We start from the raw sequence: 115,343 nt of genomic DNA on the forward strand, positions 1-115,343 counted from the left end.
CATACAGTGTTTGAATTGTCGTATATGTTGCACCGACAGTTTGAACAGCTTCAGCAAATGCCGAAACAGGAACAGTCACTGCATTATCTTTAATCTTGAGGGTATCAACAGTGAGATTATCAATCTTGGCTCCAGTCACCGCTAAGTTGTCAATTTGAGCGGTTTTCACAGCCAAATTATCAATCTTCGCAGTCTTAACTGCTAAATCTTCAATATGCGAAGTTCTAACAGACTGATAATCCATCATTGCTGATTTTAGATAGGCAGAGACTGGAAACACTGTGCCTGTCACTGGATCAGTAAACGGAGTATTGCGGAAGATAAACGGGTAATAACCTGTGCTATTCCCTGAACCAATCGCAAATGAATCAAAGTTCAAAATGAAATTAGATTCTTTGCCATCATTAGCCCCGCCCCATCCTGCAACCTTGCCGTTCACATCCAGTTTAATGTACTTTTGCGCATACAAACCGTTTACTGATTGGCTGACTTCCTGTATTGATGCTGTGTTGCCATTTACTGTTGTTTGAAGTGTGGTGGTTGCTTGCACGTTTGCAGAAACAGCATCGGCATTCGCTTTGATTTGTTGCTTGTATAAAGCATCATTTCCGCTAATCGTTGCAAGAACTTGATCAGTTCTTTGCGCCTGAGCCATATCACCTTCAATTAGCGCAGACTGTAACGACCAAACACCTGTAAGACCTTCTGTGCTACCAATAAAGTCATCAGTCGAGCCGATGAGCTTCGGATTGACTTGCGCATACACGCCGTCAATTTTGGTTGCATTTGCGCTAATTTTCCCATCTTGCTCCGACACTTTTGCGTCAATTTGAGATAGTGCGCCAGCGCTAGCCTTTGTTCCAAGTTCGGCCGTAATTTCCTCAATTTTGTTCGCATTCGCGTCTGACTTTGATGCTGAAGCGGTTGCTTTTTCTAGTGCACTTGCTGCTGTGGCCGCCGCAGCATCGGCATCAAGTGTATTTTGATCTGCTACCGCCTTGACTTCGGTCACTAAAGTTGAAAGTGCTTGTGTGTCATCAATTGCGGTTTGAGCCTTGATCGTTGCTGACGCTGCATTCACTAACGCCTCATCTGCTGTGCCTCGTGCCTCGTCTGCTGTGGCTTGAGCCGCATCTGATAAAACTTTAGCTGCTGCAAGTGCTGCATCTGCCTTGCTTTTTGCATCCAAAGCTGCCGCTGCTTTTGCTGCTGACTCCGCTGCATTGGCTTTTGATGTAGCGTCATTTGATGCTGCTGCCTTGGCTGCATCCGCTTCGGCTTTCGCTTTAGCATCTGCATAGGTTTTGGCCGCTGCCTCTGCAGCGCTAGCTTTTGATGCAGCGTCAGAAATTGCACGATCTGCTGTTTCTTGTGCAGTTAGTGTGCGACTGTCCAGCGCGATAAGTAGTTGACTATTGGAGTCTGTATCATTAACCACACTCTCTATGTCAAAACGAATATTCGCTAAAGCGGAATCGTTGATTGCCCGATAATCCACAAGTGCTTTTGCGTTGGCGCTATCTGCGTCAGCACGCGCTTGCGATTCACTAAAGATATTGGCTTCGTTGTCGCCCACACGAGAGCTCATATTAAGAAGAGATTCAGCGAGTGCTTGGTCAGCGTCAGCAAGTGATGTGAGCTTTTCATTAATCGATGCAGTATTTCCACCAAACTCAACATTCAGGGAGTCAATGCGTTCTGAAAGTGCGCTATCCGCACTCACGCGGGCAGTCTGTTCTGTGAAAATATCGGCGCTGTTTTTTTGGACCGATACGGTCAGAAAGTCAGTACGTTGCGCTTGATATAAATCCCCCTCCTGAACAGCACTGATAATAGTCCATGTGCCGGAATAGCCATTTTCGTTTCCGATCAAGTCATCGGTTGAACCGATCATTGTTGCATCGGTTACGATTTCAACACCAAGCACGCGTTCTGCTAGCGCGCCATCTGCATCAATACGAGCATTTCGTTCATCAGAAACTAGTGCTTGAACATTCAAATTATCTTGCTTTGATTCTGCACGTACTGTTTCAATCAATAGTGCTTGCGCTGAATCGGAATCAGCTCGAGCAGTTGCCTCCTGATTAATTGCAGCAGCGTTTTCATCAACTTCAGCCAACACTGAATCAATACGCTGACTTAGTGCGCTATCCTCACTTGTAAGTGTGATCAATTCTTGCTGAATAGCAGCAACGTTGCCATCAAAGCTTGAACTTACCGTGTCAATACGCTGACTTAACGCACTATTTTCAGATAATCGCTCGGTTCTTTCGGATAATATTGCGGTTGATGTTTTTGCTGCCTCGGCTAGAATTGCAGCATTTCTGGCGGCGGTCTCAGCGCTAATGGCGGTGTTGCGTGATGTAATTTCTTGTGCAATTGCAGACTGACGATCCTGTATTTCTTGAGCCAAGCCATCGTCTAAGTTTTGAATTGCTGTAACTCGTTGCTGACGTTCTAAAGCAAGCTCATCGCTGATTTGATCTGCCTGAACTTGAACAGCAGTAATATTGTCAATCAAATTACCAACATCACCATCTAAGCCTGCAATTGTGTCGATCTTATCGATCTTGGTTTGCAAGTTTTGGTGTAATTCTGACTCAGTAATTTTGCCCGACAAAATATCAAGCACAGCAGATGCATCGGCTGAAGTTGTAGCACTGACCCAATTCGACCACGGGCCGATATTCCCGATTCGATCAATCAAACGTCCGCGGAAATAACGCTTTAAATTTGGCTGCATTCCCTGAATATCATGCGTTGTTGTCGGATATGCAAACAAGCCAAGTTGCGCAGCATTGGCACCATTTGCAGTGCTTGCAATCTCAATTTCTGTATAAGCAGTATCGAGCGCACCTATCGCAGGGAAGTTCCAGTTTAAACGGTAGCCAAACAAGATGCCTGTCGCTGCAATATTAGCTAGGGCAGGTGGTAGACCTTGCTTACCTGACAACGTAGTCAGCATTGAGTAAGTTGGCAGAGATGCAACATCAAATGCTGAAATCGCAGTAACACGTGCTTCGTAATTACCCGCATAAATGCCCTGTACTTCTACCGAGTTACTACCCGTAATCGGTAACTTAATCCACGAGCCATCATCTTTACGCCACTCAACTTGATACTTTGTAGCACCTTGCGCTTGATCCCAAGTAATCACCATGGTTTCAATAGATAGACCTTGCTGCACCATGTTCTCGGACGAAATCAAAACATTGGTGACAGGTGCCTGAACAGTCGGATTAATGATGGAAATCGGACGCTCATCAATGAAAGCACCGAAGTCAATTGCATTATATTTTGCTGACTCGTATTGCAAACCAGTGATAGAAAATTGATGCTTCTCATCTTGAGTAATACTCATGACGCGAAACTTCATGGTTTTTAAATCTTGAGCATCAACAACCCAAACATTTTCTGCTGCAACGGATTCAAACGCCACTGTGACCGTGACATTTCGCCCAACTTTTGATGACACAATTCGCGTTTGCGCCTTGCCATTTTCACCATTTACAACAAGTCGATCACCTGCACGACACACCACATTGTCACGATCTAAAGTAATGGTACGCAAGTTTGCAGAGACTTTAGAGATACGCCCACCGTTGGCACGACCTGCAAAAAGCTCGTCTGCGATTTCAATCACGCGGCCCGGCTGTGGAATATAGCCATCAAGACCGACCTTAAAAGATACGGTTCGGGTTTCTAGTTGCTCAGACTTCAAGGCCCAAAGACCTGCACGCTGTGCCTGACCCTCAGAAGTACAACCCCATGCATCAATTTCAGCAATACGCACACCGAGCTTTGCGATAGCTGCTTCATCACGAACATAGACATACTCAGTTTTATAGTGATTTGCAGGGTTATCCCATGCAACCTTAGCAACTGTGTGACGGTCACGCGCACGTGTGCCTGTGTATTCAAACATGCCATCGATGACGTTGGCGCGAGTGTAAGTAAAGTAAGTGTCTTGCGGAATATCGGCATCACAGACGATTGAATTGCCGTCCCAATAGGAGATTGCACGGAATACGCCTGCCAATTTACTCAAAATGGTATAAGCATCTTCGGTTGATTGCAGATACACATTACAAGTAAAACGCGGCTCCTGACCGCCTTTACCGTCATCAATCATTTGGTCGCAATACTGTGCCAAGCGATACAAAGACCACTTGTCCAGCATTGCAGATGTTAATCGATCACCCAAGGCATAGCGCTTTGCGGTGCAAATATCGTAATAAATCCAAGCCGGGTTATTGGTATAAGCGCGTTTAAAAGTGCCATCCCACATGCCTGCATAGGTACGTGCAACCGGGTCATAGTTAGATGGAACCTGAACCTTAATCCCTTTTAAATCGACTGCGACTTTTGCCACATTAGAGAAGGTTTCCGCGTCATATTGCAGGCCAAGTAAAGCCGTATTTGGATAGCTGAGTTTTAGATCAATGACCTCAGTCAGCGCATCTACATACATCTTGTCGCTGATGTATTCAGATGTTGAATTTGGTGTTAATCGACGCACACGAACTGTCCAACCGGTATCAGACTTTGGCAAATCAATACGATGTGAGCGCTCATAGTTTGCGGAAGTTTTATCAGCGATCTGAGTATTTAAAACCTCAGTCCATGTGCCGCCATTCGTTTGCAAATCAATCGCATATTGAATCGTGATGCCTTTTACATCGCCATTTTCAGCATTCTGCTCACGTAGCGGCCCCCACTTAAAGCGCAAACGGATTGCATCCAGATCGGTATTGGCAAGTGAGCGAACCCAAGGCGATTCAGACTTTAATTCAACATTGATTGCAGTTTCAGAGGAGATATCTGGAAAGCCTTCGATATGAGTCTGGTCATTAGTACCATGACGAAAATCAGCTTGAACATCTTCAAAGTTCCAGCCACCTGCCGGATTCTGTAGTGGTGTTTCTTCCAGGTAAACCGATTGCAGACCATTGGCCAAGCCTTCAACTTCACCTTCAGATAAGCCATATAGAATTTTAATATAGGTCTTAGATTGGGCTGAATCTGGCGCAATCACTGCTTTTCTTGCTTTGCCTTGCCCTGCTTTTGCGCCTTTAATTACTGCGTTCATACTTTTCCTTAGACAATAAAAAAGGCGCTGTATGCGCCTGTGTTTTTTAAATATTTACATTAAATCTTCTGGATATTGTCCAGCACTTGCGATAAAGCCGCCCACTTCGCGCTGACCGTAAAGCACCGGCACTGGATTGCCTTGCGCTACTGTGGTGACTGCACCGCCAAAGCCTTTATTGGCCTTGTTCCCGTCTTGGTTTTGGTCTTGATTCTCAATTTTTGGCATTAGCATCATGGCAATACCGCCGACCATCATACCGACACCTGCGCCGATTAATGCCACCCCCAGTGGAGCACCAACACCAGTGAATACCATAACAGCACCAACCACTACCAAAACAGCACCAATAATGGTCTGCACCACACCACCCGCACCTTTTACCTTTGGTACAATCTTGATGACCTTGGCACTGGTGCTCATATCCAATTCAGTTTCAGAGATATTTTGCTTATCCTGAAAAACGGCAAACTCCAAGCCTTGCTCATGCGCATGCAGCATGAAGTGCTCAAAGCCTGGCACCTGCACACATAAAGCACGCATGGCCTCGCGGGTATTATCAACAGCTAAATGAAACTCTTTGCCGAACTTCTTAGCTAAAATACCGTATAACTTAATTGTTTTGAGCATATCGAACCACCTTTTCGACTCTTTCCTGCCATTGCTGACCAAACACCTCTCGTACTGATTTACGGCCATACGGATGATGTAAGACTAAAGCCGATCCAATGCATGGCTCGGTCTGTTCAGATTTAAGTATGCCATTATCGCCTAGCCAGATCAGCGCATGATTCACATGCTCGGTGCGTCCGACTCGACATAACAGCACATCACCGTACTGCGGCTGATCCACCTCAGTAAAGCCTTCCTTTTGGAAATTATCCAGATAGAGAGATGGGCTGTCTTTGGACTCCCACCATAAATCTTGACGCTCATAATCAGGAATGCTGATGCCAAGCTCGCGCTGATAAAAATCACGAACAATAGCAAAGCAATCCTGAATGCCGTGAATATAGTTGCGACCAACCAAAGGCGCTTTATAACCACATGGCCCATAGACCTGAAATTCAAGATCAGGATAAGCACAAATCACCCACGGCTTTTGATGCAGTTCAATCTGAATTAAATCAACATCAGACGCACGTGCAGACGCATTTGGATGTGAATGAACAAAGGCTTGAATCTCGCCTAAATCCTCTGCTGCTGCTAAATCCTCGTGATGAATTTCAAACTGATCTTTATTGTCTGAGATATTGCGGCATGGGATGTATTCTTTATTCACAATCACGCCACAGCACTCGGAAGGATAAGCCTTAGCAGCATGCGCCTGAATTGCTTTTTTAAGTTTTGCGGTTAGTTTCATCACATTAAACTCGATGCTGGAAAGCCACCAAAGCGGATTTCATTATTGCGAATACGGCATGAAGACAGCCGGCCTGAACAGCGATCTAACGCAGGGTTGTCCGTTGGCTCATCTTTATCTGTAAACATGGCTGCACCTGTGTACTGACACTCTTCCCCCCTATATGCAGCAACAGCGCACCAATGGCAATAATTGGAAATCTGCCGAACTGGTATTTTCAGACCTTCAAAATCAATTGGATTCGATAGCTCAAATGTTACTGCGTTGGCATTTTCGGAAGTCTTTTGTTCGATGTACCAAAGCTGCTCTTTGGCTTCATTTGATGCAGTCGGATTGCCTTGTGAGAAATTTTCAGCGTCAAGATACTTAGCCAGTGTGGTAATGACTTTGAGCTTTGCGCCTGCGAAGTCGCCAAACTGTAAACAGTAAGCCGAAATTGCACCCTGAATGCCGTCAATATTGTTCGCCATGCTGAATGTTGGTGCAGATGCTTTACCATCTGAACGCATTTCAAGACCCGACACTTCAAGCGCCATTGGCTCAAAGGTTTGACCTTGCCAGATGATATTTCGATGCCATGCTTTTTTATCACCAGAATCAAAAGCTTTACCAATCGAGCCTATGTCAGCGCCAATTAATTCACTTGAGCCGATGGAGGTATAAATACGCTCCCAGTCTTCATAAGAGATATGGCCATGAAAACGTAAAATGCCCGCACCTAAAGCGCGAGCATCCAGTTCAAACAGGGTAATTAGGCCATCAACATAGAGTTTCTGGAAATCACTGTTTAGTGTCATTAATTACCCCATTACATTGTGAGAGCTTGATTCCAGAGCATACTGACCTGCTCTGCACCAAGCCCCATCAAATCGGCCATGGATAACAGACTAGGATTTAAACGTTCAAACGTGGTTGCATCCTGCCATTCAATCATCGTGATCTGACGTTGCATTGGATCTTCAATTGAATTGATCAAGGTTTCAATATCCGCCAGATTGTAACCATTCAGCACAAGTGCCAATCTGAATTGACGGCGTGTTAAAGCTGGCATAGCCGATAAACGCTCATTTTCTAGGATTGCTGCATTTTCACCGCTGATTGTCCACGTTCCGTCTACCAGTTCATGCAATCGGCTTGGTGCTGGATTGCCTTGGTAGTCGGTAATGGTTGCGTCCGGTTGTGGTTCTTCACTTTCCGGTTGTGGCAATTCCTGCAAGCGGATAGAAATAAAGCGATTCTCTTTTACGTCTACTGGCTTGTCCAGATCTGGAACAATCTTAACGCCATCTATCCTTTGTTCGTATGTCTTAACGGAAATATCACCATTTTCTAAGGTGCTATAGATGACGGCGTGATAGACATTGCCGTTTGCATCTTTCGGCTGTTCTACATACCAGCCGGATTGAGCAAAACCACTAGAACCTTTGATTAGGTAATCGCCTGTACCTAGCTTCTCAAATGTAATTGCTTGCAGTTTTGCTTCGTCATTTAGCTCGATATGATCTGCATAGAGTTCTACAATCGGTGAAGCGGATTTTATAAAACCGTTACTGTCTACAGTAGTATTTTTTGAACTCTGTAATCTATACCAGGTAGTATAGTTGGCATTAAATCTCGCACCTCGTATAAACATTTCACCACTATTTTGACAACTTAATTGAACGGCGTTCTGGTGCTGCTGATTCATAGATAGGTTAATAATCGCCTGTTCTGTAAACGAGCCTGGATAATCCCCAGCCGCTAACGCATCGTTGGAGTTATGTTGCCAGCCAACGAGTGTCCCGACTCCCCGTAAATCTGAAAGCGGTGTTGCGCCTAATGAGATAAAGGATCCAATACCAAAGTCACCTACTTTTAAAAGACTATTCTTTGTCGTATCGGTTGGCGATGTAGTCCAATTTATACCCAAGTTTGCACGCGCTGCTGCTGCTGTGGTTGCACCGGTACCACCCTTATTTATTGGAAGTGCGGCAGGCAATACCCCTTGAGCAGTCGCACCAAGTTGACTATAAAGCTCATTATCATTTGCCTGAAGTTTTGCTGAGCCTGAACGGAACGTGTCACCACCTGCGCCTGTTGGTGCTGTGCCTTGATTGATTGTTTGCTTAGCCATAATTTACGCCCACAAAAAAGCCCTCGATTGAGGGCATAAAGTTGATTGAAGTTAAGGTTTAAAATCTTGTGTGAAAGTGGTGGAGATGGACCATATACCACCGCCTAAACTGATCGGCATATAATCCCCTGCCACCACACGGACTTCGCCATCCAGTGGTGAATCCCAAAGGAAGGAATCAGCACCTTTATGCGCATCAAAAAAGGCCTTGATCTCTTGTATCAAAGCCTTCTTGCCAGTCCTTTTGTATGCCCATGTGGATGACCGATTGTTAATCCCAACACTTGTTCGCTGTGTATATCCATCACCAAAACTGGACTGAAGGACTTTAAAGCTTGATGTTTGGGAGTTTCCATCTAGGTCATTACACCAGGTGAATTTTTGGTTGCTCATGAATTTTTTCCAATAAAAAACCTCCCGAAGGAGGTTATTAAATAAGATTGGTTATTCAGGCTTTTGAAAATCATTGATATGAAGATCAAACGTAGTCTTAATCATATCGATTTTAGCTTCATCATCTAATTCAGCACCATTACTTAAAAAATCTCTCGTTTCCTTTACATACTCAAGATATTCATCGCGATTGATAATATTCTTGCTGGCTAAAAAATTAACAAGATTACCAACCAGTAGGCGTGTTGCAGAATCACCATCGAGTGACACTTTGATCAACTCAGACCCAATAACCTCAATTTCTTTATCTAATGACATTTTATCCTCTGCTAATTGCTTTCTTAATCGCGCCACCCTGTCTTAACTCTCTGTTAATAACAGAAACAACGGCTGTTTCAATCATGCTTCCGAATTGCTTCATATCACCTTGATTATCAGTTTTGGTGGAGCCATCAGACTGTATCACAATTGTTTGCGTGAAATTTATACCACCACTATTCTGATTAGCCAAATAGTTCTTCAAATCAGCATTCGTGCGACTATCAACAACACGCTCGCCCTTATCCAAAAGCCATGTGCCTTCTTTCGGGATATTGTCGATACCGTCGTGAGCCATACCTGCAATGGTTTGACCAGCGATTAGGCCGACGTTGGCGTAACCCATTGCCAGCATTGCTTTAGAAGCTGCAATTTTGGCACCAAAGAAAGGAATTGTTGCATCAGCGGCCACCTGTGTGGCTGCTAAATGTGTACTAATTAGAGCGGAGCCCATTGCAAACATTTGCTGTGCCAAGAACATAGCTTTAAACGCACCAGACTGCTCACCCTCACTATCTTTGACTGCCTGCGTCATCTGTGACCAAGTATTTTGCGCTTGACCTAAAAGGTTACCCCATAAGCTCAATTGGCCTTCATACTGGGCTTGAGCTAAGTCTTGCTCCTGCTTGCTATACGATTCGGAAAGTGCCTTTTTACTATCTAGATAGGTCTTGTATGCTTCATTCAGCTTGGCATATTTTTCAGTATCAGTAGTGTACTCATCGTTCTGAATACCTTCCCGCGCAGAATAAAGGTTGTCTGCAAGCTGTGAATAGCCATCTTGCTGTTCATTACCCATCTGCCATCTTTGATACTCCTCTGGTTTCATGGATGCCCTAGCGCTGGCCTCCACTCCCATCTGAACCATGGCGCCCAAAGGCCCATTCATCATGGCAAAAGCATTTTGACGCGCTAGAATAATTTTCTGATTAGCCTCATTCTCGGCCTTAACCCGCTCATCCTGAGCTTTGATCCAGTTGGCCACATCATCTTCATAGGCCTTCTGTTGAAGTCCTAAAAGACGGTCGCGCTCTGTTGGATCGGCAGCGAAAGCCTCATTAATCTTCTTAATTTTCTCCTGATTTTCGAATTCAAGATTTTGCCATTCATTGTAGTAGCTGACCTGAATAGCCTTCTTGGTTTCGACCACCTCTTTCTCAAGTTTTTCCTGCTCAGCAATATTGCGCTCCAATTCTTTCATCCAGTCATCAAAAGAATAATCTTCTGTGAATGAAACACCACTAGAGCCACCTAAATAGCCTTTAATGTTTTTTACATACTGGCGGTTTACAGGGCCAATATTGGTGCCACGCTGAACATTACCTTCGCCTGCATGATAGGCGCTCACAGCCTTGTCAAGATCACCCTTGAATAAATCAAGAAGATAGGCCATGTACTTACCAGCACCCTCGGCTGATTGCGCAAGGTTGTAGCGATCTTTTACACCGTACTGTTTTGCTGTGCCTTCCAGAAACTGGAATCCACCAGTAGCACCAGAACTCTTGTTGTAAGCATTTGGATTTCCCTTTGATTCCTGCATGTGGATAGCTGAAAGCAGTCCAGTCGGTAATCCATTTTTAGATTCAATACCCGCAAAATTATACTTGGCCGCATTTGCTGCAACTTTGGCATTCACCTTCATTGCATTGCCAGTAGCTTCAAGTAGTTTTTTGCTCTTTTCCTCCGCCTTGTTGCGCTCATCGACAGCATTTTTGGAGCGCATGATGGCTTGATATTCCTCGCGAAGTTTAGTCTTCAGTTCGTCTTTTAAGACCTTTTGACCTTTCGCATTGGTAACAATCGCACCCTCAACATTCAGGTACTTCTTAGCCAGCTCAACCATGGTGTCGTTATAGCCACGATTTGCTAGAGCGGAAGTAATTGCTGAGTCTTTAATGGTTTGGTTTGCTTCACTAAGAAGTTTTCTAATCTCTGCGCTGAGATTTGCAGTTTCAATAGCAGTCTGTTTAGCTTGATCACCTACCCCCTTAACTGCTGGAGCCATCTGATCCACAAAAGATTTTTGGTTTTTAAATTCATTACCAGCATCTTTTACAGACCCACCTAAAGTATTAAATCGATCCTTAGAAGTCTGGCTAATAAAGTTTAAGGCGTTAATTTTTCCTGAAAATTGATCAATATCACCAGTTTTCTTGTATTCAGCAATCAAGGCATTAACCTGTTTTGATTGCTCAGAAGTCATGTCGTTATGACGACTAAATGAGTAGGTGGCGGTGATTAATTTAGAATTAACTTCATTGTATTCCTTTGCTAGATTCTGAAGTGCATTTTTTTCAGAAACAAGCTGCGCGCGACGCTTAACCTCATCAAGCTCCTTATATTTCTTGATTGCATCATCAACAGACTCATTATTTTCTCTTAATGATTTAGTGGACTCATCAGCACCATCTCTCATCATTAAATAGCCTGCCGCTACAGAAGCCACAGTAATTCCCAGTCCTACCCATCCGCCTGTCAATCCGAGCAAAAGCGCCTTTGCTGCCGCAAGTCGGCTTGTGGCTACAGTTGCCGCACCTGTAGCTGCTGTATAGGCAGTTGTTGCAATAGAAGCTTGTTTCTCAGAAATAGCCAAAGCAATGTTTGCTGCTGTCAATCGCTGAGTTGCAGCCGCGCGAGCTGCTGCCGTGGTGGCATTGTTAAAGTCTGCGCGAGATAGATTCACTTCGGTTAAAGCTAAGGCCACATTTTGGCGTGCTCTTTGTGCTTGAATGCCAATTAGTTTTACGCTTTCAGCCTGCTCAGCTACCAGTGCCTGTTTTTGCTCTATGCTTGCCGCAACTGTCTTTTGGATACTACCAACCATACTAGAGGCATATTTTCCAGCAAATATAGCGCCTACCACCAAAGCAATATCACCAACCGTATCTAGGTTATCCCCTAGAGTTTCCAATGACTCACTAGTTCCATCAACACCAGCTTTAATTGCATCACCAATTCCTGATTGCGATACTTTTAGGAATAATCCATCAATCGTGTCCTCAAGGTTTGCAATAGACCCATCTAGGGTTTTCATGCGGTTTTCCATTGCGCCAGAAAAATCTACATTACCCAGATTAAGAAGATATTTTTCAATCTCTTTGGCATTATTTCTAATGGTGGTGGTTTGTCCCTTAAATGTGAGTGACACTTTGCCATTTTCTTGACTAGCCTTGATTCCAAACTCTTTTAATCGCTCAAACTCGCCAGTGGTGGCATCCGCTACAGCCTCAATCATTTGATCAAGATCTTTGCCCATTGCAGCGGCAGTATTGCCATAAGATGTTAGTGCGGCTTCAGATGGCTTTAACCCCAAGTTTGTAAGCTTAATAAAGGCACCTACAGACTGCTCCAAGCCATAAGGAGTTTCTTTTGCAAACTTCTGCAAAGAATCAAATGCTGCTGCCGCACCCTCGGCCGATCCAGTTGCTGTTATTAAGCCGGCATTTAACTTATCAAAGGTGCGCTGCGTGTTGATCAGTCGATCAAGAGAGACATAGGATGCCGCAACCCCAGCCAATGAAAGCCCAATATTTTTTGCAGACATTGAGATGCCTTTATCAGCCTCCTCGAAATCGCGCGCCATATTGCTTGCTGAAGTCTTGGTCTGTCTTTCGGCATTCTTCATTGGCTCAACAAATTGGCCAATACGAGCAACTAGATTTAATGTTAAAACACCCAACTTACCAGCCATAACTTTTCCTCTAGGCGTAAAAAAACCGCCTAGTGGCGGTTATTGATTTTGAGACTTTACGAACAATTTGCTTGCCCTAAATCTATCCATTTGTTTGTAGAGACAAGTTTCTGGATATCTATAATTTTGACTCTAACCTTGTAAATATTCAGTTCACTTAACTCTTGGCAAACATATTGCGCCAATCCATCCCTGCTTGATCCATTGTCCAAAACTCCAACCTTAAACATGGAGTCGGAGGTCCAAACAGCATCTTTTATTGTCTTATCAGCTTTGAAATGGGCTACGGCTTGCTGTTTTTTTTCCTCAGATATTTTTGGCTGACTAGAACACCCAACCAACCCAACAACCAAAGCCAATAAAGTAATTTTTTTCATACAAGGACCTTAAACTTCTTTTATGTATTTAGCAGAATTTGCAACTCTAGATGGTATATCCAATCTTACCCCGAAGCTATAGTCTTTGCTTCCACCACCAACAATCACAGCCTTAACATAAACTTCTGAGTTATCAGGCATATTTAAGCGCCCCAAAAGCTTTACCCAACTCTCGGCATTATTGCGAGGGAAGTAACCAACTGTTAATCCTTTGATATCCACCCTACATGCGTTTTTATCGTGGCTATTGTTAAACTCCCTGATGATTTTCGCCTCTACTTCAGTAAAGCAGCCCTTCCCCTCTCTTTTTATAGCAAAGCGTTCAATATTTGATTGATAGTGTGATTCGCCAACAATTTCGAATGGATAGTTATCAAAATCATGCGAACCATCATAATCAAGTCGGAAAATTCTCTTAGGCGCAATCTTGTTCGCATCCTTTCTCCTGGTACTTCCCATCGGGAATGGTGGCGGTAAGCTTCTGCCATTCACCTCCTCTTTGCTTTTAGCTTGTTGAGTCTTGAGAAATTCTTGAGTCTTGTTTTCCGCCGGTATACTGGCTTTCCTTGCCAAGAAAATTGCACCGATGACCACTACAATAATTATTAATATAAGCCACATGATCAAACCTGAACACTTGTTATTCAGGATAAGATACTAATTATCAGATGAAAAAGAAACCAATCCGTATTGATTTCTTATTTCCCAAAATTCTCCACCAGATAATCTTCAAGATTCTTCTCTACTGGCTTTTCTTCATGGGTCATCAAGTCATGCAACTTCACATTCTTAACGCCTTTCAGCATTAAAATAGACTGGTGAATCCTTGCTAATTCTTGCTCGAATCTTCTTCCAAGGTTGAGGCTTCCGTATTTTCGAATGTAGGCGGTGTACTTTTTAATTTCTCGGTATGGGAGATCGGCGATTTCACTGTACGTTTTACCGAGCGCGATGCTGATTTCGATGAGGATTTCGTCGTCTTGGTTGAGTTCAATTGCTTTCCCAATACGTTAATATCCACAATTTTTGACCACAGTGCGTCTACTAAAGCTTGGTTGAAATGGGTACGGATCTCATCTTCAGTGAATGCAAGTTGTCCTTTTTTATCACAGATAACACTTGCCAAAACACCAGCTAAAGCCTCTTTGTTTTCACCATAGGCCTTCATTTGAGCTACTGCTGTGCTGTAGCTGAATGGCAGAATATGAGTATCAAATTCCGCGTCTTCACCAGCAACTTTAATTTGGACTGTCACATGCTCCGGCTTACCCATTAGTGCGCCAGATTTAATATCTTTTAAAGTTAATTTTTTCATGATTCACCAGAAAGAATAAAGCCCCAGCAAAGGGGCTTTGGATTAAACGGTTGCTGGAGTCAGAGTTACACCAGTTGAGCGCTGCAATGTGAATTGATAACCAACAATAGAATCCGCTTCAAATGTTGGTACTGCTGGAGTTAAAGCGCCCTTAAATGACCAGAATGAGCGGCCAGTTGGTAGATCTACAGCATTGGTAGTTACTGTTGGCACTGCAACTGAATCGCTTGCACCAATATAAAACTCAAGTTCGGTACGATTTTCAGCCCATTGAATAAGCTTTAAGTGAGAGTCATTTTCTGGATCAAGTCGAATCGAGAGTGAGCCATCACCCGGATCAGATAGCCCTGGCATGTAGGATTTGGATTTCGTTTCTTCAAGACAGGTTGTTTCAATTTTTGAAGTACTATCACTTCCCAGATCAATACCGGTTACACAGACAAGTTGCGTAATGTCGGTACCATCAAAAGCAAAGACGTTTGTCCCTTGCGTGCGTAATTCTGCCATTTGCGAGTGCTCCTCAATTTTAGGCATAAAAAAAGCACCCGATTGGGTGCTATGTGGAAAATTTAAAACTTATCTACCTAAAAACCAATTCGCATCAAAGCCGCGACCAAAAATATTAGTGTCAGCAATGCGCTCAAAGTGGTTTGGGTGGATATTGGTGACATGGCAATGAGGCTCTAAGGCCTTGCGGATTGCTGCACGAATATTTGAAGCTCTGCGTTGATCTGTGTCATAAACCACAATCTGGAATGACACATGATCAAGATTTGCCGGGCAATCTAAATTGTTTTCAGGATTTGCTGTGACCACTGACCAGACCGCATAGGGATATCGTGTTTTGTGTGGTGCAATATCCTCAAACACCTTGGTTGGGCTATTCCCAAGCAATGCTGTAACCGCTGGATCAGATTTTAAAGTCGGAACTACGGGTAAAATGTTCATAATTTTGCGAGTTCCTTGTCGATTTCTTTATTGAAGTTTTCAGCAAAGCTATTGGTTACGGCTTGAATGTTGTTTTGCAGTGCTGGGCGCATAAATGGAGTTGGTGGATTGTGCACAGAGCCAAATTCTAGCCAACGCCAATGGCGGGTGTCCCCACCACTTGTATTGGGTGGATTGGGATTGGAGAATGACGCACCACCACGCACACCGACACGCATTATCACTTCATTTGGGTTTCTGGTTTTACCTGCTGAAATCGCAATATTTTTCCAGATCTTCTCGGCTGTTTCTGGATCATCCAGATTTTTAGCATTGGCCCGAGCCGCATCCCGGACAATCGCCATCGCTCTACGCATTGAACGCCTTGCAGCATTCTTCATCAAGCGTGGATTCGCCAGTCTTTTAAGCTTTTCCTGAACTTCATCCAAGCCTTCAATATTAAATTCTACTGACATGGCCTACTCCACTAATGACAACTCCAGCGTCATATAAATCCGACCATTTTCATTGTCTGGTTTAGGTGGCGACACGATCTGGAAAGTCTGACCATCAAATAAAACGCGCATACCAGTATCAATATCTTTACGCTTGCGCAGTTTTAGCCGGGCTGTAGTTTCTGATCCGGCAGCCTTGGCGTTCAGAGAATCTTTGACAGAAAGGAAATCCAGCTTACCCCAAAGCCTTTTAAATTCAGTCCAAGCTTCGGTTTCATAGTTGTATTCATCATAGACCGTAGTTTTATGCTGAATCGTTACACGGTGGCATAGTTCGCCGGCACGTTGGGCCATATATCACCTCAAATCGCTGTAGGCTTACGATATGGATAAAGCAGGCTTTGTACCGGCATCGGTAGGAAGTTGCCATTTACCGGCGTTTCCTGCTCAGCATTGCGGTACTGGTCCCAATATCCGCACAGCAACAAAATTGCCTGATGAATTGCTTTAGGGTAATCAGGTTCAAGTTCATCAGTGATGTAATTCAACACCACTGAATCCGCTGCATCTAAATAACCCTGAAGCATCAAATCATTTGAATCATCGTCATAGCGCAAATGCTCTTTCAGGGTTTCAAGACTTACAATACTCATTCTTCACCCCATTTTTTCTGCGCTAATTTAAAGTTTTCATGGCTAAATTCGCCTGAATGATCTTTTTCACAGTGCCATAATGAGCCTTTGTGAGTCACAAACTGGCCTGATTTATACTGGTTTTCAGTCTTAAAAATGCCTTGCCACAATGCTTTTTCATCAGGCTTATCGTCTTTTTTAAGCTCTGCGACCATATCCTCCTTAGCATCAATCACAGGCTTAAGCATTGCTTCAATTTGCTCTGCACTTACCAGTGGAAATGCAATTGAAATTAGGTTTCTGGCGCTTTCAGGTGGCAACCCTTGGAATGCAACCGCATTCATGATGCCCTGCAAGGCTGTCACTTGAGCGCCATTCAATGCTTCTTGCTGAAGGTTGCCTGATGATGACTTAAGCCCATCTGTAACCACCTGAGAAGATCGTGCTGTGAATGGGTCTTCCAGCTGGTCACGTTTAGACAATGCTTCAAGCGAATAGTTTTGCTGCTGCATGTAAACCGTGTCACCACCCTCTAATGGGCCTAAGCCAAGCTTTTGACGCGCCTCATTCGGTGTCATGATTGCTGCACCCACACCCTCTTTAAGTCGCTGCATCTGGGACACTGAATCCATGCGGATCAGCGTATCCAAATCAAGAAAGGCTTCTAAATTCGCATCCTTCAGACCAAGGCTTTCATCAAGCAGGTTTTCACGCGCTTCAATCAGGCTTTGCAAGCAGTCCGAATAGTAAATTTCATTCAGGTCTGAAACTTTCTGACCTGCTGGAATAGTGCCAATACCCAATTTAAACTGCGGTACGTGAAAAACAGCGCAAATCACTTCATTTGTCATTCGCATCTGTTCGATCAACTGAGAATCTGCGGCTGAAACTGAAATGGCTTCGAACTTCATACCATCACCAACTACAGCCGTGCAGCCGGCGTTGGCACCACCATAGCTTTCATTCCACTGTTTTTTAATTGCTGCTGCTTTTTCTAGATCAATAGGCCCGGGCGCAATCAGGATTCCACCTGGTCGACTATTGTTTTTAAAGTGTTGGCGCTGGCTTTTCTGGATCTCTAGGCCATGTCCCGCCGCTACCGCACACGCTGTAATTGGCGATAAGCCTACAAGTGGATGATAAAAGCAGTTAATACGGTCATGAATGATTTCAGATGCTGGCACCACCTCATGAGAGGTCTGATTGAGTCGATCATCGTTGAGTTGATAAAAGACATCACCAGCATCACTGATCAATGGTTTTGTCAGGTCAGGGTTTAATACCTTTAGCCCAACAACTTTACCTGAGAAGATATCCCGAACCTTCATCACATAGGCATTGCCACGAAGCAGTAATGATGTGGTCCACTGTTCGCTGAATTGCTGCCATGTCTGGTAGTGGTTTGGCTTGTTTAGAACACTGAAACGCTCTGGAATATCTTGATCAATCCAGACACCCTGCTGCTTCTTTTTTAGCAGAATCGGCATCTTACCAATGTCTTGAGAAATCAATGAAACGCAGCTAAATACTGCATGATGTGCTGCCAGATCTTCCCGGGTCAGCTCATCATTCTTTTGCCAAGCACCAGAATAAGGCTCATGTACAAATAAAGAAGTCCACCCTTGGTTTGAATGGACTCCTTGGAGGGATTTCTTTTTACCAAATAAATTTCCGAAAAAGCCCATTCTTTACATCCTATTCTTTGGTTTTATCTTCTTTTTTCGCTTTTGGTGCTGCTTTTTTCGGTTCTGTATAGACCTCTGCAACACCAATTTTGAGCAATACATTTGCCTGAAAATCAGGAATCTCTTTAATATCCCCGACATTGGAATCGTGGGTCATCTTTAAATATTTAATCTTCATAGACTGTTCCTATAGCTAAACAATTGTGATGCTTAGATATAAAAACAGCCCCGATTAAGGAGCTGTTTTTTTGGTGACTTTAATTAGCCGCCAGTTGGTGTGTAGTCCAGGAATGCTGCAGCAATCGGACGACGTTTCGCCCAAGTGATGAACTTCTCAACACGTACCGCAAATTTGTTTTCTTGCCATAAGTGATGAGTCGTACCACCATCAACCAGAGTTGCTTGATCAGAGTAAGACACATCCACACCACCATCCTGAGCAAGCAGGATTTCAGAAGTTTTCACAAGAATGATCTTGTCGCCGACTGTTTGTGATGTGATTACCGGAATACCCATCAATGTACGAGTACCGCGAAGCGCCATGCCTTGGAAGTAGGTATTTCCTAGCGCATCACGAAGCAAGCTGATTTGTGCAGCGCGTGTTTCCGACATTACGAAGTATGAGCCATCCAGTGAAAGGTTGGCCGTCACAAAGCTATTCACTAGAGCCAATAGGTCAGCTTCATAATTTGCTGCTGTAGTGCCTGTATTTGGAGTGGCTGTTACCCCATTTAAAACACCCGCAGGACGAACCGCAGTAGCAGCACCAGCGTCAAGGAAGGTGTTATCAATTAAAGTTTTTGATGCTTCAATTAAGTCATCACGAACCAAAATATCTACAGCTGGATCAGAGCGACGCATTAATTCCTGTGTGTAGACAGTAATCGCAGCAAGCTTATGCTCTTTGATTTCAACCTCACCATAGGTTGGGTTTGTAAGAGGTTTCGGAGCACCTTCACCTACCCATGAGGCGGTACCGCCGGTCAATTGACTTGGGATTTTTGAGTTGAACGGCACATTACGGAAACCTGTAAGTTGGTCAAATACAGTTGCAGCACGAAGCATGTCAACAAATTCACCAACTAAGCGGTTTTCAGTGACTAATGATGCTGCAAAACCTGCATCAGTAGTGGTACCCAAAGTTGCTTTTGTTACAAGGTCTTGAACTTCATCGCCAAAGCCACGTTCTTTTGCAACATCGAGAGCAGACTTGTAGTTGCCCTCTTTTGCTGCTAATTGTGACAGGATTTTTGCACGGGCATATTGAGCAAAACCAACACCTTTAGCGAGTGGCACGATTTCAATTTTTGGCTTTTTGCCTTCAGGATCTGGATCGCCTTTTGCCGATTTTGTAGCTTCTTCAGCAGTTTGACCAGCAACAGGAGTTGCGGTTTTTGCAGCAGCTTCGGTAGCAGCAATTTGTTTTTTAGTGCGTTCAATATTCACTTCAATCGCAGCGATATCTTTTTCAATCGCCTGAATTTCCGCTTCAGTCGCTTCATCGGGTGTGCTGCCTGCTTCCGCTGATTTTGATAGTGCTGTTTGCATTGCTTGGTTTTTTTCAGACAATGCTTTAAGCAGCTTAGCTAAATAATCTTTCATAGTTTCACTCCACCCTTTGTTGGGCTATTAAGTTTTACGACAACGTGTTTTTGTTCAGATGAAGCGCCACCTGGAACGTCTTGAGGTTTTTCGCCCAACGCGGCTTTGTGTTCCTCAAATGCTTTTGAAAATTCTGTTTCTGATTCACGGTTACACGGGATAGTTACCAATGAAAGCTCATACCATTCCCATGAGTTGAACTGGATGCCACCACCCTTAATCATTTCCGCCTCATCCCAATTCGGGATAAAACCAACTGACAAGCCTTTGACCAGACCGTATTTCAGTGACTGATATGCCTTATCGACTTCGCGTTTTAGGTCGCCATCTTCCTCAATTTCAGGAATATGAATCTCGACCTCAATGCCATTTGCAGTAACTTTTGCACTTGTCACATGGCCAATGGCTGAACGCGGGTCATGATGGAAAAGTAAAGGCATAGGCAGATCGAAATCCGCACCTTTTGGCACCATTACATCCTTGGCGCGATCTTGATTTGGTGTACTTGCGATTCCTTTGAAGGTTCGCTTTTGCTCATCAAGGCTCTTAATTTCGACAGAGCCAAAGGTTTTATGTAGAGCAGACATAAGGCTCTCCCAATAAAAAAGCCCGCGTAATGCGAGCTTTGGAAAGTGAATAAATTAAATAAAGAAGACGTTGTATTCTTTTTCGGCCTGTTCTGGATTCATAGACATCAAGGCCACCGCGTTAAACGTGGCAATCAATGGGTCGATCTTCCCGACACCTGATTCCTGTTTGCTGATCATCATGCCGTTACCCTTGATGACTGCACGTGCATTACCAACACACCAGGTCATTAAGCCCTGTCCGGCGTGGTAAAGATTACCTTCTGCTAGTTTTCGCTCAGTGGTGAGGATATAACCCATCAACTTAAAGCCCTGAGCCACTGCAATCATCTTGTCTTCAGGAATACCGGCATCGAGTAGGCCATCTAAAAGACCACCCAATCCCAATGGATCCAGTCCTATTTTGTCGAGCTTGCCTGAGTCAAAGCATTTCTTTGCAATAGCGGCCAGCTGGTCAATGTCATCCCCGATACGCTCAACAATGGTCAGGCTTTTCTCTTTTTCATAATCAGCGTACTTTGGCGCGTTCTCTTTACGTCGCTCGACTGCGGTTTTATTGCACCAGGCATGATTCCAGAGCCACCATTTACGGCTTTTGTTATGGCGACCAAGTACAGCGAACCCAAGCAAATCATCCAGACCGCCACCATCGATACCACAGGTAATGACATCTGATTGCTCAATCAGTTTGTCCAAGGTGAATTTTTTAGATTGTTGCAGCCAATATTCAGCACCTGCCCAACGGTTGGCTCGGAGGTTTAGGCCAATTGGTACATTTAAGTGTTTCGCCAGAAAGTCTCGAAGTGATGCCTCATCTGCATCTTTTACCTTTTCAAACTCATTAATCAGGTAATCCAGATCAACAGATGCACCCAAGTTTGGATTGGTGACATAAAAGTTTTCAGGCTTTAAGTGCTCACCTGCCTCAAGCATCCATTCGGGAAACTCGTAAATCAACGGTAAGAACTGAGGATTAACCTTGATTCCATCCCGAATATCCCGGGCATAGTCCAGCAGCTGCTTAAATACCCCGCATGGCGTTTCATCCGACATGGTAGACAGATAAATCACACAACCCTCAGGCCTTGATGCAAGACCACCTTTTGCTTCACGAAACATCGATTCAGCACGCGGTCTTTTGCCAAACACCCAGATCTCATCGATCAGGATGATTGAGGCTTTTTTACCAGCAGCAGCATCACTTTCAGCAGCAATCACCTTCAGGGTTGCATTGGTGCCTAAGTGAGTGACTGTTTTGGTGTGCTCAGAAATATTGAACATCTCCTGAAGCTCAGGATCTGCTTTAATAAAGTCCCGGATCGGGTTGAATGAGTTGTCCGCCACTTCTTTTGTGGGGGCAAGCAAAATCAACTCTGCTGACATACGATCATTCAGGATCAAAGCCACCATCATGATTCCAGCTGCAATCGTCGACTTGGTGTTTTTCTTGGAAATCAGTAAGAAGAATTCACGGATTAATCGGCGTTTAGATTGGGGATCATAGGCACCAAAGATTGCCCGAACAAATTCAATTACCCAATCGAGTGTGACCTCACCCATTTTCGGGCTACCCATCACATCGACAAGGATTAATTCTTTAAAAATCCGCTCTGCTACATCGGCCACTTCTGGAAAAAGTGGTTCGCATGGCATGAGTGACTTTTTAGCGACAATACGTTCCTCCCAGTCTGGGCAGGAGGTTGTCCATTCTGGGAGCATTGCTGACATAAACTTAACTCATTAAAAAACCTCCCGAAGCGGGCGGCTTAAATTGGCTTTACTTTGATATTTTGGCTATAAGCTTCTTTCCATACGCCATTTACGTGAACGTACCACTTCCTACTTTTACTCTTAGCATACGCCCAACCAAACATTGTTTTTGCAAGATGCGTTGCACCTTTTGGTTTTGTAATCATAACCACCTCAACTAAGCAATTGGTTATTCAAAGTGCCAAACTTGCCTGACTTTGTTGCAGCCTTGGCCGCATCTTCTTTAGTTTCTTTCTTGCCTTTTTCAGCAACTTTGCCATGTACATAAGGTAAAGCAGCTCTGGCAGCATTCACTCGAAGCATCATCTCATTGCCGCCACTCTTCATGACGTTAATCAGGAAGTCGAGAGGATCGTCAGTGCTGTATTGATCCTCAAGTGGATCATCATCTTCATAACTCGAAGTTTCTATCGCTTTAACTTTAGGTTTTTCAGAAGTTAAACTTCGACCTTCTTTATCAGCCTTTAACTTTTCGATATAGACAGAAATTTCAGGATCTTTTCTTAATTTTGAGCCTGCCTGTGATGCTGTCTTTTCTGCATAACCTGCTGAAATCGCAGCTTCTTTATTGCTTAAGCCGTCAACAACGGCCTGAGCAAACTTTTTCATTTTTTCGCTTAGTGCCATTGGTTAACCTTTAACTTTTCGCTTTAACTTTTGCTGAAATGGGAAATTTTTTTATAAGTGAGATGGTGGGTGGTGTCCGCTGGCTCAGGGTTTCAAACTTTTTGACTCCCCCCTCACCCTGCAAGAATATCCCGGTAAAGCTTGTAAAACTTTTCCTCTGGAAGAATCTCAAGAAACCCATCTTGATTTTTAAATATCACATCACCCAAGCCAGCATCCTCTAGATAGCTTTCCGTCTCTACTCGAATCTGACTTCCACCTATTAAAATCCTGTTCTCTTGATGCATTTTCTTAAACCAATTCGGCAGTGCTGCCCAGTTATCCTTTGCAAGACTTAGCAACCATTTCACCTCATAAGCATCAACGGTATGTTCAATCGTTCTGCATTTCATACTCGACTCTCCTGACTAGTCTTCTTCTTATGACAAGGCACACACAGGCTTTGGAGATTCTCCTCATCATCCGTACCACCTTGAGCCACATTAACGATGTGATCCAACTCAAGCTCCATAGTCACACGACCACATGAACAGCAGGTCCACTCATCACGTGTATGAATCTTCTGTTTAAGTCTGCGCCACGGTCTACCACCACGACCTTGACCCCAATTGACCTTAGTTGGTCTCGGTGCCTTTGGTGTTATCGCCTGTAGTTTGCTTTGCAGTCTGGGTAGTTTCATGAATGAACTCGACTCCCACATTGCCACGCAGTAAACGTGTGTATATCTGACCCTTGCGTATATCCCTTTTAGTCATTCGACGTTTCGGCATAAAGCAAACCAAACCTTGTTCTTCATTGGCCCACAATACACAGTCAATGCGATTACCATTCACATATACATGTCGAAAGCCTTTACCATCTTTTGCACTATGGAACATATCTACCCATCCAAATACTGTGACCTCTTAGGCTGCTCATCCTCATCACCTTCCAACTGAATCAATAGCTCATTGATCTGAGCATTCTGTTCATTGTTGATCTGGATGAGTTGGCTGTTTTGCTGAATCAGCTGGTTGTTCTGTTCGATTAGCTTTAGGAGTAAGTCGCTCGATACACAACCGCATTCTTTCTTTTGATCGCTCATATTGTTCTTTCATCCATTGACGGCGCTGTTCACATGAGTTGCATGTCATCTGAATCACCCAAGGTCACATTGATTTCGTTAAGTATGTATTGATTGACTTGATCTACAGTGGAAACATCCACAAATACCAATTCAACATCTTTGATTGCTAAACCAGTCTCAGCCTCAAACAATCGCTTACGATTGGCTATGTCTTGGTATAGATCCCGCTTAAAGGCATCGAGTCGTTCTTGATCGCTTATATCCACGGCGCTATCTCCGACTTAAATTGATTTGAATATTCTTCATGCGAGTACGGATGTTTGCCATTACTTCATCAATAGCCATCATCTGTTTGCTATTCATGAATGCTCGACTTAGGCTCTGATACTTCACCAACTCATCGTGCAATTCATTTAGATTCTTTTGGGCTTCTTTGATATCCATACATCACCACCAATAAGAAAAGAAAAACCCCTCAACATCTAGAATGCGAGGGGCTTTGTTTGCCGTAATACGTCCGGCGAATTTTAAGAATAAAAAAGCCTGTTTAACTCTCTCTCCAATTAAACAGGCTTGACTTGCGCTACAACTTCTTTCTTATTTGCAGATCAAACATATAGCTTAAATATTTCATTCTAATGACATAGATATTTGCTTGAGTGATTGTTATTCAACTTCTTTCAAACAATCCCGACAAACCTTGATTTCTTCATCATGAACCGTGTAATCGATCTCAGTCACACCATGTAAACCAAATAAACAGAATATAAATTGGAGCATACTTTTCTCCAGACAAAAAAATACCTCCTTTATAGGGAAAGGAGGCAGAAACTTAATAGAAACTACAGCCATAGAATCTGGCCCGCATTATATACACAATAATATTATATACAAGACTTTATTAAAATCTTGGTAAGACAGCCCTCTTCGCGGGGCCAGACGCTACTCACAATCACACACACCTAACATGCACGGTCTGCTTTACTTGCTTTCAATCCTCTTTAGGTCGGGACGCTACTCCCTAGTCTAGATTCCCGAAGGAAGTTTACTCGATGGCATGTTCCACTGGTCAGCACTCCAGTAGGCTTGGGTCGCCTTTTTACAGGCAATAAAAAGCCCACTTACTCGTCAAATAAGTGGGCCAGTGCTGTAGTCACTTTCTTCGTATTGCATCTTCTTCTTATCGCAAAAACAATATAGCACTAACGCTTTAACCAGAAAGTATAGAAAATACTAAGAAAATGTTTTCAAATGTTGAGCTTGAGTTAACTTTCTTTTCAAATAATAAATTCTAATCATCAAAAAAATCCTATATTGAAATGAGCTTTCAGTTTAGCCTCAAGAAATCTATTTGGAGGCCTCTATCTTTTCAACTATCTTCTCAAGATTTTCAATCTGTCTTTTTTTATCAGACCTATACTGATAGAAGCAGAAAAATAATAAAAATATGGACGTGAACAATATTCCGCCTACAAATATAAGATTTTTACGTTCCAAGACTATACTCACTTGCTCTGAATATAGTTCCAAGTATGACATCTTGTTGATTAAAGAAATATTAATTGGTGGGCTTTAGTTTCAATAAAAACCTATTTTTGACATTTCACGTTAAACTGGTATTCGTCTTGAGTGACCTTAATTTTAATATTTTTATATTTTCGTTTGTTTGGATCCATTGCCGAGCCAGCCACTTCCTCAAAAAAGCTACGATCATTCATTAGCTCGCCATACGCTTTATAGCCTAATAAAATCTTTTCAGGCTTTTCGCCTTCAGCCACTAATTTACCGAGAGTATCTTCTAGTTTTTTAACAGTTAAAATCGCCATTTCAATTAAAGCTCAAAAACAAAAAAGGCATTATCACTTAATTTTATGAATAAATAATGTCAAAAAGCCCACCATTTGGCGAGCTTATTTTCAAATAGCCCAGGCATTAAAAAACCCGCATCTAAGCAGGTTTTTTGGTGCAATCAAAAACAGTAGCTTTCTTGCACAAAAATTGGAGATCAATCCAATATGATCAACGCTGTATAACTTCGCCAACCATAACATGAATATGCCATGTTGCTGTATACAAGTCAAATAGCTTTGCGAGCCACTTCAAGATGTTTAAGCATTAATTTTTGCCTTTCTTGCACTTTTGAAATTAAATCACTTCGCAACAACTCAATAATTGCTAAGTTTTCTGGTAATAAAATCTTTTCTATTCCTTCATCTATAAGCTTGTGTACTTCTGAACCATCTATAAACAATTCTGAATCTATTGGTACCTTAAGTATCCTTAACGAATCTAATTTCAGATCATATTCCAAGAGCTTGCCTCTCAAATACGCTTTAGAAGCGACTTCATCTTTCACAGCGTGAATATTTTGATCATCTTGACCTTCTCTAAGATGTATCAGTGCGTTAGTTATAGTAATAATTAAATGTTGTTCGTAATTAAATAACTCACTTACCGCTAACTCTAATTCAAATATTTTATCTCGAACAAAACTATAGTTCTCTTGAGTTTGCCATCTTAATGCAACATGAAAGGCTAACATCACACCAGCAATGGTCATAATACTTGCGAAAGTGTCTATGACTTGTATTGCATCCCTACAGCTTTCAACCCCAAATAAGCACATTTTATTCCTGTATATTTGTCAAATTTTCCAATTTACAATCTAACCAAGATTCAGCCGCCAACAAATACCCGTCAATTTTATATCGAGCCACCTTGGTCTTACTCGCCAAAACGGCGATCGGACACCCTTTCAAATAATGGAACTCAATCCACTGGTACAGATCTGGCCGTGAAAAGCGCAACTGCGTCACCAGGTGATCAACAGCAACCAAAGCATCATCATCCAGCATCACCTGAATACCTGACGACTTCTGCCCCTCTTTCAAACACATCAAACCATAAGTAGGTGAGGTATAAGTCAATTCACTTGGATTGTATGAAGCATGACGCGCCCATTTACCCCACTGCGCCAATTCATTCTGCATCATTCGAACCGTTGGTTTTACTTCTACAATTGCGCTCATTTATATTCTTCCCTCAAATCTTCCAAAATCTTTTAAAAACCAACATTGCTGCATCACGTGCATGCTCATTCGTGCGGCCAGTCCAACCGGTAATCTTCTTAAATAGATCCGCTTTGGTTTTAGTAGCATTTGCTTTTGGGTGAACCATGATGTAATTGAACTCTTGTTCTATACACCAGTCCTCCCAGATCTGCGCATCACGCTTTACCGACCCCACGCCTTGAGCTTTTTCTTTACCGCCAGTAAACCAAGTACGTTTACGTGCATCTTCGATATACAGCTTTAAATTATCTTTCCCATGAATTGCTTTTATTTCCTGAACCGCCTGCATTGCCTTGGTGATACTTAAGCACTCCACTTGGTGCAACTCCCCACCGGTGCCATGGTCCATTGCCACGGCGTAACCGGTTTTAACTCCTGTATCGATGCCGATGAGGACTTTCAAACCACAAACTCCTTATCCTCTTTGCACCAGCACACATATGCGATCTGCACCGTTAAATTGCGGTACCCAATCCCCTGATCAAAATCAAATAAGCGGCCCCCATAGATATATTTTAGTTGCAGGTAGAAGGACTGAGCCATGAAGAAAACTTCGAATTGCTCTTTCATCGCTCGATCACCTTTGTATTCGGAGAAATGTGGTTACGGATGTCCGTGCACGTATCAATGCGGTCGTGATCGGCGATTGCCGCTCTCAGATCATCCAGGTAAACCGTTTTGTCTCTAATGCCAGAATCCCCCAAACGCCACGAGTAGCACTCCGCACCTTCTGGAGCCTTTTCCACAATCTCACGGCACCTTTCTATGCCACCATAGCGCCGCACCAAGCCTTGAGCATCTACGCCATATTTTTCGATTAAGTTCATGCTGCTTTCCTTTTTTGATATCTTCTTTTTTGTGTTGTTTTTTCTTTAAGCGCCTTTTCTTTAAGCACTTCATCGTCGCGCAATTTCTGCAATTCTTCGGCCTTCGATATCACCGCACAGATTTTCTTGTACTCACCCCGAGTTAAGCGGTTGCTATGACCCATCACCGTGGTATGTCTAATTCGTTGAAGCGAAATACCAGTTAATTCAGACAAAATATTGCGCCTCGGGTTCGAATGTCCGCCCGAATTACACCAGTTCGCCAGGCGCGTTTTCTGGTACTGGGAAATATATCCATTTTCACTGCTTTCCACTGTTGACCGCTGTGGACGTGGTTTAAATTCCGTACCTGGTAACTGCTCAACCTGGCCACCACTCTTAAGAAACTTCTTAACGTCCCGGTTTAACTGTTTACGCAGCTTTTCTCTCTCAGTCGGAACCGCTGTTGATTTACGTGCCACGCTTTCAGCTTTTACGAGTTCTAAAAATTCTGCTTTATTGATGTTCATCCCTGTGCTCCAAATAATTGCTTGGCTTTAGGTGTAAGGAAGTAGCGATATTCGTCATTACCACCCCCAACAAATCCAATAAGACCGACTTGCACCAAGGTTTTTAAGTAGCGCTGTACCGATCTAATCGTCATGTATGGCAGCGCTTGATCTTTGATTTCCTTGGTTGTGGCGATTGGTGTGTTTTTAATAACAAGTAAAACGTCAATACCACGATTTAATGAGGCTGCCTTGTTGTGCTGATATGTTCTTTCGTTCACGCTGCACCCCCTACACACTTAAAAGCACCTTTCACCTTTGCAGCCAATTCAGGCGGACACGGCACACCTTTACGATTGCGCTCGTCATAAGTTAAAGACTTAGTCTTTTCCGACTTGTCTTCTTTCTTCCACATTTGCTGCACACGGCCTTTTTCCTTAGCCCGGGCAAGGTAGTCCTGATAAATCGCATTAAAGGCGTAATGCGCTGCTTTCTGCCCCTCTACGTTGAGGATATGGCGCACCTCATCAAGACTGCGCTTCGCAAGTGTCGTGATTTCCGAATTTTTATCATTTTCAAACTGCAGTGCTTTGGCCCAAGCCATGTCCGCAGTCCACCAGTCACCGCCCTGCTCACACCAGCTACGGAATTTTGGAAGGTTTGGACACCACTCTTCAGAATTCATACGCAAGATGCCGCGAGTGATATCAGCTGGAGTCAGGCCACTCAAAACAGTGCATGCCAACCGAACAAGCTCTTCATCTGAATAACCTGCGTATTTCTTGGTGAACTCAGCGCCGTAGACATCACCAATGCGGTTTAAAACCAGTTCCGCTACTTCAACTGGAAAGTTCACAGCAAAAGCGTTCTCGAATAATTGAATATTGCTCATTAGTTTGACTCTCCCACTGTGCGCATCTGATTTGGATCTACCTGGTTGCCAAAGCGACGGCGTTGCAATGGCTGTTGGTTTTGAGCTGGAGCTTGTTGTTTGGGTAGGAAAACAGTCTGGTAACTTCCAATGATTGATACTTCCAGTGACTGATTTGCCAATTCACCAAAACCAATCAATTTTTTAATCAAAAGGTTTACGGCGTTTTCAGTAAGTGGTTTTCTGATGCTGTTGCGCATATCAACAAATTGAATCCATAGATCACGATTTACGTTCACTGGTAACTCAATTGCTTTTGCATCGAACAACGGTTGTTTTTTAGAAGTGGATTTCTCAGTTTTTTCAGAACCAGATTTCTTCTGATCACCCTTATCTTTATTTGTTTTTGTAATAGTTGTTTTTGAGTTGTTATTGTGTGTCGGATTTTCCGACAAGTTGATGTCGGTTTTTCCGACTACCCCTGTCGGATTTTCCGACAAGTTTGCAGTAGTCGGTTTTTCCGACAAGTTGGAAATTTCACGCTCAGCAAGATCACTTAATGAGTAGAGTGTTGCCTGGTGATCACGACCAATTTTTTCTACCAAACCAAGTGAAACTAATTTTTCAGCACCAGAAATCACAGCATCTTTTCCATAGCCTGTAAATTTCATAAATTGCGAAATACTGATTGCATCGGTTTCTTTCTGCCAGCCACGAGTTTTCCGGACAACAAGGATGTAGATTGCCAATGCTGCGCCTTTCATATCAGCCATTACACCATCATCAATTAGCGCATTCGGTAGCTGGAAGCTGTTAGGGATAAAACTGCTCATGCCACATCCTCCGTAAACAGTAGCGGTTGGATCTGGCGTTCAAGCTCAGCAACTTTTTCCGCTGCCAGTGGCTTAATCTTGCGACCATACAAAGAGAGGTTGCGACCTGCTTGGCTTGCAATATCGGAAGCTCGCTCGAATTCAAGAAATGCTTTATTGAATTGAGAAATCAAAGTAAGGTTTTGAGAGTTAATGAGGCTTGACATTTCATCAAAAGCATTGATGTAGCTTTCTTTAAATTGGGCCGCCTGCTTACCTGTGAATCCCATAGCAATAAATGAAAAGCCGTTTTTGGTCATTTCATACATTGGCTGACTTTTGCCTTGCTCGTTGAGATAAGAGGACTGCGCAAAATTGCGCTGTCTAAATTCATCCGAGCATCCGCAGTTTTTGATAGCGCGAAGTACATCACGATGGTTTTTCTTAAAATGCTTAGCAACCAGAATTGAATTGGTAATACCTTCTGATACTTGCTCACCATTAAATTGACGAGTAGTAACCTCGACTAATTGTTCGGTGTTGTTTGGTTGTGCTAACATATTCATTGTTCATGATCCTTAAGTTATTGAACATCAGGCTCAGTGGTTGCACCCACTGGGCTTTCTTTATTTGTGGACGATGTATTCACCGTATTCGTAGTATTACCAAACGCCCTGCTGAGATACTCATGTTGTTTCTTGAACTTCAGGAGCTTCTCAATGGCTGCATCCCGAATCCATTCCGAGCGTTTTATGTCGTCCATTGCTGCCAGCGCATCAATCGCCTGCAATGCTTCATGTGTCATGCGGACTGATGTTGAATCGGTCTTTTTCCCATGCACATCAAGAAAACCTAAATCCAATGCTTCTTGCATATCATTAACCCTCATTTACTCACCTATGCTGCTGGACTGTGTGAACAGTGTTTTTTCCACAAGCACTCCAAGCTTTTACCTAAGTCGTACCCGATCCTTTTGCCACATAAGCCGTTTTCAAGATTGCTCACATAGTTTTGAGAGCAGTTAATTTCAGTAGCGATTTGGGTTTGGGTTAATCCCCGCTCCTTCAAATCAATGATCATTTTTTGCCACTGGCTCATAGAACACCTCCTATATTTTTTATAAATATATAGGTTTTCCGATATTTATACAATAGCCAAACCGATTGAAATTTGTATCACAATTCCGATAGTGGTTTTAAGGAAAAGCTCATGACAACTTTGGGTGAAAATTTAAGAAAGATACGCAAAGCTAAAAAGATGACTCAGGCTGTCTTGTCGCAAAAATCAGGCGTAAAGCAGTCCGTAATTTCTGACCTTGAAACAGGCAATGCTAGAAATACAGGCTTCGTGGTTGAGCTTGCTACTGCGCTCGGTGTCACTGCGGAGGAATTAAAGAAAGGCGTAGATACATCCGATCTTATTGCAAGTAATGTTGCTGTAATTAAGCCAAACATGGCTCCTGTTTTGTCATGGGTTCAAGCAGGCACGATGACCAATGTCGAAGCTGTTGATATGTCCCAAGTGGAAGAATGGCTGCCAATTCCAGATGGTGATTGTGAGAAGTGCTTTTACCTGAAAGTTCAAGGATTAAGTAATTACCCAGAGTTCCATGAGGGCGATTACATTCTTGTAGATCCGACCCTGTCATTTAGTGACATGAGCTCAGGCGATATTATTGTTGTTAGAAAGTTTGATGATGCAACTTTTAAGCGCCTGGTGATTGAACCTGATGGCACTAAATACCTACAGGCGATTAACCCTGAATTTAAACCAAATATTATTCCACTTGATGAAAATTGCGAGTTCGTTGGGGAGGTGGTGGATTGTATTCGCTACGTTTATCGAGCTAAGAAAAAAACACGCAAGAATTGAAAAATAAAAGTTGCAACAGCCCATCCCTGTGATGGGTTTTCTTTTGCCTATTAAATCATAGTAAAAAATAAAAATATCGGTTTTTCTATATTTTTATCGGATTTCCTATTGACTATTAATATCGGTAATGCGATATTTACCCCGTAAACACAAAAAAGCCCAGCTACTTTCGACAGACACTGGGCTTCAACACAACGAGGTCATTATGACAACTAAATCCAATATTCTCAAGTCTGCATTCATTGCAGCATCAATCAGCACAGGGATAGCAGTAGCTTACGCTTTCCAGCCTGCCAAAGTGGCTGATGATAATCCTCAAGTGGTTATCACCGCTCAAAAATATGAAGTGCTTAAACGCGCTTGCCATGAAACCTGTGTCGCTACTGTCAAAGCTAATGATTACAGCATCTATGTTGAGTATGCCTTAGACGATGCCTCAGTCGAGTTTCTGGAAATTCTGAACGTGGTGCATTTTGACAAGACTGTGAATGCCCATATTGATCGTTATGAAATTGAAAAGATTAATGCTGCGATTGTAGGGGGTGTGAAGTGAGTATTAAAAAATATCAAGTGCGTATTCGCAAGGATATGACTCTGGATCCAAGCATTCAGGAATCGCTTGCACTACTTGGCGGTGGGACTGCTACACAGATTCAAACGCTGTACGGTAATTTTGAGAGCATCCATGAGGCATTTGAAAAAATGGCCAACATGCCTGAAATGGAAGAATACGAAATTATTTCTGTCATTTTGTACGATTCAGATAACTCTGATCAGCTTGGCGAAGACTTTGAATGGGACGAGGTGTCAGCATGAATTACCCACCCATTGAACCCAAAGGCACCAAGAAAATTCATTTTAGCCTGGCTACCCCTTTTGAAAACTGGCTATTGAACGATGGGTATCAACCAAAACTGGTCAAGCATGCCGCTTTGGTTCGATACAGCAAATCAAATAAACCTACGCTTGAAATTGACAGCACTGGAAAGATGAGTGAAGCCACCCAAAAGCGCTATGCCATTTTTCTTAAGCAGTATTTGAAAGTTGGTAAGCCCTTACTGGTTTCTTTACGGGCTCAGGCACCAAAAGTATTAAGGATGGCAGCGTGATGATCAGCAATCAAATAAAGCCGGACTATTCCGATGCTGTTGCTCAGTTCGTTAAGCGTGGTGGTCAGATCAATCCGGCCGTAAATACCAATAAGGCCGAGTTTAATTACTGCAATGCAGACACAGCGCTTAAAAGTGCTGAGCGACCTAATAGTCATCAAAACCATGTGTTGCGTACCCGTGCCGAGAAGCAAGGTTTAAAAAGCTACAGCCCTGTTGCCCCATGTCGATCATGTGGCACTTCCGAGCGATCCGTGAAGTCAAATATATGTCTTGAGTGTGACCGTCGCAGAGCAAGAGCTAAAACAGGATTGAGTGCTAAAAATCTGGAAGCGATTGGGCATTACTTGCTAGATAAAGGTGAATCAATCGAGTTCACCAGCGGCGGCCAAAAGTACGTTTTAAAAGTTGAGGTGGCATGATGGATAAAGATCTTTTCTTTTATGAATTGGAAGGTCGTGGATACACTTTCCAAAATAAAAAATTGGATGAAACCAAACATGGTTTTGAAGATGACATGCTTAACATGGCTTGGGAAATGTGGTCGTCTGCGAAACATAGTATTAAAGCTCAAGCGGTGCCGAAATGGATTTCAGTTGAAGATGAATTACCACCGACAGACACAATGGTTTTGATTTGTTGGTCTGATTCTCCAGATATTGAGCCTGAAAAGGATTTTATGGACATTTGTGCTGACACGGGCTGTCCATTTTGGGCTAATTATCTCAATGATATGCCAACACACTGGATGCATTTACCAGTTGTGGCACAGGAGCCAGCGAATGACTAAAATCGATTTAAGACGTGGTGATTTTGAAGCTATGCACCCAACCGCAAAACTCTTTAATTTTGATGCTGAAAAGATGATTTATTTTGGCGATAGATCAGAAAGCATTAATAGTCAATGGACTACTTGGTGCGCATGTATTGGCATGTTGCACTTGGAGATGGAGCCAGCCAATGACTGAAATTCAAAAAGCCATGCACTGGCTACTTAATGCAAATACTGGCATGTCGAGCGAATGCCTAATGGCGACTATGTTAAATAGTGGGCCGGTAAATGGTAAAGATTGGAAAAGTCGGTTCTCTCCGGCTGACCCGAGTGATTTTAAGCGTTGCGTTGATCTGCTTAATGCGGTTCCTGAGTTTCGCGAACGACTGGGTGTGATGAAGCAAGTATCAAAGAGTTGGGCTGTTCTTGTTGATCACTGGGATGAACTTGAAGCTTTATTGGCAGAAGAAATTCCACAGCGCTCAGCACCTAAAACTTACGCGCGAATGAAAGAATTGTTCAAATCGGTTGAGGTGTCAAATGACTGAAATTCAATTAACAAAGCTTCAATTGGCGAACTATGTTTGCGATGAGCTGCACAAAGAAATGCCATTTGATTTGATTTTTAATCAAGGTGAATTCGAGCCATTTATGGAAATCATTGATGCTTCAGATCTTGATGTTGGATTTTCAGTTAAGAACATCGGTGACAAGATTCATGTCGGTGTAACTAAGGGAAATTCAAACGGTATATATCAGGCATTGAGCAGCTACATCGAAAAGCATCAGAAGCCGGAAAACTGCATTGATCAATTTATTGCAAGCGGTGAATTTGATAAGGCTTTTAAGGATGTGTTTGGGTTGCCGGAAACAGTGAAGCAAAGTTTAAAGGAGGTGTCTTAAGTGAGAATGTTTCAAATCACTGTACAAGGTGAAGCACCTAAATTATTTGTAGGCTCTGAAGTTGGCGGTGCAAAGATCGTATCGATCAAGGATGTAAGCCCAAAACTGGTATCGTCTACTGAATTGGCTCAGTACTATGGCATTAGTCCCGACGCTGTTCGTGACCGCTGTGCAGCAATCAACAAAGGTACTCGAGGGAAATGTCTTTACGATCCAGAACAAGCACACGCTATTTTGACAGCTAAACCTATCGCGAGACGCGGGCGACCAAGGAATAATCAATGAAAAAGGCCATACAAACTATATTTAAAGAAAAAGCCCCAATTTAAGGGGCTTTAATTTTATGCATCCATCATATCCGCAATATCTTCAACATCCGGGTTGTAATAAGTATTCACCAGGACTTTAATATTTTTATGACCTGTCACCTTTGCCAGCACTTCAACCGGTAATTTTTGGTTATTCACAAAACGAGTAATAGCCTCATGGCGTGTGTCATGAAAGTGAATATCTGCCAGTCCTACTTTTGCCTTGCGACGCTCCCACATTAACCTGAAAGCATTTTCATTTTGTGGAATCAGCTTAGGCCCATCATGATCAATCAGATCCAACAAAGCCAAGGCCTTTTTAGTTAATGGCACATTACGAGCATCACCGTTTTTGGTTTTAGGTAAATGCACATGCCGATCATAAATTTCTGACATGGTAATACCGAGAATTTCACCACGGCGCATTGCAGTCTCTAGAGCAAATAGAAATGCCCATGCAACATAGTGCTCTGGTAATGTTGGTGTCTGCCCTTCACGATAATTCAATCCCTCTAAAATGAGCTGAATTTCCTCATCACGAATACGGCGATTACGTGCTTTAGGCTTAGCTGGTTTTTTAATGCCCATCCATGGATTATTTTCCAATAAGAAAAGCTCTTTAACCGCATAGCTAAAAACTGAAGAGTACAGCGCAATTTCTCGTAGCACCGTATTTGCTCCAACTTGTTTTAAGCGCTTATTTCGCCAGATAGTTAAATGCTGTGGTGTGATGTCATGAATAGACATATTTGCCAGCGCACCAAACTTTTCATCAAACGGCGCTAATTGTTCTTTGACGTATTTGGATCCGCGAAGCTTTCGCCCATGCTCATCATAATATTTATGAAAAAGTGTTTTAAATGGGTAGTGCTGCTTTACACCTAGATCTTCAGAAAGTTTATTTGCTTTTGCCTCAAGCATCTTTTGCGCAGCCCATTGCTCGCATTCTTTTACTGTGTCTTTGGTTACTGAATATGTTTTTCCAGCAATCATTATTTTAATTCTGTAGCTTTCACCGCGCTTGACCGCTTTAGGCATTTTCATGATCTATAACTCTATATTCTTGGTCTAATCTTGGTCTAAATTTAACGGCCATAACCGCCAAAAGGGCGGATATGGCGGATATGGCGGTTAAGGGTAGACTTTATTCAAGACAACAAAAAAGGGTTTTAAGCTATTGTTTTCGCTTAAAACCCTTATAACATAACGTTTTGAATCTTGGTAGGTATAAGCAGACTCGAACTGCTGACCTCTACGATGTCAACGTAGCGCTCTAACCAACTGAGCTATACACCTAGAATGCATGGCATATTATAAATTTTTCTGACTGAAGACAAGTCTTTTCATTTGATTTTTAAACTATCAGCACAAGTTTTAAGCAAATACTTGAATTTTTTCAATTCTTGATCAGTAAGTTCTGCTCCTGAATAAAGATATTTTTCAAAAATCCGGATTGCCTCTATAAATGCAGACTGATTTTCGACCTTAACCTGTTGGGATAAACGCTGCATCCAGTGATGAAAAGTTTCAGCAGGCTGTTTTTTGAGATCGTCAGCTAAAGATTGATTCAACTGTTGGATAGCACGATCAAATGGAGATTGAGCCTGTCGGGCTTTTAGATAAATTCTGAGTCCATAGGCTAGAATCAGTAGTGCAATACTGCCGAGCAAAACTACAATACTCGAATAAGCCGAACTGAGACCTAATTTTGATAGCCAGTTCTGTTGCGATTCTGCATTATAACCCACTACCTTGCTTTGCCACTGGTAGCTGGCATAATCGCTCCAGACCCGCATCTTGGTCATCCACTGATTATTCTGCGATGTCCAGGTCGAATTATTTGACCAAACTCTTTCATCTTGAGACATCAGGTTTTGCATTCCGCTATCTATACGTTGTGGCGCAATCATGGCAGTCGGATCAAAGCGCTGCCATTTCTGATCTAACCAGACTTCTGTCCAGGCATGAGCATCCAGTTGCCGGACCTCCCAACTCTTACGATCCGGTGCCAGTTCTCCACCCTGATAACCAGTCACCACACGTGCAGGAATCCCGACATAACGCATCAGCATGACGAAACTCGATGCATAATGCTCACAAAACCCTTGCCGCGAATTAAATAGAAATTCATCAATCCGGTTTTGTCCCAACTGGCCCGGTTTCAGGGTATAAACAAAGTTATTCTGCTGATACCAGTTCAGAATGTTCTGCACATAACGGCGTGGATCTTCAGCACTTTGCGTATATAGGCGTTGTGCCAGCTGCTGCGCTTGAGGATCCAATCTGCGCTGTACCTGGGTATTGATTCGCGCGAGATATTGACCTACAGCCTGAGGATCATATTGTGTCCCCATCCACTGCAGCGGAATCGGTTCAACGCGTTGCGTGAGTCGTCGCGGCACAATACTCCAGTCCTGACGGTTATAATAACGGCGCTCCACAGGTATTGATTTTTCCAACCCCATGATCCAGAACACCGAAGGATCCGCAGCCAGATATTGATAGTTCCATCCAACCGGCACTGGCGAGCTATCCATGGGCTGTCGCATTAAAGGTTGCTGATTGACGAAACTGCTGGTCCAGCGTTGACCATCATATTCATCCAGTACCAAGGCGCGCCAATACAACTCTGAACGCGGTGGGAGTTTACTGACATCACCGATAATCCGGAAAGCCAATGCACTAGACTGCGATAATTCAGCAATATCACCGGGCGACATGCTGTCGCTAATACCGGTCACACCTTTATTTTCTGGGATGGGAATATGCCAAAGTGGTGGCAAACGCGGGAAGAAAATAAACAGCAGCAGGAAAAATGGAATGGCGTACAGGATAAACTTCGCTACATGCTTGGCATCCTGTTGTAATGCTGCACGCTGGGTGGTCTGCTCCTGCTCAAACTCGCTGGTCTGAATCCGGTACAGGCCAATCAGACAGCTGATTAAACACAGCACAATCACGATCGCCATGCCAAATGACTGACTGTATAAAAATGAACTGGCAGCGACAAACAGGGCAAAATTAAACAAAATAATTAAGTCACGCCTGTTTTTACTTTCCAGTGATTTGGCAAATAAAAATGTCGATAAAACTGCCACTCCAGCTTCAACACCAATAAAGCTCTGATAACTTAAATAAATACTGCCCAGTGCCAAAACTGTGAGCAAAAAGGTGCCAATTTTAGGAAATGGCTGCTGACGTTTCAGATAAATCCAGATACACAGAATACTGATGGCGAAAATAATGCTGAGTAAGACCGGAATAAATGCCATTTGGGCGATGAGAATCAGGCTCAAGGTCAGTACAATCGAAGTACGGATTTTTGCATTGATCATTGCTTTATCTGCCTTAGGCCTGTGCCAATAACTGTTTGGCTTTACGCAGTTGCGCTTCACCTGCACCCTGTGGCAATTCGGCTTGGGGCAAATGCAGTGCATAAGCACATTGTTGTTGCTCGCATTGCTCGATCAGTCCCATCATAAATTCAAGTTTTTCTTCATGTGATTGCGTCGGCATATGTTCATAATGAATCTCGATACTGTGTTCATCCTGATACTGCTCAAAAACCTTGACATATAAGCCCTGTCCTCGGGCAAACTGCTTCCAGGATACCGACTGCAAGGAATCGCCAGTCTGGTAATTTCGCAGCTCGCGAAATTCATCCATATCTGGTTCAAAGCGGTTCAGATGGTATCTATTTTCTGCGCTAAAAACTTCTGCTTTGGGCGCAACCCAGGCAGTATGCTGATGATAAAGATAAGTCCAGGCCCGAACCAATCCAAAAGGATAAACCGAATATATTTGAATGACGGGATAATCAAATTTACCGCGTTGCTCTGCATAAAATGGCAGGATAAACTGCTGCTTCTGTGCATTCAGATAAACTTTGTGTAGCTGATTTCCAGCTTTAATATACAAATAATGTGGTCGAACTTGCTGCTGCTGAAAATACATTTGCAGATTCAGACTGTGTCCGACCTGCCCCACTTCATCCGCGATTAATTCAATCTTCAAGCCATGCAGCTGCTTAAACGTCAGATAAAAACTGATACACAGCACAGCACTGATTAAAAAGCAGAAACCTAAAATCAGATTGTTGGCATAATTCACCCCTGCCACAAAGGTGATCAAGATCAACACCAGATACAGATAGCCCTGCTGATAAATAAATACCAAGACGTCTTTCTGCGAGAGCTGTTTCTGCTGTGAAAATTGAAAGCGTTTGGCCAGCCATTCTTGCCAGGTTTTATCCAAGAGAGGACTCCTTTAGCTGACCGCAACCTGTTGCATGACATTCAAAGTTTCAGCTTCACTCAAACCCAGACGATGTGAAGTCACCGCCACAAATACGGCCTGTACGTCATCCGCTGTGACAAAGGCACGTTGCTGAATCAGCGCATGCGCTTGTGCTGCACGCTTGAGTGCCAATAAACCACGGGTGGACAGGCCATGACGGTTCTTGCGGGTTTCTTCCGCCAGATCCAGCAGATATTCCTGAATCGCTTCACTCATAAAGACCTGATGCGCCAGACTTTGCAGATCCAGAATTTCATCTTCAGTAAAAATATGCGCCAGACTGGCAATCAGGGCAAAACGGGATTCCTGCTGTAATAACAGCTTCTCGGCATGACGCGATGGATAACCCAAAGACAAACGCATCAGAAAACGATCCAGCTGCGATTCCGGCAAGGCATAAGTGCCGCTTTGAAACAGCGGGTTCTGTGTGGCAATCACCCAGAATGGTTTTGGCAAGGCATAGCGTACGCCATCAATGGTGGCATAACCCTCTTCCATGGCTTCAAGTAAGGCACTCTGGGTTTTGGGGCTACAACGGTTAATTTCATCTGCCAGTAAAATCTGGGTGAAAATCGGGCCTTGTTTAAACTCGAACTGATGTTCTTTCTGGTTAAACATATTAATACCGATGACATCGCTGGCCAGCATATCGTTGGTAAATTGAATCCGCTGGAACTTCAACCCTGCCAGATGTGCCAGACTACTCGCCAATGTGGTTTTCCCCAGACCCGGTAAATCCTCAAATAGAACATGACCACCTGCAATCAGACAGCACAGCGCCAACTTGGTCTGGGCCTGCTTGTCCAGTACGATGGCATTGACCTCTTCAAAAAAATGCTGGATCTTGGGCGCATAACTTGCAATCTTTTGTTCAAGCACAGTATTGAGATGTGCAGTATCGTTATTTTCCTTTTGTTTCATGCCCCAGATCACACTAATTTTCCTAATAAAACACGGTCTAGGATTAACATACACTGAAATTTTAATTTCCCCAAAAGATCAATTCTCTATCTGTGTAACTGAATGAGAATACCCGCGACAAAATGGCGAAAATTCAAATAAAAATAGGTGGGTTTTATCAAGTACGGAGAAAATGGCAACATAGAAAACAGGCAAAAAAACCGGTTCAAGAAGAAATCATTTTTTCTTCGAGTGCGAGTATTAATACCTCGTATACATTTTATTTATGATAGTTAAAACACCATACTTAAAAGGTATGCAGATTTATTTTTATCCTGGATTTGAATCAAGAATATTCTGAAACAACTGAGTGAATGAAATGAGAGGTCATTCGCTCGGCCATTTTTAAGACCGATATTTAGGCATAAAAAAGCGCCCCGAAAGGCGCTTGTTTTACTCAAAAATTAACACGGACATTTCTTCATCCCACTGCCTGCCGATGGATAACGCGAATCCACACAGTGACGATAAAATGTTTTCGGGTCCATCGCTTCCAGGTCTGGATGATGCTTGCGCATATGCTCCACATAGGTCTGGTAATCTGGCACCCCAACCATCAGGCGGAAACTTTGCTGCAAGCGTTGCCACAAGGTCGCAATACGTGACCAGTTTTTCGGATTCAGAATCAAATCCTTTTGTGACATCACGGTCATTTTGATGATTTTATAAATCATGGTTTTTCCGCTTTTGGCAAATTTCAGATTCATAAGACTCTCCTTAATGACCTTTCGCTGGCTGAATGTCTTCAGGATCGCGATAGATGGCTTCCGCTTCATGCACAGAAGGATTCGGATCTGCTAAAGCACGACGAATCACGCGAATCGCGGCGAACAGCATCACAAAAGCAACGATCATAAAAAAGGCACAAAGTGCGGCATTAATCTGATTCGACATGGCCACAGTCTGCATTTCTGCAATACTTTTAGCCGGCGCCAGGATTTCATTATTGGCGATGGCCGTATTGAAACGATCAGCTTGTGCCAGGAAACCAATCTTCGGATTTTCGTGGAAAATCTTCTGCCAGCCGGCAGTCATGGAAGTAATGAACAGGAAAACGGTCGGGATAATGGTGACCCAGACATATTTCTGTTTTTTCATTTTGAACAGAATGACTGTACCGAGAATGAGCGCCATCGCAGCCAGAATCTGGTTACCAATACCAAATAGCGGCCATAAGCTGTTAATGCCGCCGAGTGGATCGACCACGCCCTGATAGACGAAGAAGCCCCAACCTGCGACTGCAACCGCAGTACCCAGCAAGTTACCAAAGAAATTATGCGAGTTTTTCACCGCAGGAATCACGATGCCGACTGTATCCTGCACCATAAAGCGACAGGCACGCGTACCGGCATCTACCGCTGTCAGAATGAATAGAGCTTCAAACAGAATCGCAAAGTGATACCAGAACGCCATCATTTCACGGCTATTAAAAATTTCCGTGATGATATGCGCCATACCAATCGCAAAAGTCGGTGCACCACCTGTACGTGACAGAATCGAGTTTTCACCGACTTCTTGAGCCAATAAAGTCAAGGCTTCAGGGGTTACCACAAAACCAAGGGTACGCACTGCTTCTGCCGCACTTTCTGCGGTAGTCCCGAGTAAGGCGGCTGGCGAGTTAATCGCAAAATAAATTCCCGGATCCAGAACTGCGGCACAGATCAAAGCCATGATCGCCACAAAAGATTCCATCAACATACCGCCATAACCGATCACACGGATATCGCGTTCGTTATTGACCAGTTTCGGTGTCGTTCCCGAAGAGACCAAGGCGTGGAAACCGGAAATCGCACCACAGGCAATGGTAATAAACAGGAATGGGAACATGGAGCCTGCAAATACTGGGCCAGTACCATCAATAAACTTGGTCACCGCTGGCAGTTTCATTTCAGGCATGGCAAACAGAATACCAATCGCCAGACCGGCAATTACACCAATTTTCAAGAAAGTGGATAGATAGTCACGTGGTGCAAGCAACAGCCACACCGGCAATACTGATGCAATAAATCCATAGATAATCAATGCCCAGGTCAGCTCAGTTCCCGATAGTGTGAAGAACGGCCCCCAGTACGGATGTTGCGCGATGTTTTCACCGTAGATGATCCCGAGCATCATCAATACAAAACCAATAATCGACACTTCTGCAATTTTACCCGGACGGATAAAACGCATATACACGCCCATAAAGATCGCAATCGGAATCGTGGCAGCAATACTGAACACGCCCCACGGACTATTGGTCAAGGCTTTGACGACCACCAGTGCCAACACCGCCAGGATGATGATCATCACGCCTAAAGCACCCAGCATGACGATAATACCGGCAAAGGTGCCGAGTTCCTGCTTGGCCATTTCACCGAGTGAACGACCGTCACGCCGGGTCGAAATAAACAGCACCAGAAAATCCTGTACGGCACCGGCCAGTACCACACCGACTAACAGCCAGATCGTTCCGGGTAAATAGCCCATTTGTGCGGCCAGGATCGGACCGACCAGCGGGCCTGCACCGGCAATCGCTGCAAAGTGATGGCCAAACAAGACACTTTTATTGGTCGGTACATAATCCAGACCATCGGCCAGACGATGCGCAGGCGTCAAACGGCGCTCATTCAGCTCGAATACTTTGGTGGCAATAAACAAACTATAGAAACGGTAAGCAATGCTATAGACACAGGCAGCTGCAAGTACCAGCCAGACTGCATTGACATGCTCACCCCGACTCAGGGCCAGCACTCCAAAGGAGACTGCACCCACTATGGCTACTAAAAGCCAAATTATTTTCGAAGTCAGCGTGGACTTCTTTTGTAAAGTTTCCATTCAATCCCTCATATTGTGATGCATATAAATCAGCGCGGTTGTTGTTGTTCGAAGTACTGCTGTTTTCCCTTGCGACTTTACGCCTGTTCTTTTCGCTTTCCTCTAAGACTTTGGCATAAAAAAAGGGATGATCTAGATCATCCCTCTCGATAATAGTCTATTTTAAAACCATTATGCACGTTCTAAATAATCACCAGTACGGGTATCTACACGAACGCTTTCTTCTTGCTGTACGAATAATGGAACACGTACGACTGCACCTGTTTCAAGTTTCGCCGGCTTACCGCCACCGCCTGAAGTATCACCACGAACACCTGGGTCAGTTTCAACGATTTTAAGTACTACGAAGTTCGGTGGAGTTACGTTTAACGGCACGCCATTGAACAGCATAATAGTACACTTTTCATTTGAATCGTCTTTTAACCATTTTGCAGCATCGCTCATCGCTGTTTTATCAGCTGCGATCTGTTCAAAAGTTACAGGATCCATGAAGTTCCACATTTCACCGTCGTTGTACAAGTATTCCATTTCTACTTCAACGATATCAGCCGCTTCTAGGTTCTCGCCTGATTTAAATGTTTTTTCCAGTACTTTACCTGATTTTAGGTTACGTAATTTTACGCGGTTGAAGGCTTGGCCTTTACCCGGTTTTACGTATTCGTTTTCCATGATTGAACATGGGTTACCATCAAGCATAACCTTAAGGCCTGACTTGAAATCATTCGTAGAATAATAGGCCATGACTGGCGCACTCCAAACTTACTAACTTTAATCTATAGATGCTAAGGGCTGTTGCAATGTCATTTAGCAAGTCTGACACGAACATTGGGTGCCACATGCACATTCATTTGATGTTGCGTATTCTAAATGAGCAATACACTTTGCCGCAATGAAAAATTCCGGTTTCAGCCGTTGACACTGCCTAAGTTACACTCAGACATGAAATTCTCTTGTTTATTCATGTCTTGCTCAACGCTAAAATGCCATCAGGCTATCATCATTTTTAGCATATCTGATGATGCGATCAATTTTATCGCGCAGCGGATTATTCTGGTTTGCTACAAGCTGTTAAACTGCAGCCATCAGGCTTTGCCCTCCCATTTCTACTGTTAATTTTCCAGCATGACGAACTATTTATATCAAGAACAAAACTGGCAATCCCAGCTTAGCGACCTGATCACCGACCCACGCGAACTGCTTGACGTGTTGCAGCTTTCACCAGAGCAGCTGCTTTCGGGCGCGATTTTGGCCAGTGAACAGTTCAAATTACGTGTGCCGCGGGCTTTTGTGGAAAAAATGCAAGTGGGAAATCCTTTGGACCCGCTGCTATTACAGGTTCTGCCGCATCATCTGGAACTGCAGGAGCATCCCGAGTTTGTTACCGACCCCTTAGGCGAAGAACAGGCCAATCAACAGCCTGGAGTATTGCACAAATATAAATCACGTTTCTTGCTGACGCTGACCGGTGCCTGTGCCGTGCATTGTCGTTACTGTTTCCGCCGGCATTTTCCTTATCAGGACAACCTGCCTAAAAATGAAGACTGGATCAATATCAAGCAATATCTGGAAAGCCAGCCTGATATTAATGAAGTGATTCTGAGCGGTGGTGATCCACTGACCTTATCCAACCGGAAATTGCAACTCTGGATCGAGCGGCTAGAATCTCTACCACAGCTCAAATTTTTAAGAATACATTCACGAGTTCCCATTGTGATCCCTAACCGGGTGGACGAAGAGCTACTTAGCATGTTAAAAAACAGTAGGCTACGTATTATTCTGGTGGTACACTCCAACCATGCATCGGAGCTGGATGACTTCACCTGCAAGCGTTTGAACCAGTTGGTTCAAGAACAGATTACTGTGCTGAATCAGACAGTTTTATTAAAAGGTGTGAATGATTCTGCTCAGGTTTTGACAGATTTAAGCTATCGCTTGTTTGATGCCGGGGTGATGCCGTATTATTTACATGTACTTGATAAAGTAAAAGGTGCACATCATTTTGATTTACCACCTGATGACATTTATGAGATTTATACTGAAGTTTTAGCGAACCTTCCGGGGTATTTGGTTCCTAAACTGGTTCGAGAAATAGCGGGCGAGAACAATAAGACACCGCTTTTTGGGGTTTCAACATTTTTGAGTTAAATAATAAAGATGAGCAAGCATACGTCCGACATTTTTCAGACACCGACGGAACTCACACGGGATCAGCTGAGCTTTTGCCCGACGACTGCCAAAGCTTTGCAAGAGTGGGTTTCCGGTATTTCAATTTTGCAACTGGGAAATTCATCCAAATCCCTGTTTAATGCCTTATTAGAAATTTCTGAGCTGAAATGCACAGAAACCCTGCGCTTTGACCTGATTCAGGTCTTGCATCCGACCCTTGAAAATGTTCTGACCAGTCTGGAAAAGCATTTTGTCAATCAGGGGCTGATTACTTCGGATCGTAACGATCAAATCATTGAACTGGCCATGCTGCTGCGTAGCCATTTTGCCAAAATTTATATTGATATCGTCAAACGCTGTAATCATCAACTGACCCATCAAAAATTTTCCCTGTTTTCTCTGGGTAAAAAGAAAAGCATTCAAACCGCGCGTATGGTGTCGATTTATTATGCTTTGCAACAGCTCAGCCTGCTGTTATATCAACAGCATATGTTATACAGCACACCGGATATGGGGCAATGGTTGGCTGCACATCAACTGCTTGAATGTGCAATCGAAAATAATTTCTACCAAAGCAATATCAATCAGGTTTTAGGCACCCAGCACGAGATCCAGAATATTGCACATGCTTATGCTCAACTGATTTTACTGGATATTTTTAATACCCATCAGATTCGCCCTGCAGAAATTCAGGGGCTGTACCTATGCAGTTTTGACTGGGCCAAACTGGTGCAGATTCTACCGAAAGAAACCACACTGTCCCGCTATGTGGTGGATGCCAGCAAAGATCACCCCCCGATCTTTAATTCGCATCAGGGTGAAAATTTTCAGCCAAGCTTCTATATTTCCACCCAGAATCTGATGGAACATTTGACCCATACTCAAAGCAAAAATGCCCAGTATCTGTCGCGTAATGAAAAACTGTTCCTGACCCCTGCACTACATTTTCATATCTATAATCTGCTCTCGAATAATATCGAACGCCGTCACGAACGTTATGAATATTCAGCCCAGATCAATATCTGCTTTGGCTTGACGGTGGCACATTTTTATCTATCCAAAGGTAAAAACTTTAACGAGACCCTGGAACTTGAGGCCAATTATAATTTCCAGAGTGAAAGCAGTTTTGTCAGCTCAATGGAAAATGCCATTCCACGTGGTTTTAGCAGCATCAAGGCCCTCGATCGCGAAACCAAACAGATTCATAGTGCTGAAGTTCTGGATATTAGTGTCAATGGTTACCGGATTAAATGGACTGGTATTACCCCTGCCAATCTGAAAACCGGTGAATTTATTCTGGTTCAGGAAAAATCACAGCGTCAGTGGCGTGGTGGTGTGATTCGCTGGATCAAGCAATCGACCGACAAGAGTCTGGAAATTGGTCTGGAAGTTCTGGCTCAGGAATTATTCCCTTGCGCGGCTTATAGCCGTACCGAACGCCATCATGTCAATTATCAGCCTGCACTGCTGGTAAAAATGACGCAACTGGATCAGGTCACGACCAGTGTGATTGTCTCTGGTTCACAGATGTTTAGGGAAAAACAAACCATTCATTTACGCCTCGGTCAGAAAGAATTAAAAATCTATCTGACCAAAGCACAACTGATTACGCAGAGTTTTATCCGTTTTGATTATGAATTATTGAATGATCAAGAAGAAGAAATGATAGAAAACTTTATCGGTCAGCACATGAATGAAAGCAGAAATCATGATTTATGGGAAGCATTGAAGTGAGAAATCCATTATTGTCTAAAAAGTTAAAACGTACCGAAACACGTTTACTGATTATTGATGATAATCAAATTAGATATAACCAAATCCGTGATCTTCTGACCAGCAATGACTATCAGGTTGATGCTGTCCTGCTTGATGATTTGCAATCTTTTGAAAAACAGTTAAATTTTAACTGGGATCTGATTATCTTTGGCCGTGCTTATGATCTGAAATATGAACAGGCCTTAAGTCTGGTGCGTCTTTCCCAGCAGCCTCATCTGCCGATGATTTTGCTTAAACCGGATGACTATCAGGCTGAACACTATGCCCAGTATATTCATAAAGGAATTTATGACATTCTCAATTTTGACTACCTGGAACGCTTTTATGTGGGACTGGTTCGGGCATTGTCATTTAGCCGTGTATCGCAGACCCACCAACATTTGCTCAATGAACTGGAAGCAGCACAAAGTCAGACACAATCCTTAGTCGAAGATAGTAATCGTGCCATCGCAACCATTCAAGAAGGGATTCATATTCAGGCCAATGCAGACTATCTGAAACTGTTTGGCTTACAAAGTGAAGACGAGATTATTGGCCTGCCGCTGCTAGATCTATTACAACCTTCTGATCTAAACGACTTTAAAACACGTTTCAAAAAGATTTCTCAAGGCCAGGTGGATTTAGGCCGGGTTGAAATCCACTCTCTTAATCCGCGTGTCGCCGCATCTAAGCCATTAAAACTGGAATTCTTGCCATCCAGCGCTGAAGAAGATGCACTACAAATTACTATTGATACTCAGGCTCAAGCAGGCAATACCGAGAAGCCAGCCGGAAAACCGAGTACTTTCCAGCTCCTTAAACGTGAAATAACCAAACAGTCCGCACCTGTAAATGCCATGGTAACTTTCTCTTTAAGTTCCTATGAACCAGAAGTTCTACAGTCTGAGTGGACGACGTTTAGTGGATATTTCAAAGCTGTTAAAGAATTCCTCAAAGAACAAACCCATGTTCCATTATTCAAGCTGGAATATGACGTCCTTGTCGGTCTGTTCCAGGCAGATTCCAAAGCAATTCTTGAATCCAAACTGATCGGATTAAATGCACTCAGCAAGCCACAATTAGTGACAGTGGGACAAAATTCGTTCCCGCTCAATTTACGCATGGGTTATGTGGTTCTGGAACAGGGTTTAAATGATGAAGCGCACTGCAATGAACTGATTGCACGAGCCTTCTCTACGTCTTTACCTCAAGCAGAAGTAGCACCTGAATTTGTACTAGATATTCCTGCTTCACTGAGCAACCAGCCATCTCTAGAAATGCCGCAGATCGATTTTAGTGTGGCTGAAACACCAATCGAAAGCCCAACAGTTGCGGCGATCAGTCCAGCAGTCAGCTCTATTCCTGCGGCGACACCTCATATCCTGAAAGCTTTGAGTGAATGTCTGGATCGTGGTGAAATCCATTTAAAATATCAGCAGTTGTATGATAAAGAAGATACCCGCCTTTATACTTATGAAGTGACCAGCGGCTTCATTTATGAGAATAAATGGCAGGATATTTCTACACTCCTTGAACTGCATGAAGATGATGAGCTGTCGATTAAACTGGATCGCTGGATTCTGGTTGAAGCCAGTAAACAGTTGCACAACTTTATTACCCAGTATCCGGATGCGACCTTAATCGTGAATTTGAACCGTGCGGTACTCTTTAAAGACCGTAGCTTCCCGGAATTTATTTCCAAGCTGATTACGATTATTCGCAGCAAAGTCCGACATCCGCTGATCCTGCAATTCTCTGAAGAAGATATTCTGCTGAATCAACAGGATGCGCAGAAATATCTACGTGTTCTGCATGAACATGGCGCGCTGATTGCGCTGCGTGATTTTGGTCAATCGATGTATGGTCCGAATTTGCTGCGTGAGCTGGAAATAGATGGTGTCAGCTTGCATTCCAGCTTGACCCAGATGCTGAATAACGAGACTGGAGTCGAGCAGCTGCAGGAAAAAATCACCAGCTATAATGATATCAAACCGCTGAATATTCTGGTCCGCGAATTAAATGATATGACCCTGTTCGCCAATGCCTGGAATGTTGATGCCCGCTTTATTCAAGGGGATTATTTCCAGAAAAAACTCGATCACCTGATTGATGTACAAGAGCATTAAATAGTTATATGCCTGCCATGCGGTTATTTTCCAAATGGCAGGCACAAAAAAACGGGCTTGAGGCCCGTTTTTTCATTTTGGGTATTAACGTTTAACAGAACGTGACATACCAGCAAAACGTTGTTTGAACTTGTCGATACGACCGCCAGTGTCAACGTTCTTTTGCTTACCAGTGTAGAATGGGTGGCAAGCTGAACATACGTCTAGGTAAAGTGTTTCTTTACCAGCAGCTGAACGAGTTTCGATTACGTTACCACATGAACAAGTCGCAACTAAAGTTTCATATTTTGGGTGAATATCGGCGCGCATGGTCGATTACTCCATTAGATTCAAGAAGGTTTAGCTGTCATCGCTATTGATCACTCTCAAATGAGGAAGCAGGAACAAAGTTCATGCAGATCAACACCACAACAGACCATTCTTTTGGCCCACCGAGACGGATACCGTCAGAGCTAAGCACAACAAGTGGGCATTATTATACGTGAAAAAAATTCAATATGCGAATTATTCTTCTGCTTCTGACTCAGCCTCTTTGGCCCACACATTGGCAATAATCCCGCAAACCATCAATTGAATCTGATGAAAAATCATGATCGGCAAAACAATCATGCCCAGTGGCTGGCCAATAAATAGAATTTGTGCCATCGGCACGCCACTGGCCAGGGTTTTTTTAGAACCGCAGAAAAATACCGTCTTCTGGTCAGCGCGACTAAAACCCAGCCAGCGTGGGATATACAGCGACAACAGCATCACCAGGGTCAAAAGCACCGAACAGGCTAGCAATAACAGCAATAATGTACTGAGACTGACTTCATTCCAAAGTCCCGCTACTACGGCGCTACTAAAAGCACCATAGACCACCAATAAAATTGAGCCTTGATCGAAGACCTTGACGATTTTTGGCATTTTCATCATTTTTGGATAAATCCAGGGACGTAAAATTTGCCCCAAGATAAAAGGTACCAATAACAACAGCGTAATCTGGATAATCGAAGCGGTTGGGTCAAACCCGTGCTCAGATTGACCTAAAATAAAAAATGCCACCAATACCGGGGTGATAAACATGCCGATAATATTAGAAAATGATGCACTACAGACAGCACCGGCCACATTCCCATGTGCGACGGAAGTAAAAGCAATCGAAGACTGAACGGTAGATGGCAGGAAGCACATAAATAGGAAGCCCCAGTACAGCTCCTGCCCGAGCATTGGCAATAAAATCGGCTTGGCCAGCAAACCTAGAATAGGAAACAAGGCAAAAGTCAGTGCAAAGACCAAAGTATGTAATTTCCAGTGCATGATCCCCTCCACCACCGCTTCGCGGGACAGCTTGGCACCGTGCAGGAAAAATAGAATGGCAATCGCGCCTGTCGTGATCCAGCCAAAAACTTCAGCGGCCTGTCCGGAGACAGGCACTACACTGGCCAACAGCACCATGACAAATAGCAATATCGTAAAGCGGTCCAATGCCAACAATTTAAGCATCTGCTGTTCTTCCCTTAAAGTTTTATTGTTCGATAAAAAAATGCCCGGCTATCTTAACAGATGCCGGGCCCATGCTATGCACTCAGGTTGATGTAATATTTTCATCTATACGTGAATACATTTCATCTATCACGCTACATCCCACTTAGTTATTACGTGCATCCTGATCTTGCTGGATCAGCTCGATTTTATAGCCATCTGGATCTTCTACAAATGCAATGACAGTCACACCGCCTTTCATTGGACCAGCTTCACGCACGACATTACCACCACGTGCCTTGATCTCTTCACATGCCTTATAAGCATCATCGACTGCAATCGCGATATGACCATAGGCATTGCCCAGCTCATAGCTGTCTGTATCCCAGTTATGCGTCAATTCAAGTACGGTGTGATTTTCTTCATCGCCATAACCGACAAAAGCCAGGGTAAAACGGCCCTCTTCGTAATCACGTTTACGAAGCAAAGTCATGCCAAGTACTTCAGTATAGAACTTGAGCGATTGTTCTAAATTGCCTACACGTAACATGGTATGCAGCATGCGCATATTAATCATCCTTCTGTACAGATTGTTGTTGGTGTTCACCGAGCAGTTTTGCGACCCAAACCACCAGAATCAGGATCGGAATCCCAATTAACGTGGTCATGAGGAAGAATTTCGGATAACCAATATTGGTCACTATAGTACCCGAATATCCGCCTAAAATCTTGGGAGTCAGGGTCATGAGTGAGCTAAAAATCGCATATTGAACCGCGGTAAATGACACACTGGTCAGGCTCGACAAGAATGCAATAAACGCAGCACCCGCAAGTCCGGCAGCCAGATTATCGACAATAATGGCAAAATAAAGCCACTTGTCGCTATAAGGTTTGATGACCTTACCACTGACTTCAATCATGTCTGAACTACTGCCATCTATCACCGCCAAAGGCTGAATATCAACATCCAGATTCTGGCCAGGGATGAGCTGATCATTGACCTGATAAACATGTGTGGTTTGCTGAAGCGCCTGGCCATCTTGCATCAAGACTGCACTGACAATATGTGCGGGTGAGTGAATCAGTTGCTGCGCAGGAATCGCGGCAGTAAATACGCCTTCACTTTCTAATTTTGCCTCAAGATTCTGATCATTGATTTGTAAAACAATCTTTTGATTCGGTTGCAGCGCTGCACCGACATATTGACCACGTACCACAATGGTCTTGTCCTGTTCAGCGACATTGAGGGTATTGTCACTGGTGATCGGCAGAATCTGTAACTGGGTGCTGCCCTGTTGTGCAGTCAAATACGGCATGCTGACCTGTACAGGCTGAGTAGCATGATCTGAATTTAGATAGCTGGCTGTCACTTGCAGTTGCTTACTCTGCGCTAAAACATCACTGGGTACATTCAGCTTCCAGTAACCGACTTCATCGGTATCGGCCTGATAAACCTGATTAGCGACCCTAACTTCGACAGCTGCCAGTTTTTCACCAGATTTGACCAGTCCAATAAAAATCAGGTTGGTGGAACAGGCCAGCACGGCACCGACAAACATCAGTTTCATGATGTTCATTTTCTGGGCCAGTAAACCACCGAGAAAACCACCAATTAAAGAGAAAATCACCCCATAGACTTTGACCGCTTCGGCAATCTGCTCTTTACTGAAATTCAGGTCCTGATAGAAGACGTTGGAAATGACCCCGGCAATGATATCGGAAACCCGATAAAAACCGATCAATAACAACAGCACCAATGCCAGTTTTAAGCCATAGCGCCTAAAGAAGTCTGCAACCGGATTAACCCAGGTTTCATAGGCCATCTGCTTGTTGACTGCACCCATTTTCACCAAGCTTGCACCAATGGCAAAGGCAATCGCACCAGAACCAATAAAGCGTAAGGCTTCAAAGCAGAACAAGGCAAAAGTATCTTGAATGGTGAACTGTTCGGTAATACTGACGACCAGATTGCCGGAATAGATATAGCTCAGTACAAAGCTGATCACTGCGACAAAAAACACTGCGACTAAACGGAAATAATCACTGCGCAGATAATGTTTAGGCACACGGTCAACCTGCGGTTCCCGAATGCAGAGCGTGGTGACAATTCCGACCAGCATTACCGCGGCCATGGCCAGATAGGTCCATTTCCAGGCATCGTAAATATAATTGCCTTTGGCTGTGCCCAAATAAGCGGCCAGAAACAAGGCGCCAGCACCCGCCACGATCATCCCGATCCGGTAACCGGCATTATAGGTCGCGGCCAAGACGGTCTGCATCTGGGTTTCCGCCAGTTCAATCCGGTAGGCATCAATCACAATATCCTGCGTTGCAGCAGAAAAGCCTAACAGGACTGCACCCAGCGCCATTTGCTGTAAATGAGTTACGCCCAAAGCCGGATCAGAAAAAGCCATAATGGAAATGGCGCAGACAATCAGAATCTGTGCAATCAGCAACCAGGCTCGACGGCGTCCCAGAGCCTTGGTCAGAAAAGGCACTGGCAGTTCATCAATGAGCGGCGCCCAGACGAATTTAAACGAGTAGCCCAATGCTGCCCAACTAAAAAAAGTGACTGCACTTTTGCTGATTCCGGCCTCACCTAACCATAAAGACAGACTGGAAAAAATCAGAAGAATCGGGACACCGGCCGAAAATCCCAAGAACAGCATGATCAAGGCACGTCGATCTAAAAATGCTGTAAATGCGGATTTCCAACCCGTCGTTTGTGTTGTCATTGCTTTATTATTTTCCGCGGAAAAACCAATTGCTGCTATTCAATCCTGTAATAGCGCATCTTTCAACAAGATTTATATATTTATCACATTTCCGGTTTTTTATTTTCTGGCAAAAGCCACATGTTCGCTTGAATTTTCCAAGCAAATCTGTATACCTTAACGCTTATCAACGTAATATTTCGTTTTGGATTTCAACAGTGACCCAGAGACTCGATCAAATTAATTCTTCTATCGCCAGCAACAATACGACAACACCAGAAAATATCCGCTCAGATTTACTTATCTCGGCATTTGAACAAAGCGAAATTCACAACACCCTTGAGCATACCCGCTTAAAATCCACCCAACTGACACACATTCCAAACCTAGAAAAAATTCCGGCGTCGACCAAACGGATCAAGCCCCTGAATAATTTCTTGGGGCAAGACCGCGCACGGGCTTCGGTAGAGGCCGGGATTGCCTTACCTTATTCAGGCTATAATATTTTTGCCGTGGGTACGGCTGGCCTGGGCAAGCGCACCATGGTGAAGCGCCTGCTGCAACAGCATGCCAAAACCATGGAAACACCCAATGATTGGGTTTATGTCAACAACTTTCAAAACCAGCGCCAACCAATAGCTTTGGAGCTGCCTGCCGGTCAGGGTCCAAAATTTCAGGCCATGTTAAACCAAAGCTGGCAAACCATTCTGAAACAGCTTGAACGCCGTTTTACCGCGGAAACCTATCACAACCGCATTGAAATGATTCGCCAGGAAACTGGCGATGAACAGCAACAGGCGCTGATCGAACTCACCAAAGAAGGTGCAGAACTCGATCTGAAACTGATCTCGCGACACGATGAACACTGCTTTGTTCCCGTACATCTGATTGATGACAAATTACAGGAAATGACTCAGGAAGATCTGAATGCGCTGAGCAATCAGGATCGGGCCGAATTGGCAACCAATATGCGCTATATGGACAAAAAACTGGAGCGTCTGGGTTTGCATCTGGGTGATCTGGAAGATGATGCACGCGACCGTGTTCAGATTCTGAATCGTGATATTGCCAAACAGGTGGTGGTGCCACGTGTAGAACAGATTCTCTCCAAGTTCAAACATGTGCAAGGCTTGGAACATTATCTAAAATATTATGCCGAAGATATTATCAATAATGTCGAAATCGTGCTGGAACAGGAAGAGGATGATTTCACCCCGGCACTATTCAGCCGCGTACCGGCACGTTATCAGGCCAACGTGATTATTACCCACAAGCCGAATAGCGGTGCGCCAGTCATCTTTGAAGATTTTCCAACACATTACAATTTACTCGGTCATGTGGAACAGCTAACCCAAAATGGCACGATCACCACGGACTTCACCCTGATTCGTCCGGGAACGTTGCATAAAGCCAATGGCGGCTTTCTGATGCTGGAAGCGGAACAATTGCTGGAACAGCCTTATGCATGGCAAGGTTTGAAGCGTGCGCTTAAATCCGGGCATTTAAAACTGTCTTCGCTTGAGCATATGATCACGCTGACCGGCAGTATTTCAATTGAACCGGCATCGATTCCATTGAACATTAAAGTGATCTTGCTGGCCGAGCCTGAAATTTATTATGAAATTCTAGAGCTTGAACCGGAGCTGGGCAGCATCTTTAAAATCCGTGCTGATTTTACCGATACATTACAACGTAATGACGACAACGAGCAGGCCTATATGCAGCTGATTGCCGACTATGTGCAATCGGATAAATTATTGCCTTTTGACCGTTCTGCTTTGGCTGCACTGCTCACAGATTCCAGCCGTCAGGCCGAAGACCAAAGCTCACTATCATTACATGCCCTGACCTTGGGTGACCTGATTCGTGAAGCGCATCATCATGCCTTTCAGGCCGGTGACAAGATGGTCTCGGAAAAACATATCAATACTGCACTCGATCATCGTAAATATCGCTTAGGCTATTTGCGTGAGTTATACTGGCAGGATCTGACCCGTGGTACACAGCTAATCGAAACCCGTGGCCATCGTCTGGGACAGATTAATGCTTTGTCGGTAATTCATTATGCCGATGTCGAATTTGGCCTTCCTTCACGCCTGACTGCTTCGGTGTATCAAGGGGGTGGTGACATTCTCGACATTGAGCGCAGTGTGGAACTCGGTGGCTCCTTGCATGCCAAAGGCGTGTTATTGATGTCGTCTTTCCTGAAAGCACATTTTGGTCGTGAACAGACCCTGCACTTCTCTGCTGCGCTGGCCTTTGAACAAAGCTATGGTCAGGTCGATGGAGACAGTGCCACAGTCGCGGAACTGTCTGCCCTGCTCTCTGCGATTAGCCAGTTACCGATTGATCAATCCTGGGCCATTACCGGCTCTATGAACCAGTTGGGACAAGTACAGCCAGTGGGCGGTGTCAATGCCAAAATTGAAGGTTTCTTTGATGCCTGCAAGCTGCAAGGTCTGACCGGCAAACAAGGCGTGATTATTCCACGTCAGAATATGCAGCATCTGATGCTGCGTAAAGATGTCACCATTGCTGTCGAAGAAGGTCAGTTCCATATTCACGCGATTGATACCATTGATCAGGCGCTGGAAATCCTGATGGCGCGTCCGGTCGGCACCTTGGATAAAAAAGGTCGCTATAGCAAAAATTCAATCTATGCCGCGGTGATGGCACAGCTGGATTACTGGCAAGCGATTGAAGATGGTGGTGAGCTGGTCGAATTACCGAAGAAAAAGAAAAAAAAGAAGAAGAAAAAAGACAAGAAGCAAATTGTTGAGCCACACACTGAACTTGAAGCAGGTCATGCAATAGCTCAAAAGGCAAATGCAGCAACAGAAGATTAATCCGGTCGTTGCTCTATCTTTAAAATAGCAATAAAAAAGCGCTTCTCAATGAAGCGCTTTTTTAACATCTGGCTTGATTTAAATCTTAATTTAATTAAGCATCAGCTGCCGGGCTGTACTGTTCAACCAAAGGCTTTAATTCACCTTTTTGGAACATGTCGAGCATGATATCGCTCCCACCGATCAACTCACCATTGATCCAAAGCTGTGGAAATGTCGGCCAGTTGGCGATTTGTGGTAACATCGCACGAATGTCCTGATTTTCCAGAATGTTTACATAAGCAAACGGACGACCAATCTGACTGAGTGCTTCTACTGCACGTGCAGAAAAACCACATTGTGGAAATTGCGGTGTGCCTTTCATATAAAGAAGTACTGCATGTTTAGCAATTTGGTCACGAATTAACGCTTCGGTATCGCGTGCTTGTTCAGTCATTGATAAATCCTCAACTCATCTGTCTGGCATTATACCCAAATCCAGACAAAACAGTATGTCTAAAGCAATAATTCCAATTTTATTTACAATTACCCTTTAAATCTGAGCGGGTTTTTGCTTATATAAGTTTTTCTTTCCACCTAACAGTTAAGAGTTAGTCATGAATAATATTACCCTCGCACCGGTACAAACTGATCAACCTTCTCACTTGATGCCTGTATTTGGCCGTCAACCGATCAGCTTTGTCCGAGGACGAGGTGCATATCTTTATACCGAAGATGGTACAGAGTATTTAGATGCATTAACCGGAATTGCAGTATGTGGTCTGGGTCATGCGCATCCAGTCATTGCCGAAGCAATTGCTGATCAGGCTGCGACCTTGATTCATACCAGCAACCTGTTTGAAGTGCCTTGGCAAACTGCGGCAGCACAAAAACTGGCCGAAGTCGCGGGTATGGAAGAAGTATTCTTCTCCAACAGTGGCGCAGAATCAAATGAAGGTGCAATCAAAATTGCACGTAAATTCGGTCATATGCAAGGCATTGCTTCACCCAAAATTATTGTGGCGGATCGTTCTTTCCATGGCCGTACCATGGCCACCCTTTCTGCAACAGGCAATAAAAAAGTTCAGGAAGGCTTTGGCCCGCTGGTCGAAGGTTTTATTCGTGTACCTTTTGGTGATCTCGAAGCGATTGAAGAGGCAGCGCTTCATCATCCGGATATTGTAGCCATTTTAGTTGAGCCCATTCAGGGTGAAGGTGGTGTAAATACCGCACCTCAAGGTTTCAGCTATCTTGAAGAGATTCGTCAAATCTGTAACCAGCACAACTGGTTGATGATGCTAGACGAAGTGCAAACCGGGAATGGCCGTACGGGCAAATATTTTGCTTATCAGCACACCAGCATTATTCCTGATGTACTGACCACAGCCAAAGGCTTGGGTAATGGTTTCCCGATTGGCGCCGTCATGACTCAAGGTCGTGGTGTAGGTGTACTAACTGCCGGTAATCATGGTTCGACTTATAGTGGTACAGCTTTGGGTTCACGTGTGGTCTACACCATTCTCGATATTATGCAAAAAGAAAATATCGTCGCCAATGCTGCGGAAAAAGGCGCTTATATCGTGGATCAGTTACGCAACAAACTGGCCGATCAAAATGTGAGCGTGCGTGGTTTCGGTCTGATGATCGGAATTGAATTACCGAAAGAATGTACTGAGCTGGTCGCAATTGCACGTGATGAATACAAAACCATCATCAATGTGACTGCCGGTAATGTGGTTCGCCTGTTGCCTACCCTGAACATTACTCAGGAACAGGCTGATCAGCTGATTGAGCGTTTAGTGAAAATGATCAACGCTTTTTTGGCCTAAACCCTGCGCTTAAAAACAAAAAAGCCGCTTGAAAGCGGCTTTTTTATATTCTGTATCTTATGATGCGGCTTGTAAAATACGCCCACCAGAAATCTGGTCAAAATATTGTTTCAATGTATCTAGGCAACGAAGAATTTTTGTCGGTTGTTGCTCACGTTTCGGCATGACTGCATATAGTGTAATCGGTGGAAGTCGCCATTCAGGCAAAACTTCAACCAAAGTGCCATTCAGTAAGTCTTTTTTCGCATCGAGATATAAAATCTTGGCAATCCCATTGCCCTGCAAGCACATCGATTTTGCCACCAGACCATTATTGGTACTGAAACGGGATTTCAATTCAAAATCGGCTTTTTCTGCAGTATTGACATTTTGAAACTGGAAATACTGATGATTTTTGATATGGGTCAAAGGCAGCACATCATGATTTTTAAGATCATCAGGACGTGAAATAATGGTGCTCTGATTAATATAACTCGGTGTCGCCACCAGAATTTGCTCAATCTGCATCAATGGCACCACCTGAAGATTGTGCTCATCATTTTTCTGTTCAAATCTTAAGGCGATATCGATACGCCCATCGAACAAATCAACCTCATGATTATTGGTTTCCAGATGTACTGCCAGGCCACGATGTGCGGACATCCAGTGAGAAAGTGCAGGAATCACATGATTCGCGCACAATTCTGGCAAAGCGACAATGCGCAGTTCACCCACAAGATCATCGCGTAATTCATTGATTCGGACTTTACCGCGCTCTGCAGCAGATAGCATTTCCTGGCAACTGTAGAAAAAAGCTTGTCCCGCTTCCGTCAAACTTAACTTTCTCGTTGAACGATTTAAAAGTACCACTTCCATATCATGTTCTAATGAGCGAATTTGTTGACTCACGGCGCTGGTCGTAATCCCTAATTCACGGGCAGCACCGCTAAACGAGTTTTTTTCTACAACACAAGCAAAAACACCCATTGCTCGAAGTTGATCTAACATAAATTTCCCTCTAAACTTATGAGATGCCTCATCATTTGATAAAAGCAACTTATTGTATTATACGGCGAAATTCACGTTTTGCATTATTTATTTAATTGTTTGGTAAAACTGTAGTTGGATTAATCGGTTTGCCGTCTAAGCGCACCTGAAATTCAAGCATGGTTCGCGTTGTACCAGTTGAACCCATTTCTGCAATTTTTTGCCCCGCTTTTACATTCTGTCCGCTTTTTACATCCAGTTTGCTGTTATGGGCATAAGCCGTAATATAGCCATTAATATGCTTCACCAACACCAGATTGCCATATTCTTTCAGGCCATCTGCAGCATAAACAACCTGCCCGTCTGCTGCTGCAAACACCGGATCACCGACATTGCCGTTATAGCGTGTGCCTTTGATATTAGATGCCAGATTATACTGCTGCAAAACTGGGCCATTAGACGGTTTTACCCAACCTAAACCCGCGGCAGTAGAGACGGGTGTCATTGGCGCCGGCGTGCTCACACGCGGTGTAGTCTGCACGGTGGTCGCTGGTGTAACTGGTGCCGGTGTTGGTACTGCAATCGTTTGACGCTGGATAGGGGCTGCCTGAGTCACTGCCTGCGTGCTGGTACTGCGACGTACGGTATTATTTTTCAGGCGGATCGACTGTCCCACATAAATCCGGTAAGGTGCAGCAATATCATTCATCTCGGCAACACTGATATAGTTCAGTCCATAACGTGCTGCGATCCCACTCAATGTATCTCCTGAACGTACCGTATAGAAATCAGGAGCTGTCGCATAACGCGTCGCATTATTTACTTGAGGTTTGGTGGCACAACCGGTGATTACTCCTGTAGAAATAACAACGGTTGATAAAACTAGGGTTTTAATCAGGGCTGCAGGCGAAGCAACAACACATTTCGGTAACACCAAGAACATTATCTTCCTCTCTAAGATCTATACGGTTGCAAAATCCCGTTAAGATTAGCAAAGTTTTACTGCAATATACTTGCAATCGCGAGTTTTTCACAAAGTTATAACACTGAGAACGCATTTTCTGCCAATTGTGTTTGAAGATTCCGCAAAACCTCATAGTTGGTGGCATCCATCTGAATCGGAGTAATGCTGACATAGCCATTGGCCACAGCAAAGAAGTCCGAGTCAATCTCGCTCAACCCTTGCTTGGGTTCTGCTACTGCTTCTCCAGACAGTCCAATCCAGTACACCTGACGACCACGTGGGTCAACATGACTGGTGATGGGCTTCGACTGACGGCGGCGGCCTTGATAAGTCACTTTTTCACCCTGTAATTCAGCCATATCCGGAATATTGATATTGAAAATATGACGCTCAGGAAGAACCGGCAAACCGCGTGCAATAAAATCATGCACCCAGTTGGCAGCCAGCTGATAATCCTGAGGGTGTTGATAGCTGCGTACATTCGGCCCACTCAATGACACCGCAATAGCAGGATGTTTACTTAAGCGACCTTCAAAGGCTGCCCCGACTGTACCGGAATACAAGACATCATCCCCCAGATTGGCACCACTATTAATACCGCTGACCACCAGATCAAATTCAAAGTCAAACAGGCCGTTCATAGCCAGATAAACACAATCTGCCGGAGTACCATTGACAGCCCAGACATCGGGAGAAATCTGAATCGGGCGTAAAGGTCGGTCCAGAGTCAAAGCACTGGAGTAACCACTGCGCTCACTTTCTGGCGCTACAATAACAATTCTCCCTAAAGGTTTTAGAGCCTGTGCCAATGCCTGAATACCCGGTGCAAACACACCATCATCATTTGAAACTAAAATATTCACTGAAAAATCTCGTCGCGCTAAAAAATGACTGGTTAGGACATTTAATTGTATTAGTGCTGGAATTATATATATTTACTGCTCGACATCCATCTTTAAAATATGTGGCTCAAGATGATTAAAAAATTCTCTTTATTTAGTGCTTTCGCTTTAAGCCTGGCAGTATCTGTTTCTCCTTCAGTTATGGCGAGCGAGCTGACTGTTGACGAAAACAATACCATTGTGAAAGAAGACATCGCATCGGCACAAGTCATGGCTGAGGTTTGCCCGGCTATGATTGGCCAAAATGCAAAATTAGACAGCATTATTCAGACTCTCATCCAGTCTTATCTTGCAGACTACTCAGATAAAGGCATGAGCTATCAAAAACTACAGGCAGATAGCGAATATAAATCTTTACTGGAAGAAGCTCGTCAGGGTGCAAAACAAACCAGTACTGACGAACAAAAAACCGTATGCGAAGAGATTCTGGATTACCAGGGCTAAGCTAGATAAATCTTCAAATAAGACGGTGTAAACATCGTCTTATTTTCTCTTACAGATTTCTTCATAATTCTACAGCTTCGCTACATTTTCCCACTTTTCAATTTCAAAAATAAGTTTAAGCTAGGCAAATTATTGTTCTAAATCTATTTTTTGAGTTTTTTAATGAAATATCCATTACTTCAAGCCATGACACTTTGTGCAGCTTCTGCCGTGACTCTTTTAGGAACATCTGCATTTGCAGCCAATGAAAATATCAATGTCACGCCAACCCAGCAAGTGACCAAGCAGGAACTGGCTGCGATTTATGTTCTTTCAGAAATCTGCCCGAGCATGGTTAAGGACAAGTCACAGTTCAATCAGGGCTATACCAAGCTGGTGACTGAATATATGCCAGGTCAGCGCAATCCGGTTGCAAGCTTAAACCAGATGGTTCAACAGAACGATTTCCGCAGTATTCTGGCTGAAGCACAATCTGATGCCAAGAAAGCTGGCAAGAAAAAAAATCAGGTGATTTGTAATGAATTAACCACCTATAACAATTAACCTGCTTTTCTGCCGATTACTTACAATACTTTTGAAATAAGACCGGGTTTCCCATAGAAGTCCGCCTAGCTTTATCCTAAAATGCTAGGCTCTTCGTGCTTACATCAAGATATAGGAACCCACTAGAAATGACCCAAAAAACTGCCCTTGCTGCATTATTATTAGTTCCTAGTTTTAGCTTTGCAGCAACTGTCCTATCTGCACCACCAGAATTGAATAATAAATCCTACGTGCTAATGGACTATGAGACAGGGCAACTTCTCGCTTCAAAAAATGAAAATGAAAAATTAGCCCCTGCTTCAATGACCAAGATGATGACCAGCTACATCATCGAACAAAAACTATTGAGCGGTGAACTCACTGAAGATGAACAGGTTCGCATGAATGAGTCAGCATGGTGTCGCGGTAGTAGCGCGGAATCATGTATGTATGTGCCTTTAAACGGTACGGCCACTGCACTTGAAATGCTGCGCGGAATTATTATTCAATCGGGTAATGATGCATCTAAGGCTATGGCTGAACATATTGCAGGGAACGAGGGTACCTTTGCACATATGATGAATCAGGAAGCCAAACGTATTGGTATGACCAATACCAGCTTTATCAATTCAACCGGTATGCCTGCTGAAGGTCATTATTCGACTGCCAAAGATATGGCAACGCTGGCACAGCACATCATTAAAGACAGTTCCAAGTATTATCCGATTTATGCTGAAAAAGAATTTACCTTTAATGGCATCAAGCAAGGTAACCGTAATGCCCTGCTGTATACCGACCCAAGTGTAGATGGCTTAAAAACTGGTCATACCAATGAAGCAGGGTACTGCTTGACCACCTCGTCTAAACGCGGCCCTACTCGCTTGATTTCAGTTATTTTTGGTGCACCAACCATGCAGGAACGTGCAACGCAGACACGTGAATTGCTGGCTTGGGGTTATGCAAACTTCGAAACCAAAAATGTTCAACCAGCTAAACAGGTACTTGCTAAAGCCAAAGTCTGGTTCGGTAAGGAAGATGAAGTTCAAATCGGACTTGCTGAAAACTTTAACGTGACCATGCCGAAAGGTCAGGCCAATGCGATTAAAACCCAGCTGGTGGTTCAACCGAAACTGACTGCACCATTACAACCGGGGCAAGTTGTCGGTAAATATGTTGCAACTCTGGATGGTAAAGTCATTTCAGAAAAACCTCTTGTGGCTTTGAATGCAGTGGAAGAAGCGGGTTTCTTCGCGCGTATGCTCGACCATATCAAACAGTTCTTTAGCAACTTGTTCTAAGTCTAAACAGACCATTTCAGTCTTGGACTAAGACCAAAGCACTCATTCAGATGGGTGCTTTTTATTTTATACTATGCACATGATCCTTCATCATTTATCGGACAGATCGTTATGAGCCAAAATATTCGTTCTTATTTAGATACGACCCCACAGATTGATGCTTCCTGTTATGTCGATCCGATGGGAATTGTGGTCGGCGATGTGATCTTGGCTGAAAATGTTTCGGTATGGCCTTTTGCTGTAATTCGGGGTGATGTGAATCATATTCGGATTGGTAAAAACTCAAATGTACAAGATCACTCGATGTTGCATGTCAGCCATAAGAAAGCCGATAAGCCTGAAGGTTCGCCTTTAATTATTGGTGAAGATGTCACCATTGGTCATCATGTCAAACTACATGGTTGTACCATTGGCAATCGTGTTTTGGTCGGTATTGGTACGATTATTCTGGATGATGTGATTGTTGAAGATGATGTCATGATTGGTGCAGGTTCGCTTGTTCCACCGAATAAGGTTTTGGAAAGCGGTTATTTGTATGTGGGCAGCCCTGTGAAAAAAGTGCGTCCGCTGACAGATAAAGAAAAAGCATTTTTACCGTATTCAGCGCAGAATTATGTGAAGGTGTCGGGGAATTACAAGTAAAAAAATTATTTAAAGCAGATCCTCTAAAGCAAAATTTTCAGCATGATGATTCCAAGTTCATCATGCTTCTGATATGCTTAAAACATAATAAATTATCATTATAGCAATTTTAATAAAAATATATACTTACAAGAAAAACCCAATATAAAAGTATGAATAATTTTTCTATAAAAGCGAGTTAGTTTCTCATATTTTGAATATATCGTTGTTATTAAAAGTATCTTTATTCATGTTAACAATATACCAATAAGAATTTAAATGATGACACGTCCTTTCGGCATTCAAGGTTCCACGACTTCACACGGTGGAATAGTTATGGCAAGCCAGTCCAGGATTACCCAAATGGGGATCTCCTTCTTAAGAGTTGGTGATGGTTTTGCTTGTCCCAAATGTAATATGTGGTCAACACTAATTAAAAGCCATGATCATGTCATTATGGATGGGAAAGCAGTGGCTTATGCAGGTGATCACTTTAGCTGTGGGGCAATCTTAATGCCAAAGCAAGTTCATGTGGTTGGAGCTCCTCAGCATACTGTACATGCCTTTCTGCAACAAAAAAGAAACCTATATTCAAGTACCCAAAATTTCGTAGAGAATCCTATTCCTGTAGAAGAACATGGACTAAAGTTCCAGCTCATAAATAAAAAATTCAATATACCTGTAAATGGATATTTTTATCTATTAACAACAAATGATGGGAAAGAACAGAGCGGCTTTACAGATCATGATGGTTTTACTGAAATCTTGCATACAGGAATTAAATCAGAACAAGTCGATCTACATGTTTTTGACTTTTCCCACCCCATGAATAAATGGGAATAATGATGGAAACCACAAAATTAGCCTCTGCCTATAGTCGCATCATTTCTGGAAATTCTAATATTTGGGAAGCCTTTCCAGAGGAAAAAAAAGTCTGTGAATTTTCAGAACCATTATGCAACAGTGTTATTAAAGTACGAAATTACTATATTGCTCGTCCTTACAACTTTTTGATGAGCTTAGATCAATGGTCGAGTATCACAAATAAGATAGAGTTACTTACAGCTATCAGGTTTGGGATGGAATGGGATACTAATAATTTGCCTGAAGGGTATTTATCAGATCCTGCATTTCATACTCAAATGTATGTAAAGTTTCATAACTATCTAATGAAAAATGTGATGCGCGAAGCTCCTAAAATTGTAGCTGAATTTCAAAAAGCTGTGTTTAAGGCTCGGTTTCTTACGACTTTTACCATTGATGAAGTAAAAGATATTCCTTATTTAAACACCCAAGATCAATTAAAATCTGCTCTAATTAAAGCTAAGAAACTACAAAATCAGATTGATAAAATTAATATTGTTGATGCTACAAGAGATATGTTTTTAATCCAAAATAACAAAGGGCCGATTACAATTAATAAAAATATGTTTATTGATGTTTTTAAACAGGATTTTAATCCAAATATGATTCAAATATTAAAATCTCAAGGCCTATACTTAGGTGATCCAGTCAATGTCATGTATAAAAAAATTAATAACCCTTAGTTCATTATGTTTCATATTTTTGGCAAGTTGTTCACTCGCCTCTCAAACCGACATAAATAGTGAAGCACTAAAAAATGCCAATCGAGGAATAGTAGGTACATTGTTGTCCGATGCCAAAGTGTACCAAATTGCCTCCTCATCTGAATTATCTCCATTAACGCAACAGTTACTATTTTCGACACTGGAAAAAATCGCTGTGATTCGAGGCTATGAGCAAACGATTGGTAAGTCTTATCGTTTTGATGAAGACTTAAACATTGCTCAAATCAATCAAATCTGTTGGATGGGTGTTTTTCTGCAAAAATATAAGCAATATTTACCCACTAAAATTGACAAAAATGAGAGCTACATCTGGGTTGATGCTTATGTTAAGCATTGGCAACACGACTTGAATGAATCTTATCGTGATACATTGATTGAAAATGACTGCAGAAAATCAGATTAATTAAATGTATGACTCATAATCTGATTGAGCGGGATACTGATTATATTTGGTTTATTTCCCATTTCTCACATGTAAAGGAGATAACACCTTAAAGAAAAAACTGATCATCATAGCCACACACCCCAAAATTTTATACAATAGTGCATCTTTATCCATGGTGCTGTTCTATGACCGCTTGGACTGCTCACGTCACTGTCGCAACCGTCATCGAAAAAGACGGAAAATTCCTGTTTGTCGAAGAACATACAGAAGCTGTGACACACCCAGTATTTAATCAGCCAGCAGGTCATGTGGAATGCGGTGAAACCATTATCGAAGCCGCAATTCGTGAAACCATGGAAGAGACCGGACATACGGTTGAAGTGACCCATCTTTTAGGGATGTATACCTATACCCCGCCCATGTTTCCGGATCGTACTTATTTTCGTTTCTGCTTTTTAGCCAAATCCACTGACTACGACCCAAATGCCGCTTTAGATACGGATATTGTCGGCGCAGTCTGGATGACATTGGACGAACTGAAAGAATCGGCGCGTGCCCGTAGTCCCCTGGTGATTAAAGCCGTGCAAGATGCCCTGTCAGGTCAAAAATACCCTTTATCGCTCATTTACGAGCACCAAAACTCTCCCTTAATTTCAAATTTGGATGCCTAATCCTATGCAACAACGTGTCATCGTCGGTATGTCGGGTGGTGTAGATTCATCTGTTTCTGCTGCGCTTTTAATTCAACAGGGTTATCAGGTTGAAGGTCTTTTCATGAAGAACTGGGAAGAAGATGACGGCACAGAATATTGCACGGCGATGGATGACCTTGCCGATGCTCAGGCCGTCTGCGACAAAATCGGGATTAAACTGCATACCGCAAACTTTGCCATGGAATATTGGGATCGTGTATTCGAGCATTTTTTAGCAGAATATGCGGCTGGCCGTACCCCAAACCCAGACATTTTATGTAATAAAGAAATTAAATTCCGTGCCTTTCTAGATCATGCGGTGAACTTGGGTGCAGACTTTATTGCCACAGGTCATTACTGTCGTCGCGGTGCAACCATGACCAATTCGCGCGGTGAAGAATACGCACCACTCTTACGTGGTGTTGATCAGAATAAGGATCAAACCTATTTCCTGCATGCCGTACATGGTCGTGAAATTAACAAGACATTATTCCCTGTCGGTGAAATTGAAAAGCCGCAAGTCCGTAAAATCGCTGAAGAATTAGATCTTGCTACGGCAAAGAAAAAAGACTCGACCGGGATCTGCTTTATTGGCGAACGCCGATTTAATGACTTCTTGAAGCAATATTTACCGGCACAACCCGGAAAAATCGTGCTGGAAGACGGTAAAGAGGTTGGTGATCATCACGGCTTAATGTACTATACGCTCGGTCAACGCGGCGGCATCGGTATTGGCGGAATGAAAGGCGTCGCGGAAGGTGCCTGGTTCGTATTACATAAAGATATCGAAGGCAATCGTCTGGTGGTGGGTCAAGGCCATGAGCACCCACTGATGCAAAGCACCATGCTTTGGAGTGAAGCAATTGACTGGGTGGCCGGCGAGCAGGATATTCCTGAAACAGGTTTCCGTTGCACGGCCAAAACCCGTTACCGTCAGACTGATCAAGCCTGTACGGTGTACCAAGATTCAGAATCACCCAATGGTGTACGTGTGGAGTTTGATGAACCACAACGTGCAGTGACCCCAGGTCAAAGTGTGGTGTTTTATTCAGGTGAAGTTTGTTTAGGCGGTGGTGTGATTCATCATACCAATGCACCTAAACCTGATTTTATAAAAGGATGAATTCGGCATGACGGAGTTACCATTTCAACCAGCCACAACGTTGAATACTCGTCAAAATCGCGCTTTGGCGTTAGCGGGTGTGTTTCAGGCCACCCAGCTGACCCATATGACCGCATTGAGTGGTCAGCAAAGTATTGGTGAAAACGGTAACTTTTATTTTGAACAGTTGATTAAAGCCAGTCTCAATATTCGTCCCGGCAATAACGAAAATGCCCAGACCCTAGACTTTTTTAATCAACTGGCCGATATTTCCTTAGGCTTAAAAACATTAGAAAGCAGCATTATTCAACCCTTCAATACTTCACCAAAATCCAGAATTCCAAAACTTTCCAGCACCAAACTTCCAATGAGCTATGCCATGGCACTTCTTCAATTAGAAAAGAAGGTCTATAGCAATCCCCAATTTGTTGAAATTATTGAACAGTCCCAACAGAAAATTCTCAGACAGCTTTCCTTTTTCGATAACAATTACCTGCACCCCAGTATCATTGCCAATCTGGCTCAAACCTATGTCGATACTGCGGGATCAATCAATCCGCGCATCATGGTTCGTGGCAATGCCGAAGCCTTTAAAGATGCCGGACATACCAACCGCATCCGTGCTTCCCTCTTTACCGGTTTGCAAATGGCGCACCTGTGGCGTCAGCTTGGTGGCAGCTCCTGGGGCATGGTATTTGGCAAACGCAAGTTGCTAAAAGATATTCAGAATCTGGCGCGTTTACAGTTTCAGGTGGTTTAACTGATACTGCACGTGTTTCGTTTTACGTTTAATTCCAAAATCTAAGGAATCGATATGAACGCTTTAACTGCACTTTCTCCACTAGATGGACGTTACGCGAGCAAATGTGATGCTCTACGTCCCTTTCTTTCTGAGTTTGGTTTAATCCATGCTCGTGTGACTGTTGAAGTGCGTTGGTTACAGGCGCTTGCGAACCACCCGGAAATTACTGAAGTTCCGGCGTTTTCAGGCGAAACTAATGCAGCGCTTGATGCGATTGTAAGCAATTTCTCTGAAGATGATGCCAATCGCATCAAAGAGATCGAACGCACCACCAACCACGACGTTAAAGCGGTTGAATATTTCCTGAAAGAAAAAATTGCCAATATCGATGAATTGAAAAATGCCGGTGAATTCATTCACTTTGCATGTACTTCTGAAGATATTAACAACCTGTCACATGCTTTAATGCTGAAAAGCGGTCGTGATGTACTGGTTGCATCTATGCAGCAAATCATTGATTCAGTTGTTGCACTTTCTGAAAAGCATGCTGACCAGCCAATGTTGTCTCGTACGCATGGTCAAACTGCAAGCCCAACGACGTTGGGTAAAGAAATGGCGAACGTGGCTTACCGCCTTGCACGTCAAATCAAACAGTTCAAAAATGTTGAACTTCTAGGCAAAATCAATGGTGCAGTAGGTAACTACAATGCGCACTATTCTGCTTACCCAGACATCAACTGGCCGGCACATTCACAAGCATTTGTAGAATCTTTGGGTCTAGATTTCAACCCGTACACCACGCAAATCGAGCCACATGACTACATGGCTGAACTGTTTGATGCCCTGCGTCGTTTCAACACTATTCTGATCGATTTTAACCGTGATGTTTGGGGTTATATCTCGCTTGGTTTCTTCAAGCAAAAGCTAAAAGATGGCGAAGTCGGTTCTTCAACCATGCCGCATAAAGTAAACCCGATTGACTTCGAAAACTCTGAAGGTAACTTGGGTCTTGCCAATGCTGTACTTGCACACTTGGGTGAAAAACTGCCAATTTCTCGCTGGCAGCGTGACCTGACTGACTCTACTGTACTACGTAACATGGGTGTTGGTTTTGCACAAAGCTTAATTGCTTTCGAAGCATGTGCTAAAGGGATCGGCAAACTTGAACTCAATGCTGCACGTATCAATGAAGATTTAGACAATGCGCAAGAAGTGTTGGCTGAACCGATTCAAACTGTAATGCGTCGTTACAACGTTGAAAAACCATACGAAAAATTAAAAGCCCTGACTCGTGGTCAGGCCATGACTCGCGACATGATGGTTGATTTCGTAAACGGTAACGAGTTAGAAGCGGTTCCTGCTGCTGATCGTGCGCGTCTAGCTGAAATGACACCTGCTTCTTATACAGGTAATGCTGCTGAACAGGCCAAACAAGTGGCTGAGCTGATTGCTAAAATCTAATTTAAAATAAGACCAAAAGGCGAAGCTCAGGCTTCGCCTTTTTATTTATAATGTATTTTATTCTAAAAACGATATTTCATCATAACGACATGATTGAGCAGCGACTTTCCGCCAAGCATTATGCGAGCCTGGGCATTTTAATTCTTGCTATTATATTGGCCAGTATTCATCCTTTAGAACTGGAAGCTTATCTCTTGCATCAGGCCGGTACAGCTTTCATGCTTATCATGCTGCTGGTCTGTCTATATAAAATTGGGCTGCATTTTTTAAGTTTTAATTTATATATCCTTTTCCTGATTGTTCATGTGATTGCTGCACACTATCTGTATTCCTATGTGCCTTATAACCAGTGGATTGAGCAGATTTTTGGCTTTCATCTGAATGAAGCAATGCATTGGTCACGCAATATGTTTGACCGTTTTGTTCATCTGGCCTACGGATTACTCCTTTACCCCATTTTCTATCGCCTGTTTCAGGTCTGGTTGCCGCAGCAAAAACCTGTGGTCATTTTCCTGCTGGTGATTCAGTTTGTGGTGGCCAGTAGCATGATCTATGAATGGCTGGAATGGTTGATCGCGATTGGCTTATCTCCCGAAGAAGCGGAGAACTATAATGGACAGCAAGGTGATAGCTGGGATGCGCATAAAGACATCTTGCTTGCCACATTAGGCGCGATATTTACGGGTAGTCTCATGCTCTTACAAAGAAGCCCACCGAAGTGAGCTTTTAAAATCAAAATCTCATTGAATTAAGGTTTGTACTCAACTATTACATTCATATTCTGCAATTATGGGAGTGGGCAATATTGCATCCAGTCATCTTTCATTTTTTGCAGTTCATTACCCGTCAACATTTCGCTGTAATAAATAAAATAGCTTGCATCAGGATATTGAATTTCATGTCTATACATCATCCCACGTAGAGAAATAGAAAATTCTTCTGGGAAATCATTCAAGTTCAATTCTTCAAACTCGTAATTAAAATAACAGTTTTGTGTTGCAAGATATGCTTCAGCTATAGCCATGTTTCTGCTCTAACAATAAAATATGCTTTATTTTATCCGATTAGCTGTAGGGATGTTTTGCATTTCAGTTGGTTCAATCCATTGAACAAACTTAGATTCTGACAAATGTGGATATTTGAACTTATCTAAATATTCAAAGCAGACCTTTTGAGCTTTCGGCATTTTCTCTAGATGCTGATCGAAGAGTAAATGGCGACTATATTGAGCACCATCAAAGCGAATAATCACACCTTCAAACTCCTTACCACCTCGAGTTTTATGCACCTGATAAGACTGCACCACACCACATGCCTTCGATGGAATAACAGGCGGATCATCTGGCTTTAACACAGCATATAGAATAAAGAGACATGTGCCCGGGATAAAACCCAGCCAAAATAAAAGTTTTTTTTGATCTTCATTTTGTAACTTGGCTTCAGCGTACAATGCACATGCTATCGGACAGATCGCGATAGTCAGAAAACCTAAAACAAGAATAAGGGTGAGCATGCCAGTAAAAGCCGCATTGAATTAGATCTTTTATAGCATACTAACAATAACCTAAGGCATAAAAAAGCTCACCGCAGTGAGCTTTAATATATATTCAATTTTAACTGAATTAGAGTTTAGGATCGCGCATCTGTACCAGATTTGCATTGGCTTTGCTTAAGCTTTCCATGACCTTATTCATTACAGTCGGAATCAATGAATCCGCAATTTGCGCTGCCTGTAAACCCAGCTTTTCACCCAAGGTTGGTTTCTTGCGGGTCTGGATCGAATAAACATCATGTTGCGTTAGCAAGTGCAGTAAATATTCATCTGAAGTTTGCAGTTTATCTACCAAGTTTAAATCCAGTGCATCACGACCATACCAATGCTCACCGGTTGCCACTTTTTCCACATTCAGCTGCGGACGGTATTTTTCTACGAAATGTTTGAATAAAGCATGCGTTTGCTGTAACTCTTCTTCAAACTTGGCCTTCCCTTCTTCGGTGTTTTCACCAAACATGGTCACGGTACGTTTGTACTGGCCTGCGGTATAGAGTTCAAAGTCGATTTTATTGTCTTTCAGCAGACGGTTAAAGTTAGGCACTTGAGCCACCACCCCAATCGAACCGACAATCGCAAATGGTGCAGACACAACTTCATTTGCGATACACGCCATCATATAACCGCCACTGGCCGCTACTTTATCGACACAGATGGTCAAGTGAAAACCGGCATCACGTAAACGTACCAGTTGAGCAGCGGCCAGACCGTAGCCATGCACCATACCACCCGGGCTTTCTAAACGCACGACAACACGGTCACGACCCGCTTTAGCCGTGGATAAAATCAGGGTAATTTCTTCACGTAAACTTTCGACCGCAGAAGCGGCCATATCGCCTTTAAAGTCCAAGACATAGATTTTTTGATTGGTTTTCTTGCGTGCACGTGCTTCTTTTGACAGCTGTTGTGACAACTGCAAAAGCTCCAGTTTAGAGCCAGTCGTTTGCGCTATTTTTTTTCGTTGTTCATTGATACGCGCATTTAAATGACTGACACGGATTTCAGCGGGCAGTTTCGGACTATGAAATAACATAAAAAATCTATTCTCTATTTAATTCGGCTTATATCCTTAGATTAGGTCAATTCTGATTTTTTCAACAGCATTTATTGATCTTGTTGCCAAGCATGTCCACGACGGATCAATAATTTATATTGATTCATAATTTCATGGATCGCGAACAAACGAAAATACAAAATAAATAAAAGTGTATAGATTACAGCTATAATCGAAGCATTCATTGGCCACCAGGTTAATATAATAAAACCTCGATGACTTGTCCCCGAAGGGGTCATCAATGAATATACCGCAATAAAAAAAATGATCGTAATAAGCACAAAGAAGTATTCACCAAAACGCGTATGCATTAATGGTTTCTTGCCCTTTTCTTGTACTTTTAGATAACGATGAAATTTAAATTGAGCATGTGCTGTAATATAAACACGCCATTTTTGTTTAACTTCAATATTATATTTTTGATGCTTTAACATATAAAAAATCACAAAGCCCAAGAAAGTATTCACGATCATAAACACGTCATAGAGCCAACGATGATAGTTGGTCATTCCCTGACTTTGTGAAGTAATGAACAAGCCTTCATAAGGGATAATCAAGGCTAATATGATACTGAACAGCACCATCACTAAATCAAAATATTGATGCATATAAGCCGTTCCAAAAAGCACATAGAACATATCTTTCATCGCAATTTGCGTCAGTTTAGCTTTTTCTTTAAATTCAGGGGTCTGTTGCATTGTCATTATAAATTTTAAAAAACTTATAGAACATAACAAAAAAAAACAGAATCCTAAGATTCTGTTTTAAAAGATTTATTTTTAAAATCGTATTAACCAAAACGCCCTGTAATATAAGCTTCAGTCAATTGATGATCTGGTTGGGTAAAGACTTTTTCGGTTGCATTCACCTCAATTAAATCACCCAGATGGAAATACGCAGTACGGTCAGATACACGCGCTGCCTGTTGCATGGAGTGGGTTACAATCGCAATGGTATATTGAGTTGAAAGCTCAGAAATCAGCTCTTCTACTTTTGCTGTTGCAATTGGATCCAGCGCAGAACATGGTTCATCCATCAGAATCACTTCAGGCGAAACTGCGATGGTACGCGCGATACATAAACGTTGCTGCTGACCACCTGACAAACCTGTTCCCGGCTGATTCAAACGGTCTTTTACTTCTTCCCACAAACCGGCTTTACGCAAACTGCCTTCGACAATTTCTTCAAGATCGTATTTATCACGTGCAAGACCATGTAATTTCGGGCCGTAAGAAACGTTGTCAAAAATAGACTTTGGAAATGGGTTGGGCTTCTGAAATACCATACCGACTTGAGCACGTAGCAAGACCACATCCAGGTTTGGATCATAAATGTCCTGATTGTCCAGCATGACTTTACCGGTCACACGACAACTGTCAATGGTGTCATTCATGCGGTTTAGGGTACGCAGAAAGGTTGACTTACCACAGCCTGATGGCCCAATAAAAGCAATCACTTCATTTTCATAAATGTTCAGGTCAATGCCTTTAATCGCTTCCGCTTCACCATAGTACACATGCACATCAGATGTACTCAGTTTCACATTTGTCGACTTTTCATCTTTTTTGCTGCTACTTTGCGTATCGAATTGGGAGACAAACGATGTTGCTGGCTTTTGTGTAGCCTCATCATTAGTGAATTGTGTCTGTTGTGGATTCACGGATTGATCCTTTTTTAAGGAGTTTTGAATAACAGTTGTGTTCATGATTCTGCCCCTATTACCAACGGACTTCAAACTTTTTACGTAACCAGATGGCCAGACTGTTCAAGCTGATCATCATGGCCAGAAGTACAATAATTGCTGCTGCGGTACGCCCTTCAAAGAAGTTACGTAACTCATTGCCCTGCCATAAGAAAATCTGCACAGGTAACGCTGTAGACTGATCAAATGGTGTGGCTGGAACGCTGGCAACAAAAGCACTCATCCCGATTAATAACAATGGTGCGGTTTCACCTAATGCCTGCGCGACCCCGATAATGGCACCAGTTAAAATACCCGGCAAAGCCAATGGCAAGACATGATGGAAAACCGTTTGCAGTCGTGAAGCACCCAAGCCCAACGCTGCCTGACGAATCGAAGGTGGAACCGCTTTAAGCGATGCACGTGTGGTGATGATGACAGTTGGCAAAGTCATCAGACTCAGCACCAGACCACCGACCAGAGGGGCCGATAGCGGTAAATGCATCCAGCCAATAAAGATCGCGGCACCCAGCAAACCAAACACAATCGATGGCACTGCTGCCAGGTTGTTGATGTTGACTTCGACAATATCGGTAATCCAGTTTTTCGGCGCAAACTCTTCCAGATAGATCGCAGATGCCACCCCAATTGGAATCGAGATAAAGATCACGATCATCATCATGAACAGTGAGCCCATGAAAGCGCCTGCCAGACCTGACGTTGCCGGTGAACTACGCGAGTCAGGGCTGGTAAAAATATTAGTATTGAAACTGTTTTCGATTACACCTGAGGCTTTCATCTCGTCCGCCACCTGGCGTACTTCAGGACTGAGTTGTTGCTGTTCTGCTGGTAACGAACGATCAATATTACCCGCCAGCCAGACATCGACATTGGCATCTGCCAGAATTTTAACCTCTGTGCTTTGACCGACCAGACTTGGATCATTCATGACCATGTCACGTAAGCGATAAGCCTCAGAACTGGTATATAAATAACCCAGTTCATCACGCTGACTTTCCAGCTTGCTGTCTCTGGCGATCATGCCGTTGATGATCAGTGCATCCCAGTCCACCATGCCGACATCCATTTGCCAGGCAATCATACGCTCTTCAAACTGCGCCGGAGACTCTCCCGCAGCTGGCTTGGGTTTTGGACCAATCTCTACAATGGCCGGATCGAAATGAATCGGCAAACTCATGCTGCTTTGCCAGAAGGCAGGCAAACCTTTGGATAAAATACTGCCGAAGAGCAATACCACAAAGAACAGACCGGCCAATACCGCAGAGAAACCAAATAGACGGAATGTTTTTTCTTTACGATGACGTCGCCCCAAAGAGCTTTGAATGGTCTTCTTACGCTTTTCACGCAGCTCGGCAGCGACGGATGGATCAACACGCTGATCCACAGGCGTTGTATTTGAAGTACTCATTAGTCGTATTGCTCACGATATTTACGCACGATGATCAGTGCAACAATGTTCAAACCTAGGGTAATGACGAATAGCGTCAGTCCTAGCGCAAAGGCCACCAGTGCTTGCGGACTAGCAAAGTCAGTATCACCAGTTAGCTGATTCACGATGGTAATGGTGACCGTAGATACGGCTTCAAGTGGATTGGCATGCAGCTGCGGACTGTTCCCCGCTGCAAGTACCACGATCATGGTTTCACCAATCGCACGGGATGCTGCCAACAGGAAAGCACCAATAATACCCGGCAAAGCTGCAGGTAAAACCACCTGACGGATCGTTTCAGATTTGGTTGCACCTAGCCCCAGAGAACCATCACGTAAGGCACGTGGCACCTGGGTAATAATGTCATCGGATAGAGAAGATACGAATGGAATAATCATGATGCCCATCACCAGACCCGCGGTCAGCGCACTGGTGGCATTAATTTCGAGTCCGACCATGGCACCCATGGCTTTAAGAAATGGACCGATGATCATCAAGGCAAAGACACCATAAACAATCGTAGGAATACCCGCCAACACTTCAATGGTCGGTTTTGCCCAAGAACGGAAGCGCGGTGATGCATATTCTGCCAGATAGATCGCAATCATCAGGCCGACCGGTACCGCGACCAAAAGTGCGATCGCACTGACCATGAGCGTACCCCACAGCAGTGGCAATAAACCGTAACTGCCCTCGGCACTGCCAGAAGTACTAAAACCCGGGTTCCATTCGGTACCAAAGAAGAAATCCAGTGGACTGACGAAGCTGAAGAAGCGCATCGCTTCACCAAACATCGACATGACAATCCCGAGCGTGGTCAGAATTGCCACACCCGAACACAATGCCAAGCCGATATTAATCATTTTCTCGACTTGGTTACGTGCGCGGAATTCCTGGCTAATACGTTTTTTGGCCCAGACCAGACCTGCCAGTGCAGCCGAAATCACCACTGCCAATTTGGCAAAAGTCCCAATGGTCGAAAATTTAGCTAACTGTTCTGCTGCGGCCAGTTCATAGGCTGCAGGTGTATCACTGACACCGAAACCTGAGGCAAGTGCCTGAACGCGATCAACAACAACGCCCAGACTTGCCGGATCCAGATTGGCCGAAATATCCTGCGGCAAATGGTTGAGTACCACTTGCTCCAGAAAACTTGGCTCAACCATATTCCAAACAATCAAAATTAAAAACGCAGGGATACCACACCACAGTGCAACCAGTGCACCATAATATCCGGGACGCGAGTGTAAGTTTGCAGAATTGCTTCCCTTACCTGCTAAGTTACGGCTTTTACTTAATCCGATTTGATAGGCTATGGCCATAATCGCCAATAACACACCTATAAGTAGCAGATTCATGTATTCTCCACTGTTTTTTCAATTTTCATGGTTTGAAAAAACTTGTTTATCGCAAAAAGCCGATGGTAGGTTGACCCTACCACCAGCATTTTCAAAATCATTTATTACTTCACTACAACCGCTTTACCAGCCTTGAAATTTGCCAGGACTGCTGCACGTTCTTTATCAGACATTGAAATCAGACCTGCTTTTTCCAGCTTAGAGCCTTTGCCAGATACTTTCTTGTTCAGGAAGTATTCTGTGAATTGCGGTAAGCCTTTGATTGATTTCAAGTGCTCGCCTTTCACGTAGAAGAACAATGGGCGTGATACCGGATAAGCACCATTCAAAATCGTTTTTTCAGAAGGTGCTACATTGTTCACAGTTGCAACACGTAAGCGGTCACGGTTCTGGTCATAGAAGCCCAGACCAAACACCCCGACTGCACTTGGAGAAGTTTTCAAACGTGCCAGTGTTTCGGTATAGTCGCCTGCAATTTCAACTACACGGCCATCTTTACGGAATGTGGTACAGGCTTTTTTCTTGGCATCTTTGTCTAGAGACTTAATTGCAGCATACGATTCACAACCTGCATCCACCATTTTCTCCTGGAACACTTCGCGCGTGCCATGATTCGAAGCAGGAATCACCAGCGTGATCGGCTCATTCGGAAGTGCTTTGTCAATTTGGTTCCAGCGTGTATACGGATTGGCGACCATTTTGCCATTTGATGGAAGTTGTGCAGCAAGTGCAGCAAAGACATGCTGTGGACGCAACTTATAAGCCGCTTTATTGGCATTTGAAGCAAATACGATACCGTCATAACCGATTTTGATTTCTAATACTTGGTTAACGCCGTTCTTTTTACATTCAGCCAGCTCGGTAGATTTGATTTGACGCGAAGAATTCGCGATATCAATGGTGTTATCACCCACGCCATTACAGAACTGCTTCAAACCGCCTGACGAACCGCCAGAACCGACAACTGGTGTTTTAAACTGTGGAAAAGTATTACCGAATTCTTCCGCCACGATACTGGCATATGGAAGTACAGTTGAAGAACCTGCAATTTGAATCGTGTCACGAGCTGCATGTGCAGTCGTTACAGCAGCTGCCCCTGTTAATGCTAATGCTAAAGCTATATTTGTAAAGCGCATTCTAGTATCTCTCTCATTTATACAATTTGGAGTACGCCACTTTTTATTCAGTTTTGTACTTCTTTCGATACCTGCATTTTGATTTTAGAATATGACAGATAAGTTACAGCTTTATTACGATTTAGTGATTTTTAATCTAGCAGTTTTTTCTTGATTAAATTTTTATGGATTTCAATGATTAAGTTCTTTTTGTCATTCACTTCAATAAAAAATTTTAGACCAATGACATGTAACAATTTTTATAAACCTGAACTCAGGATAAATCCTGCTCCCTAGCGTTACATAATTAGATGACGATTTTATAACAGCTTAAAATAAGTACATATACTCGGTATTTTTCTGATGAATCTACCTATAGAATTGATCATTCTATGACTCAAAAATAAAAAAGGAGATCATTTCGATCTCCTTTTTTCACACCACCATCACTTATGCAATGGGTGGCGTATAAGTACCATCAGCAATTGAATCTTTGATACGATCCGCTTCTGCAAGCACCAGTGCCAGCAAGTTCTTCACGTTATCCAGCGTTGCAACCGGGCTTAAAGTCGTCATTTTCAAGGATTGAACCTGAGCGACTTTCGTCACACCAATATTCGCTTCACCACGTGCAAACAGCTCATCTGCCACGTTCTGGTTCAGTGTATCTAAAAGTTCAACCGGATAGCCCGCTGGAACCACACGGAACAGCACAGAAGCGAATTGTGGCTCAAGCAGAAGCTCCAGACCGTCAGTCACTTTAATATAATCTGCCACATCACGCGTCAAACCAACACCGTGATCGATCATCGAACCATAAAGCTCTTCGCCTAATGCTTCAACCGTCATCCACAATTTCAAGGCATCAAAACGACGCGTGGTTTGTAGTGACTTCGACACCAGGTTAGGAACACCATGTTCTTCATCATAGGCAGAGTTCAAGTACTCCGCTTCATAATGCATGAAACGGTAGTTTGCTTCGTCTTTCAGCAAGAACGCGCCACACGAAATGGTCTGAAAATAATGCTTATGGAAATCGAGCGTAATCGAATCAGATAGCTCGATACCATCTAACATATCGCGATGATCATTAGACAGAATTAAAGCACCACCCCAAGCTGCATCGATGTGCATCCACGCGCCATATTGGTTGGTGATTTCACGGACTTTCTTCAGTGGATCGATTGCACCTGCATCGGTAGTACCCGCAGTTGCCACCACACATGCCACGATTTTGCCTTCGTTTTGAAGGTGCGCCATGGTTTTTTCCAGTGCGTCCATGTCCATGCGCGCATTTTCATCGACAGGAACAGTCACCACTGACTGGAAACCCATGCCCATCATCGCCATGTTCTTTTGCACAGAGAAATGTGCATTTTCAGAACAGATGACTTTGACATTACGCATCGCATCCGCAGGAATACCATCACGTTGAACCGACCACGGCTTACCGTTTTCGTCTTTCCAGTTTTTCGCGATGCAAGCATCACGTGCCAGCAGTACGCCCATCAAGTTAGACTGTGTACCACCAGAGGTGAATACGCCTGCCTGACCTGCGCCATAGCCTACTTTTTGACGTAACCAATCGATTAACTGAACTTCCATCAATGAACCGGCCGGGCTTTGATCCCATGAGTCCATTGACTGGTTGGTTGCGTTAATCAGTACTTCCGCAATCTGGCTGGTCACCATGGTTGGACAATGCAAATGCGCAAGCGAATGCGGATGATGAACTTTTAAACTTTTATTCAGAAAAAGTTCAACCATACGCTCTAAAGATTTCTCTACACCCAACCCCTGTTTAGAAGGATTAAACGCAATCGCGCTGCGCAGCTCGTTAATGCTGCCACCCGTGTACATTTTGTCATTTTGCAACCATGCTGCAACCGCTTTGGTCGCTTGATCCATGGCTGACTGGTAGTCAGCGATGGATGCAGCATCATTACAAAGTAAAGCTTTACGATGTTCTGCAAAATCTACCATGAATTATGCGCCTCGAACTGCAACAAGAGCTTCAGCAACTGCTTTCTTAAAGCGAGCAATCACTTCAACACATTCGTCATGCGTGATGATCAATGGGCAAAGTAAACGAATTACCGTACCGTTACGACCACCTTTCTCAAGCAATAATTTATTGTTGAAACATGCCGTCTGGATCGCTGCTGCCAACTGACCATCAGCAGGTAAAGAACCCATGTGATCTGCCTTTTGGCGCTCGTCCACAATTTCAACACCAATCATCAAACCGCGACCGCGCACGTTACCAATACATGGGAATTCGGCAGCTAATTTTTTAATCTCAGCTTGCAGGAAATCACCGCGTTCTTGGGCATTTTGCGCCAGGTTTTGTTCTTTAATGGTATTGATCGTTGCAAGACCTGTACCCATTGCCAACTGGTTACCACGGAACGTACCGGTATGACCTGCTGGCTGCCAAGCATCAAACTTACGTTTAATACCGAGTACTGCGAGCGGCAAGCTACCACCAACAGCTTTAGACATCACCACCACATCAGGTTCGATGCCCGCATGTTCAAAGGCAAACATTTTACCTGAACGTGCAAAGCCCGCTTGAACTTCATCAAGAATCAACACGATGTTGTGCTTTTCAGTCACTTCACGGATTTTCTTCAACCATTTCACAGGTGCAGTTACCACACCGCCTTCCCCTTGAATTGCTTCAAGAATCACAGCTGCCGGTTTAGTCACGCCGCTTTCTACATCTTCAATGAAGTTTTCAAAGAAATACGTTAAAGCGTCAACACCCGCTTCACCACCAAGACCCAATGGGCAACGGTATTCATGCGGATACGGCATGAATTGAACGCCTGGCATCAAACCGTTAACTGCGTTTTTTGCAGACAGGTTACCGGTCATGGCCAATGCACCATGCGTCATACCGTGATAGCCACCAGAGAAGCTGATCACCGAGCTACGACCGGTAAAGGTTTTCGCAAGTTTGATGGCTGCTTCTGTTGCATCTGCACCGGATGGGCCACAGAACTGCAAGCAGTATTCTTCTTGACCACCTGGAAGATAAGAAAGAAGTGCTTCAGTAAAAGCATCTTTTAAAGGCGTAGTTAAATCCAGTGTATGCAATGGCAAGCCGCTTGCAATTGTATCCTGGATACTTTGAATGACTGCAGGATGATTATGGCCCAATGCCAACGTCCCTGCCCCAGCTAAACAATCAAGGTACTCAGTACCTTCAACATCGGTAACCCAGCAACCTTGTGCTTTTGCTATCGCTAACGGTAATTTACGTGGATAACTACGCACATTCGATTCCATCTGACTTTGGCGAGTCAAGTAGTATTCGTTTGTGGAATTGGTGGCAGGGTTTACAGAAGTAACGCTCATATCGAATTACCATCTCTGATATGGGTGAAAGAAATAAGTCTGGTGACGTTTGGTCCTTTGACTCGGCGCTTTATAAAGAGGTTCTAGCTAGCAGTTTGTATTTAAATAACTAGGAGGCGGATGATACCGAATTTTTCAGGAAAATAAACAACTTTCAGTCGCATTTTGTCCTAATCTTTATCGAAAAAAAACATCACACCAACCTATAACCTGTATGATCATCTTACAGTGTGACAGCAGAAAGAAAAGCGGGTTCTTTTATGCTTTTTTGTAGCACAGCTAACATTCAGGCAAAAAAGCTTAAAATCCACCATTAAGCACTTAATTATTAACGATAAACATAAATCAAGTAAGAGTGTAAAATGAAAGAAAATTTAACACTCTTACCACAAATATTTCGTAAAAAGATCACAATTGAGATTTAATATTTTAACAACGGCTTAGATGGCCAATTTTAAGAAAAACAGGACAATTTCATGCGTCTCTTAGCACTTACCAGTTTTATCCTTGCATCTACCTTGGCCACAGGCGCATTTGCAGCTCCGGCTGAATCGCTGAATTACAATGTTGTGAATCTTTCAGCAGAGGCCAGTCGTGAAATCTCAAATGATGAAATGCATGCCGTGCTTTATATTGAAAAATCCAACAAACAGCCAGCTGAATTGGCTACACAAATTAACCAGCTAATGAATCAGGCCATTACCACAGCGCGCAAATATCCAACTGTGAAAATCGAGACGGGCGCACAAAGCACTTACCCTATTTATGACAATGATAACCGCAAATTGAAAGAATGGCGTGGACGTGCCCAGATTCGTCTGGAATCGAAAGATTTTAAAGCAGCGTCTCAACTGATTGCTGAATTACAACAGCACTTCCAGACCCAGTCGATTAACTTCAAAGTTTCAGACGAAAAGCGCAAAAAAGTCGAAAATGAGCTGATGATTGAAGCCTCTAAAAACTTCCAGCAACGCGCACAGGCACTGACTCAAGCCTGGAACAAACCGAGTTATCAACTGGTAAACTTAAATCTGAATACCAATAACTATTCACCACAACCTGTACCGCGTATGGCCATGATGAAAGCTGCATCGGCGGATATGGCTGTTCCAGAGCAGGAAGTTGCTGCGGGTGAATCGCAAATGACGGTGAGTGCCAATGGTGCGATTCAGTTTAAATAAGATTTCATCATATTATTCGGATTTTTAAGAACCACCCTTTTGGGTGGTTTTCTATCATTTGAATATTCCTTAATAATCAAGGCTACAAATTCATACAAACTCAGGTAGGAATTGAGGTTTGACCGGTTTAGAGTAACGGACATTTGTACCAATCCTCTCTGCTCATGTCTCTTGACCAACTGAATCTTTACCTGTTTCATATCCTAAATGTACCTGAACACGCCTCGATCTGGATGATCCAATATGCCTCCCTGATTGCGCATGATCTGGTTTATCTCTTTCTGCTGATTTTTGCTATTGCCTGGTTCCGTGGCAGTTATGAAGTAAAAACTGGCATTATCAAGGCATTTATTTTTACAGCAATTACCTTGTCGATCAGCGAGGTATTGTCCGCGATCCTGAATACCCCACGTCCGTTTGTAATAGATATTGGTCGCACCCTGATCGAACATGCACCTACAGGTTCTTTTCCCAGCAATCATATGAGTATTTTTAGTGGGATTGCCCTATCTTGTTATTTTTCATCACAACGTGATTTGGGAAGAATTCTAATCTGGACAGCTTGGCTAGTAGCTTGGTCACGTGTTTATGTCGGTGTGCATTTTCCGATGGATATGCTGGGTGCATTCCTGATTGCAATAACAGTAAATTTAGCTGGATTACCATTGTGGTGGAAATATCAGGATAAACTCATGCAGTTTATTTTAACTATTCATCAGTCACTGTTTGCGCCATTAATCCGGATGGGCTGGATTAAATAAATCGCATTAAGATGTCATAAAAAATCCCGCTCGAAAGCGGGATTTTTTATGATTGAAATTTAAATCTGAATGACTTAGTAAATCGCCATATGATTGCGGTGAATCATCTCGAGTGAACGTGCTTCACCTAGAACCTGATGCACTTTATCAGAAGCCAGACCACGTACAATATCTGCCGAACGCGAACTAAAGTTAACACGACCGACTGCAATTCGGTGACCTTGTGTATCCACACATTCCACCACATCACCGCGCTCAAAATGTCCTTCAACCGCTTTGACGCCGACAGGCAACAAGCTACGATGATTGTCTTTAATGGCCTTTACCGCACCATCATCAATTACCAAACGACCTGCCGTTTGCAGGTGTGCTGCCAACCATTGCTGATGCGCGGTCATCCGATCTTTGTCAGTCACAAACAAGGTTCCTAACAATTCACCAGACATCAGACGAGATAGCACAGCATCACTATCACCGCTTGCAATTAAGGTCGGACAACCGGACTTTGCCGCCAGTCGTGCAGCACGAACTTTGGTCAGCATGCCGCCGCGACCAAATTTACCACCACCACCGGCCATCTCAAACAGGCTCTCATCCATCGCACGTACCGTATGGAACAGTTTGGCATCTGGATTCGAGCGTGGATCTGAGTCAAACATACCTTCCTGATCGGTTAAGATAATCAGAAGATCGGCATGCACCTGACCTGCCACCATGGCAGCCAGCGTGTCGTTATCACCAAAGCGGATTTCATCGGTAGAAACGGTATCATTTTCATTAATCACCGGAATCACGCGCCAGTCAATCAGGTTCTGCAAAGCATCACATGAATTGAGATAGCGGCGGCGATCTGCCAGATCATCATGGGTCAATAATACCTGCGCCGTTCGAATCTGGTGTTTCTCCAGTACGCTTGACCAGGTATGAATCAGGCCCATCTGACCAATGGCAGCACAAGCCTGAAGACTGGGTAGATCGGTGGGTCGATTCTCAAGTTTCATTCGCACCATACCTTCAGCCACAGCACCGGAAGACACCAGAATAATCTCGTGTCCTGCATTGTGTAGATCTGCGATTTGTCCCGCCCAGTGCGAGATGGCATCTAAATCTAAACCTTGTCCGTTTGCTGTGAGTAAAGATGATCCGATTTTAACAACGATTCGTTTACAACCCTTGAGCTGACGCTGCCCATCTACCACTTCTATCATCTTGTCCTCAGACTCTTCTCTCAGAGATTAGCGTACGTAGTACACTTCCACATCACTATCATCATCGCCATCTTCATCATCTTCATCGTCGCCCAGAATACCGGCAAGACGTTGCTGACGACGCATCTCACGATACGCTTCTTTTGCAGCGATGGTTTGTTCACGTGTTTCAGCTTCAAGCTGATCACGGAATGCTTTCATTTCTGCTGCATATTCTTGATCTTCAGCTTCGCGTTCACGCTGCTCTTCGATCTGATCCATCAGGTAGTAAACCACGTCTTTGGTACCTTCAGCGGTTAAGCCAGAAGTTTCAAAAACCGGGCCTTCCCACTGCAATTCTTCAAGAATATGAGTACACCATTCTTCACGTGTTTCTTCAGCCAATTGGTCGACTTTATTCAGCACCAATACGATCGGCAGTTTTGAAAGTGTTGGGGAGAAATTTTCTAACTCTTTCATAATTGCTTTAGCATTATGTGCCGGATCTGAGCCATCAATCGGTTGTACATCAACGATGTGTAACAAGATACGGGTACGTGCCAGATGCTTCAGGAAGCGAATCCCCAGACCTGCACCTTCAGATGCGCCTTCAATCAGACCCGGAATATCGGCCATCACGAATGAACGGTGACTATCGGCATCGACCACACCCAGGTTTGGCACCATGGTGGTAAATGGATAATCTGCCACTTTTGGTTTTGCCGCCGATACTGCACGAATGAAGGTTGATTTACCCGCATTTGGCATACCCAGCAAGCCCACATCTGCCAGAACTTTAAGCTCCAGACGGATTTCACGGAATTCGCCTTTTTGACCATGCGTACACTTACGTGGTGAACGGTTGGTCGATGATTTAAAGTGCGTATTTCCTAAACCACCGTCACCGCCTGCTGCCACTTTCACGCGTTGACCATCTTCGATCAAATCGCCAATAATGTCGCCAGACTCAACATCTACAATTGTTGTTCCGACTGGAACTTTTAATACGGTGTCTTCACCGCCACGACCAGCACAGTTCGCCCCACGGCCATTTTTTGCTCGTTCTGCACGGAATTTACGTGTATAACGATAATCAACTAGCGTACTGGTGTTGTCGTCAGCCTGTATATAAATACTGCCACCACGACCACCATCACCACCATCTGGACCACCAAATGGCACGAATTTTTCACGGCGAAAACTGGCTACGCCATTGCCACCGTCGCCAGCCTCTACGGTAATGACTGCTTCATCAACAAAGCGCATATTGCCAATCCTCTAAAAACTTTAAAACCCCATATTCTGCCATATTTTAAAGAATTTCTCGACTATATTTATATGCTATTCCATGAAGATCGCTTATTTAATCCTGTCATGTTATTGAACAGCCATTAATTTTTGATAAGTTTCAAAACTAAGCTCTATGCTTTTGTTTTAATATACTTTTTAATGATCACTTGATTGTTTTTAATTATTTCTGCTTTGTCGTGCAACTGCCTATAGTGTAGGCAATGTTAAAAGAGTCGGGCCTATGAGCAATTCAGAAAGGAAATCTGTCAGTCCATTGTCATCACAATTTGTATTATTGATGGCAATGGCATGTGGCTTATGTGCAGGCTCTGCCTATTTTAACCAGCCTCTGATCTATTCAATCGAGAAAAGTCTGGGCATTAGTACCAGTCAGGCCGGTTTTGCCGTGGTGATTGCACAGATTGGTTATGTCCTCGGCTTAATGCTTTTGGTTCCTTTGGGAGACTTTCTGAATAAACGCAAACTGATCGTTAACCTGATGGTCTTTGCAGCCATTTCGCAGATATTGCTTTCATTCAGTACGACTTTATCAATGTTATATCTGTTTACCTTGTGTGCCACCTTTGGCGCAATCTCGGCGCAGATCTTAATTCCTTTTGCATCGACCATTAGCCCACCTGAATCCAGCGCTGCTACAGTGGGTAAGCTGATGAGTGGGTTGGTGATGGGAATTATTCTGTCACGTACCTTTGCCGGCTTTGTTTCCACTTACTGGTCTTGGGAAGGTGTGTATTTATCCAGCGGTGTGATCACCTTGCTCTTTGCAGCACTCATGTGGAAAAAACTACCCGATACTCAAGCTCAGGCAGGCTTAACTATTGGTGACATTTACCGCTCTTTGTTTAGCCTTGCAGGTCAGAATCCACATTTAATCCGGCGTGCCTGTGCGGGTGCCTTGGGTTTTGGAATTTTATCGATGATCTTTACCTCGATGACTTTTGTATTAGGCAATGCACCTTATTATTTCACCGATTTCGAAATTGGGTTATTTGGCTTACTGGGCGTGATCGGGATTTATTCATCAAGCTGGTCAGGCAAAACCGTAGGACAAGGTAGAGAAAATCTGGTCGCCAAGCTATGCATTGTCCTGATGTTCGGCTCTACACTGCCCTTATATTTTGCCCAGCACAATATTGTAATCTATGCGATTGGTGTGCTGATGGCCTACTTTGGTCTGACAGCCTTCCATGTTTTGAATCAGAATCTGGTTTATCGGATTGATCTTAAATCGCGTTCACGTATTAATGCAGTCTATATGACGATTTACTTTAGTGGTGCCGCTTTAGGTTCGCTTGGTGCAGTCTATGCCTGGGAGCAGTTTGAATGGATCGGTTGCGTGATCCTTGGCTTTATTTTCTCGATTGGAATTTTACTGATTGATCGCTTGGATTTTAAGAAAATGCAAAATGCTTGATTCACAAAGGAATAAATCGATCAGTTTATTCCTTTTGGTAAAGTACATACTTCATTAACTCTGTTCTAAGATTAGAATTTTGTTCTCGATGAATACTACCTAATTGAGGTGTAATATTCGCGATATGTTCCAAATTTTCACTACCAACCAGTGCGTTATATCTTACATAGTTAAGCAAACATTGATTTTGAAATCTCCTAATTTGGTCTTTTAATTCTCCATCAGATATTGCTTTACCTAAAAATTTAAAAGCATCTTCTTGCTCATTAAATATAGATATAAATTTTTTATTCAATATTTTTATACTTTCATTTCGATCAGGTTTATAAATTAAATAATTACATATTTGATTACTAAGATGCTCAAGCTCAACAAGTTGAATAACTAGTCCTTTACAATAATTAGCAATTACTTCTACCCCTTTCTGCTCTCGCCAACTGGTATAGGTCATTAATATTGCAAGCGGTGCAAAGATCGTTGCTGACCAAAGCAAGAGATTGGTCGCTAAAGCAATATCAACATCTAAAAGTTTGAAGATTGCATAAATCGCAATGCATAAAACTAAAATGATTGCATACACTGCCAGTAAAGTAGCCAACAGATTTTCTGACTTTTTCATCTCTTGCTACCCCAAAAGCAATTTAGCTTCTATTTGGCAACACGTTGTTTATTTTCTAAAATTTCTGGTAAACCACGTTCAATCCAGTGAATCATTTGCATCACTTTATCTGCAGCTTGTGAACCGGTAATGGTCAACTGATATTCCACTTTTGGTGGCACAACCGGATAAACCGTTCTGAGCACAAAACCATCTTGTTCCAGCACTTTTAAAGTCTGGGAGAGCATCTTTTCACTCACCCCTTCAATCCGTTGTTTCAGTTCACTAAAACGATGCACACCTTCACTCAGGCAACGCAACACCAAGACCGACCATTTATTGGCAAGATGTTCCAATATTTCACGTGATGGACATTCAGTTGATAAAACCTGCCCTAGTAACGGACTAATTGCATAATTTGTCATAAATCTATCTCGGGATTTTATTACTTACTGATTTTAATATACTTACTCTTTGTAAGCTAACAGATTAATATTTCGTCAGCAAGCTGATTTACATTTCGTGATTGAATCGAATCCACCCGACTTCAATAAAAAATAAGTATAAAAAAAGAGCCTCCATAGAGACTCTTTTTTAAACTACATCAACAAATTATGCATTTGTTTCTGCAGGAACTTTAGGATAGCTTACGCCGCCCATTTGTTCAGCAATACGTAATACCTGGCAGCTATAACCCACTTCGTTATCGTACCAAACATAAGCAGTTAAACGGTTGCCTGAAGTGATTGTTGCTTGCGCGTCAAATACACCTGCAGTGCGTGAACCAATAAAGTCAGAAGAGACCACTTCAGTCGAGTTGGTATAACCGATTTGACCTTGAAGGATCGAACCGATTGAAATCTGACGAATATATTCGTTTACTTCATCACGATCAACGTCTTGACCTAAAGTCAGGTTAAGAATTGCAAGTGATACATTTGGCGTAGGAACACGTACAGAATTACCGGTCAATTTACCTTGAAGTGCTGGCAGCGCTTTAGCAACTGCTTTCGCTGCGCCAGTTTCAGTAATAACCATGTTCAATGTTGCAGCACGGCCACGACGGTCCGCTTTATGGTAGTTATCGATCAAGTTCTGGTCGTTTGTGAACGAGTGAACTGTTTCAACATGACCATTTAACACGGTGTATTTATCATGCAATACTTTCAGTGTTGGAGTAATTGCGTTAGTCGTACAGCTTGCAGCAGAGATGATGCTATCTTCAGCAAGGATGTCCGCCTGGTTCACACCGTAAACCACATTCTTCATGTCACCTTTACCAGGTGCAGTCAAAATAACACGAGCAGCGCCCGGGCATTTCAGGTGTTGAGCAAGACCTTCAGCATCACGCCATTTACCAGTGTTGTCGATTACAAGTGCATTGTTGATACCATATGCTGTGTAATCCACTTCAGAAGGATTAGACGCATAGATCACTTTAATGAAGTTACCGTTTGCAATAATTGCTTCGTTTTCTTCATCTACAGAAATCGTGCCTGCAAATGGGCCATGAATAGAGTCACGACGCAGTAGAGATGCACGTTTTTCCAAATCACCATCAGATGATTTACGAACCACGATCGCTTTCAGGCTAAGACCGCGACCCAGACCTGATTGACCAATCATCAAACGTGCCAGGATACGACCGATACGACCGAAACCATAAAGAACTACGTCTTTATGTTCTACAGCAGCAGCATTACCTTCTAGAGATTTAACAGCGTCTGCAACAAATGCATCGATGTCGCCGCCTTTTTCTTTAAATTCAACAGCAAGTTTACCTAGATCAACTTCAGCAGAACCGATGTTCTCAACTTTCGCCAATGCTTCAAGAATTGGGAATGTATTTACAACCGAAAGTTCAACATCGAGTACGCGAGTACGGCGGTGTGCTTTCAAGATCTGAATCACAGAACGGTTAATTAAAGAGCGACCATAAACTGTAGCTACAATATTTTTTTCACGATATAACTGACCAACAAGGGCAATCATGCGTTCCGCAAGTTCTTCACGGTTTTTCCAGCGACCTTGGTGCTCTGCATGTAGGGCAACGATAGTGTCTTTGCTCACAGATACGTCCTCTAATTAATTGTAAATCTAGGCATAAATTTCAAAACCCCATAATTGTAATGGAATTGGAGGCAACTTTGAATCAAAAGCTCACCGAGACGAGTGGTTTTTAACGTATATTCACTATAAATCTGGGAAATAGTTGCAATTAGCTAAATGATTTTGCATTCAAAAATTTTAAAAGCATGCGTTTTCCCGTACGGAGCAGAAATTTGTTAAATGTTGTTTATTCATTCGATCTCTTTTTGATTTTAAGAGTCTAGTCGATCCTGATAGTTTGCCAGATTTTTCTTAAGCGCTAATTGCTGTTTACGCTGCTTAAATAGATGCAGAATCCCTTCAATCACCAGCACCAATACGGCGAGCCAAATTGGAATATAAGTCAGCCACTCGCCAGCTTCCACACGCTCCCCCAAAGCCATCGAGGCAAAGGCCAACAGCACAGGTTCCAGATAACTCAACAACCCAAAAATAACAAAGGGTAAATATCGGCTGGCGAGAATATAGCTACCGAGTCCCAGTGCACTCAAAAAACCCAGTACCAATACTGCCCAGATCAAATGAGAATGATTTAACATGAGCTGCATCGAGTCGCTATAAATAAAACCCAGATAAAATGCAGCGGGTAAAATCAGACATAGATCCCACCAGAAGCCCCCCAGATGATCCGTAGCAAATTTACGCCGCATGAAGAAATACAAAGGATAGGCCAAAGCCACATAGACCGTTTCCCATGCAATTGAACCAATTCGCCAGATCTCATGCCCTACACCCAATACAGCCAAAGTGACAGCCACCATCTGGAATGATGATAATTTCTCTTTATAGAGCATACAGCCGACCAGCACCATCACCAGAGGCAACAAAAAATAACCGAGTGAGACTTCTAGGCCACGGCCATTAATAGGGCCCCACAAGAACAGCCATAACTGTGTGGTACATAACAAAGAGCTGATCAGCAACCAGATCAAAAACGCAGGTTGCTGTAAAACCCGCTTAAAGATACTGCTGATATGTTGCAGATCACCCGACCACCACATAAAGGCAGTTAAAAACGGAATCGTGGCCAGCATACGCCAGGCAAAGGTCTGTTCACTATCTAAAGGCTGTAAGAAAGGCGTAAATACATAGAGCACCCCGAAAACCACCGAGGCCAATACAGATAACGCAATGCCTTTATACATAGTCAAACTCTACTTTCATTCGCCGGCATTATAACGATTAGTACACTAGAAAGCTTGATGCTTCATCTATTTAAAGTGAAATCACTACCCTACTTTGAAATATATTTTTGCTCATAAAAATAAAAAACCATGCCTAAGCATGGTTTCGATTAAGAAGATATTTCTATCTTTGCGTTTGTTTGGTATGAATCACATCACTCAGGTCATAACCCACAGACTGTGCATATTGCAAATATTCGTTTACAACATTTTTATCTAATTGCGGATTACGTGATAGTATCCACATGTATTTACGTTTAGGCTCACCGACCAGAACGGTTTGATAATTCTCATCCAGTTTTAAGACCCAATAATCGCCACGCCCGACCGGAATCCAGCGAATAAAGTCGGGCAGGAAACTGACTTTTAATTTGGTATTTTGCGGTGGATCTTGCACAAATGCCTCACCCAAGGATTGGGTTGGCTGACCATCTTTTTTAGTACAGCGGTTATCGACCACAATATTGCCATTTTCATTCAAGGTATAGGTTGCAGTTACATCACGATCACATTTATTTTGAAAAGACAAAGGCTTGCGCGCCACTTCATACCAAGTCCCCAAATAACGGTCCAGTTCTACTTTTTCAACGGTCGGTAATGGCTCATTTTGCGCATAGGCCATCGTTGCCGCGCCCAAACCCAGAAGAACCGCACTACCCACAGCAATTTTTGCCAGCTTCAATCCAGTACCTGAAGAATTTTGAGTTGTCATAAAAATACCTATTATATGTTCACAAAATATTTATTTAAAAATTTTCTGTTCTTACAATAGCCTTATCCAAGCACTTGATTTGTTACATTATGTTTGGTTTATGATTGACTTTAGGTCATTGAAATAAAACTTCATGTAAAAAAAATCAATCAAACATCTGGGCTTTTAAGCGCAAAATTTCATCACGCAGACGTGCAGCCTGCTCAAACTGTAACTCTTTAGAGGCTTTCAGCATTTCCTTTTCAAGCTTGTTAATATGCTTCGCAAACATTTTCGGGTCTGCCATGATATGTCGTTCATCTGCACTGATCGCGCGCGCCTGATCAGAAGCTTTCAATTCAATTGAATCATCATCCAATATTTCACCGGTATCAATTTCCTTGATTACCTGACGGACTGCGCTACGCGGAGTAATACCATGCTCTTCATTAAACTGAATCTGCTTGGCACGACGTCGATCTGTCTCATCAATGGCTTTTTGCATTGAGTCAGTTATTCGATCTGCATACAAAATCGCCCTCCCTTTCAGGTTACGCGCAGCACGCCCGATAGTCTGAATGAGAGAACGCTCAGAACGCAGGAAACCTTCTTTATCGGCATCCAGAATCGCAACCAGTGACACTTCCGGCATATCCAGACCTTCACGCAGCAGGTTAATCCCGACCAGCACATCGTGTACGCCAGTACGCAGCTCATGAATAATCTTGACGCGCTCAACGGTGTCGATATCCGAGTGTAAATAAGCGACCTTAATCCCGTACTCTTTTAAATAAGAGGTCAGGTCTTCTGCCATGCGCTTGGTCAAGGTGGTGACCAGTACCCGCTCATTGATATCTTTGCGCAGATTAATTTCTGAAAGTACATCATCGACTTGCGTCAGTACCGGACGAATTTCAATTTCAGGATCGATCAGACCGGTCGGACGTACCACCTGCTCGACAATCTGCTGCGATTTTTCCAGTTCATAACGTGCTGGCGTTGCGCTGACATAAACGGTGGTCGGGACAATGCGTTCCCATTCTTCAAATTTCATCGGGCGGTTATCTAGCGCGCTTGGCAAACGGAAGCCGTAATTCACCAGATTTTCTTTGCGCGAACGGTCGCCTTTATACATGGCACCAATTTGTGGCACAGTCACATGCGATTCATCAATAATCAGCAAGGCATCATCGGGAATATAATCGAACAAGGTGGGTGGCGCCTCGCCTGAAGGACGTCCAGACAAATGACGCGAGTAGTTTTCGATGCCATTGGTATAGCCCAACTGCTGCATCATTTCCAGATCATAACGGGTACGCTGTTCAATCCGCTGCGCTTCCAGCAATTTGTCATTTTCACGAAAGAACACCAGTCGTTCTTTGAGTTCTTCCCGAATGGTTTCAATCGCGCGGGATAAATTGTCTTTTGGCGTGACATAGTGACTTTTGGGATAAATCGTCACCCGCGGGACTTTGCGCACCATTTTTCCGGTCAGTGGATCAAACCAGCGGATGGAGTCGACTTCATCATCAAACAGTTCAATCCGGATGGCATCCTGATCCGATTCTGCCGGAAAAATATCGATAATTTCCCCACGAATACGATAAGTACCGCGCAGGAATTCCAGTTCATTACGCGAATACTGCATTTCGACCAGACGGCGGATAATGTCATCACGACCAATGCGGTCGCCTTCCACCACATGCAGCAACATGCTCATGTAGGCATTCGGATCACCCAAACCATAAATTGCAGAAACTGATGCGACAATAATTGCATCACGACGTTCTAATAATGATCGGGTCGCGGAAAGACGCATCTGGTCAATATGGTCATTAATTGCGGCATCTTTCTCGATAAAAGTATCTGAAGATGGCACATAAGCTTCCGGCTGATAATAATCATAATAACTGACAAAATACTCGACGGCGTTATTCGGGAAAAATGCTTTAAATTCGCCATAAAGCTGTGCAGCCAGCGTTTTGTTATGTGCCATGACAATGGTCGGACGCTGGGTCTGTGCAATTACATTGGCCATGGTATAAGTCTTACCCGACCCGGTAACGCCCAGTAAAAGCTGATCATGAAAGCCCTGTTCAATACCCTTGACCAGCTTTTCAATGGCCTGTGGCTGATCACCTGCGGGTTGATAACTGGTTACTAATTCAAAGGGTTGCTTATCAGTCACAGCTACATGTCTCAACTCGAATGCGGATCAGGAATTTTAGCAGATTTCAGACTTGCCGGAGCAGATTCCATAGCCAAAATACCGAAATCCAACAGATGATGACAGTCGAGAAATATGTTGAGAATTCTCATATTTAGTCAGTCTTTCAACATTCAGGCCATCCCTGCTTTTTACTTGACCCCAACCCCGATCAAAGGCAACATGAAGATCAGAATGGCCTCGAATAGACAATTATGACTTACCACTATCACGATGAAAGTATTGTTAAATCCCTTCCGGAAAATACCGTGTTTGTTTTTGGCAGCAATCTGGCGGGACAGCATGGTGCAGGTGCAGCAAGAACAGCGCTTGAGCATTTTGGTGCAGTGATGGGCGTCGGTCGTGGCTGGTCGGGTCAAAGCTATGCGATTCCCACCATGAACGAGCATTTGCAGCAAATGCCGTTGTCACAAATCCAGCACTATATTGATGACTTCAAGATTTACACCAAAAACCATTCTAAAAATAAATATTTTATTACGTCTTTAGGATGCGGGATCGCAGGTTATAAAGTCGAAGAAATTGCACCGATGTTTAAAGGCATTTCACGCAATGTCATTTTCCCGCAATCTTTCCGCCCTTTTGTGGAAAAGCCTCTACCCAAATTAAGCGCAAACTTCCTACATACGATTTTTCGCGATTCAGTCATTTTAAATCCTGCGACTGATGAACTGATTGAAGAATTGCCATTGACCGAAAATGAAAAAAGTCTGGCGAGGATTATTTTAAATACCCAGATCTATCCGACCGACAGCAATGGGCGGGAACGGGTCTTCGAAATTGAAGATATCCTGCATAATCTAAATACTAAACTAATCGATTTTCAGAGTCATTCGGAAGGTGCCATGCTGTTTGGGGGTGTAATTTTAGCGCTACTTGAGCTGTATAATATTAATGAAAAAGACTTTATTGATGTCTGGCAAGAACAGCGAGAAATTGCCCCACCAAAACCGGAAAATAAAGCACGTAAAAGCATTCGCTAATAACCTATCTCTCTAAAAGCCAATTTCTGAATTGGCTTTTTTTATGGGGAGAAGCCATGCAATAGCTCAGGCGAACGTTTAGCTTCCCTGTCGATGCGATGTTCTAGACCTTGAATGCAGCAGCTCAAAGTAATAAAGAATATGGATAATTCAATAGGATTCAGAGTGTATTTTGCGGGAAAATAAATAGACCAATAAAATTGTGATGACTTAAATGCCAAATATTACACACAAAAAAAGCCATGGTTCATCATAGCTTTTTAAGTTGGATCAATTAGCGCTTGCCCATTGAACGACGAGTACCGCGTGGCGGCATCCAGGTACGGTCAGCATAACGCTGCGGTCTTGGTCTTAAATCTTCTAGAACTTCTTCTGCTGCATTCTGTTCTGCCTGCTTGATCGGAAAAGGCAAATTAACTAGGGGCTTTTTTTGGGGAGGCGTTTGGGTGCTCATATGATTCACTCAATAATATATGTGCCTATTGTACAAAAAAACTCAGGTGACTGGGTAGCATGATCTAGGATAAATTCATCCAGCTCTTTTTCTGGCTGCAGTCATGCAGAAAAAAACTAGCCAATTCTCAAACCACTTCCCCCCCTGTGCTTTGTCTCAACTCAAACATGAGCGTCAAATACAAAATCAAAAACATGCTGATAAAAAGACCAAATGTTTTCTAAGGCCAGCTGGGCATAATGGACTTAAATAGCTATTTTTCAGGTAGTTTGATCTAAATAACCCAATCCCACAAAACATAAAATATACAATAGATACAAATATTAACCAACGGTTAACCTTTGACCTGTTGTTCTATAACTGAATTTTTTAATGAAATTCACATAATAAATTTACTAGAAAAACGAATAAACACAGTGGACATGGAGTTCCAAATCAATGAAAACAATGCTGGCATGTATGGCAGGCCTAGCCACTTTACCTATGGTTGCACATGCAGATTCACCTTATTTTAGTCTGCAGGATGGAGATGGCTTTAAGCGCTTTTCTGTATCAGTCGGTGCCTTGCATGTCATGCCGCAAGGTAAAGCACAGCCTGTTCGTGTCAATACTGCGATTAATGAAGGCTATCAATCTAAAGTTGGAGATATTCAGGCGCAAACCGTCATAGACAACCTTGACCCCGACCGCAAACCAAACCGTGTGGTTGAAGGATTAGTCAGACTAATTGGTGCATTTGGGGGTAAAGTATCTAGTGGCCTTTCTGGAGATTCCTACGTATATGGTCTTTCAGAATGGGATAATCCAGGAACAGGTCTGGAAGCCGATGATGTCACTACCTTAGGCATTATGTCCAACTACTATTTTACCGATAATATTTCGTTTGAAATGAAAGCTGGCATTCCTCCCAAGGTCGATATCAAGGGCAAAGGCACAATCTATGCGCCATTTGCCGCTGTGGCAACGCCATTAGGCGGGATTGCAGGTAATTTGAATCTTGCTAATGACATTAGAATTACAGATCTAGCCCAGTCTAGCAAAGCAGCAGAAGCACGTGCCTGGACCCCTGCTTTTGAATTCCAGTATCATTTTGGTAAAACCGGGGTCAATAAATTCAGACCTTATGTAGGGGTAGGCTTAATGTACGCTTATTTCAATGAGCTTGAAATGGATAAAGGCATTGAATCTGATCTCGTTGCTGCAGGTCATATGATCCAGAATATTATTAATCAGAATGCTGGTGCTTCCTTGGAAATGAAGGACAGTACTGGCAGAATGAAAGTGGATCTTGAGGCTACCGATGCCTTTGCTCCCGTAGCGACTGTGGGCTTCACTTATGATTTCAATGAGAAATGGTTTGCAGTTGGTTCAGTATCTTATGCCCATTTGAAAAATGAATCTAAAATTACAGTAATTAATGAAAATACCGGACAAACCCTGATTAGCTCAAAAGCTGATGTGGAAATCAATCCTATTCTGGCCTATGCAGGATTCGGGATGCGTTTCTAATTTCAAGATCAGGTTTTAGGAAAACGGCTTCGGCCGTTTTTTTAAGCTTAAAATATTGATAAAAAAAATTTATCTTTTGATTAATTTTTATTTTATCGCCTCCATAGCTTGAATCGAATACCATAAGCGCTTATTTCATCTGCATGCTCACCCTATGTCCGATACTCCATTTTCCAAAGCGCTTATTTTTATGCTGATTGGCTCCGCTATCATTCTGGCATTGTCATTGGGCGTACGTCATGCATTTGGTCTTTATCTGGTGCCGATGAGTGATGAATTTGGTTGGGGACATAATGTTTTTAGCTTGGCGATTGCCATGCAAAACCTGATCTGGGGAGCAGTACAACCCATTACTGGAGCCTTCGCAGATAAATATGGCAGCAAGATTGTCGTTGCCGTAGGTGGGGCACTCTATGCCGTGGGCTTGCTACTCATGGCGGTCAGTTCTACTGGACTGCTGTTAAATCTGAGTGTGGGCCTGATTTTAGGTCTGGCCCTGTCTGCAACATCTTTCCCTGTTTTACTGTCTGCTGTAGGACGTGCTGCACCACCAGAAAAACGCAGTCTGGCGATGGGTATTGCCAGTGCGGCCGGATCTTTTGGCCAGTTTATCATGCTGCCTTCGACCCTGTTGCTGTTACAGAATGTCGGTTGGTCAGGAGCATTGGTGGTCAGTGCGATTTTGATTGCCCTGATTGTACCACTGGCCTGGATGCTGAAAGCACCAATGTATATTCATCCAAATGCAGCATCTACACCCAATAAAGTGTCCCTCAGTTTTAAACAGATTCTGCTGGTAGTGAAAAATCATAAACCCTTCTGGTTTCTGTCTATGGGCTTTTTTGTCTGCGGTTTCCAGGTGGTATTTATTGGCATTCACCTGCCGGGTTATCTGATTGATCACGGTTTTAATGCCACCACAGGGACTATTTTTCTGGCATTGGTGGGTCTATTTAATGTGGTCGGCACCTATACTGCAGGCTGGCTCGGGGGTAAATATTCCAAACCGCATTTGTTGATGGGTCTCTATGGCTTACGCGGGATCGCAATTACTGCCTTTCTCATGCTGCCACTGAGCACATGGACAGTCTATGCCTTTGGTGTCATTATGGGATTACTCTGGCTATCGACCGTTCCGCTCACCAACGGCATTGTGGCGAATATGTTCGGGGTGAAATACCTGACCATGCTCAGTGGTATCGTGTTTTTTACCCATCAGGTCGGCTCGTTTTTCGGTGGTTATCTTGGCGGAGTCAATCATGACTTGAGTGGTAATTATAATGCTGTCTGGATGCTGTCGATTGCCTTAAGCATTTTTGGCGTATTGGTACATTTCTGGGTCAATGAGGAGCAAATTGTGCATGACTGATTCTATGCTCATACTCAAAATCTCGATTGCTGTGGCGCTCTTGCTTTTATTCGCTCTGTCGGTGGCATTATGGATCCAGACACCGCAGCTGTTTGAATACTTTAATCAGGCCTTTTGTGCGCATTAAACTGCTGAAATTTACTCAGCTAAATAAACACAATTCACAGCACAACAACTTAAATGATTCATAATCAATAGAATAATAAAAATACAAGGTTATTCATAAACTGATCATTACTTTTTTAATTTTATTTCAATCTGGAAATTTTCTTAGATGCTCATGAACAAGAAAATTCCGAGACTTTACACTCCCGTTGTCTTTTTCCAGCCGATCAGTACCATTTGCTTAAACGGATCAGTCTTGCCAGTAGTCGCCCGTTTTAATGAGAAACATCATAATAAAAAAGGGATAATCCAGCCTTCCAGAAGAATTAGATCAGCGAGGTATACACTTTCAGCATTGAGGAACTAACCACCTCAACGGTGTTTTATTTTTGGAATATTGCCAGTTCTGCTCGAGTGAATTTTATTTTCAAGCTTAATCAATATAAGATTCTTTCGTATATCCTTTACATAACCAAGTTATTCTTTACTTTTTCTCACCTAATTAACCTAGTGTGTTTTCCTTTTTCTGCTTAGCGTATTCAGTCATAAATATGTTTATCGCCTTAAGGAGAAAAAGATGAATACCCGTCATTTGTCAGATTGTGTTCAAACCTGTATGAGCTGCTCCCTTACCTGTACCGCCTGTGCAGCTGCCTGCTTAAAAGAAGAACATGTAGAAATGATGCGTGAATGCATCCAGCGTTGTCTGGATTGTGCCGATATTTGTCAGCTCTGCGCGCGTATGGAGCAGAAGCAATCGCCTTTTATGCAGGAAATCTGCGAGCTGTGTGCCAAGGCTTGTGATTATTGCGCAGAAGAATGCAGTCAGCACCAACATGAACATTGTCAGCAATGTGCAGAAGCCTGTCGCCGTTGTGCGGAAGAATGCCGAAAAATGGCTGCTTAAAAACCAAGTTAATCAACTTTATCTTCATCCGAATTGAATTGGTTAATGCTTTATCTTCTAGCTGATTTAAAGCATTTAAAACAAAAAACCCGCAAGCCTTCACTTACGGGTTTTTAAATCCAAGGCAAACATCTCGCTTAGAATAAACGATTCATACCATTGAGCGTCGCTACACGGTAGGCTTCCGCCATGGTCGGATAGTTAAACGTGGTTTCTACAAAATACTTGATCGTGTTGTTTGGACTGTTCATCACCGCCTGACCAATGTGGATAATTTCAGATGCATTATTACCGAAGCAATGTACACCCAAAACTTCCAGCGTTTCACGATGGAACAAAATCTTTAATTCGCCCATAGTGTCACCGGTAATTTGCGCACGCGCCAAATGACGGAACGAGGCCTGACCGACTTCATACGGAATTTTTTCTTCAGTCAACTGCTGCTCAGTTTTACCAATCGAAGAAATCTCGGGAATGGTATAAATTCCGGTTGGAATATCAGTAACGGGGGCAACGTCTGGCTCACCGCTCATATTGGCACCCGCGCAACGACCTTGGTCATAAGCAGCAGATGCAAGCGACGGCCAACCGATTACATCACCGGCAGCATAGATATTTTCAACTTCAGTCTGGTATTGATCATTTACCGTCAACTGACCACGGCTGTTTGGTTTCAGGCCAACATTTTCCAGCCCTAAACCATCGGTATTACCTGAACGGCCGTTACACCACAAAATTGCATCGGCTTTAATTTTTTTGCCGCTTTGCGTGTGCATCACCACATGATCATCAAATGTTTCTAAAAAGTCGATCTGTTCATTGTGACGAATCAGCACACCTTGCTCACGCAAGTGATAAGACAGCGCATCGGAAATTTCATCATCCAGATAGCTTAACAGTTTGTGCTGGGTATTGATTAAATCAACTTTATGCCCAAGACCAATGAAAATCGATGCATATTCACAGCCAATTACACCTGCGCCATAAATGATGATTTTCTGGATAGAAAAGTCCAGATCCAGAATTTTATCTGAATCAAATACACGTGGATGATTAAAATCAAGAATTTCTGGGCGATACGGACGCGAACCGCTGGCAATGACCAGTTGCTTAAACATCAAGGTTTCTTTAATGCCATCTGGACTAAATACAAAAATAGTATTTTGATCCTGAACATAGGCTCGACCATGATAGATATCGATCTTGTTACGGTCATAGAACCGTGAATGTGTATCTACTTGTTGTTGAATCACTTTATGCGCATGACGCAATACTTGCTTCATGGTGAACTGTTTCCAGTCCCCAACTTTCTGAAACAGTGGATCACGTTGATAACGGATAATACTGGATACCGTTTGACGCAATGCTTTACTTGGAATAGTACCTACATGGGTACAGTTACCACCTAGCTGTTCACGCATCTCAACGATTGCAACACGCTTACCAGATTTGGCAAGTTTCATTGCCGCGCCTTCGCCCGCAGGGCCCGAACCTAGAACTACCGCATCATATTTAACGAAAGTCCCACTAACGACCTCTTTTTTACGTGGCATTCAACGCTCCTCAAAATTAAAAAATTCACTTTAATCTACCTGCTTATTATGACGTAAATCCTGTTGATTTTGTGTATTTAACTCACATATATTGGTTGATGAGAACATTTTTTAAATGAATACCCCTTTTTGCCCTATTTATAGCTAAGTTCGTTATAATAAACGCGCTATCTTTGATCATCTCCCCCTTCAAAAACAGTGGAAAAGTTGAATATGTCTGAAAACCGTAAACCTGAACAGGGTGTCAAACTTCGTGGCGCAGAGAAAGTCGCTCGTATTCCTGTAAAAGTGATCCCTACGGTTGAAACACCACGTAAGCCGGACTGGATTCGCGTAAAGATGGCAGCACCGGAAGAAGTACAACGGATTAAAACAACGCTTCGCGAGCAAAAACTACATACTGTCTGTGAAGAAGCAGCCTGTCCAAACCTGCCTGAATGTTTTGGTGGCGGTACCGCAACCTTTATGATTATGGGTGATATCTGTACCCGTCGCTGTCCATTTTGCGATGTAGCACATGGTCGGCCAAATGCATTGGATGCAGATGAACCGCGCCACATGGCCGAAACCATTGCTAATCTTGGGTTGAAATATGCCGTGATTACCTCTGTAGACCGTGATGACTTACTCGATGGTGGTGCGCAGCATTTTGTCGATTGTATTAAAGAAGCACGTGCTTTAAGTCCAAAAACTTTACTTGAAATTTTGGTACCGGACTTCCGTGGCCGTATGGATATTGCAATGCGCATCATGACCGAATGTCCACCCGATGTGTTTAATCATAATATTGAAACAGTGCCGCGTTTATATAAAGCGATGCGTCCAGGTTCTGATTATCAGCACTCTTTAAACCTGTTAAAAATGTTTAAAGAATATTGCCCGAATATTCCAACCAAATGTGGCCTGATGGTCGGTATTGGTGAGACTGAAGAAGAAGTGCTTGCCTTACTTGACGATTTACATGCACACGGCGTGGACTATGTGACGATTGGTCAGTATCTACAGCCTTCTAAAGAACATGCAGCGATTGATCGCTTTGTGACCCCTGAAGAATTCGAACGTTATACCGAACATGGCCAAAAACTGGGCTTCCGCAATATCTGGGCAGCACCCATGGTTCGTTCAAGCTACTTTGCCGATCGTCAATACTACGGCGAACCGGTTCCAGCAGTGCGTCGTAAAACTGACCCTGCCAAGAAAATTGCTGTTCAGGCCATTGAAGCTTAGTCCTGTTTAAACCAATGAAATAAAAGCCCTCTCAAGTAGAGTAATGCCAGTCAGTTAAGCAATTGACTGGCATTTTATTTTTTAAATTCAGTATTATATTTGATAGATAGCAAAGTTATCCGCAACTGTTTGAAGCATGAGGTATATTGCACGGCAATATTAAAAAAATGATGGTTTCCATGACAAATTTACTAGTGGATGGTGGCTGACGAGTTTTGCGGTGAGGGATCACAAGATGCCTTCCTTGCGAAGTTTCGCTTCTCATTTGGGCGAAACCAAAGTAACAAATGATTTACAAATATTTGATTTAAAAAGTTAAGACTCCATCTTGAACGACCTTGAACGACTAAGCAGTTAAAGAGTCTATTTCTAAATTCTTTAACTGATCAGCTTTACTCTCCAGTAGAGGGCTTTTTAATATCCATATTAAAATTTTACTGAGCGTTAAACCCCATTTTTTATTTTAGATAAAGATTAAGTCATTACTTATCTTCACATTTCTTTGCGCGTTCTCACTTGAAGATTGATCATTTTTCCAACAACCTCAAAATAGATGCAAGACTTAAACATATCGTTGCCATACTTAAAAAGATCATTCTCACAAATCCAATGCTAAACCTGTTTGATTCTCGAACGACTAAAAATGAATGAACGGTGGTGAAATATCCGAGAAATCCAGACAAAGCCAGTGTTGTATAAATCTGGAGAAATATAACAATGTCATTTATTTTCGCTGTGCTACTGCTATTACTGAGTTTATGGGCAGTTTTCTATTTTCAGCTCTCGCGTAGTGCAGGTGCAATCGTGCTGATGGTCGTGTCAGTGGTCTGTGCCTTTCTTAGTCCGTGGTCACTGATTCTTGGTATCCCGCTCATCCTGATCAGCCTCGTGGTGATAATCGACCCTTTGCGCATGTCGTTTATTTCCAGACCGGCCTATAAAGCACTGGCCAATGCCATGCCGAGCATCAGTCCGACAGAGCGTGAAGCACTCGACTCTGGAACCAGCTGGTGGGAAAAAGAACTGTTTATGGGTGCACCGAACTGGGAAACCTTTAATAGCTATCCTTATCCAAAACTCTCGCTAGAAGAACAGGCCTTTCTGGACAATGAAGTTGAAACCTTGTGCAGCATGCTGGATGAATGGGAAATTCACGAGCAGAAAGCGCTGCCTGATCATGTCTGGCAATATATTAAGGAGCATGGTTTTTTGGGCCTGATTATTCCCAAAGAATATGGTGGTCGCGCATTTAGTTCTTTTGCTCAAAGCCGGGTGATGAGCAAGATTTCCTCTCGCTCCCTCACCACGGCCGTGAGTTGCATGGTACCGAACTCTCTCGGCCCGGGTGAACTATTGCTGCATTATGGTACTGAGGAACAGAAAAACCGTTACCTGCCGGGCCTGGCGCGAGGTGAAGAAATTCCCTGTTTCGGCCTGACCAGTCCTGAAGCCGGCTCTGATGCAGGCGCTATTCCCGATACTGGCGTGGTCTGCTATGGCCAGTTTGAAGGTCAGGAAGTCCTAGGCTTGCGAATGAATTTTTCCAAACGCTGGATTACGCTGGCACCCATTGCAACAGTGGTAGGTCTGGCCTTTAAAATGTATGACCCGGATCATCTTTTGGGCGAGCAGACAGAATATGGTATTACCTGTGCCCTGCTACCTGCCAGTCACGAAGGGGTGCAAGTAGGTCCTCGTCATAATCCCGGCCCACCATTCATGAATGGTACAGTTGAAGGTAAAGATGTATTTATTCCTCTGGACTGGATTATTGGTGGCGTAAAAAATGCCGGTAAGGGCTGGCGCATGCTGATGGAATGTCTGGCTGTGGGTCGTGGCATTTCCCTACCGGCACTGTCCACTTCTGCGGCAGAAATGACTTATTTAAATGTCGGGGCTTTTTCCCGAATCCGTCAACAATTTAAAATTTCAGTCGGCAAGTTTGAAGGTGTTCAGGAAGCCAATAGTGAAATTGCCAGTGATACCTATATGCTGGAAGCTTTCCGTTATCTGGTGACTTGTGGCCTTAATCAGGGCGGCAAGCCTGCTGTAATGACAGCGATTGCCAAATACTATGCCACGGAGGGAATGCGTAAGGTGGTGAATCACGGGATGGATGTGGTCGGTGGCCGCGCCATTCAGATGGGGCCACGTAATTTTCTGGCACCTTATTATCAAGCGATTCCAGTCTCCATTACCGTTGAAGGTGCAAATATTCTCAGTCGCTCCCTGATGATTTTCGGTCAGGGTTCAATGCGCTGTCATCCTTATCTCTATGAAGAATTACAACTCTTACAGGCTGAAGACCCGGCAGCAGCACTCAACCCTTTTGATCATTTGCTGTTTAAACATCTGGGTTATACCTTTAACCGTACCGCCCGTTCCTTTGCCTACGCATTTACGGGTGGTTCAAGTACAGCACCTCAAAGTGCAGTTGAGTTTACCCGACCTTATTACAAGGTCATTAACCGGCTGAGCGCCAACTTTGCCTTAACCGCAGACATGTGTCTGGGTTTGCTGGCAGGCGATATCAAACGCAAAGAAATGCTGTCCGGACGTCTCGCCGATATTCATGCTCACCTGTTTATTGCCTCCTCTATTCTGAAGTATTTTGAGCATAGCAAAAAGACTGAAGCTGAACGTTTGCATGCACAGCTTGCAATAGAAAAGTCACTCTATACAGCGCAGGAAGCATTTTATGATCTGTTTGCTAACTTCCCGGCCGGTGCAGCAGCAGGCATGGTCAAGCTGTTATGTTTCCCATTTGGCCGTCCCGTACACAAACCCTCAGACCAGCTTAAACAGCAGGTTGCAAATAGCATGATGGAAGATAACGCATTCCGTCAGGTATTGAAAAAGCATGTCTATTACAATACCCATGAAACTGATGTCACTGGACGCATGGAATCGACTTTCGCTTTGCTACTGGATATTGAACAGCTTTGGGATCGCTTTAAAAAAGCTGAAAACAAAGGTCAGTTTAAAGGTTTAAGCTTTGCCGAGCATGTGACAGATGCACAGCAACATGGCTTTATTAATGATAGAGAAGCAGAAAAACTGCTTCACTATAATGCACGTCGTTATGACAGCATGCTCACAGATGTCTTTGATCTGCATTTACAGGAAGTATTGGAGTTGGAGAACCCCCATATTCGTAAAGCAGATGCGACAGGAACCGATACTTCTGTTCAAACCGATCCTTTACACTCAACTTCGCCTTAAATCAAACTTTGACCAAAGGTGTCATAAATTCCAAAGTGGGATCGTAGTTGAATATTTCACTTTAGAACCTTTCCAAGTGGCTTTTTAGCCACTTTTTTACGACTATGGCACGATGGTATTTCGCATAAAAAGCACTAAGCTAGAGCTATAAGAAAATTGAGGGTAAACCATGTCACAACAAGATTATGAAAATGGCCTGAAAGTGCGTACTGATGTCATGGGCGAAAGCTTTGTCAAACGTGCACAGGAAAATACCGTGCCTTTTACCCAGCCTCTACAAGACTGGATTAATGAACATGCCTGGGGTTCAACCTGGCAACGTGAAGGTGTATTGCCACGTAAATATCGTTCTTTAATTACCATTGCTTTCCTTACGGCTCAAAAAAGCCCCACTGAATTAAAAGGCCATGTTCGGGGCGCTCTTAACAACGGCGCGACGGTTGAGGAAATTCAGGAAGTGTTACTCCATAGCCTGCCATATTGCGGTGCACCAGCAACTCAGGAAGCATTTCGTGCAGCACTTGAAGTGATCCAGGAATATCAGGTGAATGAGGAATAATTTGGTTGCAGATGAAATTGAGCCGTTTTAGAAATGAGCTCAAAATTTAATTTTGCAGATGATTCATAAGTTACTTAGGCTAAATAAAGCTCAGCTGATTTTAGTTGCTTACCCTGATCTCAGCCTATCCGTCAAATGAATATGTACCGAGAAATTGTAGATTCTCGGTACATTACAATAATGATTCTAAAATAAAACTGATGGATTTTTTAGAGTTGAGCACCTACTTATAAAAACTCGCATCTTTGATCACATACAGCCCGATCACTCATAAGATCAAATCAGACCGATCCAATAAAATAGTGGCTCAAAATAAGCCTTAGTTCAATGAAGATTCACACTAGAGCCAGTACACATTAAAGCTATAATAAAACTCCAGCACTTCAAAACGTACGTTATAGCCCAGTTCAGTCAACTCGGCTGATAAAGCCCGAATATCTTCCAAAGGCAAATGTTTGGGAAATACAGTAATGACTGCGGTATTGCCCTGTTTCGCATTTTCTTCAATTAACTTGGCTAGACGCGGCTTATAGACCTCAATATTTAAATTGGCCACATCTGATAAAACCTTGGCCTGATCCGCCGTCATAAAAGTCATTTTTTATTTTCTCTTTTGATGTAATTTCATCAAGTTAAATGATTTAAACCAAAAGCCGTATTTCATTTTTGTATCAGGTAACTAAAAAATAACAAGCAAAAAAATCCCTCTGCAGAGGGATTTTTTTAAATAAAACTTACTGACCTGGCAGTGGAATATATTGAGAAGAACTGTTTTGTGCTTTACGCTCAGTCACCACCACATCCAGCATCATGGTTTTGCCGGCACGCTCTACTTCAATCTGAATGGTACTATTCGGTTTTTGCAGGGCAACAAAATTAATCAAATGCGAAGCCGAACTGATCTCTTCCTCATTCACTTTCATAATTTTGTCGCCACGCTGGATGCCCGCTTTCGCTGCCGGTCCATTTGCCAGCACTTCTGCGACGGTCACCCCTTTCTCTTTAGGTTGCAGTACATCATCACGTTCTGTCGGTAATAAACTGATTCCTAACCAGCCACGAACGACACGGCCATCTTTCAGAATAGCATTCATCACCTGCTGGCAGATTTTGGCTGGAATGGCGAAACCTATCCCCAGTGAACCACCAGTTTGCGAGAAAATTGCCGTATTCACCCCAATCAGGTTACCCGCGACATCGATCAAGGCTCCGCCTGAATTTCCCGGGTTAATTGCAGCGTCGGTTTGTACAAAGTCTTCATAGGTATTAATGCCCAGATCTGAACGCCCTGTTGCTGAAATAATCCCTTGCGTTACGGTTTGACCCACACCAAATGGGTTGCCAATGGCCAAAACGACGTCACCGACTTCATTGCCACTCAATTTAAAAGGCAACACGGGTAATTGATCCAGTTCAATTTTAATCACTGCCAGATCGGTATCTGGATCCATTCCCACAACTTTTGCTTCAGCACGTCGTCCATCCTGCAATGCCACCACAATCTGGTCTGCCTGTGCAATCACATGATTATTGGTCAGGATATAACCATCAGGACGTACAATCACCCCGGAACCTAAACTGTTCTCATTCGGACTTTGTCCATACTGGTCAGGCAACTGATCGCCAAAAAACTCACGAAAGACCGGATCGGTCAACAAAGGATGAGCCTGCTGTTTGACTTTTTGAGTGGTAAAGATATTGACTACAGCCGGCGCTGCTACTCTCACCGCAGCACTATAGGAGACCACGCCTCCTGAGCGCGACGTATCAATCAACGGCTCTACTTTTTCAGCAGGCATCTTGACACCATCTGGTGCAACCGGTGCTTTTGGTTTTTGTAGTTGTTGCCACCCCAAAAAACCGATAATGACCAAAATCAGTAACACCCAGGGTAACCATGTAAAGGTGCGGCGCACGTTGTTATCCTCTAAAATATTTTAATTCGTTGATGACTAAGTAATTTGTGTTCTATTGTAATGCGAAATACATAACTAAACACAAAAAATTCCACAGAGTTTTGTGCAGCTTTAGTTACAATTAAATATAAAGATAAATATTGGCAAGTTTTTAAACGAACAGGAATTTTATGGCGAATTTAAATGATATTATTCAGTGGTGTGAACAGACTTTGGCAGCACGTGAATTTAAGGACTATGCACCGAATGGCTTGCAGATTGAAGGTAAATCCGAGGTCAATAAAATTCTGTGTGCCGTGAGTGCTTCGCAAAGTGCGATCGAAGCGGCAATTGAGCAAGGCGCAGATTTACTGCTGGTTCATCATGGCTATTTCTGGAAAGGTGAAGCCTACCCGATCACTGGTATGCGCGGTAAACGAATTAAAGCCTTAATTCAAAATGATATCTCTCTGGTTGGCTATCATCTGCCTTTAGACAGTCATCCAACTTTAGGCAATAATGCGGCGATTGCAGATTTATTAGAACTGGAAAATATCGAACAGTTGGATCCGAGTGAACGCCATCCGATTGGCAATATTGGCTATTTAAAACAACCGATGCTTCCTGAATATTTTAAAAACCATGTTTCAGAAAAACTTGGCTTTGATGCAATTCATCTTCCTGCGGACAAAACTCAAATCCATAAAGTCGGTTTCTGTACCGGTGGTGCGCAGGATTATATTCATAAAGCAGCGCTACAAGAGTGTGATGCTTATATTTCTGGTGAAGTGAGCGAACGCACCTTCTATGAAGCTCAGGAACTGAATGTACATTATTATGCCTGTGGCCATCATGCCACTGAAAAATATGGTGTACAGCGCCTGGCCAAAGCGATTTCAGAACAGTTTAATATTGAGTATGCTTATTACGAATTAAACAATCCGATTTAATTCTCGCTGACAGCATTTTCCACGAGCTTTATTTATATATTTTCAGGATTTATTGTGTATTGTTATTTATACGTAATGCCCATTTGGTCCGATTATCTATTACAATAAAGCCACTTATTGTTAAAACCCAGCTAAATGCAAGGAATTGAGAACATGACAACCATTACTTTACCAGCATTACCTTATGGCTACGAAGATCTTGCTCCACACATCAGCAAAGAAACTTTAGAATACCATCACGACAAACACCACAATACTTATGTGGTTAACCTGAACAACCTGATCGCTGGTACTGAGCTTGAAGGCAAAACTCTAGAAGAAATTATTACAGCAACTGCTGGTGATGCTTCTAAAGCAGGTGTTTTCAATAACGCGGCTCAAGTTTGGAACCACACGTTCTACTGGAACTGTATGGCTAAAAACGGTGGCGGTAAAGCAACTGGTACTTTGGCTGCGAAAATTGACGAAGCATTCGGTTCTTATGAAAAATTTGCTGAAGAATTTGCTGCTGCTGCAACTACTCAATTTGGTTCAGGTTGGGCTTGGTTAGTGGCTGACGAAGTAAACGGTCAGCTTTCAATCATGAAAACTTCAAATGCTGATACGCCAATGGCGCACGGTAAAATTGCAGTGTTGACGATTGACGTTTGGGAACACGCTTACTACATCGATTTCCGTAATGCCCGTCCTAAGTACATCTCTACTTTCCTGGAAAGCCTAGTAAACTGGGATTATGCAAATGCTAAATATGCAGGTCAGCCTGCAGGTGTTGAGAAATAATTCTTTATTTCTTTGCTAAAAAATCACCCATTTCGGGTGATTTTTTTATTTTTAAGCCCCAAATGAATATTTATAAAGCAAACAATTCATTTCTTTACATTAATTGATTGACGACCTTGGGTTTCCTGCCTAAAATGCCGATCAGATTCTCCAATAGCTCAGTCGGTAGAGCGACGGACTGTTAATCCGCAGGTCCCTGGTTCGAGCCCAGGTTGGAGAGCCATCTATTCTTCCATAGCTCAGTCGGTAGAGCGACGGACTGTTAATCCGCAGGTCCCTGGTTCGAACCCAGGTGGAAGAGCCAAGATTCTAAAAAACCCACTCATTGCGAAGTGGGTTTTTTTATATCTGCTTTTTTTAAATTGAGATCGGTAGTGATATCTGTATGTACAATCAGCTACCTTATATTCTCTGATCCAGATCACTTATAAAAATTAAGGCTGATAACAATCTGACTGCTCAGACTGTTTACATAAACATAACAGTTTGAACTCCAAGCCTTTTCGACTATTTTTAAAACACTTGATTCAATTTCTTCGGCTTTTTTCTAAAAGTGCCTTGACCCCTTTTCAAATCTCTCTATAATCGCTATCAGATTCTCCAATAGCTCAGTCGGTAGAGCGACGGACTGTTAATCCGCAGGTCCCTGGTTCGAGCCCAGGTTGGAGAGCCAATCTATTCTCCCATAGCTCAGTCGGTAGAGCGACGGACTGTTAATCCGCAGGTCCCTGGTTCGAGCCCAGGTGGGAGAGCCAGAATTCTGAAAAAACCCACTCATTGCGAAGTGGGTTTTTTTATTCGTCCCTATTTATGATCTGTGTTTAATTTGAGTCAGTTTATATTTTTTGTGATTGGCTGCCTGGCAACTTTTGCGTTAGTTTGCCTGCTCTTCCCGCATCTGTTCACCCGTCAAAAAAAATTCTATCCGAAGCGTGTGATTACTGCTTTTGAAAGCAGGATGTTTACACGCCTAAAAGAAGCCTTTCCTCATCATCATATTCTGGCTCAGGTTGCCTTTAGCGCCTTGATTACCCATGATCAGATGAACATGCGTAATCAGTTCAATCGCAAAGTTACAGATTTTGTGGTGCTTGATCGTGACTATAATGTACTGGCCATTATTGAACTGGATGATCCCAGTCACATTGGCAAAGAACAGGAAGATGCTGAACGGGATGCCATGCTGATTGCAGCAGGCTATACCGTGATTCGATACACTCAGATTCCGAGTATCAGACAACTGCAAAGAGATTTGAGATAATTTAAGGCAAGGTTACTACGCTTTCGGATGCAGCTTGGGTTGAATTTGCATCTTGCTCTGCTTTGAGCTTTTCCGCAGCTTCTCTCGCTTCGATGCGCGCAATCATTTCTGCCTGCTGCTGTTTATATTTTTCCTGATTTTTAGCATCACTATTTACCGCAAGAAAAGCCATACTCACCAAAAATATCGGTATACATAATACCAGCGCACCTAAAATTACCAGCTTTTTAACACTGCGGGGCTGCGGCTGCTCAGACATAACAAACCTACTTTAATTTTTTCACTTAATTGCACTGCTCAATATAACAAAATAAAGTCATAGCTCAAGTCTTTGAAAAGTTTTACTGTAAAAAAGGAGCCGAAGCTCCTTTGTAGATCTTAATAACTCTATTCTTTACTTAGCTGGCATATGCTCTTCAATAAATGCAACCAGTTCAGCATTCTTTTCTACAATTGCTTGAGTATGTCCTGCACCCTCAACCCCTAGGAAAGTCACGTCTGTACCCAAAGCTGCCAAATTCTTTTGCAAAACATCTGTAACATCATAAGGTACTGCCATATCTTCCTTACCCTGAATAATCATGACTGGTACACTGATTTTTTTAGTCGCGGGTTGGTTCTCCACCAAAAATTCTTTCACAGATCTGTTTTGATCAAAAGCATCTATCAACCCCGGATATTCAGCTACTGTTCTTCCAGGATTCTGCCGCAACCATTGATCGATATCCGCACTAAACTCTGTCATTAAATCGCCTAGACACAAGCCATTTTCACCAGTGGTTCCTTCTGCACGCTCAGCAACCAGTTTTGCACTGGATTCAAAAATATTCTGATATACAAAATTTGGCTCATAAGCTTTAATTCCAACTGCCACATATGCTGCATAAGCAAGTAATTCTGAATACACAGCTTTGGCAGTTCCTGCTGGAACAACACCAGCACCCTCACCGAAAACTAATCGATTTAAAGCTTGTGGGGCAACTGTACCAATAATATAACCTAGGCTGGAGGCTGGTGCCGCAGCAACCGCTGCCTTATAGTTTGGATCATCTCCTGCAAATTCTGCCGTTGCAAGCGAAGCATGCCCCCCTTGTGATTGACCCACAGAAACCCAAGCTCCATTAAACCTATTCCCTTGCTGTTGCTTAAATCCTTTCACTGCATAAATTGCAGATTGTGCCGCACTCTCTAAATGTAAATAAGGATGAATGCCCTGTGTACCCAATCCTTCATAATCAGGAGCAACAATCACATAGCCTTTGGCAAGCAGACTCTCAGCCATGGCTTTAAAGCGTGGGTTAAAAGTATTTCGACTTGGCGCACAACTATCACCGCTCCCTACTGTACCGTGCTCCCAGACAACAACACGCCAACCATCTCGTGGTTGTTGTGTTCGCGGATAAATTACCAAGGCAGTAGCTTCTGCAGTCCTATTCTGTACATTTGGCATGTTATAGCGCATAACCCGAATACTTGATGCTTGAGACATAACATCTTGGGTATACGTTTGTTCACCGAGAAAAACCTGAGGCTGCGGGACAAAGAAATCATTATCATCATCATCGTTACACGCAGATAAAAATAGTACCGAGGAACACAGCACACCTAACATCAATTTCTTATAACTGTTCTGCATATTTCTATCCTTTTATTGTTATTCCCTATCTCTTAATCGAGATCACTCAAAATTAATCATAAAAAAAGCATCCTTTATAGGATGCTTTTGTTGTTATCCGACATACGGTAATTATCTTAGAGCAAACAATATTCCCACAAAAATAATGAGGCCAATCCAACGGTTATGACGGAATGCCCAAAAACATAGCTGTGGATTTTTATCGCGAGTTTTAAACCATTGGTAAATAAAATCAGCAGCAACCAGCAAAAGTGCTAACAAGCCAAATGGAATCAATAAATTTTCCAGCCAAAGTGCAGCACCTATCAATAAAATACTGCTCGCCTGCAAGGTGCTAATGATTGGAATATCATAGCGACCAAACAGAATTGCGGTTGATTTCACTCCAATCTTTAAATCATATTCACGGTCTGCAATCGCATATTGAGTATCGTAGGCCACAGTCCAAGCCAGATTGCCAAAATACAATAACCAGCAGGTCAGATCGGGAGTTTGCCCAACAGCGGTATAGGCCATGGGTATGGCCCAGGAAAATGCTGCACCCAAAAATACCTGAGGCAAATGGGTATAACGTTTCATAAAAGGATAAATAAACGCTAACAGCAAAGCCCCAAATGACCAGTAAAAAGTTTCGATCGGCAAGAAAAATAGCAGACAGGCGCTGGCAGCCACCAAAACCAGAAATACCATCACCGCTTCTTTGGCGCTGATGACTCCGGTCGCTAATGGCCGGTTTTTAGTACGCTCCACATGCGCATCGACTTTACGGTCAGCAAAATCATTGATGGCACAACCCGCCGCCCGCATAAAAATCACACCCAAAATCATGGGAATTAAAATTTCAATGCGTGGCATCCCCTGAGGCGCAATCCATAACGCCCACAAGGTTGGCCAAAAGACCAGTTCAGTACCAATCGGTTTATCAAAACGACAAAGATAATAATAGGCGCCAAGACGCTCACGCCAGGTTATTGCTTGTGCAGTTGCCATATAAAGTCAAGCCCTTGAATTTTGTATAAAGTGTTCAAATGCCGGTAAAAATGTTTCTTGTACGATAAATTTACAGCCGTGCCAAGTATAGCAGCTCTGACGCGTCCAACCCTCTTCTAAAAGAATGACCCGACGCTGGCAAAGTGGATTCGTCCGTTGAAACAGGAACCAGCCAATTGGCTTAGTCCCAATATGCTGAAAGATTCGGGCTTTTTTTTGCAGGCTTAAAATTGGAAAAATACTCTTTGCTTTCACCCAGGGCGACTGTTCTGAACCATAGAGATAGCTTTCCCGCACCCAGGAAGTATGCTGATGTGACATCTGCATCCATTTGGCATTGGCGAAGCTTAAACGCTGAAAATGCTCTTGAATAGGCTCAACATGAAATTGTCCCTGCGCCAAGCCGGTCAATTGCTGTGTCAGAGAACCTGAGGCATACAGCCATGGTTTTAGCTCAGCAGACATAGTGGGCATCAAGGCATGCTGATTTTTAGAAAAATACGTCATGTTTAACAGTTATCTGCTTTAGCAATCACTTCAAATTTGCCTTGGGGTGTTTTAATTAAAATTAAGCCTTCAGCGCTTAAATAAAACTCTTTTGGATAGTCAAATGTAAGTGCCAGTTCAGGATTTTTCAGTTCAACAAACTGTGCTTGTTTATAACCTTCAATGGTATGCCCTACTTCCAAATATGTAACTTCAGAAAAATTTAACTTAAAACCTTGTGCATGGTCTTTAGGATCATTCCAAGGAAAAAATCCGGTATGTTTTTTACGTGGTTTAGCCATAACAATCTAATTCAACATTCTTTGCTTTATATTAACCCAGTATAGAAAAAACCCGCGACATGCGCGGGTTTTTTACAGGGAAATTCTTGAAAGAATTACAGGCTGTAGTACATCTCGAATTCAACTGGGTGAGTGGTCGTGTTTAAACGACGCACTTCTTCAGTTTTAAGTTCGATATAGGCATCAAGCATGTCTTTCGTGAACACGCCACCTTTCAGCAGGTAATCATGATCTGCTTCAAGTGCTTCAAGCGCCATATCCAGGCTATGCGCCACTGTCGGGATTTTCGCTTCTTCTTCAGGAGGAAGATCGTACAGGTTTTTGTCAGCCGCTTCACCTGGATGAATCTTGTTTTGGATACCGTCGATACCTGCCATCAACAATGCCGCGAAACCGAGGTACGGGTTCATCATTGGATCTGGGAAGCGAGCTTCAATACGCTTGCCTTTCGGGCTTGACACGTAAGGAATACGGATAGATGCAGAACGGTTACGCGCTGAGTAAGCCAGCATAATCGGTGCTTCGAAATGCGGAACCAGACGCTTGTACGAGTTTGTAGAAGGGTTGGTTAATGCATTCAATGAACGCGCATGTTTGATAATACCGCCAATGAAGTACAATGCCATTTCTGAAAGGCCTGCATATTCATCACCAGCAAACAAGTTCTTGCCATCTTTAGAGATCGACATGTGAACGTGCATACCAGAACCGTTATCGCCAACCATTGGTTTAGGCATAAAGGTTGCTGTTTTCGCATATTGATGCGCAACGTTCCAAACCGCATATTTAAACTGTTGAACTTCGTCCGCTTTACGAACCATGGTGTTGAAGCTTACACCAATTTCCAACTGGCAAGATGCAACTTCATGGTGATGTACTTCTACACGACCTGGGCCCATGATGTCTTCAATTTTGGCACACATATCTGCACGCATATCATGTGAAGAATCAACTGGAGGAACCGGGAAGTAACCACCTTTTACGCGTGGACGGTGACCAGAGTTACCACCTTCGTAGTCATTGTTGGTTGACCAGGCCGCTTCTTCAGCGATCAATGTATGGCGCGCGCCAGACATATCGATTTCCCATTTCACTTCGTCAAATACGAAGAATTCTGGTTCTGGGCCAAAGAATGCTGTATCACCAATACCTGTTGATTTTAGGTATTCTTCAGCACGGCGAGCAATCGAACGTGGGTCACGGTCATAACCCTGACCTGTAGAAGGCTCAATCACATCA

The 115,343-nt window shown here is 43.2% G+C and carries 126 protein-coding genes, 5 tRNA genes and 1 pseudogene (2 of these 132 cut by a window edge); 46 read left to right on the forward strand and 86 right to left on the reverse strand.

Annotated features, from left to right (window positions below; all coding sequences use genetic code 11):
• From LOZ91_RS00285 to LOZ91_RS00490, 42 genes are all read right to left on the reverse strand, one after another.
• On the reverse strand, positions 1-5,089 hold the 5' portion of the coding sequence (locus tag LOZ91_RS00285) for a phage tail protein (protein ID WP_244782453.1). The gene continues 575 nt to the left of window position 1, outside the view; only the first 5,089 of its 5,664 coding nucleotides appear in the window; the start codon lies at positions 5,087-5,089; its stop codon lies beyond the left edge, outside the window.
• A gap of 54 nt (positions 5,090-5,143) precedes the next feature.
• Positions 5,144-5,719, reverse strand: a complete 576-nt coding sequence (locus LOZ91_RS00290; RefSeq protein WP_244782454.1) for a tail assembly protein — start codon at positions 5,717-5,719, stop codon at positions 5,144-5,146.
• A complete protein-coding gene (locus LOZ91_RS00295; RefSeq protein WP_244782579.1) occupies positions 5,703-6,452 on the reverse strand; it encodes a Mov34/MPN/PAD-1 family protein in 750 nt (249 codons plus the stop codon). Before LOZ91_RS00295 ends, LOZ91_RS00290 begins: the two co-directional genes overlap by 17 nt.
• A complete protein-coding gene (locus tag LOZ91_RS00300; RefSeq protein WP_244782455.1) occupies positions 6,452-7,249 on the reverse strand; it encodes a phage minor tail protein L in 798 nt (265 codons plus the stop codon). Before LOZ91_RS00300 ends, LOZ91_RS00295 begins: the two co-directional genes overlap by 1 nt.
• Before the next feature lie 11 nt (positions 7,250-7,260).
• Positions 7,261-8,565, reverse strand: a complete 1,305-nt coding sequence (locus LOZ91_RS00305) for a phage tail protein (protein ID WP_244782456.1) — start codon at positions 8,563-8,565, stop codon at positions 7,261-7,263.
• 51 nt (positions 8,566-8,616) lie between these two features.
• Complete coding sequence (locus LOZ91_RS00310) at positions 8,617-8,958, reverse strand: phage tail protein (protein ID WP_244782457.1); 342 nt, start codon at positions 8,956-8,958, stop codon at positions 8,617-8,619.
• Positions 8,959-9,009: 51 nt separating this feature from the next.
• The gene (locus LOZ91_RS00315; RefSeq protein WP_225552510.1) at positions 9,010-9,276 is read right to left on the reverse strand and encodes a hypothetical protein; all 267 of its coding nucleotides are present in this window, start codon (positions 9,274-9,276) and stop codon (positions 9,010-9,012) included.
• A gap of 1 nt (position 9,277) precedes the next feature.
• Entirely contained in the window at positions 9,278-12,967 is a 3,690-nt protein-coding gene (locus LOZ91_RS00320; RefSeq protein WP_244782458.1) for a transglycosylase SLT domain-containing protein, read from the reverse strand.
• 56 nt (positions 12,968-13,023) lie between these two features.
• Positions 13,024-13,344, reverse strand: coding sequence for a hypothetical protein (locus LOZ91_RS00325; protein WP_244782459.1), 321 nt, complete (start codon positions 13,342-13,344; stop codon positions 13,024-13,026).
• 9 nt (positions 13,345-13,353) lie between these two features.
• On the reverse strand, positions 13,354-13,965 hold the full coding sequence (locus tag LOZ91_RS00330; protein ID WP_244782460.1) for a hypothetical protein: 612 nt from the start codon (positions 13,963-13,965) through the stop codon (positions 13,354-13,356).
• Between the two features lie 208 nt (positions 13,966-14,173).
• Positions 14,174-14,659 carry a phage tail assembly chaperone family protein, TAC gene (locus tag LOZ91_RS00335; RefSeq protein WP_244782461.1) on the reverse strand — a complete coding sequence of 162 codons (486 nt, stop codon included), beginning with the start codon at positions 14,657-14,659 and terminating at the stop codon, positions 14,174-14,176.
• Between the two features lie 42 nt (positions 14,660-14,701).
• Positions 14,702-15,166, reverse strand: a complete 465-nt coding sequence (locus tag LOZ91_RS00340) for a phage tail tube protein (protein ID WP_244782462.1) — start codon at positions 15,164-15,166, stop codon at positions 14,702-14,704.
• A gap of 69 nt (positions 15,167-15,235) precedes the next feature.
• Positions 15,236-15,607: a DUF3168 domain-containing protein gene (locus LOZ91_RS00345; protein WP_244782463.1), complete on the reverse strand. Its 372-nt coding sequence runs from the start codon at positions 15,605-15,607 to the stop codon at positions 15,236-15,238.
• Positions 15,604-16,062 carry an HK97-gp10 family putative phage morphogenesis protein gene (locus tag LOZ91_RS00350; RefSeq protein WP_244782464.1) on the reverse strand — a complete coding sequence of 153 codons (459 nt, stop codon included), beginning with the start codon at positions 16,060-16,062 and terminating at the stop codon, positions 15,604-15,606. Before LOZ91_RS00350 ends, LOZ91_RS00345 begins: the two co-directional genes overlap by 4 nt.
• Before the next feature lie 3 nt (positions 16,063-16,065).
• Positions 16,066-16,395, reverse strand: a complete 330-nt coding sequence (locus LOZ91_RS00355; protein WP_244782465.1) for a phage head closure protein — start codon at positions 16,393-16,395, stop codon at positions 16,066-16,068.
• A gap of 8 nt (positions 16,396-16,403) precedes the next feature.
• On the reverse strand, positions 16,404-16,694 hold the full coding sequence (locus tag LOZ91_RS00360) for a head-tail connector protein (RefSeq protein WP_218209081.1): 291 nt from the start codon (positions 16,692-16,694) through the stop codon (positions 16,404-16,406).
• Positions 16,691-18,358 carry a phage portal protein gene (locus LOZ91_RS00365; protein ID WP_244782466.1) on the reverse strand — a complete coding sequence of 556 codons (1,668 nt, stop codon included), beginning with the start codon at positions 18,356-18,358 and terminating at the stop codon, positions 16,691-16,693. The genes LOZ91_RS00360 and LOZ91_RS00365 overlap by 4 nt, the downstream gene beginning before the upstream one ends.
• Before the next feature lie 10 nt (positions 18,359-18,368).
• Positions 18,369-18,536: a hypothetical protein gene (locus LOZ91_RS00370; protein WP_218209083.1), complete on the reverse strand. Its 168-nt coding sequence runs from the start codon at positions 18,534-18,536 to the stop codon at positions 18,369-18,371.
• 83 nt (positions 18,537-18,619) lie between these two features.
• A complete protein-coding gene (locus LOZ91_RS00375) occupies positions 18,620-19,960 on the reverse strand; it encodes a phage major capsid protein (protein ID WP_244782467.1) in 1,341 nt (446 codons plus the stop codon).
• Positions 19,957-20,547 carry an HK97 family phage prohead protease gene (locus LOZ91_RS00380; protein ID WP_244782468.1) on the reverse strand — a complete coding sequence of 197 codons (591 nt, stop codon included), beginning with the start codon at positions 20,545-20,547 and terminating at the stop codon, positions 19,957-19,959. Before LOZ91_RS00380 ends, LOZ91_RS00375 begins: the two co-directional genes overlap by 4 nt.
• 54 nt (positions 20,548-20,601) lie before the next feature.
• Positions 20,602-22,275, reverse strand: coding sequence for a terminase large subunit (locus LOZ91_RS00385; RefSeq protein ID WP_244782469.1), 1,674 nt, complete (start codon positions 22,273-22,275; stop codon positions 20,602-20,604).
• A gap of 38 nt (positions 22,276-22,313) precedes the next feature.
• On the reverse strand, positions 22,314-22,463 hold the full coding sequence (locus LOZ91_RS00390) for a hypothetical protein (protein WP_244782470.1): 150 nt from the start codon (positions 22,461-22,463) through the stop codon (positions 22,314-22,316).
• Positions 22,464-22,470: 7 nt separating this feature from the next.
• Entirely contained in the window at positions 22,471-22,944 is a 474-nt protein-coding gene (locus LOZ91_RS00395; protein ID WP_244782471.1) for a terminase small subunit, read from the reverse strand.
• 113 nt (positions 22,945-23,057) lie between these two features.
• A complete protein-coding gene (locus LOZ91_RS00400) occupies positions 23,058-23,336 on the reverse strand; it encodes a hypothetical protein (protein WP_244782472.1) in 279 nt (92 codons plus the stop codon).
• Complete coding sequence (locus LOZ91_RS00405) at positions 23,333-23,623, reverse strand: HNH endonuclease (RefSeq protein ID WP_244782473.1); 291 nt, start codon at positions 23,621-23,623, stop codon at positions 23,333-23,335. Before LOZ91_RS00405 ends, LOZ91_RS00400 begins: the two co-directional genes overlap by 4 nt.
• On the reverse strand, positions 23,559-23,822 hold the full coding sequence (locus LOZ91_RS00410; protein ID WP_244782474.1) for a hypothetical protein: 264 nt from the start codon (positions 23,820-23,822) through the stop codon (positions 23,559-23,561). The genes LOZ91_RS00405 and LOZ91_RS00410 overlap by 65 nt, the downstream gene beginning before the upstream one ends.
• Positions 23,823-23,824: 2 nt before the next feature.
• A complete protein-coding gene (locus LOZ91_RS00415) occupies positions 23,825-24,028 on the reverse strand; it encodes a hypothetical protein (RefSeq protein WP_244782475.1) in 204 nt (67 codons plus the stop codon).
• A gap of 29 nt (positions 24,029-24,057) precedes the next feature.
• Positions 24,058-24,276, reverse strand: coding sequence for a hypothetical protein (locus LOZ91_RS00420; RefSeq protein WP_244782476.1), 219 nt, complete (start codon positions 24,274-24,276; stop codon positions 24,058-24,060).
• Between the two features lie 4 nt (positions 24,277-24,280).
• The gene (locus LOZ91_RS00425; protein ID WP_244782477.1) at positions 24,281-24,454 is read right to left on the reverse strand and encodes a hypothetical protein; all 174 of its coding nucleotides are present in this window, start codon (positions 24,452-24,454) and stop codon (positions 24,281-24,283) included.
• A gap of 1,145 nt (positions 24,455-25,599) precedes the next feature.
• The gene (locus tag LOZ91_RS00430; RefSeq protein ID WP_004646432.1) at positions 25,600-25,836 is read right to left on the reverse strand and encodes a hypothetical protein; all 237 of its coding nucleotides are present in this window, start codon (positions 25,834-25,836) and stop codon (positions 25,600-25,602) included.
• 251 nt (positions 25,837-26,087) lie between these two features.
• The gene (locus LOZ91_RS00435) at positions 26,088-26,570 is read right to left on the reverse strand and encodes a hypothetical protein (protein ID WP_244782478.1); all 483 of its coding nucleotides are present in this window, start codon (positions 26,568-26,570) and stop codon (positions 26,088-26,090) included.
• A 67-nt stretch (positions 26,571-26,637) separates the two neighbouring features.
• A complete protein-coding gene (locus LOZ91_RS00440; protein ID WP_244782479.1) occupies positions 26,638-27,039 on the reverse strand; it encodes an antiterminator Q family protein in 402 nt (133 codons plus the stop codon).
• A gap of 13 nt (positions 27,040-27,052) precedes the next feature.
• Positions 27,053-27,430, reverse strand: coding sequence for a hypothetical protein (locus LOZ91_RS00445; RefSeq protein WP_244782580.1), 378 nt, complete (start codon positions 27,428-27,430; stop codon positions 27,053-27,055).
• 50 nt (positions 27,431-27,480) lie between these two features.
• The gene (locus LOZ91_RS00450; RefSeq protein ID WP_244782480.1) at positions 27,481-27,651 is read right to left on the reverse strand and encodes a hypothetical protein; all 171 of its coding nucleotides are present in this window, start codon (positions 27,649-27,651) and stop codon (positions 27,481-27,483) included.
• On the reverse strand, positions 27,648-27,908 hold the full coding sequence (locus LOZ91_RS00455) for a hypothetical protein (RefSeq protein WP_244782481.1): 261 nt from the start codon (positions 27,906-27,908) through the stop codon (positions 27,648-27,650). Before LOZ91_RS00455 ends, LOZ91_RS00450 begins: the two co-directional genes overlap by 4 nt.
• On the reverse strand, positions 27,905-28,417 hold the full coding sequence (locus LOZ91_RS00460; RefSeq protein ID WP_244782482.1) for a hypothetical protein: 513 nt from the start codon (positions 28,415-28,417) through the stop codon (positions 27,905-27,907). The genes LOZ91_RS00455 and LOZ91_RS00460 overlap by 4 nt, the downstream gene beginning before the upstream one ends.
• Positions 28,414-28,677 (reverse strand): hypothetical protein, encoded by a 264-nt coding sequence (locus tag LOZ91_RS00465; RefSeq protein WP_244782483.1) that lies wholly within the window; start codon positions 28,675-28,677, stop codon positions 28,414-28,416. The genes LOZ91_RS00460 and LOZ91_RS00465 overlap by 4 nt, the downstream gene beginning before the upstream one ends.
• Positions 28,674-29,288, reverse strand: coding sequence for a restriction endonuclease (locus LOZ91_RS00470; protein ID WP_244782484.1), 615 nt, complete (start codon positions 29,286-29,288; stop codon positions 28,674-28,676). Before LOZ91_RS00470 ends, LOZ91_RS00465 begins: the two co-directional genes overlap by 4 nt.
• Complete coding sequence (locus LOZ91_RS00475) at positions 29,288-30,100, reverse strand: replication protein (protein ID WP_244782485.1); 813 nt, start codon at positions 30,098-30,100, stop codon at positions 29,288-29,290. Before LOZ91_RS00475 ends, LOZ91_RS00470 begins: the two co-directional genes overlap by 1 nt.
• A complete protein-coding gene (locus tag LOZ91_RS00480) occupies positions 30,097-30,645 on the reverse strand; it encodes a Rha family transcriptional regulator (RefSeq protein WP_244782486.1) in 549 nt (182 codons plus the stop codon). Before LOZ91_RS00480 ends, LOZ91_RS00475 begins: the two co-directional genes overlap by 4 nt.
• Positions 30,646-30,662: 17 nt before the next feature.
• Positions 30,663-30,953, reverse strand: coding sequence for a hypothetical protein (locus tag LOZ91_RS00485; RefSeq protein ID WP_244782487.1), 291 nt, complete (start codon positions 30,951-30,953; stop codon positions 30,663-30,665).
• Between the two features lie 23 nt (positions 30,954-30,976).
• The gene (locus LOZ91_RS00490) at positions 30,977-31,177 is read right to left on the reverse strand and encodes a helix-turn-helix transcriptional regulator (protein ID WP_244782488.1); all 201 of its coding nucleotides are present in this window, start codon (positions 31,175-31,177) and stop codon (positions 30,977-30,979) included.
• A gap of 111 nt (positions 31,178-31,288) precedes the next feature.
• Here LOZ91_RS00490 and LOZ91_RS00495 point away from each other — a divergent pair, with 111 nt between their 5' ends.
• From LOZ91_RS00495 to LOZ91_RS00540, 10 genes are all read left to right on the forward strand, one after another.
• Entirely contained in the window at positions 31,289-31,951 is a 663-nt protein-coding gene (locus tag LOZ91_RS00495) for an XRE family transcriptional regulator (RefSeq protein ID WP_244782489.1), read from the forward strand.
• A gap of 205 nt (positions 31,952-32,156) precedes the next feature.
• Positions 32,157-32,504, forward strand: coding sequence for a hypothetical protein (locus LOZ91_RS00500; RefSeq protein WP_244782490.1), 348 nt, complete (start codon positions 32,157-32,159; stop codon positions 32,502-32,504).
• Positions 32,501-32,767, forward strand: a complete 267-nt coding sequence (locus LOZ91_RS00505) for a hypothetical protein (protein ID WP_244782491.1) — start codon at positions 32,501-32,503, stop codon at positions 32,765-32,767. Before LOZ91_RS00500 ends, LOZ91_RS00505 begins: the two co-directional genes overlap by 4 nt.
• Entirely contained in the window at positions 32,764-33,060 is a 297-nt protein-coding gene (locus LOZ91_RS00510) for a hypothetical protein (RefSeq protein ID WP_244782492.1), read from the forward strand. The genes LOZ91_RS00505 and LOZ91_RS00510 overlap by 4 nt, the downstream gene beginning before the upstream one ends.
• Positions 33,057-33,482: a hypothetical protein gene (locus tag LOZ91_RS00515; protein WP_244782493.1), complete on the forward strand. Its 426-nt coding sequence runs from the start codon at positions 33,057-33,059 to the stop codon at positions 33,480-33,482. The genes LOZ91_RS00510 and LOZ91_RS00515 overlap by 4 nt, the downstream gene beginning before the upstream one ends.
• On the forward strand, positions 33,482-33,850 hold the full coding sequence (locus LOZ91_RS00520) for a DUF551 domain-containing protein (RefSeq protein ID WP_244782494.1): 369 nt from the start codon (positions 33,482-33,484) through the stop codon (positions 33,848-33,850). The genes LOZ91_RS00515 and LOZ91_RS00520 overlap by 1 nt, the downstream gene beginning before the upstream one ends.
• Complete coding sequence (locus tag LOZ91_RS00525; protein ID WP_244782495.1) at positions 33,843-34,028, forward strand: hypothetical protein; 186 nt, start codon at positions 33,843-33,845, stop codon at positions 34,026-34,028. The genes LOZ91_RS00520 and LOZ91_RS00525 overlap by 8 nt, the downstream gene beginning before the upstream one ends.
• Positions 34,021-34,380, forward strand: coding sequence for a hypothetical protein (locus LOZ91_RS00530; RefSeq protein WP_244782496.1), 360 nt, complete (start codon positions 34,021-34,023; stop codon positions 34,378-34,380). Before LOZ91_RS00525 ends, LOZ91_RS00530 begins: the two co-directional genes overlap by 8 nt.
• Positions 34,373-34,735 (forward strand): hypothetical protein, encoded by a 363-nt coding sequence (locus LOZ91_RS00535; RefSeq protein ID WP_244782497.1) that lies wholly within the window; start codon positions 34,373-34,375, stop codon positions 34,733-34,735. The genes LOZ91_RS00530 and LOZ91_RS00535 overlap by 8 nt, the downstream gene beginning before the upstream one ends.
• Positions 34,736-34,741: 6 nt before the next feature.
• Entirely contained in the window at positions 34,742-35,020 is a 279-nt protein-coding gene (locus LOZ91_RS00540; RefSeq protein ID WP_244782498.1) for a hypothetical protein, read from the forward strand.
• 56 nt (positions 35,021-35,076) lie between these two features.
• Here LOZ91_RS00540 and LOZ91_RS00545 read toward each other — a convergent pair whose 3' ends face one another.
• The 8 genes from LOZ91_RS00545 to efp all read right to left on the reverse strand — a co-directional run bounded on the left by LOZ91_RS00545 (position 35,077) and on the right by efp (position 43,857).
• Positions 35,077-36,087 (reverse strand): site-specific integrase, encoded by a 1,011-nt coding sequence (locus LOZ91_RS00545; protein WP_244782499.1) that lies wholly within the window; start codon positions 36,085-36,087, stop codon positions 35,077-35,079.
• Positions 36,088-36,262: 175 nt separating this feature from the next.
• Positions 36,263-36,339 (reverse strand) — tRNA-Val (locus LOZ91_RS00550).
• A 47-nt stretch (positions 36,340-36,386) separates the two neighbouring features.
• Positions 36,387-38,378 carry a DUF3488 and transglutaminase-like domain-containing protein gene (locus tag LOZ91_RS00555; RefSeq protein ID WP_244782500.1) on the reverse strand — a complete coding sequence of 664 codons (1,992 nt, stop codon included), beginning with the start codon at positions 38,376-38,378 and terminating at the stop codon, positions 36,387-36,389.
• A 13-nt stretch (positions 38,379-38,391) separates the two neighbouring features.
• The gene (locus LOZ91_RS00560; protein ID WP_005171639.1) at positions 38,392-39,297 is read right to left on the reverse strand and encodes a DUF58 domain-containing protein; all 906 of its coding nucleotides are present in this window, start codon (positions 39,295-39,297) and stop codon (positions 38,392-38,394) included.
• Positions 39,298-39,309: 12 nt separating this feature from the next.
• Positions 39,310-40,272 carry an AAA family ATPase gene (locus tag LOZ91_RS00565; protein ID WP_005096506.1) on the reverse strand — a complete coding sequence of 321 codons (963 nt, stop codon included), beginning with the start codon at positions 40,270-40,272 and terminating at the stop codon, positions 39,310-39,312.
• 431 nt (positions 40,273-40,703) lie between these two features.
• On the reverse strand, positions 40,704-41,006 hold the full coding sequence (locus LOZ91_RS00570) for a YbdD/YjiX family protein (RefSeq protein WP_180101221.1): 303 nt from the start codon (positions 41,004-41,006) through the stop codon (positions 40,704-40,706).
• Between the two features lie 10 nt (positions 41,007-41,016).
• Positions 41,017-43,116: a carbon starvation CstA family protein gene (locus LOZ91_RS00575; RefSeq protein WP_005171642.1), complete on the reverse strand. Its 2,100-nt coding sequence runs from the start codon at positions 43,114-43,116 to the stop codon at positions 41,017-41,019.
• Between the two features lie 171 nt (positions 43,117-43,287).
• Positions 43,288-43,857, reverse strand: coding sequence for an elongation factor P (gene efp / locus LOZ91_RS00580; protein ID WP_004279747.1), 570 nt, complete (start codon positions 43,855-43,857; stop codon positions 43,288-43,290).
• Between the two features lie 381 nt (positions 43,858-44,238).
• On the opposite strand from efp, the gene epmB reads away from it, so the two are divergent.
• From epmB to LOZ91_RS00595, 3 genes are read left to right on the forward strand one after another with little or no spacing between them, the layout of a single operon-like run.
• Complete coding sequence (epmB, locus tag LOZ91_RS00585; RefSeq protein ID WP_244782501.1) at positions 44,239-45,261, forward strand: EF-P beta-lysylation protein EpmB; 1,023 nt, start codon at positions 44,239-44,241, stop codon at positions 45,259-45,261.
• Positions 45,262-45,270: 9 nt separating this feature from the next.
• Positions 45,271-47,016: a GTPase gene (locus LOZ91_RS00590; RefSeq protein ID WP_244782502.1), complete on the forward strand. Its 1,746-nt coding sequence runs from the start codon at positions 45,271-45,273 to the stop codon at positions 47,014-47,016.
• Positions 46,998-49,163 carry an EAL domain-containing protein gene (locus LOZ91_RS00595; protein ID WP_244782503.1) on the forward strand — a complete coding sequence of 722 codons (2,166 nt, stop codon included), beginning with the start codon at positions 46,998-47,000 and terminating at the stop codon, positions 49,161-49,163. Before LOZ91_RS00590 ends, LOZ91_RS00595 begins: the two co-directional genes overlap by 19 nt.
• Positions 49,164-49,247: 84 nt before the next feature.
• Here LOZ91_RS00595 and rpmE read toward each other — a convergent pair whose 3' ends face one another.
• From rpmE to LOZ91_RS00615, 4 genes are all read right to left on the reverse strand, one after another.
• Positions 49,248-49,472, reverse strand: a complete 225-nt coding sequence (gene rpmE / locus LOZ91_RS00600; RefSeq protein ID WP_005096496.1) for a 50S ribosomal protein L31 — start codon at positions 49,470-49,472, stop codon at positions 49,248-49,250.
• 195 nt (positions 49,473-49,667) lie between these two features.
• Positions 49,668-50,648 (reverse strand): bile acid:sodium symporter family protein, encoded by a 981-nt coding sequence (locus LOZ91_RS00605; RefSeq protein ID WP_005171651.1) that lies wholly within the window; start codon positions 50,646-50,648, stop codon positions 49,668-49,670.
• 145 nt (positions 50,649-50,793) lie between these two features.
• Positions 50,794-51,195 (reverse strand): lactoylglutathione lyase, encoded by a 402-nt coding sequence (gloA, locus tag LOZ91_RS00610; protein WP_005096493.1) that lies wholly within the window; start codon positions 51,193-51,195, stop codon positions 50,794-50,796.
• A 1-nt stretch (position 51,196) separates the two neighbouring features.
• A complete protein-coding gene (locus LOZ91_RS00615) occupies positions 51,197-53,362 on the reverse strand; it encodes an MFS transporter (protein WP_180039408.1) in 2,166 nt (721 codons plus the stop codon).
• A gap of 230 nt (positions 53,363-53,592) precedes the next feature.
• Between LOZ91_RS00615 and LOZ91_RS00620 the strand changes: the two genes are divergently transcribed.
• Positions 53,593-56,187, forward strand: a complete 2,595-nt coding sequence (locus LOZ91_RS00620; RefSeq protein ID WP_227523970.1) for an ATP-binding protein — start codon at positions 53,593-53,595, stop codon at positions 56,185-56,187.
• A 94-nt stretch (positions 56,188-56,281) separates the two neighbouring features.
• Here the strand turns inward: LOZ91_RS00620 and grxD are convergent, their stop codons facing one another.
• A complete protein-coding gene (gene grxD, locus LOZ91_RS00625) occupies positions 56,282-56,623 on the reverse strand; it encodes a Grx4 family monothiol glutaredoxin (RefSeq protein WP_004279738.1) in 342 nt (113 codons plus the stop codon).
• A 160-nt stretch (positions 56,624-56,783) separates the two neighbouring features.
• Between grxD and LOZ91_RS00630 the strand changes: the two genes are divergently transcribed.
• Entirely contained in the window at positions 56,784-57,995 is a 1,212-nt protein-coding gene (locus tag LOZ91_RS00630; RefSeq protein WP_005171669.1) for an aspartate aminotransferase family protein, read from the forward strand.
• Between the two features lie 57 nt (positions 57,996-58,052).
• Here LOZ91_RS00630 and LOZ91_RS00635 read toward each other — a convergent pair whose 3' ends face one another.
• The 3 genes from LOZ91_RS00635 to surE all read right to left on the reverse strand — a co-directional run bounded on the left by LOZ91_RS00635 (position 58,053) and on the right by surE (position 60,788).
• Positions 58,053-58,982: a LysR family transcriptional regulator gene (locus tag LOZ91_RS00635; protein ID WP_005096486.1), complete on the reverse strand. Its 930-nt coding sequence runs from the start codon at positions 58,980-58,982 to the stop codon at positions 58,053-58,055.
• Between the two features lie 91 nt (positions 58,983-59,073).
• Positions 59,074-59,904, reverse strand: a complete 831-nt coding sequence (locus LOZ91_RS00640; RefSeq protein ID WP_005171673.1) for a peptidoglycan DD-metalloendopeptidase family protein — start codon at positions 59,902-59,904, stop codon at positions 59,074-59,076.
• A gap of 95 nt (positions 59,905-59,999) precedes the next feature.
• Positions 60,000-60,788 (reverse strand): 5'/3'-nucleotidase SurE, encoded by a 789-nt coding sequence (gene surE / locus LOZ91_RS00645; protein WP_005096484.1) that lies wholly within the window; start codon positions 60,786-60,788, stop codon positions 60,000-60,002.
• A 111-nt stretch (positions 60,789-60,899) separates the two neighbouring features.
• On the opposite strand from surE, the gene LOZ91_RS00650 reads away from it, so the two are divergent.
• The 12 genes from LOZ91_RS00650 (at position 60,900) to LOZ91_RS00705 (ending at position 70,405) form a co-directional block, all read left to right on the forward strand.
• Complete coding sequence (locus LOZ91_RS00650; RefSeq protein WP_005096482.1) at positions 60,900-61,271, forward strand: hypothetical protein; 372 nt, start codon at positions 60,900-60,902, stop codon at positions 61,269-61,271.
• Between the two features lie 162 nt (positions 61,272-61,433).
• Positions 61,434-61,814 (forward strand): hypothetical protein, encoded by a 381-nt coding sequence (locus tag LOZ91_RS00655; RefSeq protein WP_100535430.1) that lies wholly within the window; start codon positions 61,434-61,436, stop codon positions 61,812-61,814.
• A 128-nt stretch (positions 61,815-61,942) separates the two neighbouring features.
• A complete protein-coding gene (gene dacC, locus LOZ91_RS00660) occupies positions 61,943-63,091 on the forward strand; it encodes a D-alanyl-D-alanine carboxypeptidase PBP5/6 (RefSeq protein WP_005096478.1) in 1,149 nt (382 codons plus the stop codon).
• Positions 63,092-63,202: 111 nt separating this feature from the next.
• Positions 63,203-63,733, forward strand: a complete 531-nt coding sequence (locus LOZ91_RS00665; RefSeq protein WP_159515933.1) for a gamma carbonic anhydrase family protein — start codon at positions 63,203-63,205, stop codon at positions 63,731-63,733.
• 258 nt (positions 63,734-63,991) lie between these two features.
• Positions 63,992-64,555 carry a PAAR domain-containing protein gene (locus LOZ91_RS00670; protein ID WP_228127731.1) on the forward strand — a complete coding sequence of 188 codons (564 nt, stop codon included), beginning with the start codon at positions 63,992-63,994 and terminating at the stop codon, positions 64,553-64,555.
• Positions 64,556-64,557: 2 nt separating this feature from the next.
• Positions 64,558-65,259: a hypothetical protein gene (locus tag LOZ91_RS00675; RefSeq protein ID WP_244782504.1), complete on the forward strand. Its 702-nt coding sequence runs from the start codon at positions 64,558-64,560 to the stop codon at positions 65,257-65,259.
• A 19-nt stretch (positions 65,260-65,278) separates the two neighbouring features.
• Positions 65,279-65,704 carry a hypothetical protein gene (locus LOZ91_RS00680; RefSeq protein ID WP_225552801.1) on the forward strand — a complete coding sequence of 142 codons (426 nt, stop codon included), beginning with the start codon at positions 65,279-65,281 and terminating at the stop codon, positions 65,702-65,704.
• 167 nt (positions 65,705-65,871) lie between these two features.
• The gene (locus tag LOZ91_RS00685) at positions 65,872-66,357 is read left to right on the forward strand and encodes an NUDIX hydrolase (protein WP_100328733.1); all 486 of its coding nucleotides are present in this window, start codon (positions 65,872-65,874) and stop codon (positions 66,355-66,357) included.
• A gap of 4 nt (positions 66,358-66,361) precedes the next feature.
• On the forward strand, positions 66,362-67,501 hold the full coding sequence (gene mnmA, locus LOZ91_RS00690; RefSeq protein ID WP_180077301.1) for a tRNA 2-thiouridine(34) synthase MnmA: 1,140 nt from the start codon (positions 66,362-66,364) through the stop codon (positions 67,499-67,501).
• A 7-nt stretch (positions 67,502-67,508) separates the two neighbouring features.
• Entirely contained in the window at positions 67,509-68,240 is a 732-nt protein-coding gene (gene hflD, locus LOZ91_RS00695; protein WP_100328735.1) for a high frequency lysogenization protein HflD, read from the forward strand.
• Between the two features lie 54 nt (positions 68,241-68,294).
• Positions 68,295-69,683: an adenylosuccinate lyase gene (gene purB, locus LOZ91_RS00700; protein ID WP_004730090.1), complete on the forward strand. Its 1,389-nt coding sequence runs from the start codon at positions 68,295-68,297 to the stop codon at positions 69,681-69,683.
• Between the two features lie 89 nt (positions 69,684-69,772).
• The gene (locus LOZ91_RS00705; protein WP_180050035.1) at positions 69,773-70,405 is read left to right on the forward strand and encodes a DUF2238 domain-containing protein; all 633 of its coding nucleotides are present in this window, start codon (positions 69,773-69,775) and stop codon (positions 70,403-70,405) included.
• A 65-nt stretch (positions 70,406-70,470) separates the two neighbouring features.
• Here LOZ91_RS00705 and LOZ91_RS00710 read toward each other — a convergent pair whose 3' ends face one another.
• The 10 genes from LOZ91_RS00710 to LOZ91_RS00755 all read right to left on the reverse strand — a co-directional run bounded on the left by LOZ91_RS00710 (position 70,471) and on the right by LOZ91_RS00755 (position 81,253).
• Positions 70,471-70,707 (reverse strand): hypothetical protein, encoded by a 237-nt coding sequence (locus LOZ91_RS00710; protein ID WP_218209205.1) that lies wholly within the window; start codon positions 70,705-70,707, stop codon positions 70,471-70,473.
• A gap of 27 nt (positions 70,708-70,734) precedes the next feature.
• Positions 70,735-71,196, reverse strand: coding sequence for a hypothetical protein (locus LOZ91_RS00715; protein ID WP_005096462.1), 462 nt, complete (start codon positions 71,194-71,196; stop codon positions 70,735-70,737).
• 109 nt (positions 71,197-71,305) lie between these two features.
• Positions 71,306-72,268, reverse strand: coding sequence for a protease SohB (sohB, locus tag LOZ91_RS00720; protein WP_159138008.1), 963 nt, complete (start codon positions 72,266-72,268; stop codon positions 71,306-71,308).
• 71 nt (positions 72,269-72,339) lie between these two features.
• Positions 72,340-72,993, reverse strand: coding sequence for a hypothetical protein (locus LOZ91_RS00725; RefSeq protein ID WP_244782505.1), 654 nt, complete (start codon positions 72,991-72,993; stop codon positions 72,340-72,342).
• Between the two features lie 86 nt (positions 72,994-73,079).
• Positions 73,080-73,994: a phosphate ABC transporter ATP-binding protein PstB gene (gene pstB / locus LOZ91_RS00730; RefSeq protein WP_005171697.1), complete on the reverse strand. Its 915-nt coding sequence runs from the start codon at positions 73,992-73,994 to the stop codon at positions 73,080-73,082.
• Positions 73,995-74,007: 13 nt separating this feature from the next.
• Positions 74,008-75,399, reverse strand: coding sequence for a phosphate ABC transporter permease PstA (gene pstA / locus LOZ91_RS00735; RefSeq protein ID WP_005096458.1), 1,392 nt, complete (start codon positions 75,397-75,399; stop codon positions 74,008-74,010).
• Positions 75,399-76,778, reverse strand: coding sequence for a phosphate ABC transporter permease subunit PstC (gene pstC, locus LOZ91_RS00740; protein ID WP_005096457.1), 1,380 nt, complete (start codon positions 76,776-76,778; stop codon positions 75,399-75,401). Before pstC ends, pstA begins: the two co-directional genes overlap by 1 nt.
• A 104-nt stretch (positions 76,779-76,882) precedes the next feature.
• Entirely contained in the window at positions 76,883-77,914 is a 1,032-nt protein-coding gene (locus LOZ91_RS00745) for a substrate-binding domain-containing protein (RefSeq protein ID WP_074383001.1), read from the reverse strand.
• A gap of 429 nt (positions 77,915-78,343) precedes the next feature.
• The gene (locus LOZ91_RS00750) at positions 78,344-79,876 is read right to left on the reverse strand and encodes an aspartate aminotransferase family protein (protein ID WP_005096455.1); all 1,533 of its coding nucleotides are present in this window, start codon (positions 79,874-79,876) and stop codon (positions 78,344-78,346) included.
• 3 nt (positions 79,877-79,879) lie between these two features.
• On the reverse strand, positions 79,880-81,253 hold the full coding sequence (locus tag LOZ91_RS00755; RefSeq protein ID WP_005096454.1) for a diaminobutyrate--2-oxoglutarate transaminase: 1,374 nt from the start codon (positions 81,251-81,253) through the stop codon (positions 79,880-79,882).
• A gap of 476 nt (positions 81,254-81,729) precedes the next feature.
• On the opposite strand from LOZ91_RS00755, the gene LOZ91_RS00760 reads away from it, so the two are divergent.
• Both LOZ91_RS00760 and LOZ91_RS00765 read left to right on the forward strand, forming a co-directional pair.
• Entirely contained in the window at positions 81,730-82,434 is a 705-nt protein-coding gene (locus LOZ91_RS00760) for an SIMPL domain-containing protein (protein WP_005096452.1), read from the forward strand.
• Positions 82,435-82,598: 164 nt separating this feature from the next.
• Complete coding sequence (locus LOZ91_RS00765; protein ID WP_005096450.1) at positions 82,599-83,195, forward strand: phosphatase PAP2 family protein; 597 nt, start codon at positions 82,599-82,601, stop codon at positions 83,193-83,195.
• Positions 83,196-83,269: 74 nt separating this feature from the next.
• Here the strand turns inward: LOZ91_RS00765 and proB are convergent, their stop codons facing one another.
• Together proB and cgtA are read right to left on the reverse strand one after the other, a co-directional pair.
• Positions 83,270-84,403 carry a glutamate 5-kinase gene (gene proB, locus LOZ91_RS00770; protein ID WP_005096449.1) on the reverse strand — a complete coding sequence of 378 codons (1,134 nt, stop codon included), beginning with the start codon at positions 84,401-84,403 and terminating at the stop codon, positions 83,270-83,272.
• Between the two features lie 27 nt (positions 84,404-84,430).
• Positions 84,431-85,648 (reverse strand): Obg family GTPase CgtA, encoded by a 1,218-nt coding sequence (gene cgtA / locus LOZ91_RS00775; protein WP_005096448.1) that lies wholly within the window; start codon positions 85,646-85,648, stop codon positions 84,431-84,433.
• 265 nt (positions 85,649-85,913) lie between these two features.
• On the opposite strand from cgtA, the gene LOZ91_RS00780 reads away from it, so the two are divergent.
• Positions 85,914-87,107: an MFS transporter gene (locus LOZ91_RS00780; protein WP_074383014.1), complete on the forward strand. Its 1,194-nt coding sequence runs from the start codon at positions 85,914-85,916 to the stop codon at positions 87,105-87,107.
• A 25-nt stretch (positions 87,108-87,132) separates the two neighbouring features.
• On the opposite strand, the gene LOZ91_RS00785 is transcribed toward LOZ91_RS00780, so the two are convergent.
• The 6 genes from LOZ91_RS00785 to uvrB form a co-directional block, all read right to left on the reverse strand.
• Positions 87,133-87,726: a hypothetical protein gene (locus tag LOZ91_RS00785; RefSeq protein WP_005096445.1), complete on the reverse strand. Its 594-nt coding sequence runs from the start codon at positions 87,724-87,726 to the stop codon at positions 87,133-87,135.
• A 29-nt stretch (positions 87,727-87,755) separates the two neighbouring features.
• Positions 87,756-88,130 carry a helix-turn-helix domain-containing protein gene (locus LOZ91_RS00790; RefSeq protein WP_005171768.1) on the reverse strand — a complete coding sequence of 125 codons (375 nt, stop codon included), beginning with the start codon at positions 88,128-88,130 and terminating at the stop codon, positions 87,756-87,758.
• A 187-nt stretch (positions 88,131-88,317) separates the two neighbouring features.
• Positions 88,318-89,775, reverse strand: a complete 1,458-nt coding sequence (locus LOZ91_RS00795) for a glyceraldehyde-3-phosphate dehydrogenase (RefSeq protein WP_005096443.1) — start codon at positions 89,773-89,775, stop codon at positions 88,318-88,320.
• 251 nt (positions 89,776-90,026) lie between these two features.
• Complete coding sequence (gene rarD / locus LOZ91_RS00800; RefSeq protein WP_180000026.1) at positions 90,027-90,959, reverse strand: EamA family transporter RarD; 933 nt, start codon at positions 90,957-90,959, stop codon at positions 90,027-90,029.
• Between the two features lie 163 nt (positions 90,960-91,122).
• Positions 91,123-91,710, reverse strand: a complete 588-nt coding sequence (locus LOZ91_RS00805; RefSeq protein WP_180000024.1) for a lipocalin family protein — start codon at positions 91,708-91,710, stop codon at positions 91,123-91,125.
• Between the two features lie 145 nt (positions 91,711-91,855).
• Entirely contained in the window at positions 91,856-93,877 is a 2,022-nt protein-coding gene (uvrB, locus tag LOZ91_RS00810) for an excinuclease ABC subunit UvrB (RefSeq protein ID WP_005096439.1), read from the reverse strand.
• Positions 93,878-94,110: 233 nt separating this feature from the next.
• Between uvrB and LOZ91_RS00815 the strand changes: the two genes are divergently transcribed.
• Positions 94,111-94,899 (forward strand): hypothetical protein, encoded by a 789-nt coding sequence (locus LOZ91_RS00815; protein WP_180191149.1) that lies wholly within the window; start codon positions 94,111-94,113, stop codon positions 94,897-94,899.
• Between the two features lie 274 nt (positions 94,900-95,173).
• Here the strand turns inward: LOZ91_RS00815 and LOZ91_RS00820 are convergent, their stop codons facing one another.
• Entirely contained in the window at positions 95,174-95,353 is a 180-nt protein-coding gene (locus LOZ91_RS00820; RefSeq protein WP_074383020.1) for a hypothetical protein, read from the reverse strand.
• Positions 95,354-95,791: 438 nt separating this feature from the next.
• Here LOZ91_RS00820 and LOZ91_RS00825 point away from each other — a divergent pair, with 438 nt between their 5' ends.
• The 5 genes and pseudogenes from LOZ91_RS00825 (at position 95,792) to LOZ91_RS00840 (ending at position 99,243) form a co-directional block, all read left to right on the forward strand.
• The gene (locus LOZ91_RS00825) at positions 95,792-96,862 is read left to right on the forward strand and encodes an OmpW family outer membrane protein (protein ID WP_074383021.1); all 1,071 of its coding nucleotides are present in this window, start codon (positions 95,792-95,794) and stop codon (positions 96,860-96,862) included.
• A gap of 154 nt (positions 96,863-97,016) precedes the next feature.
• Positions 97,017-98,231, forward strand: a complete 1,215-nt coding sequence (locus tag LOZ91_RS00830; protein WP_005171778.1) for an MFS transporter — start codon at positions 97,017-97,019, stop codon at positions 98,229-98,231.
• A complete protein-coding gene (locus tag LOZ91_RS14580) occupies positions 98,224-98,358 on the forward strand; it encodes a hypothetical protein (RefSeq protein WP_005096435.1) in 135 nt (44 codons plus the stop codon). The genes LOZ91_RS00830 and LOZ91_RS14580 overlap by 8 nt, the downstream gene beginning before the upstream one ends.
• 161 nt (positions 98,359-98,519) lie before the next feature.
• Positions 98,520-98,615: pseudogene (locus tag LOZ91_RS00835) on the forward strand (TauD/TfdA family dioxygenase); the annotation flags it as partial.
• Between the two features lie 298 nt (positions 98,616-98,913).
• A complete protein-coding gene (locus LOZ91_RS00840; RefSeq protein WP_005096433.1) occupies positions 98,914-99,243 on the forward strand; it encodes a four-helix bundle copper-binding protein in 330 nt (109 codons plus the stop codon).
• Between the two features lie 137 nt (positions 99,244-99,380).
• Here the strand turns inward: LOZ91_RS00840 and sthA are convergent, their stop codons facing one another.
• Positions 99,381-100,796, reverse strand: a complete 1,416-nt coding sequence (gene sthA, locus LOZ91_RS00845) for a Si-specific NAD(P)(+) transhydrogenase (protein WP_005096431.1) — start codon at positions 100,794-100,796, stop codon at positions 99,381-99,383.
• 213 nt (positions 100,797-101,009) lie between these two features.
• On the opposite strand from sthA, the gene lipA reads away from it, so the two are divergent.
• From lipA to LOZ91_RS00860, 3 genes are all read left to right on the forward strand, one after another.
• Positions 101,010-102,023, forward strand: a complete 1,014-nt coding sequence (gene lipA, locus LOZ91_RS00850) for a lipoyl synthase (RefSeq protein ID WP_244782506.1) — start codon at positions 101,010-101,012, stop codon at positions 102,021-102,023.
• A gap of 717 nt (positions 102,024-102,740) precedes the next feature.
• Entirely contained in the window at positions 102,741-105,245 is a 2,505-nt protein-coding gene (locus LOZ91_RS00855; protein WP_005171780.1) for an acyl-CoA dehydrogenase, read from the forward strand.
• 169 nt (positions 105,246-105,414) lie between these two features.
• A complete protein-coding gene (locus LOZ91_RS00860) occupies positions 105,415-105,804 on the forward strand; it encodes a carboxymuconolactone decarboxylase family protein (protein WP_005096428.1) in 390 nt (129 codons plus the stop codon).
• 340 nt (positions 105,805-106,144) lie between these two features.
• Here the strand turns inward: LOZ91_RS00860 and LOZ91_RS00865 are convergent, their stop codons facing one another.
• Together LOZ91_RS00865 and LOZ91_RS00870 are read right to left on the reverse strand one after the other, a co-directional pair.
• Positions 106,145-106,402, reverse strand: a complete 258-nt coding sequence (locus LOZ91_RS00865; protein ID WP_005096427.1) for a hypothetical protein — start codon at positions 106,400-106,402, stop codon at positions 106,145-106,147.
• A 136-nt stretch (positions 106,403-106,538) separates the two neighbouring features.
• The gene (locus tag LOZ91_RS00870) at positions 106,539-107,720 is read right to left on the reverse strand and encodes a trypsin-like peptidase domain-containing protein (RefSeq protein WP_074383026.1); all 1,182 of its coding nucleotides are present in this window, start codon (positions 107,718-107,720) and stop codon (positions 106,539-106,541) included.
• A gap of 170 nt (positions 107,721-107,890) precedes the next feature.
• Here LOZ91_RS00870 and LOZ91_RS00875 point away from each other — a divergent pair, with 170 nt between their 5' ends.
• From LOZ91_RS00875 to LOZ91_RS00905, 7 genes are all read left to right on the forward strand, one after another.
• Entirely contained in the window at positions 107,891-108,649 is a 759-nt protein-coding gene (locus LOZ91_RS00875) for a Nif3-like dinuclear metal center hexameric protein (protein WP_244782507.1), read from the forward strand.
• Between the two features lie 153 nt (positions 108,650-108,802).
• On the forward strand, positions 108,803-109,429 hold the full coding sequence (locus tag LOZ91_RS00880) for a superoxide dismutase (protein WP_004646486.1): 627 nt from the start codon (positions 108,803-108,805) through the stop codon (positions 109,427-109,429).
• A 147-nt stretch (positions 109,430-109,576) separates the two neighbouring features.
• Positions 109,577-109,652 (forward strand) — tRNA-Asn (locus LOZ91_RS00885).
• Between the two features lie 5 nt (positions 109,653-109,657).
• Positions 109,658-109,733 (forward strand) — tRNA-Asn (locus LOZ91_RS00890).
• A gap of 293 nt (positions 109,734-110,026) precedes the next feature.
• Positions 110,027-110,102: transfer RNA gene (locus LOZ91_RS00895), tRNA-Asn, on the forward strand.
• A gap of 6 nt (positions 110,103-110,108) precedes the next feature.
• A tRNA-Asn gene (locus LOZ91_RS00900) sits at positions 110,109-110,184 on the forward strand.
• A 62-nt stretch (positions 110,185-110,246) separates the two neighbouring features.
• A complete protein-coding gene (locus tag LOZ91_RS00905) occupies positions 110,247-110,690 on the forward strand; it encodes a DUF2726 domain-containing protein (protein ID WP_005096422.1) in 444 nt (147 codons plus the stop codon).
• 1 nt (position 110,691) lies between these two features.
• Here the strand turns inward: LOZ91_RS00905 and LOZ91_RS00910 are convergent, their stop codons facing one another.
• From LOZ91_RS00910 to glnA, 6 genes are all read right to left on the reverse strand, one after another.
• Complete coding sequence (locus LOZ91_RS00910; RefSeq protein WP_180000018.1) at positions 110,692-110,949, reverse strand: hypothetical protein; 258 nt, start codon at positions 110,947-110,949, stop codon at positions 110,692-110,694.
• A gap of 135 nt (positions 110,950-111,084) precedes the next feature.
• The gene (locus LOZ91_RS00915) at positions 111,085-112,326 is read right to left on the reverse strand and encodes an alpha/beta hydrolase (protein WP_244782508.1); all 1,242 of its coding nucleotides are present in this window, start codon (positions 112,324-112,326) and stop codon (positions 111,085-111,087) included.
• Between the two features lie 111 nt (positions 112,327-112,437).
• A complete protein-coding gene (gene ubiA, locus LOZ91_RS00920) occupies positions 112,438-113,316 on the reverse strand; it encodes a 4-hydroxybenzoate octaprenyltransferase (RefSeq protein ID WP_244782509.1) in 879 nt (292 codons plus the stop codon).
• A 6-nt stretch (positions 113,317-113,322) separates the two neighbouring features.
• Complete coding sequence (locus LOZ91_RS00925) at positions 113,323-113,790, reverse strand: chorismate lyase (protein ID WP_034609065.1); 468 nt, start codon at positions 113,788-113,790, stop codon at positions 113,323-113,325.
• A gap of 35 nt (positions 113,791-113,825) precedes the next feature.
• Complete coding sequence (locus LOZ91_RS00930; RefSeq protein WP_005096415.1) at positions 113,826-114,104, reverse strand: hypothetical protein; 279 nt, start codon at positions 114,102-114,104, stop codon at positions 113,826-113,828.
• Positions 114,105-114,199: 95 nt separating this feature from the next.
• Positions 114,200-115,343 carry the 3' portion of a type I glutamate--ammonia ligase gene (gene glnA / locus LOZ91_RS00935; RefSeq protein ID WP_171063330.1) on the reverse strand. 272 nt of this gene lie beyond the right edge of the window, so the window shows 1,144 of its 1,416 coding nt (coding positions 273-1,416); its start codon lies beyond the right edge, outside the window; the stop codon is at positions 114,200-114,202.

This window comes from Acinetobacter sp. F-1, from assembly GCF_022869025.1.
Classification (GTDB): Bacteria; Pseudomonadota; Gammaproteobacteria; order Pseudomonadales; family Moraxellaceae; genus Acinetobacter; species Acinetobacter pseudolwoffii.

Bases quoted from the DNA above. Each gene is read 5' to 3' on its own strand.
- LOZ91_RS00830 (WP_005171778.1), top strand. From the start codon at position 97,017: ATGTCCGATACTCCATTTTCCAAAGCGCTTATTTTTATGCTGATTGGC.
- LOZ91_RS00410 (WP_244782474.1), bottom strand. From the start codon at position 23,822: ATGTTCCATAGTGCAAAAGATGGTAAAGGCTTTCGACATGTATATGTG.
- LOZ91_RS00540 (WP_244782498.1), top strand. From the start codon at position 34,742: ATGTTTCAAATCACTGTACAAGGTGAAGCACCTAAATTATTTGTAGGC.
- cgtA (WP_005096448.1), bottom strand. From the start codon at position 85,648: ATGCGCTTTGTTGATGAAGCAGTCATTACCGTAGAGGCTGGCGACGGT.
- LOZ91_RS00470 (WP_244782484.1), bottom strand. From the start codon at position 29,288: ATGAGCAATATTCAATTATTCGAGAACGCTTTTGCTGTGAACTTTCCA.
- rarD (WP_180000026.1), bottom strand. From the start codon at position 90,959: ATGTATAAAGGCATTGCGTTATCTGTATTGGCCTCGGTGGTTTTCGGG.
- LOZ91_RS00710 (WP_218209205.1), bottom strand. From the start codon at position 70,707: ATGGCTATAGCTGAAGCATATCTTGCAACACAAAACTGTTATTTTAAT.
- LOZ91_RS00380 (WP_244782468.1), bottom strand. From the start codon at position 20,547: ATGTCTGCTCTACATAAAACCTTTGGCTCTGTCGAAATTAAGAGCCTT.
- LOZ91_RS00500 (WP_244782490.1), top strand. From the start codon at position 32,157: ATGACAACTAAATCCAATATTCTCAAGTCTGCATTCATTGCAGCATCA.
- sthA (WP_005096431.1), bottom strand. From the start codon at position 100,796: ATGCCACGTAAAAAAGAGGTCGTTAGTGGGACTTTCGTTAAATATGAT.
- LOZ91_RS00640 (WP_005171673.1), bottom strand. From the start codon at position 59,904: ATGTTCTTGGTGTTACCGAAATGTGTTGTTGCTTCGCCTGCAGCCCTG.
- LOZ91_RS00300 (WP_244782455.1), bottom strand. From the start codon at position 7,249: ATGACACTAAACAGTGATTTCCAGAAACTCTATGTTGATGGCCTAATT.
- LOZ91_RS00335 (WP_244782461.1), bottom strand. From the start codon at position 14,659: ATGAAAAAATTAACTTTAAAAGATATTAAATCTGGCGCACTAATGGGT.
- LOZ91_RS00670 (WP_228127731.1), top strand. From the start codon at position 63,992: ATGATGACACGTCCTTTCGGCATTCAAGGTTCCACGACTTCACACGGT.
- LOZ91_RS00430 (WP_004646432.1), bottom strand. From the start codon at position 25,836: ATGGCGATTTTAACTGTTAAAAAACTAGAAGATACTCTCGGTAAATTA.
- LOZ91_RS00425 (WP_244782477.1), bottom strand. From the start codon at position 24,454: ATGGATATCAAAGAAGCCCAAAAGAATCTAAATGAATTGCACGATGAG.
- LOZ91_RS14580 (WP_005096435.1), top strand. From the start codon at position 98,224: ATGACTGATTCTATGCTCATACTCAAAATCTCGATTGCTGTGGCGCTC.
- LOZ91_RS00650 (WP_005096482.1), top strand. From the start codon at position 60,900: ATGATTAAAAAATTCTCTTTATTTAGTGCTTTCGCTTTAAGCCTGGCA.
- LOZ91_RS00520 (WP_244782494.1), top strand. From the start codon at position 33,482: ATGGATAAAGATCTTTTCTTTTATGAATTGGAAGGTCGTGGATACACT.
- pstA (WP_005096458.1), bottom strand. From the start codon at position 75,399: ATGAGTACTTCAAATACAACGCCTGTGGATCAGCGTGTTGATCCATCC.
- LOZ91_RS00485 (WP_244782487.1), bottom strand. From the start codon at position 30,953: ATGCAAGAAGCATTGGATTTAGGTTTTCTTGATGTGCATGGGAAAAAG.
- LOZ91_RS00480 (WP_244782486.1), bottom strand. From the start codon at position 30,645: ATGAATATGTTAGCACAACCAAACAACACCGAACAATTAGTCGAGGTT.
- LOZ91_RS00360 (WP_218209081.1), bottom strand. From the start codon at position 16,694: ATGAGTATTGTAAGTCTTGAAACCCTGAAAGAGCATTTGCGCTATGAC.
- LOZ91_RS00780 (WP_074383014.1), top strand. From the start codon at position 85,914: ATGAGCAATTCAGAAAGGAAATCTGTCAGTCCATTGTCATCACAATTT.
- LOZ91_RS00365 (WP_244782466.1), bottom strand. From the start codon at position 18,358: ATGGGCTTTTTCGGAAATTTATTTGGTAAAAAGAAATCCCTCCAAGGA.
- LOZ91_RS00490 (WP_244782488.1), bottom strand. From the start codon at position 31,177: ATGAGCCAGTGGCAAAAAATGATCATTGATTTGAAGGAGCGGGGATTA.
- LOZ91_RS00760 (WP_005096452.1), top strand. From the start codon at position 81,730: ATGCGTCTCTTAGCACTTACCAGTTTTATCCTTGCATCTACCTTGGCC.
- LOZ91_RS00445 (WP_244782580.1), bottom strand. From the start codon at position 27,430: ATGGACCATGGCACCGGTGGGGAGTTGCACCAAGTGGAGTGCTTAAGT.
- lipA (WP_244782506.1), top strand. From the start codon at position 101,010: ATGTCTGAAAACCGTAAACCTGAACAGGGTGTCAAACTTCGTGGCGCA.
- sohB (WP_159138008.1), bottom strand. From the start codon at position 72,268: ATGTTATTTCATAGTCCGAAACTGCCCGCTGAAATCCGTGTCAGTCAT.
- LOZ91_RS00320 (WP_244782458.1), bottom strand. From the start codon at position 12,967: ATGGCTGGTAAGTTGGGTGTTTTAACATTAAATCTAGTTGCTCGTATT.
- efp (WP_004279747.1), bottom strand. From the start codon at position 43,857: ATGGCCTATTATTCTACGAATGATTTCAAGTCAGGCCTTAAGGTTATG.
- LOZ91_RS00355 (WP_244782465.1), bottom strand. From the start codon at position 16,395: ATGGCCCAACGTGCCGGCGAACTATGCCACCGTGTAACGATTCAGCAT.
- LOZ91_RS00310 (WP_244782457.1), bottom strand. From the start codon at position 8,958: ATGAGCAACCAAAAATTCACCTGGTGTAATGACCTAGATGGAAACTCC.
- LOZ91_RS00595 (WP_244782503.1), top strand. From the start codon at position 46,998: ATGGGAAGCATTGAAGTGAGAAATCCATTATTGTCTAAAAAGTTAAAA.
- purB (WP_004730090.1), top strand. From the start codon at position 68,295: ATGAACGCTTTAACTGCACTTTCTCCACTAGATGGACGTTACGCGAGC.
- LOZ91_RS00820 (WP_074383020.1), bottom strand. From the start codon at position 95,353: ATGAGCACCCAAACGCCTCCCCAAAAAAAGCCCCTAGTTAATTTGCCT.
- LOZ91_RS00840 (WP_005096433.1), top strand. From the start codon at position 98,914: ATGAATACCCGTCATTTGTCAGATTGTGTTCAAACCTGTATGAGCTGC.
- LOZ91_RS00875 (WP_244782507.1), top strand. From the start codon at position 107,891: ATGGCGAATTTAAATGATATTATTCAGTGGTGTGAACAGACTTTGGCA.
- pstC (WP_005096457.1), bottom strand. From the start codon at position 76,778: ATGAATCTGCTACTTATAGGTGTGTTATTGGCGATTATGGCCATAGCC.
- LOZ91_RS00370 (WP_218209083.1), bottom strand. From the start codon at position 18,536: ATGAAGATTAAATATTTAAAGATGACCCACGATTCCAATGTCGGGGAT.
- LOZ91_RS00460 (WP_244782482.1), bottom strand. From the start codon at position 28,417: ATGAACATCAATAAAGCAGAATTTTTAGAACTCGTAAAAGCTGAAAGC.
- LOZ91_RS00635 (WP_005096486.1), bottom strand. From the start codon at position 58,982: ATGTTAGATCAACTTCGAGCAATGGGTGTTTTTGCTTGTGTTGTAGAA.
- LOZ91_RS00350 (WP_244782464.1), bottom strand. From the start codon at position 16,062: ATGTCAGTAGAATTTAATATTGAAGGCTTGGATGAAGTTCAGGAAAAG.
- LOZ91_RS00495 (WP_244782489.1), top strand. From the start codon at position 31,289: ATGACAACTTTGGGTGAAAATTTAAGAAAGATACGCAAAGCTAAAAAG.
- LOZ91_RS00860 (WP_005096428.1), top strand. From the start codon at position 105,415: ATGTCACAACAAGATTATGAAAATGGCCTGAAAGTGCGTACTGATGTC.
- rpmE (WP_005096496.1), bottom strand. From the start codon at position 49,472: ATGCGCGCCGATATTCACCCAAAATATGAAACTTTAGTTGCGACTTGT.
- LOZ91_RS00455 (WP_244782481.1), bottom strand. From the start codon at position 27,908: ATGAACTTAATCGAAAAATATGGCGTAGATGCTCAAGGCTTGGTGCGG.
- LOZ91_RS00605 (WP_005171651.1), bottom strand. From the start codon at position 50,648: ATGCTTAAATTGTTGGCATTGGACCGCTTTACGATATTGCTATTTGTC.
- hflD (WP_100328735.1), top strand. From the start codon at position 67,509: ATGACGGAGTTACCATTTCAACCAGCCACAACGTTGAATACTCGTCAA.
- LOZ91_RS00400 (WP_244782472.1), bottom strand. From the start codon at position 23,336: ATGAAATGCAGAACGATTGAACATACCGTTGATGCTTATGAGGTGAAA.
- LOZ91_RS00510 (WP_244782492.1), top strand. From the start codon at position 32,764: ATGAATTACCCACCCATTGAACCCAAAGGCACCAAGAAAATTCATTTT.
- LOZ91_RS00925 (WP_034609065.1), bottom strand. From the start codon at position 113,790: ATGCCCACTATGTCTGCTGAGCTAAAACCATGGCTGTATGCCTCAGGT.
- LOZ91_RS00805 (WP_180000024.1), bottom strand. From the start codon at position 91,710: ATGACAACTCAAAATTCTTCAGGTACTGGATTGAAGCTGGCAAAAATT.
- LOZ91_RS00535 (WP_244782497.1), top strand. From the start codon at position 34,373: ATGACTGAAATTCAATTAACAAAGCTTCAATTGGCGAACTATGTTTGC.
- LOZ91_RS00685 (WP_100328733.1), top strand. From the start codon at position 65,872: ATGACCGCTTGGACTGCTCACGTCACTGTCGCAACCGTCATCGAAAAA.
- LOZ91_RS00750 (WP_005096455.1), bottom strand. From the start codon at position 79,876: ATGGTAGATTTTGCAGAACATCGTAAAGCTTTACTTTGTAATGATGCT.
- LOZ91_RS00655 (WP_100535430.1), top strand. From the start codon at position 61,434: ATGAAATATCCATTACTTCAAGCCATGACACTTTGTGCAGCTTCTGCC.
- LOZ91_RS00545 (WP_244782499.1), bottom strand. From the start codon at position 36,087: ATGAAAATGCCTAAAGCGGTCAAGCGCGGTGAAAGCTACAGAATTAAA.
- LOZ91_RS00530 (WP_244782496.1), top strand. From the start codon at position 34,021: ATGACTGAAATTCAAAAAGCCATGCACTGGCTACTTAATGCAAATACT.
- LOZ91_RS00390 (WP_244782470.1), bottom strand. From the start codon at position 22,463: ATGATTACAAAACCAAAAGGTGCAACGCATCTTGCAAAAACAATGTTT.
- LOZ91_RS00725 (WP_244782505.1), bottom strand. From the start codon at position 72,993: ATGACAATGCAACAGACCCCTGAATTTAAAGAAAAAGCTAAACTGACG.
- pstB (WP_005171697.1), bottom strand. From the start codon at position 73,994: ATGAACACAACTGTTATTCAAAACTCCTTAAAAAAGGATCAATCCGTG.
- LOZ91_RS00665 (WP_159515933.1), top strand. From the start codon at position 63,203: ATGAGCCAAAATATTCGTTCTTATTTAGATACGACCCCACAGATTGAT.
- LOZ91_RS00705 (WP_180050035.1), top strand. From the start codon at position 69,773: ATGATTGAGCAGCGACTTTCCGCCAAGCATTATGCGAGCCTGGGCATT.
- LOZ91_RS00910 (WP_180000018.1), bottom strand. From the start codon at position 110,949: ATGTCTGAGCAGCCGCAGCCCCGCAGTGTTAAAAAGCTGGTAATTTTA.
- LOZ91_RS00435 (WP_244782478.1), bottom strand. From the start codon at position 26,570: ATGACCATTGCTGGTGTGATGTTAGCCTTTCATGTTGCATTAAGATGG.
- LOZ91_RS00440 (WP_244782479.1), bottom strand. From the start codon at position 27,039: ATGAGCGCAATTGTAGAAGTAAAACCAACGGTTCGAATGATGCAGAAT.
- LOZ91_RS00575 (WP_005171642.1), bottom strand. From the start codon at position 43,116: ATGGAAACTTTACAAAAGAAGTCCACGCTGACTTCGAAAATAATTTGG.
- mnmA (WP_180077301.1), top strand. From the start codon at position 66,362: ATGCAACAACGTGTCATCGTCGGTATGTCGGGTGGTGTAGATTCATCT.
- epmB (WP_244782501.1), top strand. From the start codon at position 44,239: ATGACGAACTATTTATATCAAGAACAAAACTGGCAATCCCAGCTTAGC.
- LOZ91_RS00415 (WP_244782475.1), bottom strand. From the start codon at position 24,028: ATGAGCGATCAAAAGAAAGAATGCGGTTGTGTATCGAGCGACTTACTC.
- LOZ91_RS00865 (WP_005096427.1), bottom strand. From the start codon at position 106,402: ATGACTTTTATGACGGCGGATCAGGCCAAGGTTTTATCAGATGTGGCC.
- LOZ91_RS00590 (WP_244782502.1), top strand. From the start codon at position 45,271: ATGAGCAAGCATACGTCCGACATTTTTCAGACACCGACGGAACTCACA.
- LOZ91_RS00295 (WP_244782579.1), bottom strand. From the start codon at position 6,452: ATGAAACTAACCGCAAAACTTAAAAAAGCAATTCAGGCGCATGCTGCT.
- LOZ91_RS00525 (WP_244782495.1), top strand. From the start codon at position 33,843: ATGACTAAAATCGATTTAAGACGTGGTGATTTTGAAGCTATGCACCCA.
- LOZ91_RS00675 (WP_244782504.1), top strand. From the start codon at position 64,558: ATGGAAACCACAAAATTAGCCTCTGCCTATAGTCGCATCATTTCTGGA.
- LOZ91_RS00630 (WP_005171669.1), top strand. From the start codon at position 56,784: ATGAATAATATTACCCTCGCACCGGTACAAACTGATCAACCTTCTCAC.
- LOZ91_RS00615 (WP_180039408.1), bottom strand. From the start codon at position 53,362: ATGACAACACAAACGACGGGTTGGAAATCCGCATTTACAGCATTTTTA.
- LOZ91_RS00570 (WP_180101221.1), bottom strand. From the start codon at position 41,006: ATGAATCTGAAATTTGCCAAAAGCGGAAAAACCATGATTTATAAAATC.
- ubiA (WP_244782509.1), bottom strand. From the start codon at position 113,316: ATGGCAACTGCACAAGCAATAACCTGGCGTGAGCGTCTTGGCGCCTAT.
- LOZ91_RS00395 (WP_244782471.1), bottom strand. From the start codon at position 22,944: ATGGCACTAAGCGAAAAAATGAAAAAGTTTGCTCAGGCCGTTGTTGAC.
- LOZ91_RS00340 (WP_244782462.1), bottom strand. From the start codon at position 15,166: ATGGCAGAATTACGCACGCAAGGGACAAACGTCTTTGCTTTTGATGGT.
- LOZ91_RS00745 (WP_074383001.1), bottom strand. From the start codon at position 77,914: ATGCGCTTTACAAATATAGCTTTAGCATTAGCATTAACAGGGGCAGCT.
- LOZ91_RS00855 (WP_005171780.1), top strand. From the start codon at position 102,741: ATGTCATTTATTTTCGCTGTGCTACTGCTATTACTGAGTTTATGGGCA.
- LOZ91_RS00880 (WP_004646486.1), top strand. From the start codon at position 108,803: ATGACAACCATTACTTTACCAGCATTACCTTATGGCTACGAAGATCTT.
- LOZ91_RS00315 (WP_225552510.1), bottom strand. From the start codon at position 9,276: ATGTCATTAGATAAAGAAATTGAGGTTATTGGGTCTGAGTTGATCAAA.
- LOZ91_RS00345 (WP_244782463.1), bottom strand. From the start codon at position 15,607: ATGAACATTTTACCCGTAGTTCCGACTTTAAAATCTGATCCAGCGGTT.
- LOZ91_RS00915 (WP_244782508.1), bottom strand. From the start codon at position 112,326: ATGCAGAACAGTTATAAGAAATTGATGTTAGGTGTGCTGTGTTCCTCG.
- LOZ91_RS00325 (WP_244782459.1), bottom strand. From the start codon at position 13,344: ATGAAAAAAATTACTTTATTGGCTTTGGTTGTTGGGTTGGTTGGGTGT.
- dacC (WP_005096478.1), top strand. From the start codon at position 61,943: ATGACCCAAAAAACTGCCCTTGCTGCATTATTATTAGTTCCTAGTTTT.
- proB (WP_005096449.1), bottom strand. From the start codon at position 84,403: ATGATAGAAGTGGTAGATGGGCAGCGTCAGCTCAAGGGTTGTAAACGA.
- LOZ91_RS00790 (WP_005171768.1), bottom strand. From the start codon at position 88,130: ATGACAAATTATGCAATTAGTCCGTTACTAGGGCAGGTTTTATCAACT.
- LOZ91_RS00330 (WP_244782460.1), bottom strand. From the start codon at position 13,965: ATGTGGCTTATATTAATAATTATTGTAGTGGTCATCGGTGCAATTTTC.
- LOZ91_RS00715 (WP_005096462.1), bottom strand. From the start codon at position 71,196: ATGCTCACCCTTATTCTTGTTTTAGGTTTTCTGACTATCGCGATCTGT.
- gloA (WP_005096493.1), bottom strand. From the start codon at position 51,195: ATGCGCATGCTGCATACCATGTTACGTGTAGGCAATTTAGAACAATCG.
- LOZ91_RS00755 (WP_005096454.1), bottom strand. From the start codon at position 81,253: ATGAGCGTTACTTCTGTAAACCCTGCCACCAATTCCACAAACGAATAC.
- LOZ91_RS00450 (WP_244782480.1), bottom strand. From the start codon at position 27,651: ATGAAAGAGCAATTCGAAGTTTTCTTCATGGCTCAGTCCTTCTACCTG.
- LOZ91_RS00405 (WP_244782473.1), bottom strand. From the start codon at position 23,623: ATGAAACTACCCAGACTGCAAAGCAAACTACAGGCGATAACACCAAAG.
- LOZ91_RS00930 (WP_005096415.1), bottom strand. From the start codon at position 114,104: ATGGCTAAACCACGTAAAAAACATACCGGATTTTTTCCTTGGAATGAT.
- LOZ91_RS00475 (WP_244782485.1), bottom strand. From the start codon at position 30,100: ATGAGCAGTTTTATCCCTAACAGCTTCCAGCTACCGAATGCGCTAATT.
- LOZ91_RS00765 (WP_005096450.1), top strand. From the start codon at position 82,599: ATGTCTCTTGACCAACTGAATCTTTACCTGTTTCATATCCTAAATGTA.
- LOZ91_RS00815 (WP_180191149.1), top strand. From the start codon at position 94,111: ATGACTTACCACTATCACGATGAAAGTATTGTTAAATCCCTTCCGGAA.
- LOZ91_RS00305 (WP_244782456.1), bottom strand. From the start codon at position 8,565: ATGGCTAAGCAAACAATCAATCAAGGCACAGCACCAACAGGCGCAGGT.
- grxD (WP_004279738.1), bottom strand. From the start codon at position 56,623: ATGACTGAACAAGCACGCGATACCGAAGCGTTAATTCGTGACCAAATT.
- LOZ91_RS00385 (WP_244782469.1), bottom strand. From the start codon at position 22,275: ATGTCAGCAATGCTCCCAGAATGGACAACCTCCTGCCCAGACTGGGAG.
- LOZ91_RS00785 (WP_005096445.1), bottom strand. From the start codon at position 87,726: ATGAAAAAGTCAGAAAATCTGTTGGCTACTTTACTGGCAGTGTATGCA.
- LOZ91_RS00375 (WP_244782467.1), bottom strand. From the start codon at position 19,960: ATGAAAGATTATTTAGCTAAGCTGCTTAAAGCATTGTCTGAAAAAAAC.
- LOZ91_RS00825 (WP_074383021.1), top strand. From the start codon at position 95,792: ATGAAAACAATGCTGGCATGTATGGCAGGCCTAGCCACTTTACCTATG.
- LOZ91_RS00290 (WP_244782454.1), bottom strand. From the start codon at position 5,719: ATGCTCAAAACAATTAAGTTATACGGTATTTTAGCTAAGAAGTTCGGC.
- LOZ91_RS00555 (WP_244782500.1), bottom strand. From the start codon at position 38,378: ATGATCAATGCAAAAATCCGTACTTCGATTGTACTGACCTTGAGCCTG.